102 protein-coding genes and 1 riboswitch (2 of these 103 running past the window's edge) are annotated in these 113,142 nt (G+C 67.1%); of the genes, 72 read left to right on the top strand and 30 right to left on the bottom strand.

Translation table 11 applies throughout. The annotated features are described in order from the left end of the window. The 3 genes from HV783_RS03280 to HV783_RS03270 form a co-directional block, all read left to right on the top strand. Positions 1–820: the 3' portion of a DSD1 family PLP-dependent enzyme gene (locus tag HV783_RS03280; RefSeq protein WP_054502138.1), read on the top strand. The gene continues 329 nt to the left of window position 1, outside the view; the window shows 820 of its 1,149 coding nt (coding positions 330–1,149); its start codon lies off the left edge, out of view; it ends in the stop codon at positions 818–820. A 26-nt stretch (positions 821–846) separates the two neighbouring features. Then, positions 847–1,242, top strand: coding sequence for a RidA family protein (locus HV783_RS03275; protein ID WP_054502139.1), 396 nt, complete (start codon positions 847–849; stop codon positions 1,240–1,242). 113 nt (positions 1,243–1,355) lie between these two features. Next, positions 1,356–1,628 (top strand): hypothetical protein, encoded by a 273-nt coding sequence (locus tag HV783_RS03270; protein ID WP_054502140.1) that lies wholly within the window; start codon positions 1,356–1,358, stop codon positions 1,626–1,628. A gap of 4 nt (positions 1,629–1,632) precedes the next feature. Here the strand turns inward: HV783_RS03270 and HV783_RS03265 are convergent, their stop codons facing one another. Continuing rightward, a complete protein-coding gene (locus HV783_RS03265) occupies positions 1,633–1,932 on the bottom strand; it encodes a DUF2513 domain-containing protein (protein WP_006395879.1) in 300 nt (99 codons plus the stop codon). 120 nt (positions 1,933–2,052) lie between these two features. Here HV783_RS03265 and HV783_RS03260 point away from each other — a divergent pair, with 120 nt between their 5' ends. The 5 genes from HV783_RS03260 (at position 2,053) to HV783_RS03240 (ending at position 4,620) form a co-directional block, all read left to right on the top strand. Continuing rightward, positions 2,053–2,451, top strand: a complete 399-nt coding sequence (locus HV783_RS03260) for a hypothetical protein (RefSeq protein ID WP_064525937.1) — start codon at positions 2,053–2,055, stop codon at positions 2,449–2,451. A 90-nt stretch (positions 2,452–2,541) separates the two neighbouring features. Beyond that, positions 2,542–2,862, top strand: a complete 321-nt coding sequence (locus HV783_RS03255) for a hypothetical protein (RefSeq protein ID WP_054502142.1) — start codon at positions 2,542–2,544, stop codon at positions 2,860–2,862. Positions 2,863–3,233: 371 nt separating this feature from the next. Continuing rightward, positions 3,234–3,437, top strand: coding sequence for a cold-shock protein (locus tag HV783_RS03250; protein WP_006220190.1), 204 nt, complete (start codon positions 3,234–3,236; stop codon positions 3,435–3,437). A 124-nt stretch (positions 3,438–3,561) separates the two neighbouring features. Next, positions 3,562–4,125 (top strand): DUF924 family protein, encoded by a 564-nt coding sequence (locus HV783_RS03245; RefSeq protein ID WP_054502143.1) that lies wholly within the window; start codon positions 3,562–3,564, stop codon positions 4,123–4,125. 288 nt (positions 4,126–4,413) lie between these two features. Further along, positions 4,414–4,620 carry a cold-shock protein gene (locus HV783_RS03240; protein ID WP_006225311.1) on the top strand — a complete coding sequence of 69 codons (207 nt, stop codon included), beginning with the start codon at positions 4,414–4,416 and terminating at the stop codon, positions 4,618–4,620. A gap of 99 nt (positions 4,621–4,719) precedes the next feature. Here HV783_RS03240 and HV783_RS03235 read toward each other — a convergent pair whose 3' ends face one another. Further along, on the bottom strand, positions 4,720–5,265 hold the full coding sequence (locus tag HV783_RS03235) for a TIGR00645 family protein (RefSeq protein ID WP_054502144.1): 546 nt from the start codon (positions 5,263–5,265) through the stop codon (positions 4,720–4,722). Positions 5,266–5,524: 259 nt separating this feature from the next. Here HV783_RS03235 and loiP point away from each other — a divergent pair, with 259 nt between their 5' ends. The 5 genes from loiP (at position 5,525) to lon (ending at position 12,517) form a co-directional block, all read left to right on the top strand. Then, positions 5,525–6,280: a metalloprotease LoiP gene (gene loiP, locus HV783_RS03230; protein ID WP_006386184.1), complete on the top strand. Its 756-nt coding sequence runs from the start codon at positions 5,525–5,527 to the stop codon at positions 6,278–6,280. A gap of 168 nt (positions 6,281–6,448) precedes the next feature. Then, entirely contained in the window at positions 6,449–7,759 is a 1,311-nt protein-coding gene (tig, locus tag HV783_RS03225; protein ID WP_054502145.1) for a trigger factor, read from the top strand. Between the two features lie 4 nt (positions 7,760–7,763). Further along, on the top strand, positions 7,764–8,417 hold the full coding sequence (gene clpP / locus HV783_RS03220) for an ATP-dependent Clp endopeptidase proteolytic subunit ClpP (protein ID WP_054502146.1): 654 nt from the start codon (positions 7,764–7,766) through the stop codon (positions 8,415–8,417). Positions 8,418–8,518: 101 nt separating this feature from the next. Beyond that, a complete protein-coding gene (gene clpX / locus HV783_RS03215) occupies positions 8,519–9,817 on the top strand; it encodes an ATP-dependent Clp protease ATP-binding subunit ClpX (RefSeq protein WP_054502147.1) in 1,299 nt (432 codons plus the stop codon). Between the two features lie 249 nt (positions 9,818–10,066). Next, entirely contained in the window at positions 10,067–12,517 is a 2,451-nt protein-coding gene (gene lon, locus HV783_RS03210; protein WP_049073184.1) for an endopeptidase La, read from the top strand. A 104-nt stretch (positions 12,518–12,621) separates the two neighbouring features. Here lon and lexA read toward each other — a convergent pair whose 3' ends face one another. After that, positions 12,622–13,272, bottom strand: coding sequence for a transcriptional repressor LexA (lexA, locus tag HV783_RS03205; protein WP_064525933.1), 651 nt, complete (start codon positions 13,270–13,272; stop codon positions 12,622–12,624). Between the two features lie 156 nt (positions 13,273–13,428). Further along, entirely contained in the window at positions 13,429–14,628 is a 1,200-nt protein-coding gene (locus HV783_RS03200) for an amino acid aminotransferase (RefSeq protein WP_049073186.1), read from the bottom strand. Positions 14,629–14,705: 77 nt separating this feature from the next. On the opposite strand from HV783_RS03200, the gene uvrB reads away from it, so the two are divergent. From uvrB to HV783_RS03140, 12 genes are all read left to right on the top strand, one after another. After that, the gene (gene uvrB / locus HV783_RS03195; protein ID WP_231132971.1) at positions 14,706–16,832 is read left to right on the top strand and encodes an excinuclease ABC subunit UvrB; all 2,127 of its coding nucleotides are present in this window, start codon (positions 14,706–14,708) and stop codon (positions 16,830–16,832) included. A gap of 248 nt (positions 16,833–17,080) precedes the next feature. Next, the gene (locus HV783_RS03190) at positions 17,081–17,572 is read left to right on the top strand and encodes a low molecular weight protein-tyrosine-phosphatase (RefSeq protein ID WP_175188695.1); all 492 of its coding nucleotides are present in this window, start codon (positions 17,081–17,083) and stop codon (positions 17,570–17,572) included. A 189-nt stretch (positions 17,573–17,761) separates the two neighbouring features. Then, positions 17,762–18,304, top strand: coding sequence for a Fe-S cluster assembly transcriptional regulator IscR (gene iscR / locus HV783_RS03185; protein WP_026384517.1), 543 nt, complete (start codon positions 17,762–17,764; stop codon positions 18,302–18,304). Positions 18,305–18,322: 18 nt separating this feature from the next. Further along, positions 18,323–19,534, top strand: coding sequence for an IscS subfamily cysteine desulfurase (locus tag HV783_RS03180; protein ID WP_049073188.1), 1,212 nt, complete (start codon positions 18,323–18,325; stop codon positions 19,532–19,534). 33 nt (positions 19,535–19,567) lie between these two features. Then, a complete protein-coding gene (gene iscU, locus HV783_RS03175; protein ID WP_006386173.1) occupies positions 19,568–19,972 on the top strand; it encodes a Fe-S cluster assembly scaffold IscU in 405 nt (134 codons plus the stop codon). A gap of 2 nt (positions 19,973–19,974) precedes the next feature. Next, positions 19,975–20,298: an iron-sulfur cluster assembly protein IscA gene (gene iscA, locus HV783_RS03170; RefSeq protein WP_006386172.1), complete on the top strand. Its 324-nt coding sequence runs from the start codon at positions 19,975–19,977 to the stop codon at positions 20,296–20,298. 3 nt (positions 20,299–20,301) lie between these two features. Continuing rightward, positions 20,302–20,814, top strand: a complete 513-nt coding sequence (gene hscB, locus HV783_RS03165; RefSeq protein ID WP_049073189.1) for a Fe-S protein assembly co-chaperone HscB — start codon at positions 20,302–20,304, stop codon at positions 20,812–20,814. A 64-nt stretch (positions 20,815–20,878) separates the two neighbouring features. Then, a complete protein-coding gene (gene hscA / locus HV783_RS03160) occupies positions 20,879–22,741 on the top strand; it encodes a Fe-S protein assembly chaperone HscA (protein ID WP_175188694.1) in 1,863 nt (620 codons plus the stop codon). 9 nt (positions 22,742–22,750) lie between these two features. Next, positions 22,751–23,092 carry an ISC system 2Fe-2S type ferredoxin gene (gene fdx / locus HV783_RS03155; RefSeq protein WP_026384519.1) on the top strand — a complete coding sequence of 114 codons (342 nt, stop codon included), beginning with the start codon at positions 22,751–22,753 and terminating at the stop codon, positions 23,090–23,092. Beyond that, a complete protein-coding gene (gene iscX / locus HV783_RS03150) occupies positions 23,092–23,286 on the top strand; it encodes a Fe-S cluster assembly protein IscX (protein WP_020928322.1) in 195 nt (64 codons plus the stop codon). The genes fdx and iscX overlap by 1 nt, the downstream gene beginning before the upstream one ends. 102 nt (positions 23,287–23,388) lie before the next feature. Further along, positions 23,389–24,279 carry a methylglyoxal synthase gene (locus HV783_RS03145; RefSeq protein WP_054502151.1) on the top strand — a complete coding sequence of 297 codons (891 nt, stop codon included), beginning with the start codon at positions 23,389–23,391 and terminating at the stop codon, positions 24,277–24,279. A 221-nt stretch (positions 24,280–24,500) separates the two neighbouring features. Further along, on the top strand, positions 24,501–26,603 hold the full coding sequence (locus HV783_RS03140; RefSeq protein ID WP_054502152.1) for a TonB-dependent siderophore receptor: 2,103 nt from the start codon (positions 24,501–24,503) through the stop codon (positions 26,601–26,603). A 21-nt stretch (positions 26,604–26,624) separates the two neighbouring features. Here the strand turns inward: HV783_RS03140 and HV783_RS03135 are convergent, their stop codons facing one another. Next, positions 26,625–27,428: an enoyl-CoA hydratase/isomerase family protein gene (locus tag HV783_RS03135; RefSeq protein ID WP_175188693.1), complete on the bottom strand. Its 804-nt coding sequence runs from the start codon at positions 27,426–27,428 to the stop codon at positions 26,625–26,627. Positions 27,429–27,685: 257 nt separating this feature from the next. Here HV783_RS03135 and HV783_RS03130 point away from each other — a divergent pair, with 257 nt between their 5' ends. From HV783_RS03130 to HV783_RS03075, 12 genes are all read left to right on the top strand, one after another. Continuing rightward, positions 27,686–28,483, top strand: coding sequence for an ABC transporter ATP-binding protein (locus HV783_RS03130; RefSeq protein WP_374700846.1), 798 nt, complete (start codon positions 27,686–27,688; stop codon positions 28,481–28,483). Then, a complete protein-coding gene (locus HV783_RS03125) occupies positions 28,483–29,361 on the top strand; it encodes a branched-chain amino acid ABC transporter permease (protein WP_054502155.1) in 879 nt (292 codons plus the stop codon). Before HV783_RS03130 ends, HV783_RS03125 begins: the two co-directional genes overlap by 1 nt. Positions 29,362–29,363: 2 nt before the next feature. Continuing rightward, entirely contained in the window at positions 29,364–30,401 is a 1,038-nt protein-coding gene (locus HV783_RS03120) for a branched-chain amino acid ABC transporter permease (protein WP_054443672.1), read from the top strand. A gap of 41 nt (positions 30,402–30,442) precedes the next feature. Continuing rightward, a complete protein-coding gene (locus HV783_RS03115) occupies positions 30,443–31,624 on the top strand; it encodes an ABC transporter substrate-binding protein (RefSeq protein ID WP_054482113.1) in 1,182 nt (393 codons plus the stop codon). Positions 31,625–31,664: 40 nt separating this feature from the next. After that, positions 31,665–32,459 (top strand): ABC transporter ATP-binding protein, encoded by a 795-nt coding sequence (locus HV783_RS03110; RefSeq protein WP_054415813.1) that lies wholly within the window; start codon positions 31,665–31,667, stop codon positions 32,457–32,459. Continuing rightward, complete coding sequence (locus HV783_RS03105) at positions 32,456–34,309, top strand: AMP-dependent synthetase/ligase (RefSeq protein WP_175188692.1); 1,854 nt, start codon at positions 32,456–32,458, stop codon at positions 34,307–34,309. The genes HV783_RS03110 and HV783_RS03105 overlap by 4 nt, the downstream gene beginning before the upstream one ends. Then, positions 34,306–35,460 (top strand): thiolase family protein, encoded by a 1,155-nt coding sequence (locus tag HV783_RS03100; RefSeq protein ID WP_054502158.1) that lies wholly within the window; start codon positions 34,306–34,308, stop codon positions 35,458–35,460. The genes HV783_RS03105 and HV783_RS03100 overlap by 4 nt, the downstream gene beginning before the upstream one ends. Further along, complete coding sequence (locus HV783_RS03095; protein ID WP_054502159.1) at positions 35,457–36,110, top strand: TetR/AcrR family transcriptional regulator; 654 nt, start codon at positions 35,457–35,459, stop codon at positions 36,108–36,110. The genes HV783_RS03100 and HV783_RS03095 overlap by 4 nt, the downstream gene beginning before the upstream one ends. A gap of 140 nt (positions 36,111–36,250) precedes the next feature. Then, entirely contained in the window at positions 36,251–37,681 is a 1,431-nt protein-coding gene (locus tag HV783_RS03090) for a COG3014 family protein (RefSeq protein WP_144657965.1), read from the top strand. A gap of 29 nt (positions 37,682–37,710) precedes the next feature. Further along, positions 37,711–38,115, top strand: coding sequence for a YcfL family putative periplasmic lipoprotein (locus HV783_RS03085; RefSeq protein ID WP_144657964.1), 405 nt, complete (start codon positions 37,711–37,713; stop codon positions 38,113–38,115). 48 nt (positions 38,116–38,163) lie between these two features. Continuing rightward, positions 38,164–38,772 carry a penicillin-binding protein activator LpoB gene (gene lpoB / locus HV783_RS03080; RefSeq protein ID WP_240806527.1) on the top strand — a complete coding sequence of 203 codons (609 nt, stop codon included), beginning with the start codon at positions 38,164–38,166 and terminating at the stop codon, positions 38,770–38,772. Positions 38,773–38,798: 26 nt separating this feature from the next. Further along, a complete protein-coding gene (locus HV783_RS03075) occupies positions 38,799–39,608 on the top strand; it encodes a penicillin-binding protein activator LpoB (protein WP_175142836.1) in 810 nt (269 codons plus the stop codon). Between the two features lie 33 nt (positions 39,609–39,641). Here the strand turns inward: HV783_RS03075 and HV783_RS03070 are convergent, their stop codons facing one another. Further along, the gene (locus tag HV783_RS03070) at positions 39,642–40,469 is read right to left on the bottom strand and encodes a YggS family pyridoxal phosphate-dependent enzyme (RefSeq protein ID WP_175188691.1); all 828 of its coding nucleotides are present in this window, start codon (positions 40,467–40,469) and stop codon (positions 39,642–39,644) included. Next, complete coding sequence (locus tag HV783_RS03065) at positions 40,466–41,713, bottom strand: benzoate/H(+) symporter BenE family transporter (protein WP_144657962.1); 1,248 nt, start codon at positions 41,711–41,713, stop codon at positions 40,466–40,468. The genes HV783_RS03070 and HV783_RS03065 overlap by 4 nt, the downstream gene beginning before the upstream one ends. A 177-nt stretch (positions 41,714–41,890) precedes the next feature. Between HV783_RS03065 and pdxR the strand changes: the two genes are divergently transcribed. Next, the gene (gene pdxR / locus HV783_RS03060) at positions 41,891–43,399 is read left to right on the top strand and encodes a MocR-like pyridoxine biosynthesis transcription factor PdxR (protein ID WP_175188690.1); all 1,509 of its coding nucleotides are present in this window, start codon (positions 41,891–41,893) and stop codon (positions 43,397–43,399) included. Positions 43,400–43,453: 54 nt separating this feature from the next. Here pdxR and HV783_RS03055 read toward each other — a convergent pair whose 3' ends face one another. The 4 genes from HV783_RS03055 to prfB form a co-directional block, all read right to left on the bottom strand. Then, positions 43,454–43,777, bottom strand: a complete 324-nt coding sequence (locus HV783_RS03055; protein WP_049073202.1) for a hypothetical protein — start codon at positions 43,775–43,777, stop codon at positions 43,454–43,456. Positions 43,778–43,792: 15 nt separating this feature from the next. Continuing rightward, positions 43,793–45,316, bottom strand: coding sequence for a lysine--tRNA ligase (gene lysS, locus HV783_RS03050; RefSeq protein WP_068958956.1), 1,524 nt, complete (start codon positions 45,314–45,316; stop codon positions 43,793–43,795). 10 nt (positions 45,317–45,326) lie between these two features. Next, positions 45,327–46,082, bottom strand: a complete 756-nt coding sequence (locus HV783_RS03045; protein ID WP_064525916.1) for an SDR family oxidoreductase — start codon at positions 46,080–46,082, stop codon at positions 45,327–45,329. A gap of 42 nt (positions 46,083–46,124) precedes the next feature. Continuing rightward, a protein-coding gene (gene prfB, locus HV783_RS03040; RefSeq protein WP_175188689.1) for a peptide chain release factor 2 occupies positions 46,125–47,229 on the bottom strand; the annotation gives its coding sequence in 2 pieces (ribosomal slippage) (positions 46,125–47,147 and positions 47,149–47,229; 1,104 coding nt in all). A gap of 296 nt (positions 47,230–47,525) precedes the next feature. Between prfB and HV783_RS03035 the strand changes: the two genes are divergently transcribed. Beyond that, positions 47,526–48,836 carry an MFS transporter gene (locus tag HV783_RS03035; RefSeq protein WP_064525912.1) on the top strand — a complete coding sequence of 437 codons (1,311 nt, stop codon included), beginning with the start codon at positions 47,526–47,528 and terminating at the stop codon, positions 48,834–48,836. Between the two features lie 263 nt (positions 48,837–49,099). Continuing rightward, entirely contained in the window at positions 49,100–54,763 is a 5,664-nt protein-coding gene (locus tag HV783_RS03030; RefSeq protein ID WP_175188688.1) for an autotransporter outer membrane beta-barrel domain-containing protein, read from the top strand. Between the two features lie 93 nt (positions 54,764–54,856). Here the strand turns inward: HV783_RS03030 and recJ are convergent, their stop codons facing one another. Both recJ and HV783_RS03020 read right to left on the bottom strand, forming a co-directional pair. After that, complete coding sequence (gene recJ, locus HV783_RS03025; RefSeq protein ID WP_054502166.1) at positions 54,857–56,557, bottom strand: single-stranded-DNA-specific exonuclease RecJ; 1,701 nt, start codon at positions 56,555–56,557, stop codon at positions 54,857–54,859. Continuing rightward, complete coding sequence (locus HV783_RS03020) at positions 56,539–57,477, bottom strand: hypothetical protein (protein WP_116792173.1); 939 nt, start codon at positions 57,475–57,477, stop codon at positions 56,539–56,541. Before HV783_RS03020 ends, recJ begins: the two co-directional genes overlap by 19 nt. A 190-nt stretch (positions 57,478–57,667) precedes the next feature. Here HV783_RS03020 and HV783_RS03015 point away from each other — a divergent pair, with 190 nt between their 5' ends. The 3 genes from HV783_RS03015 to HV783_RS03005 all read left to right on the top strand — a co-directional run bounded on the left by HV783_RS03015 (position 57,668) and on the right by HV783_RS03005 (position 60,469). Beyond that, the gene (locus tag HV783_RS03015) at positions 57,668–58,900 is read left to right on the top strand and encodes a lipoprotein-releasing ABC transporter permease subunit (protein ID WP_240317330.1); all 1,233 of its coding nucleotides are present in this window, start codon (positions 57,668–57,670) and stop codon (positions 58,898–58,900) included. Continuing rightward, positions 58,893–59,582, top strand: a complete 690-nt coding sequence (locus HV783_RS03010; RefSeq protein ID WP_054502169.1) for an ABC transporter ATP-binding protein — start codon at positions 58,893–58,895, stop codon at positions 59,580–59,582. Before HV783_RS03015 ends, HV783_RS03010 begins: the two co-directional genes overlap by 8 nt. A 71-nt stretch (positions 59,583–59,653) precedes the next feature. Further along, on the top strand, positions 59,654–60,469 hold the full coding sequence (locus HV783_RS03005; RefSeq protein WP_175188687.1) for a TatD family hydrolase: 816 nt from the start codon (positions 59,654–59,656) through the stop codon (positions 60,467–60,469). Between the two features lie 59 nt (positions 60,470–60,528). On the opposite strand, the gene HV783_RS03000 is transcribed toward HV783_RS03005, so the two are convergent. Together HV783_RS03000 and HV783_RS02995 are read right to left on the bottom strand one after the other, a co-directional pair. After that, positions 60,529–61,926 carry a sensor histidine kinase gene (locus HV783_RS03000; protein ID WP_175142828.1) on the bottom strand — a complete coding sequence of 466 codons (1,398 nt, stop codon included), beginning with the start codon at positions 61,924–61,926 and terminating at the stop codon, positions 60,529–60,531. Next, positions 61,926–62,621 (bottom strand): response regulator transcription factor, encoded by a 696-nt coding sequence (locus HV783_RS02995; RefSeq protein WP_175188721.1) that lies wholly within the window; start codon positions 62,619–62,621, stop codon positions 61,926–61,928. The genes HV783_RS03000 and HV783_RS02995 overlap by 1 nt, the downstream gene beginning before the upstream one ends. A gap of 223 nt (positions 62,622–62,844) precedes the next feature. Between HV783_RS02995 and HV783_RS02990 the strand changes: the two genes are divergently transcribed. The 6 genes from HV783_RS02990 to HV783_RS02965 all read left to right on the top strand — a co-directional run bounded on the left by HV783_RS02990 (position 62,845) and on the right by HV783_RS02965 (position 71,022). Further along, positions 62,845–64,866 carry a ligand-gated channel protein gene (locus HV783_RS02990; protein ID WP_175188686.1) on the top strand — a complete coding sequence of 674 codons (2,022 nt, stop codon included), beginning with the start codon at positions 62,845–62,847 and terminating at the stop codon, positions 64,864–64,866. A gap of 65 nt (positions 64,867–64,931) precedes the next feature. Then, positions 64,932–65,906, top strand: a complete 975-nt coding sequence (locus HV783_RS02985) for a siderophore ABC transporter substrate-binding protein (protein ID WP_175188685.1) — start codon at positions 64,932–64,934, stop codon at positions 65,904–65,906. A gap of 54 nt (positions 65,907–65,960) precedes the next feature. Continuing rightward, the gene (locus HV783_RS02980; protein ID WP_175188720.1) at positions 65,961–66,932 is read left to right on the top strand and encodes an ABC transporter permease; all 972 of its coding nucleotides are present in this window, start codon (positions 65,961–65,963) and stop codon (positions 66,930–66,932) included. Continuing rightward, a complete protein-coding gene (locus HV783_RS02975; RefSeq protein ID WP_175188684.1) occupies positions 66,925–67,902 on the top strand; it encodes an iron chelate uptake ABC transporter family permease subunit in 978 nt (325 codons plus the stop codon). Before HV783_RS02980 ends, HV783_RS02975 begins: the two co-directional genes overlap by 8 nt. Continuing rightward, complete coding sequence (locus HV783_RS02970) at positions 67,899–68,657, top strand: iron ABC transporter ATP-binding protein (RefSeq protein ID WP_175142825.1); 759 nt, start codon at positions 67,899–67,901, stop codon at positions 68,655–68,657. Before HV783_RS02975 ends, HV783_RS02970 begins: the two co-directional genes overlap by 4 nt. Positions 68,658–68,925: 268 nt before the next feature. Beyond that, positions 68,926–71,022, top strand: coding sequence for a TonB-dependent receptor (locus tag HV783_RS02965; RefSeq protein ID WP_175188683.1), 2,097 nt, complete (start codon positions 68,926–68,928; stop codon positions 71,020–71,022). 43 nt (positions 71,023–71,065) lie between these two features. Here HV783_RS02965 and thiM read toward each other — a convergent pair whose 3' ends face one another. Further along, positions 71,066–71,887 (bottom strand): hydroxyethylthiazole kinase, encoded by an 822-nt coding sequence (gene thiM, locus HV783_RS02960; RefSeq protein WP_054502176.1) that lies wholly within the window; start codon positions 71,885–71,887, stop codon positions 71,066–71,068. Positions 71,888–71,947: 60 nt separating this feature from the next. Then, positions 71,948–72,081, bottom strand: a riboswitch (TPP riboswitch). 549 nt (positions 72,082–72,630) lie between these two features. Between thiM and HV783_RS02955 the strand changes: the two genes are divergently transcribed. From HV783_RS02955 to HV783_RS02945, 3 genes are all read left to right on the top strand, one after another. Then, positions 72,631–72,816, top strand: a complete 186-nt coding sequence (locus HV783_RS02955; RefSeq protein WP_162876644.1) for a VOC family protein — start codon at positions 72,631–72,633, stop codon at positions 72,814–72,816. Between the two features lie 2 nt (positions 72,817–72,818). Then, entirely contained in the window at positions 72,819–73,142 is a 324-nt protein-coding gene (locus HV783_RS02950) for a YdcA family protein (protein WP_144657947.1), read from the top strand. 204 nt (positions 73,143–73,346) lie between these two features. After that, complete coding sequence (locus HV783_RS02945) at positions 73,347–73,961, top strand: ABC transporter ATP-binding protein (RefSeq protein WP_054502182.1); 615 nt, start codon at positions 73,347–73,349, stop codon at positions 73,959–73,961. A gap of 14 nt (positions 73,962–73,975) precedes the next feature. On the opposite strand, the gene HV783_RS02940 is transcribed toward HV783_RS02945, so the two are convergent. Further along, a complete protein-coding gene (locus tag HV783_RS02940) occupies positions 73,976–74,737 on the bottom strand; it encodes an SDR family oxidoreductase (protein ID WP_175188682.1) in 762 nt (253 codons plus the stop codon). 259 nt (positions 74,738–74,996) lie between these two features. On the opposite strand from HV783_RS02940, the gene HV783_RS02935 reads away from it, so the two are divergent. Continuing rightward, positions 74,997–75,728 (top strand): SDR family NAD(P)-dependent oxidoreductase, encoded by a 732-nt coding sequence (locus tag HV783_RS02935; protein ID WP_175188681.1) that lies wholly within the window; start codon positions 74,997–74,999, stop codon positions 75,726–75,728. Positions 75,729–75,916: 188 nt separating this feature from the next. On the opposite strand, the gene HV783_RS02930 is transcribed toward HV783_RS02935, so the two are convergent. Beyond that, complete coding sequence (locus tag HV783_RS02930; RefSeq protein ID WP_175188680.1) at positions 75,917–77,827, bottom strand: tetratricopeptide repeat protein; 1,911 nt, start codon at positions 77,825–77,827, stop codon at positions 75,917–75,919. 261 nt (positions 77,828–78,088) lie between these two features. On the opposite strand from HV783_RS02930, the gene HV783_RS02925 reads away from it, so the two are divergent. Next, positions 78,089–81,523 (top strand): autotransporter domain-containing protein, encoded by a 3,435-nt coding sequence (locus HV783_RS02925; RefSeq protein ID WP_175188679.1) that lies wholly within the window; start codon positions 78,089–78,091, stop codon positions 81,521–81,523. Between the two features lie 82 nt (positions 81,524–81,605). On the opposite strand, the gene HV783_RS02920 is transcribed toward HV783_RS02925, so the two are convergent. The 5 genes from HV783_RS02920 to HV783_RS02900 form a co-directional block, all read right to left on the bottom strand. Beyond that, a complete protein-coding gene (locus tag HV783_RS02920) occupies positions 81,606–81,992 on the bottom strand; it encodes an Hsp20/alpha crystallin family protein (protein WP_116792185.1) in 387 nt (128 codons plus the stop codon). Positions 81,993–82,026: 34 nt separating this feature from the next. Beyond that, positions 82,027–82,470, bottom strand: coding sequence for an Hsp20/alpha crystallin family protein (locus HV783_RS02915; RefSeq protein WP_054415783.1), 444 nt, complete (start codon positions 82,468–82,470; stop codon positions 82,027–82,029). 273 nt (positions 82,471–82,743) lie between these two features. Beyond that, a complete protein-coding gene (gene groL, locus HV783_RS02910; protein WP_049073230.1) occupies positions 82,744–84,366 on the bottom strand; it encodes a chaperonin GroEL in 1,623 nt (540 codons plus the stop codon). Positions 84,367–84,397: 31 nt separating this feature from the next. Beyond that, on the bottom strand, positions 84,398–84,715 hold the full coding sequence (locus tag HV783_RS02905) for a co-chaperone GroES (RefSeq protein WP_049073231.1): 318 nt from the start codon (positions 84,713–84,715) through the stop codon (positions 84,398–84,400). 158 nt (positions 84,716–84,873) lie between these two features. Further along, positions 84,874–85,494 (bottom strand): diguanylate cyclase, encoded by a 621-nt coding sequence (locus HV783_RS02900; protein WP_116792186.1) that lies wholly within the window; start codon positions 85,492–85,494, stop codon positions 84,874–84,876. Positions 85,495–85,710: 216 nt separating this feature from the next. Here HV783_RS02900 and HV783_RS02895 point away from each other — a divergent pair, with 216 nt between their 5' ends. From HV783_RS02895 to HV783_RS02870, 6 genes are all read left to right on the top strand, one after another. Next, positions 85,711–86,307: an NAD(P)H-dependent oxidoreductase gene (locus tag HV783_RS02895; RefSeq protein WP_175188678.1), complete on the top strand. Its 597-nt coding sequence runs from the start codon at positions 85,711–85,713 to the stop codon at positions 86,305–86,307. Between the two features lie 19 nt (positions 86,308–86,326). Next, complete coding sequence (locus HV783_RS02890) at positions 86,327–86,926, top strand: TetR/AcrR family transcriptional regulator (protein ID WP_116792188.1); 600 nt, start codon at positions 86,327–86,329, stop codon at positions 86,924–86,926. Between the two features lie 78 nt (positions 86,927–87,004). After that, the gene (locus HV783_RS02885) at positions 87,005–87,397 is read left to right on the top strand and encodes a hypothetical protein (RefSeq protein ID WP_175188677.1); all 393 of its coding nucleotides are present in this window, start codon (positions 87,005–87,007) and stop codon (positions 87,395–87,397) included. A gap of 78 nt (positions 87,398–87,475) precedes the next feature. Then, positions 87,476–88,732, top strand: coding sequence for a hypothetical protein (locus tag HV783_RS02880; protein ID WP_175188676.1), 1,257 nt, complete (start codon positions 87,476–87,478; stop codon positions 88,730–88,732). Positions 88,733–88,941: 209 nt separating this feature from the next. Next, complete coding sequence (locus HV783_RS02875; protein ID WP_236747417.1) at positions 88,942–89,088, top strand: type II toxin-antitoxin system RelE/ParE family toxin; 147 nt, start codon at positions 88,942–88,944, stop codon at positions 89,086–89,088. 11 nt (positions 89,089–89,099) lie between these two features. Next, the gene (locus HV783_RS02870) at positions 89,100–89,375 is read left to right on the top strand and encodes a HigA family addiction module antitoxin (RefSeq protein WP_217484219.1); all 276 of its coding nucleotides are present in this window, start codon (positions 89,100–89,102) and stop codon (positions 89,373–89,375) included. A gap of 100 nt (positions 89,376–89,475) precedes the next feature. Here HV783_RS02870 and HV783_RS02865 read toward each other — a convergent pair whose 3' ends face one another. Continuing rightward, positions 89,476–89,805: a DUF202 domain-containing protein gene (locus tag HV783_RS02865; RefSeq protein ID WP_175188674.1), complete on the bottom strand. Its 330-nt coding sequence runs from the start codon at positions 89,803–89,805 to the stop codon at positions 89,476–89,478. 35 nt (positions 89,806–89,840) lie between these two features. Next, complete coding sequence (locus HV783_RS02860; protein ID WP_175188673.1) at positions 89,841–90,194, bottom strand: DUF202 domain-containing protein; 354 nt, start codon at positions 90,192–90,194, stop codon at positions 89,841–89,843. A 193-nt stretch (positions 90,195–90,387) separates the two neighbouring features. Here HV783_RS02860 and HV783_RS02855 point away from each other — a divergent pair, with 193 nt between their 5' ends. The 8 genes from HV783_RS02855 (at position 90,388) to dld (ending at position 101,325) form a co-directional block, all read left to right on the top strand. After that, a complete protein-coding gene (locus HV783_RS02855; protein ID WP_254603827.1) occupies positions 90,388–91,668 on the top strand; it encodes an MFS transporter in 1,281 nt (426 codons plus the stop codon). A gap of 43 nt (positions 91,669–91,711) precedes the next feature. After that, complete coding sequence (locus HV783_RS02850) at positions 91,712–93,208, top strand: NAD-dependent succinate-semialdehyde dehydrogenase (RefSeq protein ID WP_175188671.1); 1,497 nt, start codon at positions 91,712–91,714, stop codon at positions 93,206–93,208. 27 nt (positions 93,209–93,235) lie between these two features. Next, the gene (locus HV783_RS02845) at positions 93,236–94,660 is read left to right on the top strand and encodes a Rieske 2Fe-2S domain-containing protein (RefSeq protein WP_063588388.1); all 1,425 of its coding nucleotides are present in this window, start codon (positions 93,236–93,238) and stop codon (positions 94,658–94,660) included. A 17-nt stretch (positions 94,661–94,677) separates the two neighbouring features. Continuing rightward, positions 94,678–95,631 (top strand): PDR/VanB family oxidoreductase, encoded by a 954-nt coding sequence (locus HV783_RS02840; RefSeq protein WP_175188670.1) that lies wholly within the window; start codon positions 94,678–94,680, stop codon positions 95,629–95,631. Between the two features lie 12 nt (positions 95,632–95,643). Beyond that, positions 95,644–97,254 (top strand): GMC family oxidoreductase, encoded by a 1,611-nt coding sequence (locus HV783_RS02835; protein ID WP_175166776.1) that lies wholly within the window; start codon positions 95,644–95,646, stop codon positions 97,252–97,254. After that, positions 97,251–98,030, top strand: a complete 780-nt coding sequence (locus HV783_RS02830; RefSeq protein WP_054502196.1) for a GntR family transcriptional regulator — start codon at positions 97,251–97,253, stop codon at positions 98,028–98,030. Before HV783_RS02835 ends, HV783_RS02830 begins: the two co-directional genes overlap by 4 nt. A gap of 26 nt (positions 98,031–98,056) precedes the next feature. Beyond that, the gene (locus HV783_RS02825; RefSeq protein ID WP_064527517.1) at positions 98,057–99,514 is read left to right on the top strand and encodes a sulfatase family protein; all 1,458 of its coding nucleotides are present in this window, start codon (positions 98,057–98,059) and stop codon (positions 99,512–99,514) included. Between the two features lie 119 nt (positions 99,515–99,633). After that, complete coding sequence (dld, locus tag HV783_RS02820) at positions 99,634–101,325, top strand: D-lactate dehydrogenase (RefSeq protein ID WP_064527519.1); 1,692 nt, start codon at positions 99,634–99,636, stop codon at positions 101,323–101,325. A 57-nt stretch (positions 101,326–101,382) separates the two neighbouring features. Here the strand turns inward: dld and HV783_RS29410 are convergent, their stop codons facing one another. Together HV783_RS29410 and HV783_RS02805 are read right to left on the bottom strand one after the other, a co-directional pair. Beyond that, complete coding sequence (locus tag HV783_RS29410) at positions 101,383–102,903, bottom strand: flagellin N-terminal helical domain-containing protein (protein WP_254603826.1); 1,521 nt, start codon at positions 102,901–102,903, stop codon at positions 101,383–101,385. A gap of 123 nt (positions 102,904–103,026) precedes the next feature. After that, positions 103,027–103,884, bottom strand: a complete 858-nt coding sequence (locus HV783_RS02805) for a LysR substrate-binding domain-containing protein (protein ID WP_054502200.1) — start codon at positions 103,882–103,884, stop codon at positions 103,027–103,029. A 122-nt stretch (positions 103,885–104,006) separates the two neighbouring features. Between HV783_RS02805 and trpB the strand changes: the two genes are divergently transcribed. The 3 genes from trpB to HV783_RS02790 all read left to right on the top strand — a co-directional run bounded on the left by trpB (position 104,007) and on the right by HV783_RS02790 (position 108,614). Next, on the top strand, positions 104,007–105,215 hold the full coding sequence (gene trpB / locus HV783_RS02800; protein WP_175166779.1) for a tryptophan synthase subunit beta: 1,209 nt from the start codon (positions 104,007–104,009) through the stop codon (positions 105,213–105,215). Next, positions 105,212–106,000, top strand: coding sequence for a tryptophan synthase subunit alpha (gene trpA, locus HV783_RS02795; protein WP_175188669.1), 789 nt, complete (start codon positions 105,212–105,214; stop codon positions 105,998–106,000). Before trpB ends, trpA begins: the two co-directional genes overlap by 4 nt. 154 nt (positions 106,001–106,154) lie before the next feature. After that, positions 106,155–108,614: a DNA internalization-related competence protein ComEC/Rec2 gene (locus HV783_RS02790; protein ID WP_254603825.1), complete on the top strand. Its 2,460-nt coding sequence runs from the start codon at positions 106,155–106,157 to the stop codon at positions 108,612–108,614. 17 nt (positions 108,615–108,631) lie between these two features. Here the strand turns inward: HV783_RS02790 and HV783_RS02785 are convergent, their stop codons facing one another. Both HV783_RS02785 and HV783_RS02780 read right to left on the bottom strand, forming a co-directional pair. After that, positions 108,632–109,948: an ArgE/DapE family deacylase gene (locus HV783_RS02785; protein WP_116792531.1), complete on the bottom strand. Its 1,317-nt coding sequence runs from the start codon at positions 109,946–109,948 to the stop codon at positions 108,632–108,634. Between the two features lie 33 nt (positions 109,949–109,981). Further along, positions 109,982–111,298 carry an MFS transporter gene (locus HV783_RS02780; RefSeq protein WP_175166780.1) on the bottom strand — a complete coding sequence of 439 codons (1,317 nt, stop codon included), beginning with the start codon at positions 111,296–111,298 and terminating at the stop codon, positions 109,982–109,984. 137 nt (positions 111,299–111,435) lie between these two features. Between HV783_RS02780 and HV783_RS02775 the strand changes: the two genes are divergently transcribed. Beyond that, positions 111,436–112,416, top strand: coding sequence for a LysR family transcriptional regulator (locus HV783_RS02775; RefSeq protein WP_054502206.1), 981 nt, complete (start codon positions 111,436–111,438; stop codon positions 112,414–112,416). Positions 112,417–112,438: 22 nt separating this feature from the next. Here the strand turns inward: HV783_RS02775 and HV783_RS02770 are convergent, their stop codons facing one another. Beyond that, positions 112,439–113,142 carry the 3' portion of an energy transducer TonB family protein gene (locus HV783_RS02770; protein WP_175188668.1) on the bottom strand. The gene runs 190 nt beyond the window's last position, so the window shows 704 of its 894 coding nt (coding positions 191–894); its start codon lies beyond the right edge, outside the window; it ends in the stop codon at positions 112,439–112,441.

Raw genomic sequence — 113,142 nt, 5'->3', positions numbered from 1 at the left:
CGTGGTCGACAGTATTGACGCCGCCCAAGCGCTGGCGGCGCGCGTGCGGCAAGAGGGCGCCGCCATCCCCGCATTGATCGAGATTGATTGCGACGGCCACCGCGCCGGGGTGCAGCCGGGTCACACCGACCAGTTGCTGGCGATTGCGCGGACTCTGCATGCCGCCGACAGCCTGCGCGGCGTCATGACCCACGCGGGTGAATCCTACGGTTGCCGCAGCGTGCAGGCCATCGCCGACATGGCGGAGCAGGAGCGCGCGGCCGCGGTCGGTTGCGCCCAGGCCATCCGCGCGGCGGGCCTGCCGTGTCCGGTGGTCAGCGTGGGGTCTACGCCCACCGCGCATTTCGCCCGCAACCTCGACGGCGTGACGGAGGTGCGCGCCGGCGTGTACGTGTTCTTCGACCTCGTCATGGCTGGCCTCGGCGTCTGCGACGTGGACGACATCGCCGCCACCGTGCTGACCACGGTGATCGGCCACCAGCCCGACAAGGGCTGGATCCTGGTGGACGCGGGCTGGATGGCCATGTCGCGCGATCGCGGCACTGCCAGGCAGCCAGTGGACCAGTTGTACGGGCTGGTTTGCGATGTCGACGGCAAGGTCTATCCCGACCTGCTGCTGGCCGAGACCAACCAGGAGCAGGGCATCATCAAGCTGCGCGCGGGCAGCGACGCCGCCTTGCCGGAACTGCCGCTAGGCACCAAACTGCGGATCGTGCCGAACCACGCCTGCGCCACCTGCGCCCAGCACGACGCCTATGAGGTCGTGCGCGAGGGCGACCGCCGGGTCGTGGCGCAATGGCAGCGCTTTCGCGGCTGGTAAGTCGGCTGCCCGCAAAAGGACTCGAGATGGACCTGATCCACACCCCCCACGCCACGCCACCGGCGGGCCATTATTCGCAGGCCGTGCGCGCCAACGGCTTCGTGTTCGTCTCCGGGCAACTGGGGTTCCTGCCCGCCGCCAGTCCGGGCGAACGGCCGCAACTGGCGCAGGGCGTCGCGGCGCAGACCGAGGCCGCGCTTCGCAGCGTCGCCGCCATCCTGCAGGCCGCCGGCGCGTCGATGGGTTCGGTGGTCAACGTCACCGTCTACATTCCCGACGTCGGTCTCTGGAACGAAGTGAACAGCGTCTACGAACGCAGCTTCGGCGACCACAAACCGGCCCGCGCGATCGTGCCCACGCGCGAATTGCACTATGGCGCGCTGGTGGAAATCAGCGCTGTCGCCGTCGTTCCCCAGGGTTGAACAAGACCCCGGCGACAGCCCTGTCCGTATGCCGGCCGCCCCCCTCGGGGACGGATTGGACGCCCGCCCACCTATAATGCGGGCGCCGCAACATCCCAGGGGAGTCCGTCCGCATGCAGTACGAATACCTGTTCTGGTCCATGGCCGCCATGGTGGCGGTGGCATTGGTGGGCGGGGCGCTCTGCGGCCGCCTGCATTCCCCCGGGCGGACGCTGGCCGGCGTGGCCGTGCTGGCCGCGGCGGTCTGCGCGGGCGTGGTGGTGTTGTCGCGGTCGGCCGGTTTCGGCGACCAGGCGGCGATGCTGGCGATCGCCGCGTTCATGTTCAGCCTGGTGATCGGCGCCGCCGCCGCGCTGCTGACGCGGCGTATCCTGCGGCGCCGTTGAGCGCTCATTCTTCGTCGTCGAAGTCCTCGTCTTCTTCGTCTTCCTCGTCCTGCTCCAGGGCGTCGTAGCCCTTCCAGGTGATGCGCCAGCGCGTGTCGCCGGCGGTCGCCGTCGTTTCGCTGATCTGCTTGACCAGGCCGGCGTCGGCCAGCAGGTCCAGGTGGTGCGCAATCAGTTGCAGGCCTTGCTCCTGCGCGTGGGGCGCCAGGGCAGCCTCCTTGATGTCGTGGGTGCTCAGGTTGGGGCCCGCCGCGTCGCGCAGGGCTCCCAGGATCGTGACGACCAGATCGAAATCGCGTTGCATGATGTCCGCCGTATGGGTTGGGGTGGAACAGCCCACAATAGCAGAGTTCCGTGGCGGCGACGCGACAGCCGGCCGGGTCGGTTACAGTGCGGGATTACCGATCACAGACAGGCTGTATCAATGAAGAAACCCGCCGAGCGCGATTGCCTCGCCCTGGTCCCTGGCTACACCGGCCAAGCCGCCAAGCTGTTCCTGACGCGCACCGAGGAGGGCGCCATCGTCGGCGTCACCGTGTTCGATCTGCTGGGGCACGTCAAGCAACAGGGCGATGCCCAGGCCGCCGCCGACTGGGTGGCCAACTGGCTCGCGCAAGAAGCCGACAACCGCAAGGCGCGCCGCACGCAACTGCAAGCCCAGATGTTCCTGTGCAAGCTGGTCGGCGACGAGAAGGCCGCGTTCCTGGACGCCCAGAAGCCGCTGCTGGCCGCGCTGGCCGCGGCCGGGGTGCGTAGCCGCAACGTGGCGGCCACGTCCGGCGCCGCCCGCCGCTCGCTGGGACCGGCTGTCAGGAAGCCTTAGCGTAAGGCTGTTATAGTCGCGCCTGGACGTGCACGCATCCGTGCGGGCGCGTCCAAGCGGGCCTGGCCCGCAAGTCAAGGAAGAGTGATCATGGAAATACTGAGTCGGCATGTTGCCGACGTGGCGGGCGGCGTTGAGCTGCACACAACGCTGGATGGCGAGAGCATCAGCGTCTATGTCGTGACCGATGTGGACGATCTCAATGCGATTGCCGACATCGTGCCCCCCGAAAAAGTCGAAGCCGGCGCGGACATACACGCCGCCAGTGTCGACAATGTTGATAATGCGCAAGAACAAATCGACCAAGTCCTGGAAAATATGAATCCCGGCGACGTGGCGGTTTTCCTTTGCTCGGGCCCCGACGCTTTCGGCGCGGCGCTCGATCTGTTGGGTTTACCTATCGAAGAGTAAGCCTGACGGCAAACCAAAGTGCCCGTCCAAACGGCGTATGCATCCGGGTACGCTCTTTGCCGGCATTTATATAAGCCTTGATTGTTTTTTTATGATGCGTGGGTGTTTACACCTATGCAGGGCTTCTTTTTTCCTATGAAAACGTGCAAATTCTGTTCGCAGTTTCTCTTTGTTGCATTATTGGCACGTATTTTTTAGGATTATGTTGACTTGTGAGGGGAACATAACGATAGTGTCGGCACACGATCACAAGCGTTGCGATTTTCGTTCAGTGCCGTGCCTTTTCCGGCTCAGCGTTATTGTTCTACTGTCCCCTCCTTGATTGATTCGTGACCTCCGGGCATTTGCCCATTATCTCTAGGAAATACAGTATGGAAACCGGCGTCGTTAAGTGGTTCAATTCGGAAAAAGGCTATGGCTTCATCACCCCGGAAGCGGGTGGTAAGGACCTGTTCGCTCACTTCTCCGAAATTCAGGGCTCGGGCTTCAAGTCTCTGGAAGAGAACCAGCGCGTCAGCTTTGTGACGGCCAATGGCCCCAAGGGCCCGCAAGCCACGAAGATCCAGGTCCTGTAAGGTTCTGGCTTTTCGGAAAAGCCCCTTCGGGGGCTTTTTTGCGTTTGGGCTCCCCGCGCTATCCTTGCCCGTGTCTCCCGCCGCACAGCCTGGCCGGACCCGCCATCGACAGAGGACGATCTCCATGACCCACCCTGGCCAAGCCCCCGCATCCCTGACGCCGCAGGACGTCGTCGCGTTCTGGCGCGACGCCGGGCCGCGGCAATGGTTCACCAAGGACGCGGCCTTCGACGAGCGCTTTCGCCAGCATTGCGGCGCCGCCCACATGGCCGCCGCCGCGCGCCAGTTGGATGCCTGGCTGGATGAGCCGGACGGCGCGCTGGCCCTGATGATCCTGCTGGACCAGTACCCCCGCAACGCCTACCGCGGCACGGCTCACATGTTCGCCACCGATCCGCTGGCGCTGCTGTTCGCCGAACGCGCCATCGCCGCCGGCCACGACCTTGCCGTCGATCCGGCGCTGCGCCAGTTCTTCTACATGCCCTTCGAGCACGCCGAGACCGTGGCCGCACAGAACCGGGCGGTTGCATTGATGGAGCCGCTGGGCGCCGACGCGGTGCGCTGGGCCGTCCTGCACCGCGACATCATCAAGCGCTTCGGCCGCTTTCCCCATCGCAACGCCGCGCTGGGCCGGCAGACCACGCAGCCCGAGCAGGAGTTCCTGGACACCGGCGGCTTCTCCGGCTGAGCCCCGGCGGCATGGCCGTTCGACGCGAGCGTATCTGCTTGTATCGGTGCATGGCGAGTTGAAAGATCCGGGGCCTCGGCTCGGGTGGTGGCGCGGCGCGGGCATGGCGATCACCGCATATTTGACGTTTTTCCGGGTTCGCCAATACACTGGGTTCAGCGAGATTTTCAAGAGACGCGGTCTGCGTTTAACTTGTCGCGGTCAGTGGTGCTGCGGTTGCTTTCCTCTCCCATCCTTGATCATCTGGCGCCCCGCGAGCAATCGCTTCTTTAGGTTCGAGGAAATTCCATGGCAACCGGCATCGTCAAGTGGTTCAACGCCGAAAAAGGGTATGGCTTCATCATGCCCGACGACGGCAGCAAGGATCTGTTCGCCCACTACTCGGAAATCCGCAGCGAAGGCTACAAGTCGCTGCAGGAAAACCAGCGCGTCACGTTCGAGGTCGGTACCGGCCCCAAGGGTCCCAGCGCCAAGAACATCAAGGTGGCGGCCTGAGTACAGGTCCACGGCGGGCCGGATACGGCCCGCCGTAATAAAAAAGCCCCGACACGCCAGTGCCGGGGCTTTTCTTTTCCCGCGCGGCGCGGGGGGCGTTCAGTGCTTCGCGTGCGATGGCGTGGACAGCCTGTCGACCAGGGCGATGCCCAGCGCCGACAGAATGAACAGCGCGTGAATGATGGTCTGCCACATCACGCCCGCTTCCGAGAAGCGCGCGTTGGGCGTGCCCAGCGTGCCGGCCTCGATGAAGGTGCGCAGCAGGTGGATCGACGAGATGCCGATGATGGCCATGGCCAGCTTGACCTTGAGGACGCTGGCGTTGACGTGGCTGAGCCATTCCGGCTGGTCCGGATGCCCCTGCAGCCGCAGGCGCGACACGAAGGTCTCGTAGCCGCCGACGATCACCATCACCAGCAGGTTGGAGATCATGACCACGTCGATCAGTCCCAGCACCAGCAGCATGATTTCCATTTCGCCGAAGCTGGTGGCGTGCGTCAGCAGATGCCAGAGTTCCTTCAGGAACAGCATCACGTAGACGCCCTGGGCGACGATCAGTCCCAGATAGAGCGGCAGTTGCAGCCAGCGCGAACTGAAAATCAGGCTGGGCAGCAAGCCAAGACGGGGTGGGGTGTTGGGGGTCATGATGGGTGCGAGCCGTTATAGGGATACGGAAAAAGTGCGGCGGCAATTCTAACAACGCCGCGCTCTCCCGGGATTTGTTTTTGATGACGAATTTATGGCGAAGCAGGAGGTACTTACCACGGTAAGAAGTCTTTCGCCCGCCTTTTGTGTAAGAGAAATTCGCATTTGCGAAACTCTGTGGCGAAACGGTTTGAGCGCTTTTGGCGTATATAGAATTGCCGCCTCACTCGAACAGAGTCAGTCAAGAGGAGTTTTTTCCATGAAGATCCGCTACACCGTTGCCGCGCTGGCCGTTGCCCTTGCCCCTTATTCCGCGTCGCATGCCCTCGATATCGGGGGCCTGGTGGGCGCCGGCAGCAAGGTGGTGCAGGCCGCCACCCTCAGCGATGCCGAAATCAAGACCTTGTCGGACAAGGCTTGCGCGCAGAGCGACTCCCAGGAAAAGATCGCCGCCCCGGGCAGCAAGTACGACGTGCGCCTGCAGAAGATCGCCAAGCAACTGGGCGGCACCGTCAACGGCCAGAAGGCCAACTACAAGGTCTACATCACCAAGGACGTCAACGCCTGGGCCATGGCCAACGGCTGCATCCGCGTCTACAGCGGCTTGATGGACATGATGACCGACGACGAAGTGCTGGGCGTCGTGGGCCATGAAATCGGCCACGTGGCGCTGGGCCACAGCAAGAAGGCCATGCAGACCGCCTACACGGTCTCAGCCGCGCGCGACGCCGCCGGCGCCGCCGGTGGCGCCACGGTCGCCGCCCTGAACTCCTCGCAGTTGGGCGACCTGACCGAGAAGTTCATCAACGCGCAGTTCTCGCAATCGCAGGAAAGCGCCGCCGACGACTACTCGTTCGACCAGTTGCAGGCCAAGAAGCTGAACACCCGCGGCCTGGTGACGGCGTTCCAGAAGCTGGCCGAGCTGGACGGCGGCAAGAGCGATATGATGAGCTCGCACCCGTCTTCGGCCAAGCGCGCGCAGCACATCGAAGATCGCATCGCCAAGGCCAAATAAAGCGCCCTGGCGGGCAATTTGCCGCCCTTTCCGGGTGGAAAACGGGGCGCGAGCATCCGGGCTTGTCCGGGTGCTCGCGCCCCTTTGCGTCAGGGGTCCGGAAGTTTCCGGTAAAATGCCGCGTTTATCCGCCCGTCATCCCATATCTTTCGGAAAATAGGTCTTTTAATGCAGCCTGTGGTTGAAACCCTCTCCGGCCTCGAGCGCCGTGTTGATCTGGCCGTCTCGGTGGCCGACGTCGAAAAGGAAGTCCAGGCGCAGTTGAAGCGCGTGGCCCGTACCGCCAAGGTCCCTGGCTTTCGTCCCGGCAAGGCGCCGCTCGCCATGCTCGAGCGCAGCCATGGCCCCGGCATCCGCTACGACGTGATCAACAGCCAGGTCGGCCGCGCATTCGAACAAGCCGTCGACGGCGCCAAGCTGCGCGTCGCTGGCGCCCCGAACCTGGAACCCAAGACGGAAGGCGTCGGCGAAGACACGCTGGCCTTCACCGCCACGTTCGAGGTCTACCCCGAAGTCGCCGTGCCGGACCTGTCGGCCCTGGCCGTGACCCGCTATGAAACCGCCGTCACCGACGCCGAAGTGCAGCAGACCCTGGACGTCCTGCGCAAGCAGCGCGCCACGTTCGAAGCCCGCGAAGGCCGCGCCTCGCAAGACGGCGACCGCGTCACGCTGGACTTCGCCGGCACCATCGACGGCGTGCCGTTCGAAGGCGGCAAGGCCGAAGACTTCCCGTTCGTGCTCGGCCAAGGCCGCATGCTGCCGGAATTCGAAGAAGCCGCCCGCGGCCTGAAGGCTGGCGAAAGCAAGGTCTTCCCGCTCAAGTTCCCCGATGACTACCAAGGCAAGGAAGTCGCCGGCAAGACCGCCGAATTCACCATCACCGTCAAGGAAGTGGCCGAAGGCGTGCTGCCCGAACTGAATGCCGAATTCGCCAAGTCGCTCGGCCAGGCCGAAGGCGACATCGAAAAGCTCAAGGCCGACATCCGCAGCAACATCGAACGCGAAGTCAAGGTTCGCGCGCAAGGCCGCACCAAGTCCAGCGTGATGGACGCCTTGGTCGAAGCCGGCAAGTTCGACGTGCCGAAGGCGCTGGTCGACAACGACGTGCAAAGCCGCATTGCCGCCGCTCGCGAAGAGCTCAAGCAGCGTGGCGTGCCCAACGCCGAGTCCGTGCCGATCCCGGCCGAAGCGTTCTCCACCGAATCCGAGCGCCGCGTGCGCCTGGGCCTGCTGGTGTCCGAACTGGTCAAGCAAGCCCAGCTTCAGGCCAAGCCGGAACAGGTCCGCGCCCGCATCGAAGAGTTCGCGGAAAACTACGAACAACCCGCCCAGGTTGTCAGCTATTACCTGGCCGACCGCCAGCGTCGTGCTGAAATCGAGGCTATCGTGCTCGAAGACAACGTCGTCGCGCATGTTCTGGAAAAGGCCAAGGTCACCGACGAAAAGGTGCCTTTTGATCAGTTGATGGGGATGGCGTAACACTATGCAGAGATTCACCGATTTCTATGCGGCAATGAATGGCGGGTCGTCGGTGACCCCCACCGGCCTGGGCTACATTCCCATGGTGATCGAGCAGTCGGGGCGCGGCGAACGCGCCTACGACATCTATTCGCGTCTGCTCCGCGAGCGGCTCATCTTCCTGGTGGGCCCGGTCAACGACGCGACGGCCAACCTGGTCGTGGCGCAGTTGCTGTTCCTGGAATCGGAGAATCCTGACAAGGACATTTCCCTGTACATCAACTCGCCCGGCGGGTCGGTGTACGCGGGCATGGCCATCTACGACACCATGCAGTTCATCAAGCCGGACGTGTCGACCCTGTGCACGGGCCTGGCGGCCAGCATGGGCGCCTTCCTGCTGGCGGCTGGCAAGAAGGGCAAGCGCTTCACCCTGCCCAACTCGCGCATCATGATCCACCAGCCCTCGGGCGGCGCCCAGGGGCAGGCCTCCGACATCCAGATCCAGGCTCGCGAGATCCTGGACCTGCGCGAGCGTCTCAACCGCATCCTGGCCGACAACACCGGCCAGTCGATCGACCGCATCGCCCTGGACACGGAACGTGACAACTTCATGTCCGCCGAAGATGCGGTATCGTATGGACTGGTGGACAAGGTGATGACCTCCCGTTCGGAAGGCTGACTTCCCGGTTGAGTCCAATCCGCTGCCGCCATGTTTGAGTAAGCGCAGGCGCCGGGCCCTTTACCCGGTCCGGCGCTTCTTTACCTGAGATACGACTACATATGCCTGAAAAAAAGGGATCGGCAGACGCAAAAGTGCTGCATTGCTCGTTTTGCAATAAAAGCCAGCACGAAGTCCGCAAGCTGATCGCGGGTCCGTCGGTATTCATCTGCGATGAATGCATAGACTTGTGCAACGACATCATCCGCGAGGAAGCGCAGGCTACCGCGCGCGCGGCGATTCGTTCCGAACTGCCCACTCCGGCTGAAATCAAGACGTTCCTGGACCAGTACGTGATCGGGCAGACCTCGCCCAAGCGCATGCTGGCGGTGGCCGTCTACAACCACTACAAGCGCATCCGCCACGGCGAGATCAAGGGCGACGAAGTCGAGCTGTCCAAGAGCAACATCATGCTGATCGGCCCCACCGGGTCGGGCAAGACGCTGCTGGCGCAGACCCTCGCGCGCATGCTGAACGTGCCGTTCGTCATGGCAGACGCCACCACGCTGACCGAAGCCGGTTACGTCGGTGAAGACGTCGAGAACATCATTCAGAAGTTGCTGCAGAACTGCAACTACGAAGTCGAGAAGGCGCAGCGCGCCATCATCTACATCGATGAAATCGACAAGATCTCCCGTAAGTCCGACAACCCGTCCATCACCCGCGACGTGTCGGGCGAGGGCGTGCAGCAGGCCCTGCTCAAGCTCATCGAAGGCACCGTGGCCTCGGTGCCGCCGCAGGGCGGGCGCAAGCACCCCAACCAGGACTTCGTCCAGGTCGACACGACCAACATCCTGTTCATCGTCGGCGGCGCCTTCGACGGGCTGGAAAAGGTCATCCGCGACCGCACGGAAAAGTCCGGTATCGGCTTCTCCGCCTCCGTGCGCGCCAAGTCCGAGCGCGGCGTGGGCGAGCTGTTCTCCGAAGTCGAACCCGAAGACTTGATCAAATTCGGCCTGATCCCTGAACTGGTCGGCCGCCTGCCGGTGGTCGCCACGCTGGACGAGCTCGACGAGGCTGCCCTGGTGCAGATCCTCACCGAGCCCAAGAACGCCCTGCTCAAGCAATTCCAGAAGCTGTTCGCCATGGAAGGCGCCGAGCTGGACGTGCGTCCCGCCGCCCTCAAGGCCATCGCCCGCAAGGCGCTCAAGCGCAAGACCGGCGCCCGTGGCCTGCGTTCCATCATCGAGCAGGCCCTGCTCGACACCATGTATGACCTGCCGTCGCAAGGCAACGTCAAGCGCGTGGTGCTCGACGAAGGCGCGATCGAAGGCGAGGGCAAGCCCTTGCTGATCTATGCCGACGAAGAGGGGACGACCGAAAAGCCCGAGCGCGGGGAAGTCCGCGACGCCGCGGCCTGACGGATATTTCAAGAAAACCCGTTTCCGTAACGGGTTTTTTTGTCTCAGGGCCCCGATTGAACGCACACTCCCTGGGTGTGTGCAATAAAACTGGATACCGGCCGCCGTTTTTTTGCGGTTTTGTTTATCCGGCCGCCGGGATCTTGAATTTTCGGCTATTGTTCCCATAACAGACGTAACTGACGGGGCTGTCCGGGTATACCCGGTCATCCTGTCCCCGATACGCCGAGTCATACCGAGGAACCTCCTATGTCTGCCAGCCAGACCCTGCCTTCCGACCCGATCGACCTCCCCCTGCTGCCACTGCGCGACGTCGTGGTGTTCCCGCACATGGTCATCCCGCTGTTCGTCGGCCGTCCGCGCTCTATCCGCGCGCTCGAGGTTGCGATGGAAGCGGGCAAGAGCATCATGCTGGTGGCCCAAAAGTCCGCCGGCAAGGATGATCCCACCCCTGAAGACGTCTACGAGATCGGCTGCGTCGCCGGCATCCTGCAGATGCTCAAGCTGCCCGACGGCACCGTCAAGGTGCTGGTCGAAGGCACCCAGCGCGCCCGCATCAACAGCATCGAAGACGCCGACTCGCACTTCACCTGCCAGGTCACCCCGATCGAGCCGGACGCCGTCCAGGGCTCCGAGACCGAGGCCCTGCGCCGTGCGATCGTCGCCCAGTTCGAGCAATACGTAAAACTCAACAAGAAGATCCCCCCGGAGATCCTGACCTCGCTCGCCGGCATCGATGACGCCGGCCGCCTGGCCGACACGATCGCCGCGCATCTTCCGCTGAAACTCGAGCAGAAGCAGAAGATGCTCGAGATCGTCGGCACCTCCGAGCGCCTCGAAGGCCTGCTCACGCAGTTGGAAACCGAAATCGACATCCTCCAGGTCGAAAAGCGGATCCGCGGCCGCGTGAAGAAGCAGATGGAAAAGAGCCAGCGCGACTACTACCTGAATGAGCAGGTCAAGGCCATTCAGAAGGAGTTGGGCGAGGGCGAAGAGGGCGCCGACATCGAGGAGCTCGAAAAGAAGATCATCGCCGCGCACATGCCCAAGGAGGCGCGCAAGAAGGCCGATGCCGAGCTCAAGAAGCTCAAGCTCATGTCGCCCATGTCGGCCGAAGCCACCGTGGTGCGCAACTACATCGATACGCTCATCAACCTCCCCTGGAGGAAGAAGAGCAAGATCAACAACTCCATCGCCAACGCCGAAACGGTGCTCGACAACGACCACTACGGCCTGGAGAAGGTGAAGGAACGCATCCTCGAATACCTCGCCGTGCAACAGCGCGTGGACAAGGTCAAGGCGCCGATCCTGTGCCTGGTCGGTCCTCCCGGGGTCGGCAAGACCTCGCTGGGCCAGTCCATCGCCAAGGCCACGAACCGCAAGTTCGTGCGCATGGCCCTGGGCGGCGTGCGCGACGAGGCCGAGATCCGTGGCCACCGCCGTACGTACATCGGCTCGATGCCCGGCAAGATCGTCCAGAACATGTCGAAGGTCGGCGTGCGCAATCCCCTGTTCCTGCTCGATGAAATCGACAAGCTGGGCATGGATTTCCGCGGCGATCCCTCGTCGGCGCTGCTCGAAGTGCTGGACCCGGAACAGAACCACACGTTCCAGGACCACTACATCGAAGTGGACTTCGACCTGTCGGACGTCATGTTCGTGGCCACCAGCAACACGCTGAACATTCCGCCGGCCCTGCTGGACCGGATGGAAGTGATCCGCCTGTCGGGCTACACCGAGGAAGAAAAGATCCACATCGCCCGCGACCATCTGCTGCCAAAGCTGATGAAGAACAACGGCGTCAAGGATACCGAGCTGACCGTCGATGACAGCGCGCTGCGCGACATCGTGCGCTACTACACCCGCGAAGCCGGCGTGCGCGCGCTCGAACGCGAAGTGGGCAAGATCTGCCGCAAGGTGATCAAGCAGTTGCTGACCCAGAGCGACCGCGCCAAGGCCGAAGGCAAGACCTTCGAACTCAAGCCGGTCAACGTCACGGGCGAGAACCTCAGCGACTACCTCGGCGTGCGCCGCTACACCTTCGGCATGGCCGAAAAGGAAAACCAGATCGGTCAGGTGACCGGCCTGGCCTGGACGGAAGTCGGTGGCGACCTGCTCACGATCGAAGTGGCGGACATGCCTGGCAAGGGCGTGATCCAACGCACCGGTTCGCTGGGCGACGTGATGAAGGAATCGGTCGAGGCGGCCCGCACGGTGGTGCGCTCGCGGGCGCGTCGCCTGGGCTTTGCCGACAGCGTGTTCGAGAAGCACGACATGCACGTGCACGTGCCGGAAGGCGCGACGCCCAAGGACGGTCCGTCCGCCGGTATCGCGATCACCACGGCCATGGTGTCGGCCCTGTCGCGCATCCCGGTGCGCGCCGACGTCGCCATGACCGGCGAGATCACGCTGCGTGGCGAAGTCCTGCCGATCGGCGGCCTGAAGGAAAAGCTGCTGGCCGCCCATCGCGGTGGTATCAAGACGGTCTTGATCCCGGAAGAAAACGTCAAGGATTTGGCGGAGATCCCGGACAACGTCAAGAACCATCTCGAGATCGTGCCGGTCCGCTGGATCGACAAGGTGCTGGAACTGGCCCTGGAACGCCTGCCGGAGCCGCTGGCTGAAGACGAAGCGGTCAAGGAGCCGCTGGTCGCCAAGCCGGCCGAGCCGGGTTCGACGGATCCGGTGCTCAAGCACTGATGCCTGGCCCGAGGCGCCCCGCGAGGGGTGCTCGCAAAAAGAAACCCCGCGCAAGCGGGGTTTCTTTTTTGGCGCGTCCGTGGCGCCGGATCGGAAGCAGTGGGTCAGTGCAGCGTGTGCGGGCGGATCAACCCGACCGCGATGCCTTCCAGCGCGAATTCCTGGTCGGCCTCGACCACGATGACGCTGAAGTCCGGATTCTCGGGCAGCAGTTCGATGCGGCCGTTCTGGCGTTGCAGGCGCTTGACGGTGACGTCGTCGCCGAGCCGCGCCACCACGATCTGGCCATTGCGAGCTTCCGAAGCCTTCTTGACGGCCAGCAGGTCGCCTTCGAGGATGCCGGCGTCGCGCATGCTCATGCCGCGCACCTTGAGCAGGTAATCGGGCGTCTGCGCGAACAGGCTGGTATCGACGCCGATCTCGCGCTCGACATGTTCCGCGGCCAGGATCGGGCTGCCTGCCGCCACGCGCCCCACCAGCGGCAGCAGTAGCTGCGCCAGGCCGGGCAGGGGCAAGGGCGCCTGCGACGGTGTCGGCGAGTTGTCCTTCAGGCGGATGCCGCGGGAGGCGCCGGCGGTGAGCTCGATGGCGCCCTTGCGGGCCAGGGCCTTCAGATGGTCTTCGGCCGCATTGGGCGAGCGGAAACCCAGGGCCTGGGCGATCTCGGCGCGGGTGGGCGGAAAGCCGGTACGCGCGACGGTCTGCCGGATGAGGTCCAGGATTTGCTGTTGACGATCAGTGAGTTTGCTGGCCATGGCGGTGATCCGTTTGTGAGTCGGACTGTACATATATACAGCGGCATTCTGGGGGACATAACGCAAAAATGCAAGCGTTGATCCAACGCGGTTTTGTGACAGGCAATAAAAACGGGACCCGCAGGTCCCGCTTGGAGGTGCCGCTGTCGGCGCGTCTTACAGTACCGCGGCGATGCCCTTGGCCACCTGGTCGATGTTGCCGCTGTTGAGCGCGGCAACGCAGATGCGGCCGCTGGAGACGGCGTAGACGCCGTGCTCTTCGCGCAGGCGGTCGACCTGGGCCGAGGTCAGGCCCGAGTACGAGAACATGCCGCGCTGCTGCAGCACGAAGCTGAAGTCCTGCTTGCCGCCGTGTTCCTTGATCTTCTCGACCAACTGCTTGCGCATCAGGCGGATGCGGTCGCGCATGGCGCCGAGTTCCTCTTCCCACATGGCGAACAGCTCGGGCGAGTTCAGCACGGTGGAGACGATCGTGCCGCCGTGGGTGGGCGGATTGGAGTAATTGGTGCGGATGACGCGCTTGAGCTGGCTCAGCACGCGGGTGGCTTCGTCCTTGCTGCCGGCCACCACCGTCAGGGCGCCGACGCGCTCGCCGTACAGCGAGAACGACTTCGAGAACGACGAGCTGATGAACATGGTCAGGTCGAGGTCGGCGAACAGGCGCACGACCGCGGCGTCTTCACGCAGGCCTTCGCCGAAGCCCTGGTAGGCGATGTCCAGGAACGGCACCAGCTTGTTTTCCTTGACGACCGCGGCGATCTGCTTCCATTGGTCGAAGGTCGGGTCGACGCCGGTGGGGTTGTGGCAGCAGGCGTGCAGCACGACCACGGTGTTGGCCGGCGCGGCCTTCAGGGCGGCCAGCATGCCGTCGAAGTTCAGGCCGCGGGTGGCGGCATCGTAGTAGGCGTAGGTGCCGACTTCGAAACCGGCGCGTTCGAACAGCGCGCGGTGGTTTTCCCAGCTCGGATCGCTGATCAGGACCTTGGAGGTCGGCAGCAACTGGCGCAGGAAGTCGGCGCCGATCTTGAGCGCGCCGGTGCCGCCCAGGGCCTGGGTGGTCAGGACGCGGCCGGCAGCGGCCAGCGGGGAATCCTTGCCGATCAGCAGGGCTTGCGCGCCCTGGTTGTAGCCGGCGATGCCTTCGATCGGCAGGTAGCCGCGGGCGGCGGCGGCCTCGATGCGGGCGATTTCCGCCTTGCGCACGGCGCCCAGCAGGGGAATGCGACCCTGGTCGTCGTAGTACACGCCCACGCCCAGATTGACTTTACCGGGGCGGGTGTCCGCGTTGTATTGTTCGTTCAGACCAAGAATGGGGTCGCGCGGCGCGAGTTCGACGGAATCGAAAAGGGTGCTCATGGGACTCTGCTGAGGGTGAGTGGACGCAGTCGGAAGTGCTGTGGATAATGGGGGGTTTACCCTGGGAACAGTCTAGCATGCCTAAGAGCGCAATAGACCCGAGCGCGGCGGGTGCCGCAGCCGTTGGCTCCGTCACTGACGGGGCGGCCGATGTGGCCCCTGGCGCTGTCGCGGCGGCCCCTGGCCCGGGGTACGTCGATTACCCCGGCAGCCCGTTCCACCTCTACCAACCCTATCCGCCCGCCGGCGACCAGCCGGGCGCCATCGAAGGATTGGTCCAGGGCGTGCAGGACGGCCTGATGTACCAGACCCTGCTGGGCGTGACCGGCTCGGGCAAGACCTACACCATGGCCAACGTCATCGCCCAGTTGGGGCGGCCGGCGCTGGTGCTGGCGCCCAACAAGACGCTGGCCGCGCAGTTGTACGCGGAAATGCGCGAGTTCTTTCCCAAGAACGCGGTGGAGTACTTCGTCTCGTACTACGACTACTACCAGCCCGAGGCCTATGTGCCGACGCGCGACCTGTTCATCGAAAAGGACTCGTCGATCAACGAGCACATCGAGCAGATGCGCCTGTCGGCCACCAAGAGCCTGCTGGAACGGCGCGACACCATCATCGTTGGCACCGTGTCGTGCATCTACGGTATCGGCAACCCCGGCGACTACCACGCGATGGTGCTGATCCTGCGCGCCGGCGACCAGATCTCGCGGCGCGAGATCCTGGCGCGGCTGGTGGCCATGCAGTACACCCGCAACGACGCCGAATTCACGCGCGGCGTGTTCCGCGTGCGCGGCGAGACCATCGACATCTTCCCGGCGGAAAGCGCCGAGCTGGCGCTGCGGCTGACACTGTTCGACGACGAAATCGAAAGCCTCGAGCTGTTCGATCCGCTGACCGGCCGCATCCGCCAGAAGCTGCCGCGCTTCACCGTCTACCCCGGCTCGCACTACGTCACGCCGCGGGATACGGTGCTGCGCGCCATCGAGACTATCAAGGAGGAGTTGCGCGAACGCACCAAGCGCTTCGTCGACGACGGCCACCTGGTCGAGGCCCAGCGGCTTGAGCAACGCACCCGCTTCGACCTGGAAATGCTGCAGGAACTGGGTTTCTGCAAGGGCATCGAGAACTACTCGCGCCACTTGTCCGGCGCCGCGCCGGGGGAGCCGCCGCCCACGCTGATCGACTATCTGCCCGCCGATGCGCTGATGTTCATCGACGAGAGCCACGTCACCATCGGCCAGCTCAGCGCCATGTACCGGGGTGACCGCTCGCGCAAGGAAACCCTGGTGCAGTATGGCTTCCGGCTGCCGTCGGCGCTGGACAACCGGCCGCTCAAGCTCGAGGAATTCGAGGCGCGCATGCGCCAGTGCGTGTTCGTGTCGGCCACGCCCGCGGCGTACGAAAAGGAGCACGCCGACAACGTGGTCGAGCAGGTGGTGCGTCCCACCGGCCTGGTCGATCCGATCGTCGAGGTGTTGCCGGCGCGCACCCAGGTCGATGACCTGCTGGGACAGATCAAGGCGCGCACCAGCCAGGGAGAGCGGGTGCTGGTCACCACGCTGACCAAGCGCATGGCCGAGGACCTGACCGACTTCCTGACCGAGCACGGGGTGCGGGTGCGTTACCTGCACTCGGACATCGATACGGTCGAGCGCGTGGAAATCATCCGCGACCTGCGCCTGGGCACGTTCGACGTGCTGGTGGGCATCAACCTGCTGCGAGAGGGGCTGGACATTCCGGAAGTGTCGCTGGTTGCCATCCTGGATGCGGACAAGGAAGGCTTCCTGCGTTCCGAGCGCAGCCTGATCCAGACGATCGGACGCGCCGCGCGCAACCTGAACGGCCATGCCATCCTGTACGCCGACCGCATCACCGATTCGATGCAGCGCGCCATGGAGGAAACCAGCCGTCGCCGCGCCAAGCAGTTGCAGTTCAATGCCGATCACGGCATCACCGCGCGCGGCGTGCAGAAGGCCGTGCGCGAGCTGATCGACGGCATCGTCGCCCCGGTGCAGCACGACGCGCTGGAAGCCGCGGTTCCGGCTGAGCTGCTCAAGGACGAAAAGGCCCTGGCCCGCGAGATCAAGCGCCTGGAAAAGCTGATGATGGACCATGCGCGCAATCTGGAGTTCGAGCAGGCCGCGGCCGCCCGGGATGCGCTGACGGCGCTCAAGCAGCGCGTGCTGCTGGATGGCGCGGTATGAGGTAAATCGGTATCTAAATGTGTCTCTGCGCTGACAGTGTGCTGAATATTGGGAAAAGTCATCATGTTGTCAGCGGGCGTCCGAAATTTGCGCAAGGGATCCGTCCCAGGCCCTCCGGAAAGCCTCAAATATAGTTGTTAACTATATGATTTATAATGATTATTTAAGGCGGTGGCCCAGCGTGTAACGGATGGCGAAAACGCAAAAAAAGCTTGCCTTATCTCGGGTTTTCCCGCACACTTACTCCCATGATGACCAAGGTACTTTTCGTTTGCATGGGCAATATCTGTCGCTCGCCGAGCGCAGAGGGCGTGTTTCGCCATTTGGTGAACGACGCGGGTTTGGGCGATGTGGTTCGCATCGACTCCGCGGGCACGCACGCGTTTCACATCGGCGAGGCGCCTGATGCCCGGGCGCAGGCCGCAGCGCGCAAGCGCGGCTACGAGATCACGCACTGCGAGGCCCGCCAGGTCACCGCGGAAGACTTCCGCGACTTCGACCTCATCCTCGCCATGGATTGGGACAACCTGTCCGCCATGCAGCAGCAGTGCCCCAAGGCGTACCAGCACAAGCTGATGCTGTTGATGCGTTTCGCCAACGAGTTCGAAGAGGCGACCGTGCCCGATCCGTGCTACGGCGGCGCCGACGGTTTTGGCAAGGTGCTGGACTACCTCGAAGACGCCTGTCAGGGCGTGCTTGAACTGGTCCGTAAGCGCGCTACCCAATACCAGGCGGCTTGAGCCTCCTGTGCGCCGGGGCGTCCTGTGGGGCGCCTGGCGATTGGCAGTGAAAAAACCGCGCGACAGCGCGGTTTTTTCTAGCCGGGAGCCATACCAAATTACTCGGGAATTTGCTATACTTGAGCCAATTACTCGGGTATTGACCGTCGGATTCGCCGGCGGCCATTGCCGAATCACAGGGAATTCACCATGCGGCTAACTACCAAAGGGCGTTTCGCCGTGACTGCCATGATCGATCTGGCTATGCGGCAGCATAGCGGCCCGGTCACTCTTGCGGCCATCAGCCAGCGTCAGAATATTTCGCTTTCCTATCTGGAACAGCTGTTCGGGAAACTGCGCCGCCACGAACTCGTGGACAGCGTGCGGGGCCCGGGCGGCGGTTACTCGCTTGCCCGCCTGGCGCGCAACGTGACCGTGGCCGACATCATCTTCGCCGTCGATGAGCCGCTGGACGCCACTAGCTGCGGCGGCAAGCGGGACTGTACGAGCGGCAACGACGGCAAGCCTGGCAAGTGCATGACGCATGAGCTCTGGGCCACGCTGAATCGCAAGATGGTCGATTACCTGGATTCGGTGTCGCTGCAGGATCTGGTCGATCAGCAGCGTGTGCGCCAATTGCAGGAAGCCAACAATCAAGCGCAGGCCTGCGCGGTGCGCGTGAATCGGGTGGGAGGCGCCAATAACGCCGCCAACGCCCCGACCACCACCGTCGCGGCCAATGCCACCGTATAAGCAGTAGGAGTTGTAGAGATGACCACCCGCCCGATCTATCTGGATTACTCGGCCACGACCCCCGTCGACCCGCGCGTCGTCGAAAAAATGATCCCGTGGCTGTACGAGAGCTTCGGCAATCCCGCGTCGCGCAGTCACTCGTTCGGCTGGGAAGCCGAGGAGGCCGTCGAACGCGCCCGCGAGGAAGTCGCCAAGCTGGTGAACGCGGATCCGCGTGAAATCGTCTGGACCTCCGGCGCCACCGAGTCGGATAACCTTGCCATCAAGGGCGCCGCCAACTTCTATGCCGAGCGCGGCAAGCACATCATCACCATCAAGACCGAGCACAAGGCCGTGCTCGACACCTGTCGTGAACTGGAGCGCCAGGGCTTCGAGGTGACCTACCTGGACGTCAAGGACAACGGCCTGATCGACCTGGATGTCTTCAAGGCGGCGCTGCGTCCCGACACCGTGCTGGTGTCGGTGATGATGGTGAACAACGAAATCGGCGTCATCCAGGACATCGAAACCCTGGGCGAGATCTGCCGCGAGAAGGGCATCATCTTCCACGTCGACGCCGCGCAGGCCACCGGCAAGGTCGAGATCGACCTGCAGAAGCTGAAGGTCGACCTGATGTCGTTCTCGGCGCACAAGACTTACGGCCCCAAGGGCATCGGCGCGCTGTACGTGCGCCGCAAGCCGCGCGTGCGCATCGAGGCGCAGATGCACGGTGGCGGCCACGAACGCGGTTTCCGTTCGGGCACGCTGGCCACGCACCAGATCGTCGGCATGGGCGAGGCCTTCCGCCTGGCCCGCGAGGAAATGGGCACCGAGAACGAGCGCATCCGCATGCTGCGTGATCGCCTCTGGGCCGGCCTGTCGCAGATCGAAGAGGTCTACCTCAACGGCGACATGGACCAGCGCGTGCCGCACAACCTGAACGTCAGCTTCAACTATGTCGAAGGCGAGTCCCTGATCATGGCGATCAAGGAACTGGCCGTCTCGAGCGGCTCGGCCTGCACCTCGGCCAGCCTGGAACCTTCCTACGTGCTGCGCGCCCTGGGCCGCAACGACGAGCTGGCGCACAGCTCGATCCGCTTCACGCTGGGCCGTTTCACCACCGAGCAGGAAGTGGACTACACCATCGAACTGCTCAAGAGCCGCGTCGGCAAGCTGCGCGATATGTCGCCGCTGTGGGAAATGGCCAAGGAAGGCATCGATCTGAATACCGTGCAATGGGCCGCGCACTGAGCGCCCGCGCCAAAGAATACGTGGAGAACTAACATGTCTTACAGCACCAAAGTCCTGGATCACTACGAAAACCCGCGCAACGTCGGTTCGTTCGACAAGTCGGACGACTCGGTGGGCACCGGCATGGTCGGCGCCCCTGCCTGTGGCGACGTCATGAAGCTGCAGATCAAGGTGAACGAAGCCGGCGTCATCGAGGACGCGCGCTTCAAGACCTACGGCTGTGGCTCGGCCATCGCCTCCAGCTCGCTCGTGACCGAATGGGTCAAGGGCAAGACGCTGGACGAAGCGATGAACATCCGCAACACGCAGATCGCCGAAGAACTGGCCCTGCCGCCCGTGAAGGTGCACTGCTCGATCCTGGCCGAAGACGCGATCAAGGCCGCCGTGCAGAACTACAAGGAAAAGCATTCGGTGCCCGCCGAAGCTGTTGCGAGCTGAACATGTCCGTTACCCTGACCCAACAGGCTGCCACCCACATCGGCCGCTACTTGCAAAAGCGCGGCAAGGGGATCGGCTTGCGCCTCGGCGTTAGGACGACGGGTTGTTCCGGCATGGCCTACAAGCTGGAGTATGTGGACGACGCGGCGCCCGAAGACCAGGTGTTCGAAAGCTTCGGCGTGAAGGTGTTCGTCGATCCCAAGAGCCTGGCCTACCTGGACGGCACCGAGCTGGACTACGCCCGCGAAGGCCTGAACGAAGGTTTCAAGTTCCGCAACCCCAACGAGAAGGCGACCTGCGGCTGCGGCGAGTCGTTCACGGTGTAAGTCTTGGCTGGAGACGATCACTTCAGCCTGTTCGGCTTGCCGGCACGCTTCGACCTGGACGCCCAGGCGCTGGAATCGGCGTGGCGCACCGTCGCCGCGCAGGTGCATCCCGACCGCTTTGCCACCGCCAGCCCCGCGGAACGCCGCGTGGCCATGCAGTGGGCGGCGCGCGCCAATGAGGCCTACCGCCAGTTGCGCGATCCGCTGTTGCGGGCGCGCTATCTGTGCGAGCAGGCCGGCGTGGATCTGCAGACCGAGAGCAACACGTCGATGGACACGGCTTTCCTGATGCAGCAGATGACCTGGCGCGAAATGATGGACGACGCGCGCAATGACGCCGGCGTGCTGGCCGAGCTGCGGACCGAGCTGGAGGATGCCCGGCAGCAGATGCGCGCCGCGTTGACGCGCCTGCTGGACGAACAGCGCGACTACGCCGCGGCGGGTCTCAAGGTGCGGGAATGGATGTTCGTGGAGAAGCTGGCGCAGGAGCTGGCCCAGGCCCATCCCGATTCCTAGTCCCCAGGATGGCCCGGCCGCGGGGCGCCCGGACTTCGCCGCCTACTGAGTAGAAAAAACAATCATGGCCTTATTGCAGATTTCCGAGCCCGGCGAATCGCCCGCGCCGCACCAGCGCAAGCTGGCGGTGGGGATCGACCTGGGCACCACCAATTCCCTGGTTGCCGCCGTGCGCAGCAGCGTCGCCGAGGTCCTGCCTGATGCGCAGGGGCACGTGCTGCTGCCGTCGGCGGTGCGCTATTTCCCCGGCGGCAAGGTCACCACGGGGCGCGAACCGCTGGCGCAGCAAGCCGAAGACCCGTTGAACACGGTGGTGTCGGTCAAGCGTTTCATGGGCCGTTCGCTGGAAGAGGCGCGCGCCACGCGCGCGCCGTACGAATTCGTGGACGCGCCCGGCATGGTGCGCATCCGCACCGCGCAGGGCGACTTGAGCCCGGTGGAAGTGTCGGCGCAGATCCTGGCGGTGCTGCGCCAGCGCGCCGAGGACGTGCTGGGCGACGACCTGGTGGGCGCCGTCATCACGGTGCCGGCGTATTTCGACGACGCCCAGCGACAGGCGACCCGCGACGCGGCGCGCCTGGCCGGCCTGAACGTGCTGCGCCTGTTGAACGAGCCGACCGCCGCGGCGATCGCCTACGGCCTGGATAACGCCGCCGAAGGCGTGTATGCCGTCTATGACCTGGGCGGCGGCACGTTCGATATTTCCATCCTGCGGTTGACGCAGGGCGTGTTCGAAGTGATCTCGACCGGTGGCGATACCGCGCTGGGCGGCGATGATTTCGACTCGCTCATCGTTGACCACGTGGTGGCGGCCGCGGGCGCCAAGGATCTGACGCACGCCGACCGGCGCGGCCTGTTGATGGCGGCGCGCGCCGCGCGCGAGGCGTTGTCGGACGCGCAGGATGCCAATCTGAATCTGACGCTGGCCAATGGCCAGGTCATCGATCACACGCTGACCCGCACGCAGTTCGAGGCGCTGGCGCAGCCGCTGGTGCAGCGCACGCTGGAGAGCGCGCGCCGGGCGCTGCGCGACGCCGCGCTGAAACCCGCCGACGTGCGCGGTGTGGTGATGGTGGGTGGCGCCACGCGCATGCCGGTGGTGCGCGCCGCCGTGGGCGAGATGTTCGGCACCGAGCCGCTGACCGATCTGGACCCGGACCAGGTGGTGGCGCTGGGCGCCGCGCTGCAGGCCAATCTGCTGGCCGGCAACCGCGCCCCGGGCGAGGACTGGCTGCTGCTGGACGTGACGCCGCTGTCGCTGGGCCTCGAAACCATGGGCGGCCTGGTTGAGCGCGTGATTCCGCGCAACAGCACCATTCCGGTGGCGCGCGCGCAGGAATTCACGACGTTCAAGGATGGCCAGACGGCCATGAGCATCCACGTGCTGCAGGGCGAGCGCGACCTGGTGTCGGATTGCCGGTCGCTCGCGCGTTTCGAACTGCGCGGCATTCCGCCGATGGTGGCGGGCGCCGCGCGCATCCGCGTGACGTTCCAGGTGGATGCCGACGGACTGCTGAGCGTGACCGCGCGCGAGCAGAGCACGGGCGTGGAGGCGGCGGTGTCGGTCAAGCCTTCGTATGGGCTGAGCGACGATGAGGTCGCGCGCATGCTGGCCGACAGCGTGGCGCAGGCCGACAACGATGCCCGCGCCCGCATGCTGCGCGAGCAGCAGGTGGAAGCGCGTCAGTTGGTCGAATCGGTGCAGGCCGCGCTGGCGGTCGACGGCGACCTGCTGAATGCCGAGGAACGCCAACGGGTCGATGAATGCCTGCAGGCAGCCGGTCGCGCCCAGGAGGCGCAGGATGTGGACGCGGTGAAGTCCGCGGTCGAGGCCTTGTCGGCCGCGACCGATGAATTCGCCGCGCGCCGCATGGACCGCAGCATCCGCGCCGCGCTGGCTGGCCGCAAACTTGACGAAATCGCCTGATAAGACGCTATGCCGAAACTGACCGTATTGCCTCATCCCGACTACTGCCCCGAGGGCGCCGTGATCGAGGACGCGCCCAAGGGCGTGTCGATCTGCCGCATCCTGCTGGACAATCACATCGACATCGAGCATGCCTGCGAACTGTCGTGCGCGTGTACGACCTGTCACGTGGTGGTCAAGCAGGGTTATTCGTCGCTGGAAGACGCGACCGATGACGAAGAGGACCTGCTGGACAAGGCCTGGGGCCTGACGCCGACCTCGCGCCTGTCTTGCCAGGCGCGGGTCGAGGATGCCGATCTGACGATCGAGATTCCCAAGTACACCATCAACCACGCGAAAGAGGGCCATTGATGAAGTGGACCGATACCTACCAGATTGCCGAGGCGCTGGCGGACGCCCATCCGGACGTCGACCCCAAGACGCTGCGTTTCACGCAGTTGCGCGAATGGGTGCTGGCCTTGCCCGGTTTCAATGACGACCCGGAACGCAGCGGCGAGAAGATCCTGGAGGCCATCCAGATGGCCTGGATCGACGAGGCCGACTGATCCTCCAGCGAAACGCTCCTTCGGGAGCGTTTTTGCATTGGGGGCGCGGGCGGCGGGGTATCATCAAGACTCTTTCGTTGTCCTTGCCATCCGAGTCTACCGATGCCCGCTGCCCAATTGCGCTTTGGCCTGGCCGCCAACCGACTGCACCATGAATCGCCCGACGCCGCCTTGTTCACCTGGCTGCGGGCCTGTTCGTCCACCATCCGCGAACTGGGCGTGCAGTTGCATACCGTGGGGCGCACCCACGATGCCATCGTGCGCGAGGGCATGCTGCAAGGCTATTCCGGCCTGATCCGCTATCCGTATGGCCGCGAAGGCGGGTTGATGAAGCTGGTGGCGCGCGTCACCGAAGGGCGCGATGGGCAGGAGCCGTTCGATGGCGCGATCTACCTGATCGATCCGGTGGACCCGTCGTCGATCTTTCCGGAGGCGCTGGCGCTCAAGCGCCAGTGCATCACGCATGGCCGGCCGTTCATCTCGACGCTGGCCGGCGCCATCGAGTGGATGGAGGTCGAACGTGTGCATGCGGGCCTGGCGCCGGACATGGCGGCGTCGCGGCTGTTCAACTACACCGGCCAGACGCTGGCGCTGATCGCGCACGATGCGCTCAAGGACGAGATGGTGGCGTTCGCGGCCGAGCACTTCGACGTGCTGTCGCAGTTTGCGCGACGCGTGGCGACCGGCACCACCGGTGGCCGCCTGAACGAACTGGCGTGGTCGCGCGGCTGGCCCAAAGACAAGCCGTGGGTGCACCGCTACCTGAGCGGTCCGCTGGGCGGCGATGCGCAGATCGCGGAACTGGTGCTGGAGCACCAGTGCCAGCGGGTCATCTTCTTCGAGGATCCCCATGTGGCGCGCCAGCATGAGGCGGACATCCAGTTGCTGGAACGCGCGGTGCGCGTGGTGACGGAGTCGGCCACGTGCGCGACCTCGCCGTCGGTGGCGCGGCGCTGGGCCAAGGCGGTGGAATTGCGCGCCGGGCGCGCTTGAGCCGCCAGCGTGCCGTCGGGGCGCCCTTTGGGGCGCCTTTTTTATTGTCGTTTTCCCTGATGGGGCGGAGCGCTTGGGGGGCGCTGCCCGCGGGCGGTCTGTTGTAAACAGGGGAAGTCTTTCTTTTCGTAGGGAAAAGGAACCATTTCAATAACGAGAAACATTAACATCTGGCTCTTCAAAATTCATCAAGGGGAGCCACGTCGATGTTTGATCCTGCCATGTCCCGCCGCGCCAGCCTGGCGGCGGCGTTGAGCCTGCTGCCGGCCGCGCTGGTCGCGCAGTCCGCGCCCGTCGAACCGACCACGTTGCCGTCGGTCAAGGTGGAAGGCAGCGCCGAGACGGCGACCAGCCCGGTGCTGGGCTACGCGGCCACGCGTTCGGCCACGGCCACCAAGACGGATACGCCGCTGAACGAGACGGCGCAGTCGATCACCGTGGTGCCGCGCGACCAGATCGTGGACCAGGGCGCCACCAGCCTGCAGGAGGCGCTCGGCTATGCGGCGGGGGTACGTTCCGATGCGTATGGGCTGGATTCGCGCAGCGACAGCGTGCGGGTGCGCGGGACCGACGTCGACGTCTATCTGGACGGCATGCGCCAGGCGTTCGATTATTACACCAGCACGACCCGCCCCGATCCGTATATGCTGGAACGCATCGAGGTGCTGCGCGGGCCGGCGGCCATGACGTATGGCCAGGGCAGCACGGGCGGCCTGATCAACATGGTCAGCAAGCGCCCGTTGGCCGAGGCGCAGCGCGAGGTCGGCGTGCAGGTGGGCAACCATGGGCGCAAGCAGGCGCAGATCGACCTGACGGGGCCCGTCACCGAGGATGGCCAATGGCTGTACCGCCTGGTGGCGTTGCAGCGCGATGCCGATACCCAGGTGCACCATGTGCCGGACGACCGCACGCTGGTGGCGCCGTCGCTGACCTGGCGACCGAGCGCGGCGACGTCGTTGACGCTGCAGGCGCTGTACCAGAAGGACAAGTCGGGTTCGACCGCGCAGTTCATGCCGTGGTCGGGCATGCGCACGCCGAATCCGAACGGCATGATTCCGACCTATCGCTTCATCGGCGAACCGGACCACGACCGCTACGATTCCGAGCGCCGCAGCTTCGGCTGGCTGTTCGAGCACCAGTTCAACGACAAGTGGTCGTTCAGCCAGGGATTCCGCCACGCCAACAACAAGGTGACGTACTTCACGCACTACGCGGATGCATTTTCGGTGCCCGGCGGCTGGGCGGATGATCCGATCAACCAGCGCATCATCGGCCGCTATGCCGATGACACCATCACCAAGGTGCGCATGGACACGCTGGACCAGCACCTGACGGGCGAGGTGAGCACCGGCGCGGTGACGCACAAGCTGCTGCTGGGGCTGGACTGGTCGCGCTATCGCCGCGACCGCGAGAGCGGCAGCGGCAAGGACACGATCGATGCCTATGATCCGGTGTACGGCAATGGCTATATCCCCGAGCTGACCGGTGAGCCAAGGTTCAACCAGCGCCAGACGGGCATCTACCTGCAGGACCAGATGAAGATCGGTCAGCACTGGATCGTGACGGCGGGCCTGCGGCATGACCGCGCGCGCAGCCAGCTTGAGGGTGGGGAGGCGGACAAGGCTCAGGCCACCACCAAGCGCTTCGGCCTGATGTATGCCGCCAGCAATGGCTGGTCGCCGTACATCAGCTACAGCGAGTCGTTCACGCCGGTGGCCGGCACTACGCGCAACACGCCCGACGGCGCGGTGCCCGAGCTGTACAAGCCGCTGCGCGGCAAGCAGTGGGAGGCGGGCGTCAAGTACCAGTCCGCCGACGGCGGCCACCTGGCCACGGCGTCGGTGTACGACCTGCGCGAGAAAAACCGCCTGGTGCCGGATCCGACGGCGGCGTTGAACAACGTCCAGACCGGCAAGACGCGCACGCGCGGCCTGGAGCTGGAATGGCGCGGCCAGGTGACGTCGTCGTTCGACGTGATCGCGCACTACAACTACATCGACCTGGATCCGAAGCTGGAGGGCATTCCGCGCCACCAGGCCGCGGCGTGGGGGCGTTACCGTTTCGCGCTCGACAACCTGGACGGACGCTTCACGGTGGGCGCGGGCACGCGCTGGATGGCGTCGTTCCGCGATGGCGACGGGCCCAAGCTGGCGCCGGTGTGGCTGGTGGACGCCATGATGGCGTACGAGACCAGTCACTGGCGCTACGCCTTGAACGTCAACAACCTGACCGACAAGACCTATCTGGCGACGTGCCTGTCGCGCGGCGATTGCTGGTACGGCGCGCGCCGCAGCGCGATCGCCAGCGTCACCTACAAGTTCTGACGCGGGCGCCGCGCTCGCGCTTTACCGGCCCTGGAAGCGGGGCGCGCGTTTTTCGCGGAAGGCGCGCACGCCTTCGGCGAAGTCCTCGCGCCGCGCGGTGTCCAGGAAGCAGGCGGTCTCTTCGGCCAGTTGCGTTTCCAGCGGGGCGTGCGCGGCGTTGCGCAGCAGGCGCTTGGCGCCGGCGATGCCGTGCGGCGCGTGGCTGGCGAGCTGACTGGCATAGGCCTGCGCCTGTTGCGCGAGCAGGCCGGTGTCGGCGACGCGGTTGAGCAGGCCCCAGCCCAATGCATCGGCGGCGCTGAAGGCGTCGTGGCGCAGCAGCAGGTCGAGCGCGCGGCGCGGGCCGAGCAGGCGGTTCAGGCCATGCGTCATGCCGGCATCGGGCGTGGCGCCGAGCTTCAGGTAGGCCGTCATGAAGCGCGTGTCGGCATCGGCGATGGCGAGGTCGCAGGCCAGCGTCAGCGACAGGCCGGCGCCGGCCGCAACGCCGTGTATCTGCGCCAGCCACAGCTTGTCCATGCGCGCGACGTGCGCGACGAAATCGTTGAGGGGCGTGAACAGGTCGAGCAGTTTGCCGCGCACCGCGTTGACGTCGCCCTCGAACAGCGTGATGTCGCCGCCGGCGCAAAAGGCCTTGCCGGCGCCGCGCAGCAGCACGACGCGGATGTCGGCGCGCGTATCGAGCCATTGGGCGGCGCGCTGCAGGTCCAGCGCCATGGCGACGTCGATGGCGTTGAGCGTGGCGGGCTGGTTCAGCGTGAGCGTGGCGATGCCGTCGCCGGCTTCCAACAGCAGGGTGGGAAAGACCGGAAGGGGTGGGTTCATGGCTTGTCTCCGTTATCGGGTAAATACCAACTTTCGATCCAAAAACCACGATGCTATGTTCGGAACCAAGCGCTTGCTCGGTCGCCGTCCGCCACGCAAGCGTAACGCATAGAACGATTTTCCGGCGCTGTACAGCGTAGGTAAAGACAGGTTCGCCGCATCGCCTGCCTCGGGGCTACGCTGATTCACCGCCAATAGAAAAACAGCTTCGCGACCAAAGCGAGGAGACAAAGGTGGATCAATCCGATAGCCCTCCCTTGCTGGAGGTGGATGGGGTCACGTTGGCGTTCGGCGGGGTCAAGGCGCTCACGGGCGTGGGCTTTCGCGTCGCGCCGGGATCCATCACCACGGTCATCGGCCCCAATGGCGCGGGCAAGACCTCGCTGTTCAACACCATCTCGGGGTTCTACCGGCCGGCCGCGGGCACCATCCGCTTCCTGGACCGCGACATCACGCGCGTGGCGGCGCCCGAGCGCGCCCGCCTGGGGCTGGCGCGCAGCTTCCAGAACATCGCGCTGTTCCGCGGCATGACGGTGCTGGACAACATCAAACTGGGGCGCCACGCCCACCTGCGCACCAATGTGCTCGATGCGTTGCTATACCTGGGCCGGGCGCGGCGCGAGGAGATGGCGCTGCGCGCCGATATCGAAGAACGCATCATCGACTTCCTGGAGATCGACCACATCCGCCATGCGCCGGTGGCGGCGCTGTCGTACGGGCTGCGCAAGCGGGTGGAGCTGGCGCGGGCGCTGGCGATGCAGCCCAGGGTGCTGATGCTGGACGAGCCGGTGGCCGGCATGAACCGCGAGGAGACCGACGACATGGCGCGCTTCATCCTCGATGCGCGCGCCGAGTGGGGCGTGACGGTGCTGATGGTGGAGCACGACATGGGCATGGTGATGGACCTGTCGGACCACGTGGTGGTGCTGAACTTCGGCCAGGTGATCGCCGATGGCACGCCGGCGGCGGTGCAGGCCGATCCCGAGGTCATCAAGGCCTATCTGGGCGCGGGCGACGTCGGCGACCTGCGCCGGCGGCTGCGCGAGGCGGCCTGATGGACGGCCTGTTCTTCCTGGAGGTGACGCTGGCGGGGCTGGGCAGCGGCGGCCTGTACGCGCTGGCGGCGCTGGCGTTCGTGATCGTCTACAAGGCGACGCGGGTGGTGAACATCGCCATCGGCGAATTCCTGATGATGGGCGCCTACGTGTTCTATGCCCTCGCCGCCGGCATGGCCTGGCCGGTGTGGGCGGCGATCGCCGGGGCGGTGGCGCTGTCGGCCGTGCTGGGCGCGCTGGTGGAACGCTTGACGATCCGGCCGATGCTGGGCGAGTCGCCGATCTCGGTGTTCATGATCACCGTGGGACTGGCGTCGATCCTGGTGGGCGTGGTGGAACTGATCTGGACCGCGGACCAGCGCCGCCTGCCGGAGTTCATGCCGCGCGCGCCGGTGATGGTGGGCGAGGCGTTTGTCGCGCCCAAGGTGTTCTACGGCTTCTGGGTGGCGCTGGCGCTGGTGCTGCTGGTGCTGGCGGTGTTCCGCTACTGGCGCGGCGGGGTGGCGTTGCGCGCCACGGCGTCGGACCAGGGGGCGGCGTATGCGATGGGCATCAACGTGCCGCAGGTGTTTTCGCTGTCGTGGGCGGCGGCGGGCGCGATCGCGGCGGTGTCGGGGGTGATCGTGGGGGCGATCGGCGGCATCTCGTCGTCGATGGGCGTCTTCGGTCTGTCGGTGCTGGTGGTGGTGATCGTGGGCGGGCTGGACAGCGTGGCCGGGGCGCTGGTGGGGGGCATCTTCATCGGGCTGCTGGAGGCCTGGGCCGGCGCCTACCTGGGCGGCGAATACAAACTGCTGGCGACCTTCGTGGTGCTGGTGGCGGTGCTGATGATGCGGCCCTACGGGCTGTTCGGCACGCGCGAAATCGAGAGGCTGTAGCCATGCGCATCGCGACCGCGAAAGAGACCTACCAGGCCGACGAGGCGCTGTTCGACACAACAACCCAGCGGCTGTGGCTGGCGTTGCTGGCGGCGTCGCTGGCGCTGTTCCCGTTCGTGGCCGACGCCTACTGGCTGTACCTGGCGTGCCTGGTGGCGATCAACGTGGCCAGCGCCACGGGGTTGAACATCCTGACCGGCTACACCGGGCTGGTGAGCCTGGGGCAGGCCGCCTTCATGGGGCTGGGCGCGTATACGGTGGCGGTGATGGAACTGCGGCTGGGCACGCCGGTGTTGCTCAACCTGCTGGGCGCCGGCGTGGTGGCGATGCTGGGCGGGCTGCTGGTGGGGATTCCGTCGCTGCGGGTCAAGGGGCTGTACCTGGCGATCTCGACCATCGCGGCGTCTTTCATCGCGCACTTCGTGTTCGCGAATTGGGCCTTCACGGGCGGCACGGGCGGGTTGCAGGTGCCGCCGGCGCGGCTGCTGGGGATCGATCTGGACACGTCGTTCAAGATCTATTGGCTGATCGTGCCGTTGACGGCGCTGATGGTGCTGGGCGCGGCCAACCTGTTCCGCACGCGCATCGGCCGCGCGTTCATCGCGATCCGCGACCGCGACATTTCCGCCGAGGTGCTGGGCATCCATCTGCTGCGCTACAAGCTGCTGTCGTTCGGGCTGTCGTCGTTCTATGCGGGCGTGGCGGGCGGCCTGTGGGCGTATTTCTTCCGCGTGGTCACGCCGGAGAGCTTTCCGCTGATCATGTCGATCTTCTTCCTGGCCGCGATCATCGTGGGCGGCATGGGGTCGATCCTGGGATCGATCCTGGGCGCCGTGTTCATGACCATGGTGCCCGAATTGCTCAAGCTGGTGGTGGGCTGGCTGCCGGTGGGGGGCGATGCCCTGCGGCTGATCTCGCCGGTGCGCACCATTGTGTTCGGCCTGCTGATCGTGGGCTTTCTGATCTTCGAGCCGCACGGGCTCGCGGAAATCTGGCGCCGCGTGCGCCGCTACTTCCATCTGTGGCCATTCCGCACCTAGACGGCGGCCGCGTATTCCCAAGAGAACCAGGAGACGAAACCATGAAGCGCATCCGGATAGGCAGCGGTTTATCGAAGTTGCTGGCCCCCTTGGGCGTGGCATTGGCGTTGGCCGCGGCGCCGGCGGCCCAGGCCGAGGAGGACCTGGTGCTGGGCGGCTCGATCCCGCTGAGCGGGGTGTTCGCGTTCGCCGGGCAGGGCATCCATGCCGGCATCACCGACTACGTCAAGATCGTCAACGACCAGGGCGGCATCAAGGGCCGCAAGCTGCGCTACGTGCCGGAGGACACCGCCTACAAGGTGGATGCTTCGGTGGCGGCCTTCAAGAAGATCACCAGCCAGAACAAGGTCAATTTCTACTATGGCGATTCGACCGGGTTCTCCAAGACCATCAATGCCGAGCTGAACCGTTCGGGCAACATCCTGATGACGGGCGCGTCGTTCGCCACCGAGCTGAATGACCCGGCCAAGTATCCGGCGCAGTTCATGCTGGGGCCGGACTACACGGAGATGTTCGGCATCCTGCTGCGCTACATCGCCAAGGAGAAGCCGGGCGCCAAGGTGGCGTTCGTGTATTCGGACACGGAGTTCGGCCGCGACCCGATCGCCAGCTCGCGCGCGGTGGCGCAGAAGCTGGGGCTGACGGTGGCCACCGAGATCATGACGCCGCCGGGCAGCGTCGACGTGTCGACCGAAGTCATCAAGCTGCGCCGCGCCGATCCGGACTTCACCATTTTCCACGGCTACGTGCTGGCGCCGATTCCCGAGTTCGTCGGGCAGGGCAAGCGCATGGGACTGAAGACGCGCTACATGGGCACGTTCTGGACCATGGACAACTCCACCGTGATGCAGATGGGCGAGGATGCCGAGGGCTTCATGGGCGTGATGCCGTACCGCTATTACTACGACGAGACGGCCGACGCGCCGATGCTCAAGAAGATCCGCGAGATGCGGCCGCAATACCAGAGCACCGGCTACATGCAGGGCTTCCTGGCGGCGATGCTGTTCACCGAGGTGGCCAAGCGCACGCTGGAGGCGGGCAAGGAGCTGACCAGCGCCAACATGAAGGCGGCGCTGGAGGGCATCAAGGACTTCGACACCGGCGGGCTGATCGGCGTGCCGATCAGCATCAAGGGCAATTCGATTCCGGTGGGCCGGATCTATCGCGCCGATACCAAGCAGAAGCAGATGGTGCCGGCTTCCGACTGGATCGTGCTGCAGTGAGGCGCCCGTGAATCCCGGACACGCTGCGTCGCCGCCGACGGTGCTGGACATCAACAACATCGAGGTGGTCTACAACAAGGCGGTGCAGGTGCTGCGCGGCCTGTCGCTGTCGGTGCCGGCCGGCGCCATCGTGGCCCTGCTGGGCAGCAACGGCGCCGGCAAGTCGACCACGCTGAAGGCGGTGTCGCGCCTGCTCGACCTGGAGGACGGCGAGCTGGCGCGCGGGCGCATCCTGTTCGACGGCGGCGACACCGCCGGCGCGCGGCCGCAGAACCTGGTGCGCGCCGGACTGGCGCACGTGATGGAAGGGCGCCGCGTGTTCGAGGACCTGTCGGTCGAGGAGAACCTGGTGGCGGCGACCTACGCGCTGAGCGGCAGGCCTGGCGCCAAGGCCGACTTCGATCTGGTGTATGGCTATTTCCCGCGCCTGTACGAGCGTCGCCGCGGACTGGCGGGCTATCTGTCGGGCGGCGAGCAGCAGATGCTGGCGATCGGGCGGGCGCTGATCGCGCAGCCCAAGCTGATGCTGCTGGACGAGCCGTCGCTGGGCTTGTCGCCGATGCTGGTGGAAACCATTTTTTCCATCATCGCCCGCATCAATCGCGAACAGGGGGTGTCGATGTTGCTGGTCGAGCAGAACGCGTCCGTGGCGCTGGCGGTGGCGCACTACGGCTACATCATGGAGACGGGCAAGGTGGTGATCGACGGCACGGCCGAGAAGCTCGCGGCCGATCCCGACGTGCGCGAGTTCTACCTGGGCGTGGGCGGCGCGGGCGAGGCGCGCGGCTTTCGCGACATCAAGCACTACAAGCGCCGCAAGCGCTGGCTGTCATGAACGGGCCGATCGACCCTGGCTCGGCCGGAGAGGCCTGGCCGGCGCTGACCCTGCCGCAGATGCTGCGCGAACAGGCGCGGCGCCAGCCGGATGGCATCGCGGTGCGGCAGAAGGACTTTGGCATCTGGCAGCCGGTGTCGTGGTCGCAGTATTGGCGCCGCGCCTGCCGCGTGGGGTTGGGGCTGCGGGCCGCCGGACTGTCGCGCGGCGGCCGGGTCGCGATCGTGGCGGACAATCGCCTGGAATGGCTGTTGGCGCAACTGGGCGCGGGCGCGGTCGGCGGCGTGGCGGTGGGTGTTTATGCGACCAGCCCGGCCGAGGAAATGGGCTATGTGCTGGAGCATGCCGACGTCGAACTGGTGGTGTGCGAGGACCAGGAGCAGACCGACAAGGTGCTGCAGGTGGCGCACCGGCTGCCGCTGTTGCGGCGCATCGTGGTGATGGAGACCAAGGGGCTGCGTTCCTACGCGCCGGCCGAACGCGCGCGCATCATCGCATTCGCCGAGCTGGAGGCCGACGGCCAGCGGCTGGAGACGGAAGGGTTGCAGGCGTTGAATGAGTTGCTGGACACGCAGGGGCTGGATGACCTGGGCCTGATGATCTACACCTCGGGTTCGACCGGCAAGCCCAAGGGCGCGATGCTCAGTTACCGCAACATGCGCGGCGTGGCCCCCGGCATTGCCGAGCGGCTGGGCATGGATGCGCGCAGCGTGCATCTGTCGTACCTGCCGCTGTGCCACGTGGCCGAGCAGATGCTGTCGACCTTCGTGCCGATCTACCTGGGCGCGCAGGTCAATTTCGGTGAATCGATTCGCACCGTGCAGGAGGATCTGCGCGAAGTGGCGCCGACCCTATTCCTGGGCGTGCCGCGCATCTGGGAGAAGCTGCACGCGTCGATCTCGATCAAGATGCAGGAGGCCGGGCGCCTGCAACGCTGGCTGTATCGGCGGGCCATGGCGGCCTGCGCGCCGTTCGCGGAAAAGTCGGCGCGCCAGCGCAATGCGGGCGAACGGCTGACCTACGCCTTGTGGTACTGGCTGGTGTTGCGGGCCCTGCAGAACTTCATCGGCCTGCGGCGCGTGCGGGTGGCGATGACGGGGGCGGCGCCGATCGCGCCCGAGGTGGTGCGCTACTTCCGCAATGTCGGCGTGCCGCTGGTGGAGGTGTATGGCCTGACCGAGTCGACCGGCATGATCTTCGGCCAGCATCCGGACCGCGTGAAGGGGGGCACGGTGGGCGAGCCGATCCTGGGCGTCGAATGGCGCCTGGGCGAGGCGGGTGAATTGCAGGTGCGTGGCGAGATGGTGTTCGCGGGCTACTACAAGAACGACGCCGCCACCGCCGACACGGTGCGCGACGGCTGGCTGCACACGGGCGACGTGGCCGCGGTGCGGGACGGCCAACTGCGCATCGTCGATCGCCTGAAGGACATCATGATCACGGCGGGCGGCAAGAATCTGACGCCATCCGAGATCGAGAATGCGGTCAAGAGCAGTCCGTACGTGAAGGAATGCGTGATCGTCGCGGACGGCCGGCGCTACGTGGCGGCGCTGATCCAGCTTGAGTTCGAGACGGTCGGCAAGTGGGCGGAATCGCAGCGCATCGCCTTCACCCATTTCCGCTCGCTGGCCGAATGCGGGCAGGTGCGCGAGCTGGTGGCGGGCGAGGTGGCGCGCGCCAATGCGGGGTTGGCGCCCGTGGCGCAGATCAAGCGCTTCCATCTGCTGACCAAGGAACTGGACCATGACGATGGCGAGGTGACGGCGACCATGAAGGTGCGGCGCGCCAGCATCTATCGCAGCTATGCGGATGAGATCGAACGGCTGTACGCCGAGGAGACGCCGGCATGAACGAAGCGGTGATCGTGGAAGCGGTGCGCACGCCGTTTGGGCGGCGCGGCGGCTGGTGGGCCGATACCCGGCCCGATGACTTGCTGGCCATTGCCATCCAGGGCGTGCTGGCCCGCGCCGGCCTGCCGGCGGATCAGGTGGACGACGTGTTGGCGGGCTGCGTCAGCCAGGCGGGCGAGCAGGGCGCCAACATCGGCCGCCTGGCCGCGCTGCTGGCGGGCCTGCCGGACACGGTGCCGGGCGTGGCGTTGAACCGCATGTGCGGATCGAGCCAGCAGGCGGTGCATTTCGGGGCGCAGGCGATTGTCGCGGGCGATATGCGCTACGTGGTGGCCGGTGGCGTCGAGAGCATGAGCCGCGTGCCGATGTTCCTGGACGTGACGCTGGGACAGCGCGAGTTCCGCGGCTTTGAGTCGCTCAACCCCGGACTGTTGCGGCGCTATCCGCTGATTCACCAGATCGAGAGCGCCGAGCGCATCGCCGAGCAATGGCAGTTGAGCCGCGAAGAACTGGACGCCTGGTCGATGCAAAGCCATGCCCGCGCCTGGCAGGCGGCCAGCGCGGGGCGCCATGCCGAACTGTTGCCGGCCCCGGCTGGCGCGCCGACGCGCGACGAAGGCATCCGCGAGCACGCCGACCCCGCCAAGATGGCGGCGTTGGCGCCGGCCATGCGCGCGCCCGGCCTGGGCAAGGTGACGGCGGCGCAGGCCAGCCAACTGGCCGATGGCGCCGCGGCGGTGCTGCTGGCCGATCGCGCCGTGGCGCTGGCCGACGGGCTGCGGCCGCAGGCGCGGTTCCGCGCGCGGGTGGCGATCGGCTCGGATCCTGTGTTGCAACTGACCGGTGTCATCCCCGCGACCGAACGCGCCCTGGCGCACGCCGGCCTGCAACTGGCGGATATCGATTGGATCGAGATCAACGAGGCTTTCGCCAGCGTCGTGCTGGCCTGGCTGAAAACGCTGGGCGCCGATCCGTCGAAGGTCAATCCGTGGGGCGGCGCCATCGCCCACGGCCATCCGCTGGGCGCGACCGGCGCGGCGTTGATGGCCAAGATGCTGGCGGGGCTGCGCGCCACCGATGGCCGCTTCGGCCTTCAGGTCATGTGCATCGGACACGGCATGGCGACAGCGACGATCATCGAACGCCTATGAATCGGATCGGCAGGCAAGGGTCGGGCGCGATGCCGGCCGGGCATGAGGACGGCGCGGAATCGCTGCGTCGCGCCGAAGTGATCCTGACCGCGGCCCGCCTGTTTCGCAAGCACGGCTACGAGCGCACCACGGTGCGCGAGCTCGCGCGCGCCGTGGGACTGCAGTCCGGCAGCCTGTTCCACCATTTCCGCAGCAAGGAGGAAATCCTGGTGGCGGTGATGAACAACGGCATTCAGGAAGTGCTGGATGCCGGCCGCCAGGCCCTGGCGTTGTACCCGGCGCCAGCCGACCGGCTGGCGGCGCTGTTCCGCGTGCACATGTGGAGCATGTTGCACGGCGCCGGCGGCGACGCGATGAATGCGCTGGTCTACGAGTGGCGCAGCCTGTCGGCGCCCAGCCAGGCCAGCGTCAAGGTGCTGAGCGACCGTTACGAGGCGATGTGGCAGGACGCAGTGGCGGCGGCGGTGGCCGCCGGCCTGCTGCGCGGCGATGCGCGCGTGATCAAGCGTTGCGTGCTGGGCGCGATGAATCTGACGGTGCAGTGGTACAAGCCCGAGGGCCGGCTGCGCCCCGCCGCGTTCATCGATGAGATGCTGCGGGCCAGCCTGCCGACGTTGCCGGAGGGGGCGGGGCGCTGGCCGGTGGGCTGAATAGGGGTCGGTTTGCAGGCCGGCGGGGTGTGCAATGAATGTGAACATATTTGTTCATTTGTTAAAAACTCATAATTAATGTTAAAAGCCTGTTTCTCTTAGAAACATAATCCGGATCAATCCGGGAGGGATAGAGGAACATGCTGCGAGTCTTAACGGCTTCGGGCCTGGCTTTGCTTTTGGCGGGCTGTGCTGCGACGCATCAAAGCAAGGTGGGCCAGAGCACGGCGGATGCCAGCCAGGGACGGCTGCAGGACGCCATCATCAAGGTGGATGGGCAGTTGCAGGGCGGCAAGGCCCATGACGTGCTGCTCAACCTGGAAAAGGGCGAGTTGCTGCGCATCGCCTCGAATTACGGCGACAGTATGGCCGCCTTCGAGATTGCCGACAGCGCGGTCAAGCAGTGGGAAGAGCAGGCGCGCGGCCTTGTGACCGAAGCGGCAAGCCAGGTCGGGGCGACCCTGCTGGGCGACGGCACTCGAGACTACGAAGTGCAGGACTACGAGAAAGTCATGCTGACCACGGTCATGGCGTTGAACCGCCTGTCGCAGGGAGACCTGGACACCGCCCGCATCGACATCAAGCGCACGCACGAGCGCGAAGCCATCATCGCCGAGTTCCGCGCCAAGCAGACCGAGGAGGCCGAGGCCAAGGCCAAGGAGAAGGGCGCCCAGGTCAAGACGGCCGAACTCCAGGGCTACCCGACCGAGACCCTCAACGACCCCGAGGTGCTGGGGTTGAAGAACGGCTACCAGAACGCCCTGAGCCATTACCTGTCGGGCTTCGTCTACGAGGCGCTGAACGAACCCAGCCTGGCGGCGCCGGGCTATCGCCAGGCGATCCAGCTCCGTCCGGGCAGCACCGTGCTGGAAGCGGGCCTGGAGGGACTGGATCAACGTCGCGGCCAGCAGCGCAAGAATGGCGCGACCGATGTGCTGTTCGTGATCGAGTCGGGCAACGCTCCGGCGCGGGAATCGAAGAAGTTCATGCTGCCGGTGCCGACGCCGCAGGGGCTGATCACGGTGGGCATGTCGTATCCCGTGATCAACGCCGTGTCCGATGCGCCCAGCGTGGAGCGGATAGCCGTGGGCGACACGATGCTGGATACCGGCCTGGTCGCCGATTTCAACGTCATGGCCCGCCGCGCCTTGAAGGACGATCTGCCGGGCATGCAGGCGCGCGCGACGGTGCGCATGATCGTGAAGGCCGGCGCGCAAGTGGTCCTGTACAAGGAAGGCGGCATGCTGGCAGGCCTGCTTGGCAGTGTCGCGGCGGCCGTGACCGAACCGCCGGCCGATGATCGCATGTGGCGCACGCTGCCCGGGCGCGTCTATGTGGCGCGCACGTTCCTGCCGCCGGGCGACTACAACGTTTCGCTGCCGGGCGTGCCCGGCGCGGCGCAGAAGATCTCCGTCGGCGGGCGCCACATGATCGTGCCGTTGCGCACGTTCGCGTCCGTGACCTATTTTGGCGAACCTGGTCGCTTCGGCGACTTGGCCGCGCCCCAACCCGAGGACAAGCGCGGAACCGGCAAACGCCGTCCGGCGCCCAAGTCCGCCTCCTTGAACTGAACGCGCCTCGCGCGTAGCGGAATATTCCTATGAAGCAGTTAGCCCAATGCGCGGCCGCGCTGGCGCTGGGCCTGGCCCTGGCGGGCCAGGCCATGGCGCAGGCCAATCCCGCGCCGCCCTATGCGGCCTCGCCCGGCATCGCCGCCAAGCTCATGGTGCGCGATTCGGTGCGCGATCTGCGTGTCGAAAGCCTGCGGTCGCAGCGTCGCAACGATGTGATGGTGGTGCAGGCCGAGATCGTCAACACCAGCGGCCTGAACTCGCGCCTGTACTACCGCTTCCGCTGGTTCGACGCCGACGGCATGCAGGTCGGCGACGACGAGGCCTGGAAGCCGCTGACGTTCCTGAACCGGCAGAGCCTCATGGTCAAGGGCGTGGCCTATGGCCCGCAGGCGACCGATTTCCGAATCGAGATGAGCGCCGAGTCGCCCTGATGGTCGCCCGGCTCACCTGATTTCCAGAAGAGTTTCCACGGAGTTTGTATGCGTTCCAATCTGTTCCCCCGCCTGATGACCGGCATGGCCGTATCGTCGGTGCTCCTGCTGGCCGGTTGCCAGACGACGCAACCCAAGGTCGATTCGTCCTCCGGCGTCAGCTACGGCGATGCCAAGGCGGTCGAGACGGTGAGCAACGAGTTCGGTTCGACCGATCTGCAGATGATCGCCGAGAAGATGACGGGCTCGCTGCTGGAAAGCCCGGTGTTCAGCGGCCGGCCCACGGTGACGTTGGCGCCGGTGCGCAACAAGACCAGCGAATACATCGACACCAAGTCGATCATGAACACCATCCAGACCCAGCTGGTCAAGAGCGGCAAGGTGCGTTTCACGCGCAGCATGGACGAGATGCAGTCCGGCGTGGAGGAGTTGCAGCGCCAGAACCAGAGCGGACTGTACAAGAACCAGGGCAAGGCCAAGATGGGCAACATGGTCGGCGCCAAGTACGCGCTGGAAGGGGAGATCTCATCCATCGTCAAGCAGGCCAGCGGCGTCAAGGACGTCTACTACAAGATGACGCTCAAGCTGTACGACGTGCAGGAAGGCACCATCGAGTGGCAGGAAGAGAAGGAAATCCGCAAGACCACGCGCCGTTGATTCAATCACCCATTCGAGGCATTCCGATGCTGAAAACCTATCGTTTGATGGCCGCGCTGGCGCTGTGCGTGGCGGCGCTGCCGGCCGCCCGCGCCGCCGAGCCCAAGATCGCGGTGACCGACCTGGCCTATGAAGAGCGGGTCCGAGAGTATTTCCGCGTGGTGTCCGCGTCCAGCAGGAGCAGCGTCAACGCCAGCGCCAGTGTGCAGGATGGCCCGCGCTCGTATTCCGAGCGTGGCCGCATAAACGCCCGCTCGGAAAGCAGCTATCACGAGGAAGAGGGCACGTACTCGTACATCGAGTACGGCGAGCTGCGCAAGTACACCGCAGACCTGAAGGGCGCCATGCTCAAGGGCGGTGGCGTCAGGTTGGTGCAGGGCAAGGCCTACCAGGGCAAGCCGACAGAAAAACTCTTTGACATCGTGGCGCGGATCCGGCAGGGCCAATTCGCCGGCGCCGACTACGTGCTGTTCGGCACGGTCAGCGATGTCCAATTCAACCAGAACGCCATGTCGTTTGGCGGTTCGGCCACTTCCGCCACGCTGGGCCTGGATATCGCCGTGGACTTCAGCCTCATCAACACGCGGACCTACGAGGTCAAGGCGGCGTTCACGGCGCTGGGCTCGGGACAGGACGTGAAAGTGGTGTCGAGGCCGGGCGATCGGGCCACGTTCAGCCGGCCAAAGGTAATCGCCGATGCGTCCAAGAGCCTGGCGGAAGCGGCCTATGGCGAGCTGATGAGCCAGTTCGGCCTGCCAGGGCGGCACCTGCAGGGGACGGCCGGCGCCAACCCGCCGCCGCCGGCCTCGCGCAACGAGCCGGTGGTGAACTACTGATCGGCACGGGCGGCGGCGGCGCCCCTGGCCGCGTCAGGTCGGATCCGGCCAGTAGTGGCTGTCCGGCAGCGCGCGCGCGCCGAATATCGCCTGGCCGACGCGCACCAGGGTGGCGCCTTCCTCGATGGCGATCTCGAAGTCGCCGGACATGCCCATCGACAATTCGTCCAGGCAGATGCCGGCGGGCGCCTCCTGGCGCAGACGGTCGCGCAGGCCGCGCAGCAGCACGAAGCACTGGCGCACGCGCTCGGCCTCGCTGGAGAACAGCGCCAGCGTCATGAAGCCGCGCACGCGCAGCGCGGAGTAGGCCGGCAGCGCCTGGAGGAAGGCCGCCACGTCGTCGGGCGCCAGGCCATACTTGCTGGGCTCGCCGGAGGTGTTGACCTGCACGAATACGTCCAGCGCGCGGCCCTCGGCCTGCAGGCGCCGGTCCAGCGCCTCGGCCAGCCGCAGGCTGTCGAGCGCCTGGAATTCGGTCGCGAACTGCGCGACCAGCTTGGCCTTGTTGGTCTGCAGGTGGCCAATGACCGACCAGCGCAGATCGGCCAGGTCGGCGGTGTTCTGCCATTTGCGGTGCGCTTCCTGCACCTTGTTCTCGCCCAGCAGGCGGCAGCCGGCGGCGTAGGCCAGCCGGATGCGGGATTCATCCATGGTCTTGCTGACCGGCAGCAATTGCACGCTGGCCGGATCGCGCCCGACGCGATCGCAGGCGGCCGCCATGCGGGCGCGGATCGTCGCCAGGTTGTGCTGGAAATCCTCGACGCTGAGGGCCTGCGGATAGCGGCCATGCTGGTCGTGCCGGGTCTGGGTGTCGCCGTCGGCTGGCGTGGCCGCGGCGCTGTCGGGGCAAGTCGTCATCATTTCACCAGTTGCTTGTGCGCGGAGTCGGAACGCGTCGATGCAGTGTAACGGGCCGCGCGCCGCGGCAGGCGCCCATTGAGCAGGGCGTGCGCCAGCAGGCCGATCACAAGGCCCCAGAAGGCGCCGCCGATGCCGAACAGCTTGATGTTGGCGGCGGCTGCCAGGAAGGTGATGAGCGAGGCCTCGCGCGATTTGGCGTCGGCCAGCGCGCTGGCCAGGCTGCCGCCGATGGTGCCCAGCAGGGCCAGGCCCGCCAGTGTCGTGATGAAGGTCGCGGGCAGTGCCATGAACACGGCGGCCAGCGTCACGCCGAAGATGCCGACCAGGATGTAGAAGACGCCCGCGGCGATGCCGGCGATCCAGCGCTTGGACGGGTCGTCGTGCGCTTCGCGGCCGGTGCAGATGGCGGCGGTGATGGCGGCCAGGTTGAAGGCGTGCGAGCCGAACGGCGCCATCAGCAGGGAGCCCAGGCCGGTGAGGGTGACGATGGGATTGGCGCTGGTCTTGAAGCCGTCGTTGCGCAGCACCAGCATGCCGGGCATGTACTGGCCCGTCAGCGTGATGAGGAACAGCGGCAGCGCCACGCTCAACAGTCCATTGAGCGAAAACTCGGGCGCCGTGAAGACGGGGGCGGCGAACTCCAGCCGCAGCCCCGACAGGTCGACCCGGTCCTGCGCCAGTAGCAGCGCCAGGCCGGACACCAGGATACCGACCACGGCGTAGCGCGCGGTGTAGCGCTTGAGCGCGACGTAGGCCAGGATCAGCCAGCCCACCAGCAGCGGGTCCAGGCTCATGCCGCCGAAGGCGCCGATGCCGAAGGGCAGCAGGATGCCGGCCAGCAGGCCGGCGGCGACGCCCGGAGGAATCAGGCGGATGGCCTTGTCGAAACAGCCGGACAGCCCGAGCAGGACGAAGGCGGCGGCCGAGACCAGGTAGGCGCCGATGGCCTCGGCATACGGCGTGGTCGCCAGGGCCGTGACCAGGAAGGCGGCGGCGGGCGTGGACCAGGCGGTGATGACCGGTTCGCGGCTGAGCCAGCTCAGCACGATGCCGGTGATGCCCACGCCGATCGACACCGACCAGACCCAGGAGGCCGTGAGCGCCGGACTGAGGCCGGCGACCTTGGCGGCCTGGAACACCAGGATGAAGGTGCCGCCGTAGTTGACGATGACCGAGATCAGGCCGGCGACGATGGGGTGGACGAGGTCGCGCGGGAACAGGGAAGAGGCGCTAGGCGATGACATGGGGGCGGTGGGAAGCGGGAAAGGTTGAATGGCAGACCACTTTGTAGCGCGGCATTGGACTGTCAAGGCAGTACACTTTGGCAATGCGTGCCAGACCACTTTTTCGCTGCGACGACTTCTGCCTCGCCTGGAATGGCAGGCTGCCAGTAACCCTTTCATCGCCCGCGGGCAGACCCCATGAGCAAGACCTTCGCGCTTGAGACGCTGAAAATCCGTATGGGCGACGCCGACCTGGCGCCGCTCGACCTGCACTTGCGCATCCAGCGCGCCTTGCGCGCGCTGGTGCTGGACGGCGACCTGGATCCCGGCGTGAAGCTGCCCGCCACCCGCGCGCTGGCGCAGTTGCTGGGGGTGGCCCGCGACACGGTCGAGAATGCCTACGTGCAGTTGCAGCGCGACGGTTTCATCGCGCGGCGCAAGGGCTCGGGCAGCTATGTGTCCGAGACCATCGGCACCGAACTGCGCGGTTCGGCGCGGCGCCGCGCCCCGCAGCGCGAACGCCGGGCGACGGCGCAACCGGCCGCGCCCGCGGCCGGCCTGAGCCGGCGCGGCCGCGCGATCTTCGACAGCGGCGGCGTGACCGACCAGCAGACGATCCAGGCGTTCGCCACCGGGCTGCCCGAGACCCGCACCTTCCCGACGGAGGTGTGGGAGCGTTTGCAGCGGCAGGTGATGAAGGACCATCGCGGCCATGTGCTGCTGCACGGCGATCCCCAGGGCGCCGAGCCCTTGCGCCGCGCGATCGCGACTTATCTGAACCTGGAGCGCGGCGCCCGGATCCGTGCCGAGCAGATCGTGGTGCTCAGCAGCACGCGGCAGGCGCTGTTCCTGTGCGCGCAGTTGCTGGCGGATGCCGGCAAGCCGATCCTGCTGGAGAACCCGGGCTACTTCGGCGCCCGCAAGGCGTTCGAGTTCGCCGAGGCCAGGGTGGTGCCGATCGACGTCGATGCGCACGGGATCCGCACCGACCTGCTGCGGGCCGACCGCAGCGGCGCCAGTTGCGTCTATGTGACGCCGTCGCACCAGTATCCGACCGGGGCGACGCTGTCGCTGGAGCGGCGGTTCGACCTGATCCGCTGGGCGGCCGAAAACGGCAAGTGGATCATCGAGGATGATTACGACAGCGAATTCCACTACGACGGCCTGCCGACCGCGTGCGTACAAGGCCTGGATCGGCACGGCCGCACGATCTACCTGGGCACCTTCAGCAAGACGCTCTATCCGGGGTTGCGGATGGGCTACATGGCGCTGCCGGACGAGCTGGTCGGCGCCTTCAGCCGCGCGCGCAGCATCGTCGACGGCCATACGCCGCAGGTCCTGCAACTGACGCTGGCGCGCTTCATGGCCGATGGCCATTACAACGCCCACGTGCGCGCCATGCGCAAGCTGTACGCGGCGCGGCGCGAGGCCATGCTGGACGCGGTCGGAAAGCATCTGGCGGGCGTGGCGCGCGCGCTGCGTCCCGAAGGCGGACTGCAGGTGCCGTGCCTGCTGGAGCCCGGATGGTCCGAGGCCGATACCATCCGCCGAGCCGCGCAGGCGGGGCTGGTGCTGCCGGGCCTGGCGCGGTTGTATGCGGATACGCCCGCGCTGCAAGGTTGGCTGCTGGGCTATGCCTCGCTCAGCGCGCATGAGATCGACCTGGCCATGCGGCGCCTGGCGGTCGCGATAAGGAAGAAGGGGTAGGGTGGGCCTGGCGCCGTGGAGGGCGGTCGCTTGTGGACGGCCCGAGGCGCGGGATTAGCCCTTGCGCTTGAGGAAGGCGCCGACCCCGCAGGCCACGGCGATCGCCAGCAGGGCGCCGGCGATGGTCAGGAGGAAATCGGCTTCGCCATGGTAGCCGCCGCCGGTCACGCCGCCGGCAACGCTGCCCATCCAGATCACCGCGGTGACCAGCGTGCCGGTCAGGGCCAGCGCCGTGGCCAGGCACAGCGCGATGAACAGCGGCGTGCGCCGCGCGGGCGCGGGGCCCGTGGCGTAACCGCCGCGGCCGCGGCGGGGTTGCATCACCATGAAGAACAGCGCCGCAACCACCGCCGCCAGCATCAGGATCTTGACGATCATGATGCCGCCCGCGTCTTAGTCTTCACGGCGCAGGTGCGGGAAGAGGATGACGTCGCGGATGCTGGGGCTGTCGGTCAGCAGCATGACCAGGCGGTCGATGCCGATGCCGCAGCCGCCCGTCGGGGGCATGCCGTATTCCAGCGCGCGGATGTAGTCGGCGTCGTAGTACATCGCTTCCTCGTCGCCGGCATCCTTGGCCTCGACCTGCGAGCGGAAACGCTCGGCCTGGTCTTCGGGGTCGTTCAGCTCGGAGAAGCCGTTGGCGATCTCGCGGCCGGTCATGAACAGCTCGAAGCGCTCGGTGATGCCCTCGCGGGTGTCGGAGGCGCGCGCCAGCGGCGACACTTCGACCGGGTAGTCGATGATGTAGGTCGGGTTCCACAGCTTGGCTTCAGCCGTTTCCTCGAACAGCGCCAGCTGCAGCGCGCCCAGGCCGGCGCGCGACAGCACCGGACCGTCGGCGTCGGCGCCCAGCTTCTTGAGCTCGGCGCGCACGAAGGCCGCGTCGTCCAGTTGCGCCTGGGTGTAGCCCGGGGCGTACTTGAGGATGGCTTCGCAGATGGTCAGGCGGTCGAACGGCTTGGACAGATCCAGCTCGCGTTCCTGGTAGGTCAGCACGGCGCTGCCGGTGGCCGAGATGGCGGCCTGGCGGATCAGTTCCTCGGTGAAGTCCATCAGCCAGCGGTAGTCCGCGAAGGCCGCGTAGAACTCCATCATCGTGAATTCCGGATTGTGGCGCGGGCTCACGCCTTCATTGCGGAAGTTGCGGTTGACCTCGAACACGCGTTCGAAGCCGCCGACGATGAGGCGCTTGAGGTAGAGCTCGGGCGCGATGCGCAGGAACATTTCCATGTCCAGCGCGTTGTGGTGCGTGACGAAGGGCTTGGCCGCCGCGCCGCCCGGGATCGGGTGCAGCATGGGCGTTTCGACTTCGAGGAAGCCGGCGTTCAGCATGAACTGGCGGATGCTGCCCACGGCCTTGCTGCGCGCCTCGAAGGTGCGGCGCGTGGCGTCGGTCATGATGAGGTCGACGTAGCGCTGGCGGTAGCGCAGCTCCTGGTCGGCCACGCCGTGGAACTTGTCCGGCAGCGGGCGCAGCGACTTGGACAACAGGCGCGCCGTGGCGGCGTGCACCGACAGTTCGCCCTTGTTGGTCTTGAAGACCGACCCTTCGACCGCGATGATGTCGCCGATGTCCCATTGCTTGAACGCGGCGTAGCTGTCTTCGCCCAGCGTGCCGCGGTCCAGGTAGATCTGGATGCGGCCGGTGCTGTCCTGCAGCGTGGCGAAGCTGGCCTTGCCCATGACGCGCTTGAGCATCATGCGACCGGCGACCTTGACGGTGACGGGCGCGGCGGCCAGGGCTTCCTGCGTCTGGTCGTCGTACTTGTCGTGCAGGGCCGCGGCGCGGGCGTCGGGGACGAAATCGTTGGGATACGCGACCCCGGTTTCGCGCAGTTTGGCCAGCTTGGCGCGCCGTTCGGCGATCAAGCGGTTTTCATCCTGGGCGGTTGCCGGAGCGGTCGTGTGGTCGGTCATGGTCGGGGGATCAGTCGTAATTGCGGATGTCGTCGATTTCGGTGGCGCCGAAATCGTCGCGATCCAGGTAGGCGAGGATGCGGGAAGCCACGTTGGCGGGCGAAGACAGCTTGCCGGTGGCGTGGAAGTCCTGGAACTTGGCCAGCGCCGGGAAGCTCTTGGGATCGCTGGAACGGATGGCGGCCTGCATGTCGGTGTCGACGATGCCGGGGGCCAGCGAGACGACGCGCGCGCCGTTCTCGCCCTGTTCCTGCTTGACCACGCGCGAGTACATGTCGAGCGCGGCCTTGGTGGCGCAGTACACGCCCCAGCCGGCGTTGGGGTTGCGGCCGGCGCCGGAGGAGATGTTGAGCACGCGGCGGTCGGCCTTGAGGTCTTCGACCGCGGCCAGGAAGCGCGCGGTCAGCAGCATCACGGCCGTCACGTTCAGATTGAAGGCGGCGGCGATGGCCGGGCCGTCGATCAGCGCGTCGGTGCCGGACACGGGGTGCACGGTGCCGGCGTTGTTGATCAGCAGGTAACGACGGGCGTCGCGCGGCAGCGCGTCGCAGATGCGGCGCGCGGCCGCTTCGGCCGCGGCCAGGTCCGAGAGGTCCACGGACACCTGTTCAAGCTGCGCGTCCTGCGAGCGGGCGTAGGCGGCCAGCTCGGGGTCTTCGCGGCGCGCCAGGGTGATCAGGCGGGTGCCCGGTTTGGCCAGGCCGCGCGCCATGGCGGCGCCGATGCCGCGCGAAGCGCCGGTGAGAATTGCGATGGTGTCGGACATGCGTGAACCCTCGGGGGACGGTGGACGGAAGTATCGCGGAACTTACACGCCTTGCTTGAGGCTGGCCTGAATGAAGGGATCCAGGTCGCCGTCCAGCACTTTCTGCGTGTTGGAGATTTCGACGTTGGTGCGCAGGTCCTTGATGCGGCTCTGGTCCAGCACGTACGAGCGGATCTGGTGGCCCCAACCCACGTCGGTCTTGGAGTCTTCCAGCTTCTGCTGCTCGGCCATGCGGTTGCGCATTTCCAGTTCGTACAGCTTGGACTTGAGCATCTGCATCGCTTCGGCGCGGTTGCGGTGCTGCGAGCGGTCGTTCTGGCACTGCACCACGATGCCGGTCGGGATGTGCGTCAGGCGCACGGCCGAGTCGGTCTTGTTGATGTGCTGGCCGCCCGCGCCCGAGGCGCGGTAGGTGTCCACGCGCAGGTCGGCCGGGTTCACTTCGACTTCGAAGGAATCGTCGACCTCGGGGTAGACGAAGACGCTGGCGAACGAGGTGTGGCGGCCGCCCGAGGAGTCGAACGGGCTCTTGCGCACCAGGCGGTGCACGCCGGTCTCGGTGCGCAGGTAGCCGAAGGCGTATTCGCCCTCGAGCTTGATGGTGGCGGACTTGATGCCGGCGACTTCGCCCTCGGATTCTTCCAGCACTTCGGCCTTGAAGCCCTTGCGCTCGGCGTACTTGAGGTACTGGCGCAGCAGCATCGAGGCCCAGTCCTGCGCTTCCGTGCCGCCCGCGCCGGCCTGGATGTCCAGGAAGCAGTTCAGGGGATCGGCCGGGTTGGAGAACATGCGGCGGAATTCGAGGCTTTCCAGCTTTTCCTGGAAGCCGTTGGCGTCCAGCTCGATGGATTCGAGGGTGGCGTCGTCGTTGTCGGCGGCGGCCAGCTCGAACAGCTCGTTGGCGTCGGCCAGGCCCGTGCCCAGGCCGGTGAGCGTTTCCACCACGTCTTCGAGGGCTTTCTTTTCACGGCCCAGGTCCTGGGCGTGCTTGGGGTCGTTCCAGACCGCCGGGTCTTCGAGCTCGGCGTTTACGACTTGCAGGCGTTCGGCTTTGGCATCGTAGTCAAAGATACCTCCGTAGAGCCTGTTCGCGCTCCGCGTAGTCGGCGAGGCGGGCTGCGAGCTGGTTCTGACGTTCGGCTTCCATGATGATTCCTGATGACTTTTGTGCGAAACCGGGCATTTTACCGTGTAAGCCGCCGTCCCGTCGGGTCCGCTCGCATGCAGGGGGACGGATCGGGCGAAAAAAGGTTTCGCCGAGGTTCCGCCCGATTCTGTCGGATCGTTCTAGGGGTTTGCGCGCAGAGGGCATAGTTGTTCAGTTTTTTGTCAACTACCGGGTTCTAGGCTTGGTCTGCCGGCCCATATGTCCCCGCTGGGGACGCGGGACCGGACAAGCTGCCGGTCCATGACCGGCCTATCCCGTCAGAGGAGGAGACATTGATGGAACACACTATGGCCCCCGGGGTCTCGCCGGCGATCCCGGCGGCTGAGGAGGACCGGATCTATCGCAAAGTGGGGTGGCGGCTGGTGCCGCTGTTGGTCGTCTGCTACGTCGTGGCCTACCTGGACCGCGTCAACGTAGGCTTCGCCAAGCTGCAGATGCTGCAGGAACTCCAGTTCAGCGAGACGGTGTACGGGTTGGGCGCGGGGATATTCTTCATCGGCTATTTCCTGTTCGAGATCCCCAGCAACATCATTCTCCACAAAGTCGGCGCGCGGGTCTGGATCGCGCGCATCATGATCACCTGGGGCATCATCTCGGCCTGCATGATGTTCGTGACCAGCGTGCACATGTTCTATTTCCTGCGCTTCCTGCTGGGCGCGGCCGAGGCGGGTTTCTTTCCGGGCATCATCCTCTATCTGACCTACTGGTATCCGGCCGCCCGGCGCGGGCGCATCACCACCTTCTTCATGACCGCGGTGCCGATGTCCGGCCTGATCGGCGGCCCGATCTCGGGCTGGATCATGAATACGTTCCACGGCGACCATGGCCTGTCGGGCTGGCAATGGCTGTTCCTGCTGGAGGGCATCCCGTCAGTGATCATCGGCGTGCTGGTGCTGATCTACCTGGATGACCGTATCAACAAGGCCAAGTGGCTGACCGCGAACGAGAAGGCGGTGCTGATCCGCAACATCGCGGCCGAGGAGCAGCACAAGGAAGACCCGCCGATCCGCGCCGCGCTGGCGCATCCGCGGGTTTGGGCCATGGCGCTGATCTACTTCTCCTTCGTGATGGGCCTGTACGGCGTGGGGTTCTGGATGCCGACGCTGATCAAGAGCACCGGCGTGCAGAGCCCGCTGGCGATCGGGCTGTTGACGGCCGTGCCGAACCTGTTCGCGGTGATCGGCATGATCCTGATCGCGCGCAACTCCGACCGCAATCGCGAGCGCCGCTGGCACGTGGCGATTCCGGCGCTGTTCGGCGCGCTGGGGCTGCTGTTCTCGGCGATCTGGAGCGGCAACACGGTGCTGGCCATCCTGGCGCTGACGGTGGCCAACATCGGCATCTGCACGGTGCTGCCGCTGTTCTGGAGCCTGCCGACCGCGCTGCTGGGCGGCACCGCCGCCGCCGCCGGGATCGCGCTGATCAACTCGGTGGGCAACCTGGCGGGCTTCGTCAGCCCCTACCTGGTGGGCTGGCTCAAGGACATGACCGGCACGACCAACACCGGCCTGTACATGCTGTCGGCGTGCCTGGTGGTCGGCGCGCTGGTGGCGCTGGCGCAGCCGGCCAGGCTGGTCAACAAGTAGCGTAGCCGCGCGCGCGGGCCCTGCTGGATGGGGCCGCGAGCGAAACGGGCGCATCCTCGTGGATGCGCCCGTTTTCTTTTGTGGCGCCGAGCGTCATTTGGTCTTGCTTCGAGGCGGCGGCGAAACTTTCCGCCAGTTTTGTGCCGAAAATGCTGAGGAGTATTGCGTCAATGATTCATTCTCGTTGACGCGTTTTCCCCTGGCAGTTTTGCGGCTCGGCCTCGGTCATTCTGACCGTAGCGGCCGCGGAGTTCAAAACCATCATGACCCTTGCTTCCTCGCGCGCCGCTTTCCGCCTGCAGCCCCGGCCAACCCGCAGCCACGCCAAGTCCAGGCGTTTCATTCCCCGCAAAACCACCACCGCCCTCTACGTCGCTCTGGCGCTCTCGGGGCAGGCGGCCGGCGTGCATGCGGCAGAAGTGGCAGGGGAGACGCCCACGAAAACGGCTGGCACGCAGAGCATCCTGCTGACCAAGGACAACACGCCGTTCTTGGCGGCGCAGCCCGCCGGGCTGGATGGCCACAACGGCAGTGCCAAGGGGCAGCCCTATGCGTCCGCGACCGATGGCGAAACGGCGTATGTCTTCACCACGCAAGACGGTTCGCTGCGCGACAACAACGTGGTGCGGGTAAACAGCGCCCTGGTCGGTGGCGCGGCGGGGACCCCGGCCGTGAAGGTTGGCGAAAATGGCGCCCGCGGCGCGGACGCCATTCATGGCAGCAATCTTCGGATTGTCATCGGCGGTGGTTCAGTCAAGGGGGGCGCAGGCGCCCATGGCATGAATGGCCGCGGCGCTGTCGAAGGCGGAGATCCGCCGGTAAAGGGCGGCAATGGCGGCGATGGCGGTGCGGCCATTGTGGGCAGCGACCTGGACATTGTGTTCACCGATTCCACGCCCGCAGGATCAATCAGCGCTGGAACGCCCGGTTTTGGGCGGCAGGGCATTGGCACGGCAGGAGGCGAGGCCCAGGAAAGCGGGGTCCACGGCCGCTATGGGGAGGCTCTCCACTTCACCGGCGGCAACAACCTGCTCACGCTCGAGCGAGGATCCACCATCAACGGTAGCGTGGTGCTGGATGCGCCTGTCGGCTCGTCCAGCAGTTCGCTGCATATCTTGAATAATGCGGCAGAGTGGATTGATTTGAACGGAACGCACCAAACAGGTTTCGCCGACATCAAGCAAGGGCCACAGCGCAGTAAGCTGGCGGCCACCTTGTTTCCCGCCGATGATTCGGCTGCCGTGATAAATCGCATGCGCATGCCGCAACTCGCCATTGGCGAAGGCGCTACGCTGATGGTGTCGGGAACGGGCTTGACGCGGATCGGCGACCTGGTCTTCAAGGATGGCAGCACCTTCTCCGTCATTGCCCGCAGCGCGCTCAAAGGCGACGGCACGAAATCCAGCAATCCGGAAAGTCTGCGGCTCATCCTCAATAACAGCAAGGCCACCATCAGTAGAACCGGCACGACGTTCAACCTGGCCGGCATCACCGACGGCAGCGCGACCGATCAGTTCCTGTTTGTTACCCAGAATCAACTCAATCCGGAAGTCTTTGTCGATGGCGATTTCGCCAAGACCGCCGTCGGCGGCATTGTCGTCACCGATACGTCGCCGGTCGATTATCTGACGTTCGCATCCGGCATTGCAATGGGCGGCGAGCGGACCCAAGAGGAGGTCGATGATGACAAATTCGGCCTCAACCTGTCTGTGATACCGGCCCACCCCATCGGCTACCAGGCCACCTACAAGCTCAGTTGGCTCGAAGACCCCGCCAAGGCACACGGTACCTTCACGATTGCCGAAGGCGGCGACTTTACCCTGGGCGCGGCGCTGAGCGACATCAAGGACCTTCCGGCGTCCAACAAGTGGGATGGCAAGAGCCTGACCAAAGCCGGCCCGGGCGTGTTGCAGTTGACGGCGGCGAACCTTTACACCGGCGCCACCACGATCTACGGGGGCGTGCTGAAGACCGGGATCGCGGACGCGTTTGCAAAAAGCAGCGAGCTGACGATTGGCCCAAGTGCCACGTTGAACCTTGGCGGATTCTCCCAGGCCGGGAGCGAAGACAGGGCCATCATCAACAACGGCGTCATCCTGTTCAACAGCATGAATGCCGGCAAGACGGGCACAAATTCGGCGAGCCTGACCGGTAACCTGCTCAATGCCGGCACGCTCGATCTCGACAACGGCGACGATACCGTTGGCAAGACGTTGCGGATCATTGGCAATTGGACTGGCAGTACCGACAGCCTCATCAAATTGGCCGCCGCTCTTGGCAACGGCGACGACAGCGTTGCCGACAAAGTCGAAATCACCGGCGTCGCCACCGGCTCCACCAAAGTCCAGGTGCGCAATATCAATGGCGCGGGGACGACAGGCACGACAAACGGCATCACCCTGATCACCGCTGGCGAAGATAGCGCAAGCGGCGCCTTCACCCTGAGCTCCGGAACCCTCACCGCCAACGGCCTGGTCTATTCGCTCCTGAACAAGGCCGATTCGGCCAATCAGAAAGTCTGGTATCTGAGCAGCGCCAAGGATAATGATGGCGATGTGCCGGCCCCTCCTGCTCCCGAGCAGCAGACCCCCCCTTCTGCAGGTGAGCACCAGGACACTGACAACGTCATCCCTCCCACGATCGAGGCCGGCACCACGCTGCCCTTCGATTTCTCAAGGGCGCTGACCGCCGAAGAGAAGGCGCAATATGTCGTCAACGCAGACGGGGACATGATCTTCGCCGAGGGCGTCACGCTGGACATGACGATGCCCGGCATCACCGAGGCAGAGAAAAGCGGCGTCGGGATCGCAAGCGTCACCGGGGCCATCAAGGGCGATTTGCCCAACGTCATCCTCAACGGCGCGGCGCAACCCGATTATTTGACAGCCAACGTGTCCAGATCTCCGGACGGCAAGACCCTGCAAGCCGGCTACAAACTCAGTTGGAACGAAACGGCCGATAAGGCGCACGGCACCTTCACCGTTGGCGGCGGCAGCTTCGAGCTCGGCGCGGCGCTGGCCGACACGGGGGCGAACACCAACGGCGCCACGCCGTGGGACGGCAAGACGCTGACCAAGAACGGCCCGGGCACGCTGGTGCTGGCAGCCAGCAACCGCTACACCGGCGACACCATCATCAACCAGGGCGAACTCAAAACCGGCGCCGAAAATGCTTTCTCCACCAGCGCCAATCTGACGATTGCCGCGGATGCCAAGCTCAACATGGGCGGCTTTGCCCAATCCGTGGGCGGCAACACGCACGGCGCCATCACCAATCGCGGCATCATCGCGTTCAATGACAGAGGCGAGGGCAGCAAAGGCGCCAGCCCGATGAGCCTGGCCGGCAACGTCAGCAATGCCGGCAGGCTCGAGCTCGACACCGGCGACAGCACCGTTGGCAAGACCTTCCAGGTCCAAGGCGACTGGTTCGGCGATGTTGGCAGTTTGATTTCCTTGACCGCGGCACTGGCGGGCGATGACAGCAATACCGACAAAGTCGACATCACTGGCGCCGCCACCGGCACCACCAGAGTCAAGATCCGTAATGTCGGCGGCGCGGGGGGCGAAACCACTGCCGATGGCGGCATTACCCTCATCACCACGGGCAGCAGCGTGGCCAATGCTTTCGTGCTGGACAGCCCGGTCACCGCGGGCGGCTACGTCTATAAGCTCAGGCAAGGCAAAAAAGACGCCACCGGCAAGGTTAACGAGGGCATTTGGGTGTTGAGCAGCTTGGCGGACACGTTCATTTCGACGATTCCGTCAACGAAACCGCTCGTCATCACGACAGGGCAGGCGCCCGGCGTCGACAACCTGAAGGACTACATCAATGAAGATGGAAACCTGAATATCGCCGCCGGCGATCCCATCAAGTTGACCGACGCCCATCCGCCCGCCACCAGCGAAGCGTTGGACACGCCTCGGGTGATCCTGACCTTGCCAAATACCGGGCCCGCTGGCAACGATACCAACGGCATCCATCTCAACGGCACGCCCAGCGTCACCGTCTTCGATACGAGCGCGACCGAGATCGATTACCTGACGCCTCGCCTCCAGGTCGCGACGGGCGACGCCAAGAAGCTGGAACTCAGCTACAAGCTCCGTTGGAATGAGGACGACAAGAATAAATCGAGCGGCAACTTCACCATTGCCGAAAACGGCGCGTTCAAACTGGCGACGGCGCTAGCCGATGTGTCGGGGGTCGATGCGGCCACCAATGATTTCAAGTGGGACGGCAAAACCCTGACCAAAAAGGGCGCGGGCACGCTGGAACTGGCGGCCGCCAGCACCTACACCGGCGCCACCACCGTCGAGGCGGGTACGCTCAAGACCGCGATCGTCAACGCGATTGCCAATACCAGCAATGTGACCATCCGTCCTGGCGCCACGCTCAATTTGGGGGCGACGAACCAGAACTTCGCCGGGATCGAGAACCAGGGGACCCTGGTATTCAACGACGTTCAAGCCAACGGGACGCCGGTATCCACGCCGGTCACCCTCAAACTCGGCGCCGCCGGCACGAGGGGCAAGTTCCTCAACAGCGGCACGCTCAATCTCAAGAACTGCGACTCTTGCGCCGTGCAGACCTTTACCATCGACGGCGATTGGGAAGGCAGGGAGGGCAGCGCGGTGATTCTGGGCGCGGTGCTGGGGGGCGACGGCAGTCCCGCCGACCAGCTCATCATTCAAGGCGTGGCCAGCGGCAAGACCGCGGTGACCGTTGAAAACGAAGGCGGCGCGGGCGGCCAGACCGTGGAAGGCATCACCCTCATCACCGTGGCCGGGGGCGCGAGCGGCACCGATACCTTCGTGCTTGCCAACGACGTCACCGCGGGCGGGTATGTCTATTCACTCAACAGCAAGGAAAACGCCGACAAGAAAGCCAACGGTATCTGGTATCTGACCAGCGCCAAGCGACCGTCGGCGGGCTCCGACGACATCAGGAATCACAACGTCAGCCCCTTGTTCGGCGCCTATGCCAGCAACCTGCTTGCGGCGAACACGCTGTTCAACACCAGCTTGAGCGATCGCGAAAGCGGCGAATCCATCGACCCCGTCACCGGCGCGCGCGGCCGCGTCTGGGCCAGGGTCGCAGGGGGAACCACGCACGGCATGATGTTCGACGGTGCAAACCGCTTCAGTGCCGACCGCAGCCTGCTGCAATTGGGGGGCTCGATCATCGCTGGCAGTATCAACGGCCAGGATGCGTGGCGCGTTGGCCTCATGGCGGGCCATGGCCAGCAACGCAGCAAGACCCGCAACCCCGCCACCGGCAACGCCCGGGGTCAGGTGGACGGCTATAGCGCTGGCGTGTATGGCACCTGGTATCAGGACGGCCAAAGCCACCGCGGCGGCTACGTCGATGGCTGGCTGCTCTACAACTACTTCGACAATAGCGCTGAAGGCAGCGGCCTCAAGGAAAAATACAAGGCCGACGGCATGACCGCCTCGATCGAAGCCGGTTATGCCATCGACGTGGCATCCTTCAGCAATGGTGGCGGCCGCGAGCACCGCCTGAGCGTGCGGCCGCAAGCGCAGATCATGTACGGCGGCGTCAAGGCCAGGACTTTCGTGCAGCAGGACGCGGGCCCGACCACGGTCAAGGGGGAGGGCGATGGCAATATCCAGACGCGCCTCGGCGCGCGCCTGGCCATGGTCAGCAGCTCGGCCACCGCTGGCGCCAGCCTTGCCGGCCAGGTCGAAACCGCGCTTGAATTGAACTGGTTGCACAACACCAACAAGTACGGGGTCACGATGGGCGCCAATCGCAACTGGATGCTTGGTGCGGAAAACGTCGGCGAAGCCAGGATCGGCGTTTCGGGCAACCTCAGCGACAACCTTGCGCTGTCAGCCAACGTCACCCATCAACAGGGCGACCACGGCTACCGGGACACCCAGGGCGGCCTGAGCCTGAAGTACCGGTTCTGAGCCGGGAAGGGTGCGCCCAGCCAGCCTGGTCGCACCCTCATGGCTGCAAAGGGGGCACAGCCAGTCCGCGCGGCGGGCGCCGGGCGGGCAACATCACCCGGCGTGTTCGATCACCAACTGCACCGACACCATTCCGTTCCACACGTTCTGCTCCAGCCGGTAGGCCGCCTGGATGTGCTCGGGCAAGGACTGGTCGTGGCCGAACCAGATGGCATCGAAGCGCTGGTGACCGCGTTCGAGCGACAGTTTCAGGTGCTTCTCGCCGACCAGGCGCTGGTTGCGCACCACGAATTCGTCCAGGAACAGCGGCGCGGCAAAACCCGCGCCCCAGACCTGTTGTTGCAGCAGGCCGGCGACCTCGGCGTTGGCGTAACCGGATTCGAGCGAACCGTCGGTCTCGATGACCGGCTCGAAGCTGTCGCGTCCGGTCAGTTCGCGCACGGCGGCATCGAAGGCCGGGGCGAAGGCCGGGAAGTCCTGGCGGCCCAGCGTCAGGCCGGCCGCCATGGCGTGGCCGCCGAACTTGCGAATCAGGTTGGGGTGGCGCTTGGACACCAGGTCCAGCACGTCGCGCAGGTGCACGTCGGGAATCGAACGGCCCGAGCCGCGGATCTCGTCGTCGCCGGCCGGCGCGAAGGCCAGGGTGGGGCGCCAGAATTTCTCTTTCAGGCGCGAGGCCACCAGGCCGACCACGCCCTGGTGCCAGCCCGGGTCGAACACGCAGACCGTGGCGCCGGGCGCGGCGTCGGGCGCTTCCATGGCCGCCATGGCCTGTTCGCGCATCTCGGCCTCGATGGTGCGGCGCTCGCGGTTGATGTTGTCCAGCTCGCGAGCCATCTCCAGCGCCTGGGCCTCGTCGTCGGTGGTCAGGCAGGCGATGCCCAGGCTCATGTCGGCCAGGCGGCCGGCGGCGTTGATGCGCGGGCCCAGCGCGAAGCCCAGGTCGAAGCCATTGGCGGCGCGCGGCTCGCGCCCGGCCACGGCGAACAGGGCGCGCAGGCCGGGCTGCAGGCGGCCGCTGCGCATGCGCTGCAGTCCCTGGGTCACCAGCAGGCGGTTGTTGGCATCGAGCTTGACCACGTCGGCCACCGTGCCCAGCGCCACCAGGTCGGACAGCGCGTCCAGGCGCGGCCCGCCATCGGGGGCGTAGACGCCGCGGCGGCGCAGCTCGGCGCGCAGCGCCAGCATCATGTAGAAGATGACGCCGACGCCGGCCAGGTTCTTGGACGGGAAGCCGCAGCCCGGCTGGTTCGGGTTGACGATGGCCAGGGCGTCCGGCAGCGTGTCGCCGGGCAGGTGGTGGTCGGTGATGACCACGCCGATGCCGGCGGCGTTGGCCGCGGCCACGCCGTCGACGCTGGCGATGCCGTTGTCCACGGTGATGATGATGTCGGGCTTGCCGGCGCGATGGCGGCAGGCCAGCTCGACCACGGCGGGCGACAGGCCGTAGCCGGTCTCGAAGCGGTTCGGCACCAGGAAGTCGACATCGGCGCCCATGGCCGACAGGGCGCGCAGGCCGACGGCGCAGGCGGTGGCGCCGTCGCAGTCGTAGTCGGCCACGATCAGCAGCTTCTTGCCGGCCTGGATGGCGTCGGCCAGCACGCCGGCGGCGTGCGCCGAGTGCGTCAGGCCGGCCGGCGGCAGCAGCGCGGGCCAGGCCAGCTTGGTCTGGTCGGGATGGGTGACGCCGCGCGCGGCCCACAGGCGCGCCAGCAGCGGGTGGATGCCCGAGGCTTCCAGGGCGTGGCAGGCGGCGAGGTCGGCGCGGCGGACGGTTAAGCGGGGTGAGACCACCAGGCGCTCCAGTTTTTCTTGGGCGCGGGCAGCAAGCCGAGCAGGCCCCCGCGCGGTTTCAGGGTGAGGGTGGCGCTGCGATCGTCGCCCAGCAACAGCAGTTCTGTGGGCTGGTCCGGCAGGCCCTTGGGGCCGGCCAGCGCTTGCAGGCGCTGCTCGAGCGCGGCCAGGGCGTCGAGCCAGGCGGCCCAGTCGCCGGCGCGTTGCGCGGCATCCAGTTCAGTCATGACCTGTTCCGGGCCGGCCGGGCGCATGGCCCACGGCGTGCCGCCGCCATACAGCCACAGGGCGTTGACGGGCGGCAGGCCGCGCGCGGCGCGCGATTCGTTGGCGGGATGCTCGTGCCAGGACATCTGGATCTCGTTGAGCAGCCGGCGCCAGGGCCGGGATTCGGCATCCTGGCGCCACCAGTCGTTCAGGCGCTGGCCCGCCACCGCCAGCGGGCTGGCGGTCTGGGGCCGCAGGCCGTCCGGCAGGCGCAGGCGCCAGCGGGCGGCCGTCAACGGTTCGACGGCAAAGCCGGTGTCTTCGAACAGCGGACGGGCGGTCTCCAGCAGCGCGGCGGTCTCGGCGTCGCGCAGGTCCATCTGGGTCGGGTCGAGCAGGGTGGCCTGGTCGGTGCCCAGGGCCAGGTGGACCAGTTCGGCCAGCCAGATGGGGCCGTCGCCGGCCTGGCCGTCGGCCAGCAGCGGGCCCAGTCCGGCGCCCGGCAGCAGGCCGGGTTCCGTGGCGTAGCCGGCGCGGCGCAGTTGCCAGGCTTCGAACGCGGTACAGCCCTGGGTACGGATGTCGTGGGCCTGGACTCGGGCGCTGCCGGCCTGCAGCCAGTGGTGCAGGGTGGGGGCGCGCTCGGGCAGCAGCTTGGCCAGTTCTGCGGCGACGGGAAGGGCGGGCAGGGCGCCCGGGATGACGATCAGCATGGCCAGGATTGTAGTCGCTGGCCGGACCCGGACCCAGGCCGGGAACTAAGCCCGGCCCCGACTGCCATAGCTTGTCACGGCTTGTCTTCCATTCCCGCATTCCGGGGACGGTTTTGCGGCCGGTTAATGCCATAATGCGCTCGTGCTGAAAATACCCTACGAACTCTGGATCGGCGCCCGCTATGCCGGGTTGGCCCGCATCCGCCAGCGACGCGGCCGCCGCGATCGCTTCATCTCTTTCATCGCCGCCAGTTCCATGGCAGGCATCGCGCTGGGCGTCGCCGCCCTGATCGTGGTGCTGTCGGTCATGAACGGTTTCCAGAAAGAGGTCCGTGACCGCATGCTGTCGGTGCTGCCGCACATCGAGCTCTACATCCCGGGCGCCGCGCCCGAGCGGGTGCTGGAGCAGTGGCAGCAGTTCGCCGACGCCGCCAAGCGCAACCCCGAGGTCAAGGCCGGCGCGCCATTCGTGGCGGCGCAGGGCATGCTGGTGCGCGGCCAGGCGCTGCGCGGGGTGCAGGTGCGCGGCATCGACCCGGCCACCGAAGGCAACGTCTCGGACCTGCCGCGGCAGATGGTGGCGGGCAAGCTGGCCGACCTGAAGCCGGGCGGCTTCGGCGTGGTGCTGGGCAACGAGCTGGCCGACGGCATGGGCGTGAAGGTGGGCGACACCTTGCTGATGCTGGCGCCGCAGGGCTCGATCAGCCCGGCCGGCTTCGCGCCGCGCATGCGCCAGTTCACCGTGGTCGGCGTGTTCTCGTCGGGCCACTACGAATACGATTCCTCGCTGGCCTTCGTCGACAACGACGACGCGGCCAAGGTCTTCCGCGATAGCGGCACCGCCGGCGTGCGCCTGCGCATCGCCGACATGCAGAAGGCGCCCGAGGTGGCGGCCGAGCTGCGCAACGTGCTGCCGCCGTACGTCATGGCGAGCGACTGGTCGCGCAACAACCGCACCTGGTTCGCCGCCGTGCAGACCGAAAAGCGCATGATGTTCCTGATCCTGGCGCTGATCGTGGCGGTGGCCGCGTTCAACCTGCTGTCGTCGCTGGTGATGGCGGTCAAGGACAAGCAATCGGACATCGCCATCCTGCGCACGCTGGGCGCGGGGCCGGGCGAAGTGGCGCGCATCTTCCTGGTGCAGGGCGCGCTGATCGGCGTCATCGGCACGCTGCTGGGCGTGGCGGGAGGCATCCTGATCGCCTACAACGTCGACGTGATCGTGCCGTTCATCGAACGCCTGCTGGGCGTGCATTTCCTGCCGCGCGAGATCTATTTCATCAGCGCCTTGCCGTCCGACCCGCAGGTGGGCGACATCGTGACCATCGGCGTGACCTCCCTGGTGCTGTCGCTGCTGGCGACCTTGTATCCCAGTTGGCGCGCCTCGCGCCTGCAACCCGCACAGGTGCTGCGCCATGACTGATACCGTGACTCCCGCGCTGCAGGCGGACAACCTCGTCAAGATCTATGACGAGGGGCCGGCCCGCATCGAGGTGTTGAGCAACGTGAGCTTGAGCGTGGCGCGAGGCGAAATGGTCGCCATCGTCGGCGCGTCCGGCTCCGGCAAGAGCACGCTGCTGCACATCCTGGGCCTGCTGGACGTGCCCACCAGCGGCTCCGTCTCGGTCGACGGCCATTTGGCCGTCGGGTTGTCCGAAGCGAAGAAGAGCCAGGTGCGCAACCGCAGCCTGGGCTTCGTCTACCAGTTCCACCACCTGCTGCCGGAATTTTCGGCGCTGGACAACGTGGCCATGCCGCTGATCGTGCGCCGCGAGAACCGCGACAAGGCCCGCGAGGCGGCGCGCGAGGTTCTGGGCCTGGTTGGCCTGGCGGCGCGCGAAGGGCACTTTCCGGGGCAACTGTCGGGCGGCGAACGCCAGCGCGTGGCGCTGGCGCGCGCGCTGGTGACGCGGCCGGTGTGCGTGCTGGCCGATGAGCCCACCGGCAACCTGGACCGCCATACCGCGCACAACATGTTCGAACTGCTGACGCGGGTCAATCGCGAGTCGGGCACGGCATTTGCGATCGTGACCCACGACCCCGAGCTGGCGGCGCGCGCCGACCGTCAGTTGCTGATGGAAAACGGCCGGCTGGTCTCGGGCTGACGCCCGCGGCCGGTCCGTGGGCCGGGCGGCGCGATGATTGTGCAGGAAACCCGGGCAAGGAGGCCGCGCCCATGCTGATCGACACCCATTGCCACCTGGACGCCGCCGAGTTCGATGCCGATCGTCGCCAGGTCATCGGACACGCGCTTGAAGCCGGCGTCCAGGCCATCGTCATTCCCGCCATCGAACGGGCCAATTTTGCCGTCGTGCGGGAGCTTGCCGGGCAGGTGGCCGGCGGCGCCTACGCGCTGGGCATCCATCCTCTTTATGTGCAGCGCGCCGACGATGCCGATCTGGACGCCCTGCGCGACGCCATCCGGCAGTCGCTGGGCGATCCCCGTTTCGTCGCCATCGGCGAGATCGGACTGGATTTCTTCGTGCCGGAAATCGCCTCGGGCGAGCCGCGCGCGCGGCAGGAGCGTTTCTACGCCGCCCAACTGGCCATGGCGGCGGAATTCAAGCTGCCGGTGCTGCTGCACGTGCGCAAATCGCAAGACATCCTGCTGAAGTACCTGCGGCGCCACGAGCGTATCGGCGGCATCGCGCATGCCTTCAATGGCAGCGCGCAGCAGGCCCAGGCCTTCGTCGAGCAGGGCTTCGCGCTGGGGCTGGGCGGGGCCATGACCTACGAACGGGCATTGCAGATCCGCCGCCACGCCACCGACGTCGACCTGCGCCATCTGGTGCTGGAGACCGACGCGCCGGATATCCCCCCGGCCTGGCTGCATCCGCCGCGGCGGCGCAACCGGCCCGGCGAGCTGGCCCGCATCGCCCAGGTGCTGGCCGGACTGCGCGGTATCACGCCGGCGCAGGTGGCGCAGGCGACCACGGCCAATGCGCTGCGGGTGTTGCCGCGGCTGTCGGCCGCGATCCTGGCCGACGACTGATTCCTGACTATTGGTGCCCGGCGACTGATTCCTGACGACTGGCGACGCGGCCGCGTGGGTCAGGCGGCCATGCGCGGCAGCTCGATGCGCACGCTCAGCCCGTGCGGGGCGGCGTTGCGCGCCGAGATGCGGCCCTTGTGGGCCGCCACGGCGGCGCGCGCGATGCTCAAACCCAGGCCGGCGCCGCCGGGGGGCGCGTCCGCGGCGGGGGCGCCCTGGTAGAACGGTTCGAACAGATAAGCCAGTTCCTTTTCCGGCACGCCTGGGCCGTTGTCCTCGATTTCCAGGCAGGCTTCGCCGGCGTCGGCCAGCAGGCGCACCTGGATCGCGCCGCCCGCCGGCGCGAAACGCAGGGCGTTGCGCAGGACGTTTTCGATGGCGCTGGCCAGGCTGTCGCGGTCGGCCGCGATGCGCAGCGGCGGCGGACGGTGCCAGCCAATGGCGATCTGGCGTTCGCCGGCCTCGAAGCGCGCATCCTGCACCACGTCGTCGACCACGTCCGCCAGGTCCAGCGTATCGGTGGGCAGGGGCAGGGCGCCCATGCGCGCCAGCCGCAGGGTGCTGCCCACCAGGGTGTCCAGGCGCTCGCATTCGCGTTCCATGCGGTCCAGTTGCAGGTCCTGGCGCTCGTCCTTGCGGCGCGCCAGTTCCACGCCCAGGCGCAGGCGCGCCAGCGGCGAGCGCAGTTCGTGGGCGATGTTGCGCAGCAGTTGCTCGCGCGTATCGACCAGCGCCTGCAGGCGGCCGGCCATGGCGTCGAAGTCGCGCGCCAGCAGGCCCAGTTCGTCCTGGCGCCGCGACAGCGCGCCGGGGGTGCGGGTATCGAGCCGGCCGGCGGCCAGGGCGCGCGCTGCGCCGCGCATTTGGTCCAGCGGCGCGGCCACGTGGCGCGTCAGCGCCCAGCAGAAAGGGGCGGTGATGGCCAGCGCGAACAGCAGCAGGCCCAGCGCCACCGGCGTCAGTCCCAGCACTTCCCAGTGCGAGGAGTCGAACGGCAGGAACAGCATCAGCAGTTCACGGTTGTCCGGCAATGTCAGCAATTGCGGATCCCACCACGACACGCGCAGCGCGGCCGGATCGGCTGGGACTTCGATGGAGGCGGCGATCAGGCCTGGATCGGGCGCGGCGCGGAAGGCCGCCAGCCAGTCGTCCAGGCGGGTCGGCAACCGGCGGCCGAGGATGTCGCGATCGTGCGTGTCGACGATATAAATCTTGAGCGCCGAATAGCGCGCGTCCATGGCCTCGACCCAGCGCCGCAGGCCGTCGGCGCCTTCGCCGCGCGCGATCTGGGCCGCGTCGCGCGTCAGGTTGCCGGGGTTCAGGCCGTCGAGCGAATCGACGCGGTACCAGGCCACCGCGGCGGTCAGCATCATGCCGCAGACCGTGATGACGGCCATCGCGCCCCAGAAGGTCAGGAAGGCGCGCCAGAACAGGGAGCGGACGGGCAGCCCGCGCATCAGGCCGCGCCGGCCAGCACGTAGCCCAGACCGCGCAGGTTGCGGATGGCGGGGGCGTCGCCGGCCTGGTCCAGTTGCAGTTTCCGGCGCAGGCTGCTGATGTGGGTGTCGATGCTGCGGTCGTAGCGATCGGCGGCGCGGCCCAGCGCGTACAGGCTGATCTGTTCGCGCGGCACCACTTGGCCCGGGGTGCGCATCAGGACTTCGAGGACGCGCTGTTCGGCGCCGGTCAGCAGCACTTCCTGCCCGCCCAGGCGGGCGCGGCCGCTGGCGGCGTCCAGCGATAGCGCGCCGACGTTCAGCTCGGGCGGGGAGGGGTCGGGCCTTTCCTCGAAGCGGCGCAGCACGGCGCCGATGCGGGCCTTGAGTTCGCGCGGACCGAAAGGTTTGGCCAGGTAGTCGTCGGCGCCCAGTTCGAGTCCCAGCACCCTGTCGGTTTCACCGCCGTGGGCGGTGAACATGATGACGGGGCGGCGCGAGTGGCGGCGCAGATGGCGCAGCAGATCGAGGCCGCTGCCGTCCGGCAGCATCAGGTCGAGCAGCACCAGATCGAAGCAATCTTGCATTGCAAGTGGCAGACCTTGGGCGCTGTTGTGCGCCAGGGTCAGTTCGATGTGGCCGGGCTCTAGGTACTCGCGCAGCATCAATGCCAGGTCGACGTCGTCGTCGATCAACAGGATGCGGCGCGTTGCCATGGGGGAGGGTATGGGCATGCGCTTGGGTTCTGTTGCCACGGCAGCATAGCGGGTCGCCGGCGGCAGAAGTGTCAAGAAGTGCGAAGAAAGTAAAAGTTGCGGAAAGCGTGTTGCAGCTCACGCTTGGCCTCAATTCTAATATGAGAATAGTTTTCATTAAAAATTGAAGCGGACAGGGCGGCGCGCGGGGCGCGGCCCTTCCGGGACGGGAGAGTCTGAAATCATGAGCTGCAACGATCTGGCCGCGCGCCGCGCATTCGGCCCGCGTACCGGCCTGGCTGTCGCCTTGTGCGCCAGCGGCTTTGTCGCCGGTCATCCGGTCTTGGCGCAATCGGCCGCGCCGGCCGACGCCAGGACGCTGGATACCGTGGTGGTGACGGCCAGCGGCTACGAGCAGCAGATCCAGGACGCGCCGGCCTCGATCAGCGTGATCACGCGCCAGGATCTCGAAAAGAAGTTCTACCGTGATGTCACCGACGCGCTGGTCGAAGTGCCGGGCGTGGTGGTCACCGGCGGCGGCGACCGCCAGGACATCAGCCTGCGCGGCATGGGCCCCAAGTACACGCTGATCCTGATCGATGGCAAGCGCCAGAACTCGCGTGAAACCCGCACCAACTCCGATTCCGGCGGCGTCGAAGGCGGCTGGACGCCGCCGATCTCGGCCATCGAGCGCATCGAGGTGGTGCGCGGGCCGATGTCGTCGCTGTATGGTTCCGACGCCATGGGCGGGGTGATCAACATCATCACCCGCAAGGTGCCCTACGAGTGGGGCGGCGAAATCCGCATGGACACCACCATCCAGGAAAGCAGCAAGTCCGGCGACATCTACCAGGGCAACTTCTACCTGGCGGGCCCGATCAAGAATGACCTGCTGGGCCTGCAGATCTACGGCCAGGCGACCCAGCGCGACGAAGACAGGATCGTCGAGGGCTACCGCAAGCGCAACGCCACCAACATCACGGCCAAGCTGGCGCTGACGCCCAACCGCGACCACGACATCGTGCTGGAAGCCACTTCCAGCCGCCAGAAGTACGAGAACACGCTGGGCAAGACCGTCGCGCCGCTGGCTCCCGGCGTGGCGTGCCCGCGCAACGGCTGCCCGGCCTCGTCGGAAACCGATTACCGCAGCAACAAATGGGCGCTGTCGCACACCGGCCGCTGGGGTTGGGGCGTGTCCGACAGCTACGTGCAGCAGGAAGAGTTCGACAACCGCTCGCGCCAGATGAAGATCAAGAACCTGGACCTGCAGACCAGTTGGACGCTGCCGCTGGGTTCGCACATGCTGACCCTGGGCGGCACCTACCTGACGCAGCGCCTGACCGACCAGACCGGCAACCAGCTCGCCGGCGGTCCCAGCAAGGTGGAGCGCTACCAGTGGGCGCTGTTCGCCGAGGACGAATGGCGCCTGGTCGAAAGCTTCGCGCTGACCGGCGGCCTGCGCATGGACCAGGACGAGAACTTCGGCAGCCATTTCAGTCCGCGCCTGTACGGCGTGTGGCACATGGCCGAGCGCTGGACCCTGAAGGGCGGCGTGTCCACCGGTTTCCGCGCGCCCGACCTGCGCCAGACCGTGGCCGGCTGGGGGCAGGTCAGCCGCGGCGGCAACATGTACGGCAACCCCGACCTGACGCCCGAGAAGTCGGTGACCCAGGAACTTGGCCTGCTGTATGACGACGGCGAGGGCTTCAATGCCGGCCTGACCCTGTTCAACAACAACTTCAAGGACAAGATCACCCGCGTCGCCTGCCCGCTGTCGCAATGCACCGACGGCCCCAACCGGTTCGGCTCCAATCCCACCACCTACATGAACGTGGACAAGGCGGTGTCGCGCGGCGTCGAGGCCAACCTGAAGCTGCCGCTGGGCCGCGACTGGTCGCTGACCAGCAGCTACACCTTCACCAAGTCGGAACAGAAGTCCGGCCAGTACCAGGGCCAGCCGCTGAACCAACTGCCCAAGCACCTGTTCACCACCACGGTCAACTGGCAGGCCTCCGACGCGCTGCAAGCGTGGGCCCGCGTCAACTACCGCGGCAAGGAAAGCCAGCCGATTACCGGCCCGTCCTCGACCTCGCTGGTGGCGCCGTCGTACACCTTCGTCGACCTGGGCGGCTCGTATGCCGTGAACAAGAAGGTGTCGGTGTACGCCGGCATCTACAACCTGTTCGACAAGCAGGTCGGCTACGACGACTACGGCTACGTCGAAGACGGCCGCCGTTATTGGCTGGGCGTGGGCGTGAAGTTCTGAGCCCGCGAGCAACAACCGGGACGCGCCGCCGCCTGGCGGTGTTCCCGCAACCTGGAGAGACAAGCATGACGATGAAGCAAACCTTGGCAGGGCGCGCCGGCCGCTGGCTGGCGTGTGCCACCACGGCCCTGGCCCTGGGCGCCGCCAGCGCCCCCAGCATGGCCCAGGACGCGGCCCGGAGCGTGCCGGTCAAGCACGCGCGCGGCGAGACCGCCGTGCCGTCCAACCCGACCAAGACCGTGGTGCTGGACCTGGCGGTGCTCGACACCCTGCACGCGCTGGGCGTGGACGTGGCCGGCGTGCCCAGCGCCGCCAAGCTGCCGCCGCAGCTCGCCCAGTACGCCGACAAGCGCTACCTCAAGGTTGGCAGCATGTTCGAGCCCAACTACGAGGTGATCCACGCGGCCCAGCCGCAGGTGATATTCGTGGCCGGCCGTTCGGCGCCCAAGTACGAAGAATTGGCCAAACTGGCGCCCACGGTCGACCTGACGGTTGACGCCAAGGACCTGGTCGGCAGCGTCACGCGCAACACCGAAACGCTGGCCGCCATCTATGGCAAACAGACCCAGGCCAGGGAAAAACTGGACGCGCTGCGCGCCTCGATCGCGGCGCTGCATGGCCAGGCGGGCAAGGCGGGCACCGCGCTGATCGTGCTGACCACCGGCGGCAAGATGAGCGCCTATGGTCCCGGCTCGCGCTTCGGCGTGATCCACGACGCGTTCGGCTTCGCGCCCGCCGCCAAGGACCTGAACGTGTCGAACCACGGCCAGGCGATCTCGTTCGAGTTCATTGCCCAGACCGATCCCGACTGGCTGTTCGTGATCGACCGCGACGCCGCCATCGGCCGCGAAGGCACCTCGGCCCAGCGGATGCTGGACAACGACCTGATCCGCCCGACCAAGGCCTGGAAACAGCAGCGCGTGGTCTACCTGAACGGCTACAACTGGTACCTGCTGGGCAGTGCGGGCCTGACCGCCATGCAGCAGAACGTGGACGATATCGCCCGCGCGCTGTCGGGCGCCAAGCCGGACGCCAAGTAAGCGCATGGTCCATCGGATGGCGTCGGAGTCGGCCGGGTGAAGCAGGGCGGGATGATGACCGGCTGGGCCGGGCTGGCGGCCTTGTTGCTGCTGTTGCTGTCGTTGTGCGTGGCCAGCGTCAGCCTGGGCGCGGGGTCGTTTTCGTTCGCCGCGCTGGCCGGCGGGCCGGACGCCGAGCGCGCCTGGCGCCTGCTGCTGGTCAGCCGCGTGCCGCGCACGCTGGCCCTGCTGCTGGCCGGCATGGCGCTGGCGGTGGCTGGGCTGATCATGCAGATGCTGGTGCGCAACCGCTACGTCGAGCCGACCACGGCCGGCACCGTCGAGTCGGCCACGCTCGGCATCCTGGCGGTGACGCTGCTGGCGCCGGACACGCCGGTGATCGGCAAGATGCTGACGGCCACCGGCTTTGCGCTGGCGGGCACGTTGCTGTTCCTGGCGCTGCTGCGGCGCGTGCCGCTGCGCACGCCGTTCATCGTGCCGCTGATCGGCCTGATCCTGGGCGGCGTGATCCATGCGGTCACCACCTTCGTCGCCTATCGCTATGACCTGCTGCAATCCCTGCATGCCTGGACCACCGGGGATTTCTCCGGGGTGCTGCGCGGCCGCTACGAACTGCTGTGGATCGGCTTTGCGCTGGCGGCCGCGGCCTATCTGGCGGCGGACCGCTACACCGTGGCCGGCATGGGCCGCGAGTTCGCCGCCAATCTCGGCCTGAACCACGCGCGCCTGACGCTGGTGGGCCTGCTGATCGTGTCGGCGATTTCCGCCGTGGTGGTGGTCACGGCCGGCGGCATTCCATTCCTGGGCCTGATCGTGCCGAACGCGGTCAGCCTGATGCTGGGCGACAACATGCGCCGCGCGATTCCGTGGGTGGCGATGCTGGGGGGCGTGTTCGTGCTGGCCTGTGACATCATCGGCCGGCTGGTGATCCATCCCTACGAGGTGCCGCTGGGCACGGTGGTGGGCGTGGTGGGCAGCGTCCTGTTCCTGTGCCTGTTGCGCAGCCGGGGAGCGCGCCGTGGCTGAATCCGTGTCGCGCCTGTTGCCTTCGCCGCAGGCCTGGCGGCTCGCGCTGCTGGCCACGGCCGCGTTGCTGTGCGTCGTCGGTTTCATGACGCTGGGCGCCAACGGCCAATGGGCTTTCGTGCTGCCGTTCCGGGGCGGCAAGCTGGCGGCGATGCTGCTGGTGGCCTACGCGGTGGCGGTGTCGTCGGTGCTGTTCCAGACCGTGACGCACAACCGCATCCTGACGCCGGCCATCATGGGCTTTGACGCGCTCTACCTGCTGATCCAGTCGCTGGTGGTGTTCGGCTTCGGCCAGGCGGCGGGCGCGGTCAACCATCCGGTGGCGGCCTTCGTGCTGGAAGTGGGCGCGATGACGGCCTTCGCCTGCCTGCTGTTCCGCTGGCTGTTCACCGACGCCGCGCGCAGCCTGCATTTGATGATGCTGGTGGGCATCATCTTCGGGCTGCTGTTTCGCAGCCTGTCCAGCTTCGTGGTGCGCCTGATCGACCCGAACGAATTCCTGGTGCTGCAGGACCGGATGTTTGCCAACTTCAATTCAGTGCGCACCGAACTGCTGCCGATCGCGCTGGCGGCTGTGGCCGCGGCGACGCTGCTGGTCTGGCGCATGCGGCGCCGCTACGACGTGCTGGCGCTGGGCCGCGAGATCGCGCTGAACCTGGGCGTGGACTACCGCCGCACCTTGTTGCTGACGTTGGCCGCCATCGCGGTGCTGGTGTCGGTGTCCACCGCGCTGGTGGGGCCGGTGACGTTCTTCGGGCTGCTGGTGAGCAACCTGGCCTATCAGGCGATGGGGTCGGACCGGCACCGACACACCGTGCCGGCCGCTGTGCTGCTCAGCGTGATCTTCCTGGTCGGCGGGCAGACGCTGCTGGAGCGCGTGCTGCAACTGAGCACCACGGTCAGCGTGGTCATCGAATTCGTGGGCGGAGTGATGTTCCTGGCCCTGATCTTGCGCAGGGGACGCCAATGATCGATATCCAGCAAGTCAGCAAGCAATACGGCGACAGCGTGGTCGTGGACCGGGTGTCGCTGGCCTTGCCGGCCGGCGGCGTGACCGCCATCATCGGCCCCAACGGCGCCGGCAAATCGACGCTGCTGTCGATGATCAGCCGCCTGTTGCCGATGTCCGCCGGCCGCATCCAGGTGGACGGCCTGGACGTGACGCGCAGCGACAGCCGCGAACTGGCGCGGCGCCTGGCCATCCTGCGGCAGGACAACCACCTGCCGCTGCGCCTGACGGTGCGCGACCTGGTGGCGTTCGGGCGCTATCCGCATTCGGGCGGCCGCCTGACACTGGACGACAAGGTCCATATCGACCGGGCCATCGCCTACCTGGACCTGGAGCCGCTGGCCGGCCGCTACCTGGACGAGATGTCCGGCGGCCAACGCCAGCGCGCGTTCGTGGCGATGGTGCTGTGCCAGGACACGCGCTATGTGTTGCTGGACGAGCCGCTGAACAGCCTCGACATGAAGCACGCCGTGGCCATGATGGGCACGCTGCGGCGCGCCGCCGACGAACTGGGCAAGACCGTGGTGCTGGTGCTGCACGACATCAACTTCGCGTCCAGCTATGCCGACCGCATCGTGGCGATGAAGGCGGGCAGGGTGGCGCATTGCGGCACGCCCGCCGAACTGATCCGTCCCGAGGTGCTGGGCGACCTGTACGAATTGCCGATCGACGTGCACGAAATCGGCGGCAAGCGCATCTGCGTGTATTACCGCTGACGGTCGCGGGGAGCGCGCTGGGTCGCGGGACGACGCCGGCGCCGGCGCGCGGCGGGAAATTTCCGGGGACGGAATACCAGCGGACTGGGACATCCGGCCCGTCGCGCACGCTTCGCACAGACATGCTGAATAACATCTGAATTGGACGCGTGTCTCATTTATCGTGGCCCCCAGGCAACGTAATGATAAAAGCATTGCGAGTGATTCTCGTTGTCAAGAGAATGGCGGTTTCTTCCGTTTCAAACGACTTCGAAAAGACCCGCAGGCCATGCACGTCCTCCGCCCCCTCACCGCCGCCCTGTTCGCCGCGGCCCCCTTGGCCGTCCACGCCCAGGCCGCCGCGCCCGCCGCCACCCTGCCCGCGATCAGCGTCGTCGGCGCCGATGACACCGCGCAAAGCTACAACCCGCCCGCGTCCACCAGCGCCACCAAGATCGACGCGCCGCTGCGCGACATTCCCCAGACGGTGAACGTGGTGCCGGCGCAGGTGCTGCGCGACCAGCACGCCATGTCGGTGCAGGACGCGCTCAAGAACGTGCCGGGCGTCAGCTTCTCGACCGGCGACGGCCAGCGCGACCAGGTGTCGATCCGCGGCTTCACCGCGATCGCCGACCAGTTCGTCGACGGCTTCCGCGATGACGCGCTGTACTTCCGCGACCTGTCCAACGTCGAACGCATCGACGTCATCAAGGGGCCGGCGGCGGTGCTGTACGGCCGCGGTTCGTCCGGCGGCCTGATCAACCGCATCACCAAGAAGCCGGGCGAGGACATCTCGCAGGTCGGCCTGAGCTACGGTTCGTGGAACGACCGCCGCCTCGACCTGGACCTGGGCCGCGCCAACGACAGCGGCAGCATGGCCTGGCGCATGACGGGCGCGGTGGAAAAGGGCGACAGCTACCGCGACAAGCAGTTCATCGATCGCAAGGCGATCGCGCCGTCGGCCCAGTTCAAGCTGGGCGAGAACACCACCTTCCTGCTGCAGACCGAATTCCTGGAAGACCGCCGCCTGACGGACTTCGGCATCCCGGCCTACCATGGCCGGCCGGTGGACGTGGACCCGTCCACCTACTACGGCGCCGAGAACGCGCGGGACACCGACTACACCCAGACCCGCGTGCAGTCGTACGCCGGCACGCTGACGCACCGCTTCAATGACAACTGGTCGCTGCGCAATGCCACGCGCTACTACCACTACACGTTGAACCGCAACAACACGCTGCCGGGTTCGGTCAACGAAGCCGCGCAGACCGTGTCACTGACCCACGGCAACGTGCTGCGCGACGAACACGGCTGGACCAACCAGACCGAGCTGATGCAGCGCGTGCAGTGGGGATCGGTGCGCCACGACGTCCTCTACGGCGTCGAGGTGGGCCAGCAGAACAAGGACCTGGTGAGCTATTCCAACCCCAACGTGGCGGTGGTCAACCTGTTCGATCCGCAACTGCCGACGCTGCGGCGGCAGGCCGTGGGCGCGCCTGGCTCCGACAACCTGGGCCGCTTCAGCACGCTCGGCCTGTATGTGCAGGACATGGTGTCGCTGGGCGAGCACTGGAAGGTGCTGGGCGGCGTGCGCCATGACCGCTTCGAGCAGAAGACCGAGGACCGCCGCAGCGGCCAGAACCTGCAGCGCACCGACTCCAACCTGAGCCCGCGCCTGGGCCTGGTGTTCCAGCCGGACAGCGTGCAGTCGTACTACGTGTCGTGGAGCCGTTCCTACCAGCCCTCGGGCGAGGCCTTCGCGCTGGCGGCCAACAACGTCGACCTGGCGCCGGAGAAGACCACCAACTATGAAGTCGGCGCCAAGTACGATTTCCTGGATGGCAAGCTGTCGACCACGGTGTCGGTGTTCCGCCTGGAGCGCACCGACATCAAGGTGACCAACCCGGTGACCAACACGCTGGTGCCGGTGGGCACGCAGCGCACCGACGGCGCCGAGTGGACCCTGTCAGGCGACCTGTCCAACGGCTGGCGCGCGATGCTGGGCTATGCCTATCTGGACGCGCGCGTGACGCAGTCGGTGGCGCGCGACGCGGGCAAGGACGTGGAGGGCAAGCGCGCCACGCTGACGCCGCGCCATGCCGGCAACGTCTGGATCACCAAGGACCTGGGCGACGGCTTCGGCGCTGGCGCCGGTCTGAACCTGGTGGGCGCGCGCTTCGCCAACCCGGGCAACACGGTTACGCTGCCGGGCTACCTCACGGCGGACGCGGCGGCGTGGTGGCGCCAGGGGCCGTACTCGGTGCAGTTGAACGTGTACAACCTGTTCAATGCCGGCTACATCGTCTCGGCGCACGGCACCAGCCCCAACCTGAACATGCCGGGCGCGCCGCGCAACGCCATGCTGAGCCTGCAGTACCGCATGTAAATGGAAAGGCGTCCGCGCGCCGACAGGGCGCGCGGATGTGGTTTCAGCGCAGTGGCGACTCGGCCGTCAGGCTGTCGGTCTCCAGCGCCGCCAGCGCGTCGAGGAAGCGCCACGCGAACGAGCCGGGGCCTTCCGCCAGCGCCCCGGCGCGCCGGCCGGCGATGCCGAAGCAGGACAGCGCCGCCACCGCCGCGGTGTAGGCGTCAGCGCGCGCCACCGCCGCAAAGGCGCCGACCACCGCCGTCAGCGCGCAGCCCGTGGCCGTGACCTGAGGCATCAGCGGCGATCCGCCGGCCACGCGCACCTCGCGCTGGCCGTCTGTCACGAAATCCACTTCTCCCGTCACCGCCACCACCGTGGCGCGGGCCCGCGCCAGCTCGCGCGCCGCCTGCTCGGCCTGCTGCACCGGGTCGCGCGCATCCACGCCCTTGCTGGCGCTCTGGCCGCCTCCCAGCGCGATGATCTCCGACGCGTTGCCGCGGATCACGGCGGGCCGCAGGTCCAGCAGGCGCCGCACCGCGTCGCGGCGGAACGCGGTGGCGTGGTGCGCCACCGGATCCAGCACCCAGGGCGTGTCCGCCTGGCTGGCGGCGGCGGCGGTCCGCAGCATGCTGTCCAGCCAGGGGGCCGAGAGCGTGCCGATATTGATCACCACCGCGCCGCTGATGGCGGCGAATTCGGGCGCTTCCTCCGCCGCGTGCACCATTGCTGGCGAGGCGCCGATGGCCAGCAGCGTATTGGCCGCGGTGTTCATCGACACGAAGTTGGTCAGGCACTGCACCAGCGGCGCGTCGCGGCGCACGGCCGCATACAGGTCGCGCGAAGCCAGCGCCAGGTCGGACAGGGTAGGAGTGAGGGAGGCCATGCCGGCGGGTCCTTAAGGGGACAACGGGCGGGGCGGGGCGGCGTGGCGCGGCATGGCGGGCCGGCGGGATGCGCACCTTCCCTACGCCAGGATTGTCTGGATCAGGTTCAACGGGTCTCTCGCGCCGCGTGCCGCGCTGGGCGCGGCCGCCATCGGAATCTCAGCTTCTTGCCGAAGCTCCCCGGGTGGATGGGGCTATGTTCGGAGGGGGGAGGGGGGCTTGTCAAGCCGGGCGAGCCCGGCGCTTCTGTCATCATGGCGGGCAATCGGATCGAGACGAGGAGGCGCGCGGCATGCAGACCCACGATGAGGCGTTGACCGAGCAGGACCTGGCATGGTTGCGCCGGCATACGAACTTTCACCGCGCGGAAACGGTCCTGGGTGCGGTGTGTTTCATGCTGTTCCTGGCCATCACGGTTCTCTTCGCCGGGATCTGGCTGTGGGGGCCCTCGACCACGGCGCGCGACGGTCAAGTACGGCGTGCGCGGCCGGGTGGACGAGGTCCTGACCTACAAGGTACTAATGCCGGAGTCGACGTCCTGGACCCCGCTATATGTCTATCGGCTGGGCGGTGAACTGTACAACCTCAGCCATGGCGGCGGTCCGGCGCTTCCCGGGGAGCGGGTGGCGTTCGAGTACCTGGACCGCGGCAAAGGCGGCATGGAGCCGCTGTTCTTTCACCGCGAAGGCGGGGCGCCACCGGTTCTGTCATCATGCCGAACACCCTGAAAATGGAGACACGCATGACCGAATTACGCCGAGCCCGAATGGTTCCGGAGTTGCTGCTGGCCGACCTGTCGCGCAGCCTGGCTTTCTGGTATCGCAGCGATGCGATCGAAGTGGGCGTGCGCCAGTTCCTGGTGCAGGACCCCGATGGCTATCTGCTGCGCTTCTCGGCCTGGGTCGGCGATCGACCGGCGGCGCATTGACGATGCGCGCGCTGATCCTGGCGCTGGCCGCGCTGGCCGTATCGTTCGCGACCACGGCTCATTCGGCGAACACCCCCTGTTCCGGCAAGAAGGGCGGCGTGGAACGCTGTGCCGGGGAGAAGTTCCTCTGCCGTGATGGTTCGATCAGCGCCTCGAAGCGTGTCTGCACGGGCCCGGACGGCGCCGCCCAATCCCTGGTGTCGCCGCCACCCGCGGCCGGTTCGAGCGGCACGTGCCACTGCCGCGACGGCCAATACTGTACGGGCCCGCGCGGCGGAACCTTCTGCTATTCGGACAGCGGAAAAAAGTCGTACCTGAGGAAGTGACGCGCTGCCGTCACGTGGCCTCGCGCTTCAAGTGCTTCCAGACCTTCGCCATCGAGGCCAGGCGGGGGCGAGTAGCGGTGGCCGCGCCGTCGCGCATGGCCGGGGCCTGGCGTGTCGTCGCGTGGTCGGGGGCGGCCCGGCGGGTTGGGCGGCAGGCGCCGCGCGGTCCTGGCGGGGCGGCACGTTCCTGCGTACACTGGCGCCATGCTGCGCATTGACCATCTCACCAAACGCTACGGCGACCATCTCGTCTTCCAGGGGCTGACGCACACCTTCGGCCCCGGCTGCGTGGCGCTGTGCGAAGAGGACAGCACCGGTAAATCCAGCCTGCTCGCCATCATCGCGGGCGTGATCGCGCCGGATGGCGGCGAGGTCTGGATCGAGGGCCATTCGCTGGGCGGATCGCCCCAACTGGCCAAGTCCCGCCTTGCCTACGTGCCCGACAACTGCCTGGCGTCGCCGCAGCAGACCGGGCGCGGCTTGCTCCAGCAAGTCGCGGCGGAGAAGGGCGTGGCGGTGGATGACGCGGTGCTCGACCTGGCCGCGCGGCTGGGGCTGGAACCGCACCTGGACAAGCGCTTCGAGCAGATGTCCACGGGCACGCGCCGCAAGGTCTACCTGACCGCGGCCGCCCTGGGCGATCCGGCCGTGGTCATCGCCGACGGCCCCAGCAACGGGCTGGATACGCCGGCGCGGCGTGAACTGGCCGAGCTGTTCATGGCCTGGGGCCGGGACCGCGTGGTGCTGTTCGCCAGCCACGATCCCGAACTGGTGCAGGCCTGCGGGGCAACCGTCATGGAGGTGGCCGCGCTGCGCTAGCGCGGCGCCGCCGGTTACTTGCCTCCGGTGACGTCGACGAATGTCCCGGTGACGTACGAGGCCTCGGCGCCGGCCAGCCACAGGATGGCGCGCGCCACTTCCTCGGGCTGGCCGCCGCGGCCCATGGGCACGGTGTCCTTGATGCGGTCCACCCGCCCCGGTTCGCCGCCGCTGGCGTGCATCTCGGTATAGATGTGGCCGGGACGCACGACGTTCACGCGAATGCCTTCGCGCGCCACTTCCTTGGAAAAGCCGATCGTGAAACTCTCCAGCGCGCCCTTCGAGGCGGCGTAGTCCACGTATTCATTGGGGCTGCCGAGCCGCGCCGCGCCCGATGACACGTTGATGATGGCGCCGCCCCGGCCGTTGTGGCGCTGGGACATGCGCCGGGCCGCCTGTTGCGCGCACAGCATGGGGCCGATGGCGTTGACGGCGAAGACCCGTTGCATCCGTTCGAACGTCAGGTCCTCCACGCGCGATTGCCGCGCGATGATCGCGGCGTTGTTCACCAGCACGTCCAGACGGCCGAATGCCTGATCGATGGCGGCGAACAGATGGGCGACCTGTTGCGGGTCCGCGCTGTCGGCGCGCACGGCCAGGGCGCGGCGCCCCAGGGCCTGGACGTCGGCGACCACCGCCCGCGCCGCCACTTCGTTCGAGACATAGCTGATCGCCACGTCATAGCCCTGCGCGGCGGCCAGCCGCGCGGTGGCGGCGCCGACGCCGCGGCTGCCGCCGGTGATCAGGATGACGGGGGCTTGGGATTCGGTGGCCATGAAAAGGGGCTCCTGCTGCGAAGTTCGGGATGGGGGCGTCGGGCGCGCCTGCGCCGCGCCGGTCACTATACTTCGCGCGGATCCGCGCATCCAAGGCTGTTCCACGCGACGGGCGCCGGAATTCCCGGATGCGCCGGCGGGTCAAGGCGTCGTCGGGCGGGCGATGCCGATACACTGCAGTCGCCTGCGCATGGCGCGGTGTCGATGGCGGCCGCGCAAGGCTTGCCCGGCCCGCGCCCGGTTTTCAAGGAGTGGATTCATGGCACGCATCTTCATCACCGGTTCGGTCGATGGCCTGGGACTGGCGGCCGCGCGCGCGCTGCTGGCGGACGGCCACATGGTGGTCGTGCACGGGCGCAATCGCGAGCGCCTGGGCGCCGCGCGGGAATTATTGTCGCAAGGGGCGCTGGCGGTGGTGGGCGACCTGGCCGACCTGGCGCAGACGCGGGAGCTGGCGGACCAGCTCAATGCGCTGGGCCGGATGGACGCGGTCATCCACAATGCGGGCGTCTTCACCGGCCCGGCCATCCTGCCAGTCAATGTCATCGCGCCGTATGTGCTGACCGCCTTGATGGCGCGGCCGCGACGGCTGGTCTACCTGAGCAGTGAAATGCACTACGACGGCAGGCCGGACCTGGACGGCATGGCCTGGGATGGCGGCCGCGAAAGCGGCTCGTATTCGGACAGCAAGCTGTTCGTGACGGCGTTGATGGCGGCCGTGGCGCGCCGCTGGCCGGATGTGATCAGCCAAGCGGTCGATCCCGGCTGGGTGCCCACCAAGATGGGCGGGCCCAACGCGCCGGACGATCTCAGCCTGGGACACGTCACGCAAGCCTGGCTGGCGGCGACCGATGATGCCGACGCGCTGCGCAGCGGCGGCTACTGGCATCACCAGGCGCGGCGCGAACCGCATCCGGCCACGCATGACGAGCCCTTCCAGGCGCGTCTGCTGCAAACCCTGCAAGGCGCCACTGGAGTCGGGCTGCCCTGACGCGGTCCGGCGCCTGCGTGACGGCATTGCGGCGGCCGCGGCGCCGCGCGCTGGAGCCGACGCAGTCGCGGTTCGCGGGCGACGCGCGTGGCATTTCCGGCCGCTCCATGTTCGGCGCCAAAGTGCGCGGCTTTGCCGTGGAGCGGGTCGTCAGGTTTTGGAGCGGCCGGCGAGGAAGGGGCGGAACGTCATTCGGTGGCGGAACGGGCCGCCTGCAAGGCACGCAGCGCGACCGCCACCTCTTCCAACACCGGCTGCCACGCATCCGGGGCCGATTGGCGGAACAGGCGCACCGACGGATACCAGGGACTGTCGCGGCGCTCGCGCAGCCAGCGCCAGTCGGACGCGAAGGGCAATAGCGCCCAGGCCGGGCAGCCCAGCGCGCCGGCCAGATGAACCGGCGATGAATCCACCGACACCAGCACATCCAGCAGGGTCAGGATGGCCGCGGTGTCGTCGAAGTCGTGGATATCCTGGCCCAACGGCACCAGGTTCAGGCCCGGCGGGGGCGAGGCCGCCTGGGCGGACGCCTCGCCGACCTGCAGGCCGATGAAAGTGACGCCAGGCTGTGCCAGCGGCGCCATATCGGCCAGCGCCAGGGAACGCTGCGCGTCGCGCGGATGGGTCGGCCTGCCCGCCCAGGCCAGGCCGACCAGGGGGCGCGGCAGGTCCGCCAGCCGCGCGCGCCAGCGAGCCACGCGGGCCGGGTCGGCGCGCAGGTAGGCGGTGCGCACGGGCAGGTCGTCAAGGCGCAGGCCCAGCGCCAGCGGCAGGCTCATCAGCTCGCAGTGCAGATCGAACGGCGGCGGCGGCGAACCGGCGACGATGACTTCATCAATCCCGTCGCTGCGCCGCGCCAGTGCGTGGCATGGCTCCTTGACCTCCAGGACGATGCGCGCGCCGCTGCGCGCGCGGGCCAGTGCCACCAGTTGCAGGAACTGGAAGGTATCGCCGTAGCCTTGCTCGTCATGCAGCAGCAGCGTCTGGCCGGGGATCGGCCGGCCGTCCCAGCGCGGCTTTTGCACGTGGCGGGCCAGCGCCGCCGTGTGCGCCAGGTGATAGCGGTAGCGGTATTCGCGCCAGCCGGCATCGAAATCGCCCTCCGTCAGCAGCACCTCGGCCAGCTCGAAGCGCGACCCCGTGTCGCCCGGCTCCGCGCGCAGCACGTGCTCCAGGGCGTCGCGCGCTTCCCGCAGCTTTCCTTGCGGCCGCAGGGCCTGGACCAGCAGGCGCAATAGCGCGACATGACGCCCCGCCTGCGCCAGCGCGTCGCGTAGCAACCTTTCGGCCTGGGCGTAGCGGCCCTCGCGGAGCAGCGCCTCGGCCTCGCCCAGCGCATGTTCATCGGGCGGCGCGGCCGGCGCCGGGGCGCCGCCGGGAATTGCCCGGGCCTGGCCTGGGCGTGGCCGCGCACGTTCCAGCGCGGCCAGATTCAGGTGCGCCTGCGGCAGCAGCGGATCGAGCTCGATGGCGCGCCGGATGGCGGCCAGGGCGGCCTCGTGCCGGCCCTCGTCGCCCAACGCCACCGCCATGTTGCTCAAGGCCTGCGCGTAGTCCGGGTCCAATTCCAGGGCGCGCCGGTAATGCACCAGCGCCTGCGGGTTGTCGCCCAGGCGCTTGCAGGTGTTGCCCAGGTTGTTGTGGGCCTGCGCGCTGTCGGGCAGCAATGCGGCCACGCGCTGCAGGCAATCGAGGCTGGCGGCCAACTGGCCTGCCTCCTGCAGGATGATGCCCAGGTTGTTCCAGCCCTCGGCCAGCCCCGGGTCGGCGGCCACCGCGCGGCGGGCGGCCGCCTCGGCTTCGTCGAGCCGTCCCTGCTGGCGGCACACTTCCGCCAGATTGCTGCAATAGGCGGCCGGCGCCGCGGGCGACTGGCAGGCCGCGCGCAGATGCGCCAGCGCCAGCGCTGGATGGCCGTACGCATGCGCGATCAGGCCGAGCAAATGCCGCGCGTCGGGCTGGTCGGGAACCGCGTCCAGCACGCGCAGGCAAAGGTCTTCGGCTTGCGCGGCCTGACCGGCGTTCCAGTGCGTGTGGGCCAGGGCGATCGCCTCGCGGACGGTCAACGGCGGGGCGGCGCGGTCGGCGGTCGGGCCCAAGAAGGTCGCTCCTTGTAAATCGGCATTGGCGGCAAAAGTGCGATTATCTTCGCGGTGGGCAGGAATTGACCAGTGATTCCGCCTTTTCTTTTCGCTTCAGCCGCCCTGGCGCGGGCTATATTGTGCGCAAATATTCCGCCCATCGGCCAAAAAAGGTCGGCTCGTCCTGTCGTGGGCGCGCCGCGCTGATCGCATGCGTTCGTGCCACCTTCACGGTGGGCCAGGATGACGCAGGCCGTCGCAAAAACAAGGGATCCCGCTTTGAACCACATCTACCGTCTGGTATGGAACCGTCGCCTGCGCGTCTGGCAAGCGGCGTCGGAACTGGCATCGCAAGCGCGCGCGGGCGGGATCTCGCCCGGCCCCGTCCTGCCTTGCCTGCCGCGCCGTCATGCGCTGGGCGCCGCGCTGGCGCTCGCGCTGGCCGGGACCGGCGGGGCGGCCCAGGCGGACTGTATCCGCGTCGGCCTTCTCGTCCAATGCGCCTCGCCAGCCAATCCTGTCACGCCGTCCTACGCGGATGCATCCAATAACCTGGAGGTCACCGTGACTGGCACGGGGTCGTTGGGCGTCATACCGCCCGGCGGCGGCACCGCGCTCAGCCTGACCGGCAGCAACGTGACCGTGTCGAACGATGGCAGGATCGACCCCAACCCGCTTGGCGTGAATTCGGCCGGGTCGACCGGCGTGTTCGTCGGCAACAGTTCGGCCAGCGTCACACGGGTGACCAATGGGGTGACGGGGACGATTGTCGGCGTCACCCCCGGCGTCGGCGGCGGCTCCAGCCTGCCGTCGCTCCTGGGCATGGCCGTGGCCGTGCAGAACGGCAGCGGCGGGACGAGCTACCTCACCAACGCTGGCATGATAAGCAGCAGAGATGTGGACGGCACCGTCACCGCGGCGGCGGACAAGGCCGTCATTGCCGCTTACGGCGGCGCGAAGGTGGAATTCCTCAACGACCGTACCGGCACCATCGTCGGCCGCGTCGCGTTCGCAGCCGCCGGCATTTCCGGCGAGGGGCACAGTTTCACCAATGCCGGGACCATCGTCGGCGGCGTATCGCTGGGCCAGGGCGGCAACAATACCTTCACCGCCGTTTCGGGTTCCGTCGTGTTTCGCGGTTCGGGATCCTCGTCGGCCGACCTGCCGGTGGCCGGTCAGCCCGGGCTTGCCTTCGCGCCCGCCGGCACGATCGATGGCGGCGTGGGCGGGGGCAACACGCTGGTGCTGCAGAACGCGCTGCCGTCCGCCGGCACCGGCAGCGGCACGGGAGGGGCGGTCACCGCCATCTCCGGGCTGACCTACGTCAACTTCCAGAACCTGCGTATCAACAGCGGTTCCTGGATATTGCAGGATTCGCCCCTGGTCTCCGGCGGCAGCGTGACGCTCAACGGCGGCCTGGCGACGCTGCAGCACGGCGCCATGCTAGGACTCGGCCCGATCAGCGCGAATGGGGGCGCGATCGCCGCCGCCGGTGTGCCGGGGGCGTTGAGCATGTCGAATGACTTCGTGCTGGGCCCAGGCGGGCTGACGGTCACCGGCGCCAACGGCATGACGCTGTCCGGCACGCTGTCCGGCGCGGGAGGGCTGAGCCTGACTGGCAGCGGCACCGTCATCCTCACCGGCGCCGGTAACCATGCCGGTGGCACTTTCGTGCAAGCGGGCACCCTGCAGATAGGCAACGGCGCCAACTCGGGCAGCCTGGCCGGCGACGCGGACATCGCGGCGGGCGCGGCGCTGGTCTTCAATCGCGGCGATGCGATCCGCTTCGACGGGATACTGCGCGGCGCCGGACAGGTGCGCCAGGCCGGCGCCGGCACCTTGGTGCTGGCCGGCGAGAACGCCTTCGCGGGCACCACGGTGGTCGACGCGGGCACGCTGCAAGTGGGCGATGGCGGCAATCGCGGCTCGTTGAGCGGCAATATCGTCAACAACGCGAACCTGCGGTTCGATCGCGCCGACGATGCCGTCTACGCGGGCGCGATTTCCGGCGCGGGCGCAACGACGAAGCTGGGAGCCGGGACGCTGGCGCTGACCGGCGACAGCAGCGCCTACACGGGCGCGACACAGGTGGCGGCCGGCACGTTGCAGGTGGACGGCAAGCTTGGCGGCCAGGTGCTTGCCGCGAGCGGGTCGACGCTGTCCGGCTCCGGAACGCTGGGCGATGTGACCATCGCGTCCGGCGCCACCCTGGCGCCGGGTAGCGCCAACCTTCCCACGGGCCGCATGAACGTGCAGGGGGACCTGACCTTCCAACCGGGAGCCGTCTACCGCGTCGCCACCACGCCGGATGGCTTGGCCAGCAGTGTGCGGGTGGCCGGCGGCGCCAACCTGGCGGGATCCGTGCTGCATATCGGTCAGAACGGCAACTATGCGCCTTCCACCACCTATACCATCCTGACCGCGGACAATGGCGTGCTGGGACGATTCGACAGTGTCTCGAGCAACCTGGCGTTCCTGACGCCTTCACTGGCCTACGACAGCCAGCGCGTCGATCTGGTGGTGAGCCTCAAGCAGGTCCCGTCGGATGACGGCGGCTCGCGCCCGATCCAGTTTGTCGACGCCGCGGCCAGCGGTAACCAGCGCGCGGTGGCGCGGGCCCTGCAGAGCCTGGCGCCCGATAGCGCACTGTACCGGCACGTGTTGAACCTGCCCGACGGCATGCCCGCGCAGGCGTTCGATGCGCTCTCCGGCGAAGCGCATGCCAGCGCGATGTCGATCCTGCAGGGCGCCACCGGCGCCATGGCGCAGATGCCGCTGTCGCGGCTGCGCGCCAACCTGGGCGCCGGCTGGGCGCCGGGCGCGCCGACGGCGCAACTGGGCAGGGGCGATGCCGCGTCGCTGCCGCAATCGAATGCGCAGCCGCTCTGGACTCAGGTGTTCGGCAATTGGACCACCCTGGGCGGCGACGGCAACGCCGCCCGTACCACGCAGACTGACTCGGGCATGATCCTCGGCGGCGACGTGGCGGTCGGCGCGCAATGGCGTCTGGGCGGCGCGCTCGGCTACACCAACAGCCGCAGCCGCACCAGCGACCGGGCCTCCAGCGCCGACGTCGACAGCTACAGCGTCACGCTGTATGGCGGCCGGGCCTTCGAGGCCGGCGCGGGCCGGATCAATCTCAGCCTGGGGGCCGCCTATACCTGGCACGACGTCGACACCCGGCGCAGCACCGCCGCCGCGGGCCTGGACCAGACGCTCAAGGCCAGCTACGGCGCCAGCACCGGCCAGGTCTTCGGTGAACTCGGTTATGCCGTGCCGTTGAATGACCGGGTCACGCTCGAGCCTTTCGTCGGCGCCAACTTCAGCGACCTGCGTACCCGCGGCTTTTCCGAATCCGGCGGCGACGCGGCGTTGCGCGGCGAGAGCGGCCGCAGCCGCATCACGACCACCACGTTGGGCCTGCACGCGCGCAGCGATTTCGAGAGCGCCGGCGCGCGCGGCGCGGTGCGGGGCACGCTGGGATGGCGCCACGCCTTCGGCGACCGCAATCCGCTCAGCACGATGTCCTTCGTGCAGGGCGGGGACGCGTTTTCGGTGACGGGCGCCCCTGTGGCGCGCGACGCCGCGGTGGTCGAGCTTGGCGTGGGCATCGACGTCAGCAAGCGCACCACGGTGAGCGCGCTGTACGGCGGGCAGTTCGGCGATGGCAACCGGCAGAACACCGGGTCGCTGGAAGTGAGATATCGCTTCTGAATCCACGGCGGCAGGGTGGGAGCCGGCCGCGGAAACGCATCAGGACGCCGCGCCACGGTGGCCCCGCGGCGCGGCGCATCGTTTACGCCACCGTCACCGGAATCTGGCGCGGCTGCGCTTCGCGCACACGCGGCACGCGCAGCGTCAGGACCCCTTGCTTGAGGTTGGCGCTGATCGCGTCCTTGTCGAATTCCGGCCCCAGCCGGAACGAGCGGCGAAACAGCGGCTCGCGCAGTTCGCCGTGGATCAGGCGCAGTTCCTGCGGCACTGGCACGGCGGCTTCGCCTTCGATGACGAGCACGTCGGATTCGACCTTGATGTTCAGGCGCTCCTTGGTGACGCCCGGCAGGTCGGCCAGCACCGTGACGCCGGCGGTGTCCTCGAAAATGTCCACGGCGGGCAGGGTGGCGGGGCGCCGCGGCGCGGCGCGGCCTTCTTGTTCGACAACGAGTTCGTTACGCGTATTCATGATGCTATCTCCTGAATAGTGCGATTGGCGGGCGTTACTGCACCGGGATGAGACGCGGCTTGGACGACTCCTTCTTCTTGATGGAGACCAGCAGGCAGCCGTCGACATAGCGCGCCTGCACGTTGTCCGCGTCGACGTCGGCCGGCAGTTCGATGGCGCGCGTGAATGAACCGTCGGCGCGTTCACGCGCGTAATAGCGCGCGTTCTCGGGCAGCGCCTGCGTCTCGCGCGTGCCGCTGATCGTCAGCAGGCCCTTTTCGATGGACACTTTCAGGGTGTCCGGGTCGATGCCGGGAATGAATGCCACCACGACCGCGGCATCATCCGACACGCCGATATTGACCGGCGGAAAATGTCCGCGCGGCAGGGCGCGCAGGTTGGCGGGCAGGCCCGCGCCGCGCAGGATGCGGTCCATCTGTTCCTGGACCGCGTCGAAGAAGGACTCGACACCGGTATCGGTGAATGGGTAGTTCGCCATGATTACCTCCCAAGATGGTTGGACAGGATCGGGGCCGCTTCATGCGTCGCAATCGCCAGCCGCTCGACCGCTTCAACAGAGATATAAGTGCGGTCCGCGCGGATTCAAGATCCCGCGTTTTTGATTCGTGAAATCGGTTGGTGCGAATGCATAGACGCCATTGAAGAGCGGCCCGCGAGGACCCGGAAGGGGGGGCGGTCGCGCGCCGCGACGCAAAAAAAAGGCACCGCGCCCGTGGCGCGATGCCTTCACGCTGCCCCGGTCCGAGCCGGATCAGAAGTCCATGGCTTCGGCCGGCGCCGCCTGCGGCTTGGTCTCTTCGGCGGCCTGCGCGACGGTGGCGTCCGTCGTCAGGATCAGGCCGGCGATCGACGCCGCGTTCTGCAGCGCGGTGCGGGTGACCTTGGTCGGGTCGACCACGCCGATCTCCACCAGATCGCCGTACTCGCCGGTGGCCGCGTTATAGCCAAAATTGCCCTTGGCGTCCGCCACCTTGGCCACCACCACCGACGGTTCTTCGCCGGCGTTGGCCACGATGGCGCGCAGCGGCGCCTCCAGCGCGCGCCGCACGATGCGGATGCCGGCATCCTGGTCGGCATTGGCGCCCTTGAGGTCCTGGATGGAGGCGCGGGCGCGCAGCAGCGCCACGCCGCCGCCGGGCACGATGCCTTCCTCGACCGCCGCGCGGGTCGCGTGCAGCGCATCGTCGACGCGGTCCTTCTTTTCCTTCATCTCGACTTCGGTGGCGGCGCCCACCTTGATGACCGCCACGCCGCCCGCCAGCTTGGCCACGCGTTCCTGCAGCTTCTCGCGGTCGTAGTCGCTGGTGGCGTCCTCGATCTGCTTGCGCAGCGTCTTGACGCGGGCGTCGATGGCTTCCTGCTTGCCGGCGCCGTCGATGATGATGGTGTCTTCCTTGCGCACCTCGATGCGCTTGGCGCTGCCCAGGTCCTGCAGCGTGGCCTTGTCGAGCTGCTTGCCGGTCTCTTCGGAGATGACGGTGGCGCCCGTGAGGATGGCGATGTCCTCCAGCATGGCCTTGCGGCGGTCGCCGAAGCCCGGCGCCTTGACCGCGGTGACCTTGAGCACGCCGCGCATGGCGTTGACCACCAGCGTGGCGAGCGCTTCGCCTTCGACATCCTCGGCCACGATCAGCAGCGGCTTGCCGGCCTTGGCGGCGCTTTCCAGCACCGGCAGCAGCTCACGCACGTTGGAGATCTTCTTGTCGTACAGCAGCACCAGCGGGTCGTCGAGCTGCGCCACCTGCTTCTCGGGATCGGTTATGAAGTAGGGGCTCAGGTAGCCGCGATCGAACTGCATGCCTTCGACGATATCGAGCTCGTTGTCCAGCGACTTGCCGTCCTCGACGGTGATCACGCCTTCGCGCCCGACCTTGTCCATCGCGTCGGCGATGATCTTGCCGATGGCTTCATCCGCGTTGGCCGACAGCGCCGCCACCTGCGCCGTTTCCTTGCTGGTGGAGATCGGCTTGGACAGCTTGCGCAGCGCCTCGACCACGCCCGAGACGGCCTGGTCGATGCCGCGCTTCAGGTCCATCGGGTTCATGCCCGAGGCGACGTACTTCATGCCTTCCTGCACGATGGCCTGCGCCAGCACGGTGGCGGTGGTGGTGCCGTCGCCGGCCACGTCGGCCGTCTTCGAGGCCACCTGCTTGACGATCTGCGCGCCCATGTTCTCGAACTTGTCCTTCAGTTCGATTTCCTTGGCGACCGAGACGCCGTCCTTGGTGATGACGGGCGCGCCGAAGCTGCGTTCGAGCAGCACGTTGCGGCCCTTGGGGCCGAGCGTCACCTTGACGGCGTCGGCCAGGATGTTGACGCCCTTGACCACGCGGGTGCGGGCGTTATCGTGGAATTTGACGTCTTTGGCACTCATGTCTTGCTCCTCAGTTCGCGATGGCCGGGCCTCAGGCGGCCTTCTTCAGTTGCTTGTCCCGCGGCGCGAGCACGGCGAAGACATCGTCCTCGCGCATGACCAGCAGTTCTTCGCCGTCGACCTTCACGGTCTGGCCGGCGTACTTGCCGAAAAGGACATGGTCGCCCACCTTGAGTTCGGGTTCGCGCAGGGAGCCGTCGGCGTTGCGCTTGCCCTGCCCGACGGCCAGGACTTCGCCTTGCTCGGGCTTTTCGGCGGCCGCATCGGGGATGACGATCCCGGAAGCCGTCTGGCGCTGTTGTTCGATTCGCTTGACGACAATCCGGTCGTAGAGGGGACGGATCTTCATGACTCTATCTCCTGAAGTCTTGATCATCAAAAAGTGAACGCCGGCGCCTCCTCACGGCATTGCGCCGTCATGCGCCGGGCATCCGCGATCGGGATGCGCAAAAAATCTATGGGCGCGCCAAAGGCACTTCAAGAGTCAAAAATGCATCAAAATGAAACTTAAGGAATCAAAAATCCCTTCCCCCGCCCGAGCCGGTAGAGCACCTTGCGGCGCAGTTCGCGGCCGTCCGGTTGCAGCGGAACCGGGCAGGGCATGGGGCGTCCGCCGTCGGCGTCCAGCGTGCTGTCGTCGCCGTCCACCAGGCGCCACAGTCCTCCCTTGCGCGGCCTGAACAGCCAGCGCACGTAGCCCTTGCGCGCCGCCAGCGCGATCAGGTCCCGCTGGTCCGGGGCTTCCACCACGACCGGGTCGTGCGCGGACGGCAGGTCGGAATAATCGGCGAAGGCGCGGTGGCCGGCCACGGCTTCCGCGACCGGCGCGTTCAGGCGCCACCAGGGTGGGCGCGCCACGCGCTCGACGTCCCAGGCGCCGAGCGCCCATCCGGCGTCGATGATCGCGCGGTCGAGCACGGCAAACTCGTGCCAGCGCAGGTTGAGCTGCACCGCCGAACCGGCGACTGAGCGCAGCCGGCGGCCGGGCTCGCCATCACGGTGAAAGCCGTGCCAGTGCAGGGTGAGGATGAGGGGAGTGTCGGCCTTGCGGATGGCGCTGGCCGTCACGGCGTACAGCGGGCGTTGCAGCGCGCGTGTGTGCGCAGCGATCGTCTCGATGATATCCATGCGTGTGACTCCAACGTCGGGCCTGCGGGGCAGGCCGCGGTAACGATTTCGCTGCAGCAAATTTATCGCTTCGGGCGCCCATGCTCAAGATCGCGGCGGGCATGGTCGGCGGACATGTCCGCCGCCGCCACCGCGACCGCGGCCAAAGAATTTTTCACAACCTACTAAAAGTAGGCTACGATTGGTATATAGAAACTTTGATACGGAAGGCCCCGCATGCACGCCCTTATCGTTGTCGCACATCCCGATCCGGCATCCCTGACCCACGCCGTCGCCGCCCGGCTCGCGCAGGGCATTGCCGCCTCTGGTACGGAACACACTTTCGAGATCGCGGATCTGGCCGCGCAGGGGTTCGATCCGAGATTCACCCAGGCCGACGTGGCCCTGCACCTGAAGCAGGCGGCGCCGCCGCCGGACGTCCTCGCCGAGCATGCGCGGCTCGACCGCGCGGATGCGTTGGCGTTGGTCTACCCGGTCTACTGGTGGTCATTTCCCGGCTTGTTGAAGGGCTGGATCGACCGCGTGTTCACCAACGGCTGGGCCTATGACGCCAGCGCGGACGGCAAGCTGGTCAAGAAATTGCAGCGCCTGCCGGTGCACCTGGTTGCCATCGGCGGCGCCGATATGCGAACCTACGACAAGCATGGCTATTTCGGCGCCATGAAAACGCAGATCGACCACGGCATCTTTGGCTACTGCGGCGCGCGCGTCGCGACATCGGAATTGCTGCTTCCCTCGGATACCGGCTCTCCGGCGTCCCATCTCGACGCGGCGCACGTTATCGGCCAGCGGATCTTTGCCGTGCCGTCCTGATCGATACCCGAGAATACAGATGTCCGCCGCTCCCGCCCCGCCGCCACGCCGCCGCCTGTCGAAAGACGAGCGCTCGCGCCAGTTGTTGGAAGTCTCCTGGAAACTGGTCAGCGAGGAAGGCTCCGACGCCTTGACCCTCGGGCGCCTGGCCGAAGAGGCCGGGATTTCCAAGCCGGTGGTCTACGACCACTTCGGCACGCGCAATGGCCTGCTGGCCGCCTTGTACCAGGACTTCGATGCGCGCCAGACGGCGATCATCGACGACGCCATCGCCGCCAGCAAGCCGACCCTGAAGGACAGGGCCGGCGTCATCGCCGCGAGATACGTCGCGTGCGTATCGGCGCAAGGGCGCGAGATTGCCGGGGTGCTCGCGGCGCTGGACGGCTCGCCGGAGCTGGCCGCCGTGAAAAGGCAGTACCAATATGCCTTCATCGAAAAATGCCGGCGCCTCTTCGCGCCCTTCGCCGGGCCGCAAGGCATCGCCACGGCCAGCCTGTGGGCCATGCTGGGCGCGGCTGACGCGCTCTCGAATGCGGCCGTCGCCGGTGAAATCCCCGAGGCGCAGGCGCGCGACGAACTCTTCCGGACCATCCTGGATATGGTCAAGCGAAACAAGTGACGCCCGGCGCGGCCGGCGCGCCGTGCCCGGCCGATGCCCCGTCCGCACACGACCGGCCTGCCCGGGAAAGGAGTTTTCATGGATGTCGCACTCGGCGCAAGAATGGGCGGGCCGGAGGCCGGCCTGCGGTTCCTGCCCGCCGTCGTCGCGTACCGGCCCAGACTGAAGGCGGCATTGGCGCAGGTCGTGGTGCCTGGCGCCGCCACGCTGGATATCGAACTCTTCGTGGGAGGCAGCATCAGCGACTACGCCGAGTCGGGGTTCAGCGCCGTGGCGAAGTACTCGGGCAAGAAAGCGGCTCTTGCGGTTGTCATCCAGGTTCCGCGTCACGAGGCGATGGCGGTGAACGAGGCGGACGCGAATGCGGCGGTGGCGGGCTGGGTGGCCCGCGGGCTGGAATCGATGAAACGGTCCGCCGGCGCCGGCGCGCTGGATCTGGCCGGGGTGCTGGCGGCGCTAAAGAGCGCGTAAGCGCCGGCCCGGCGGCCTCGCTTCAATCGCCGGCTCCGGTATATTCGGCCTACCCCAATTTCCGGCTGCGCCCACTCCATGCCATCGTCCATCTTTCGTCCTCATATTCCTTCCCTCGGGGCCCTGGCGATGGTCTTCCTGTCGCTGCCGGGTGCGCAGGCCGATGCCGCCCAGCGCACCGTCTACAAGGGCACGCTGCAAGGCGCCGGCGAGGTGGTGCTGGAACTGGATGACGCGGCTGGCGCCGACGGGGTCGTAAGCGGACGCTATTTCTATCCCAGGAGCGGCGTCGACATTCCCCTGCGCGGCACGGGCGAAGTCCTGTACGAGCCCAAGCCGAATCCGGCACGGCCGCCCGCCTCGGACACGGCCACGATCGATGCCGCCGATCGCGCCGCCAGTTGGCAAGGCACGCGCGATGAGAAGGGCTATCGGGGCCAGTGGACCGACGCGCGCACCGGCAAGCAACGCCGCTTCGACTTGCAGCGGGTGGCCGGCTACGACACCGCCCAACTCGAACGCGACCGCGCCAAGGCGCGGGCCACGCAGGTCGACCTGGGCGACATCGACCTCAAGGCGGGCATAGATGCCACCCGCGCGCCCTACGAAACGCTGAAGCTGGCCGGTCACGCCAAGCCGGTGGGCAAGGAAGCCGGCTCGGCCGCGGTGGCCTACCGCATGTGGGTGGATCCGCGCACCAGGTTCGCCTATCCACGGCTCAGCCGTCACCCCGATCCGCAGGTCATGCGGCGCGTCAATGACCTGCTGGAGCAGCGCCACTGGCGCAAGAGCCTGGGCGCGCTGGAATGCATGGCGTCCGCCTATACCAGCACGAATCCCGGCGCGGGCACCCTGGGCGGCTTCGACGATGAAAACATCAACGTCACCTGGCTGTCGCGCGCGCTGCTGACCGTGACCGAAGCAGGCAGCCTGGATTGCGGCGGGGCACATCCCGCCAATCATTTCGAGCCATACACCTTCGACTTGCTGCGCGGCGAATACCTCGACTGGAACCGCGTGTTCGACGCCTACGCGCCGGGCCAGCGCAGTTTCGGCCGCGAGCCCAGCGCCGCGCTGCGGGGGCTGGTGGAGCAGGTGGTCAAGGCCGGCCCGCCCGAGGACCGCGCCGAGCAGCATCCCAACCTGGAAGATTGCGCCGACCTCTGGCCGCAATACCTGGCCCTGGGCGCCACCGCGCCGGGGGCATTGAGCTTGTCGGTGTCCGGCGTGGGACACGCCTCGGGCGCCTGCCTGGGCACGCACGGCAGCGTGCCGTTCAAGGCACTGCGGCCCTCCCTCAAGCCGGGGGGGCAGGCGTATCTGGTAACCGACTGAGCGGGCGCGGCGCCGCTGCGGTGGCGCGGCTTGCACACACACGCCATTCAGCTTCTCGCTGCCGTGCCGTGTTGCCCGGTGATGGTCCCGCCTGTCTTTTTGCGCGCGCCCGGACTCAAACTGATAAACGGCGTGTCATCGTTGACGGTCCGGTGTCCGGTGCGCAGGATGGGTCCTTGCAGACGCGATGCCGATTGGGAAGCCGCGCGGTGAACACAATCACCGGCTATAAGCTGCACTCGTTGAAAGGCGAGCTCGCGAACCAATGGTCAGTCTGGGTCAACGGCAATTGGCGCGTGACATTCCGCTTTACCGAGGCGGGTGTCGAGCTGGTCGATTATCGCGACTACCATTAGGAATCATCATGATGCATAACCCTCCGCATCCGGGCGAAGTGTTGCGGGAAGACGTTATTGCCCCCTTGGGCCTGTCGGTGACAGACGCCGCTGATCGCCTGGCGATGTCGCGGGTACTCAACGGCAAGGCCGGTATCAGCCCGGACCTCGCCGTCCGATTGGAGCAGGCGGGCGCGGGCACCGCGCAGGCGTGGGTCGCGATGCAGGCGAACTACGATCTGTGGCAGGCGTTGCAGCACGAGCAACCGCCAGTCAAGCCCCTGGCCTCCGTGGCGGATGCGCATTAGGCCGGCTTGCGTCAGCAGCGTGTGACCGTCTCGAACGAAAAGCGCCACCAAAGGCCGAGCGCGGTGAGAAGGCGGGGAGGGGCAGTGTCGCCCTGGGCGTTCAGGACATCGCCGCGTGGAAAAGGCGCAGCCCGTGCCAGGCGCCCGCCAGGCACAGCAACAGGGCCGCGCAGGTGGCCGCCATGACAACGCGCGGGTCCGGCGCGCTGGCGCGCGCGCCTGGCGAGGTGGACAGGCGCGCCCGGACGCGGGCATACAGCCAGCCGGCCAGCGCCACGACAAGCAGCCCGACGCCGATCGCGGCGGGCTCCCCGTGCAGAGCTCCCCCGCGCATCAGCAGAAAACTGTTCAGCACCAGGCCCAGGCAGGTGCGCCGCCAGGCCAGCAGGGTCCGCTCGGGTTGCAGCCCCGGATCGCGGGGATAGGTCATGGTTGGCGCATCGCCGGCTGGTTCACAGGATGGGATCAAGCGTGGCTGAGCAGCAGCCAGCACACGCCCGCGCCGATGGCAAGCATGGCCAGGCACAGCAGCGCCAGGGCCGGGCTGTGCGGCAGCGCGGCGGCATGGCGCATGGCGATTTCATTGCCGCGCCAGCGCAGATAGGCGCTGGCGCAGGCCAGCACCGCGAGCAGGCACAGGCCGAGCGCGAGCCCCATGCGCACGATCGGGTCGCCCGCCATGCCGGGTTGGTCGAGCAGCAGGCCGGCCGCCAGCAGCGCCAGCGCCGAGCGGATCCAGGCCAGGAAAGTGCGTTCGTTGGCCAGGGAATAACGGTAGTCGGGGTCGCTGCCGTGATGGCGCCAGTGGGGACGTCGCATGGGCTGGGGGCTCGAAAAGAAGCGTGATCGGTCGGACTAGGGTTAGTCCTAGTGGGTCTGAGGATTGAACTTAAGAACTATATAGGACTATAGTTTTGACACGGCGCGGCGTCAACGCGGCGGATCTCCAAAAAACAAGGGGCGAGACATGGCAACAGCAGCACCAGCGCAGGTGAATGTACGGGGGTGGGTCGTGACAGCGCTTCTGGCTCTGTTCATGGTCATCAATTTCATGGACAAGGCGATTCTCGGCATCGTGGCCGTGCCGCTGATGCAGGAACTGAGCATCGAGCCGGCGCAGTTCGGCATGATCGCCAGCAGCTTCTTCCTGTTCTTTTCGGTGTCGGCGATCGGTTTCGGCTTCCTCGCCAACCGGGTGTCGTCCAAGGTCGTGCTGGTGGTGCTGGCCGGCATCTGGGGCGTATCGCAGATGCCGCTGGCCTTTTTCGCCTCGGTGCCGTTGCTGTATTTCTCGCGCATCCTGCTGGGCATTGGCGAGGGGCCGGCGTATCCGCTGGCGCTGCACTCCTGTTACTCCTGGTTCGCCGACGACCAGCGCAATGTGCCGTCGTCAGTCATCTTCCAGGGCGTGACGGTCGGGCTGCTGATTTCGGGACCGGTGCTCACCTACATCATGCTCAACCACAGCTGGCACGCGGCGTTCCTGCTGCTGGGCGTCCTGAGCGTTGTCTGGATGGTGCTGTGGCTGCTGTTCGGCGGCGACGGGCAGGTCCGCAACGCCGGCGCCAGCGCCGACGCATCGCAGGCGCGGGTGCCGTACTGGGTGCTGCTGACGGATCGCACCTTCCTGGCCAACATGCTGCTGTACTGGACCACGTACTGGATCTTCTCGGTGATGTTCACCTGGATCCCGGCCTACATGAGCAAGGCGCTGGGCTACTCCACGCAGGAAACCGGCTGGATGTTCATGATCTTCACCGGCATCAATATTCCGCTGGTGCTGGTTGGATCGTGGCTGTCGCAGCGCATGCTCAAGCGCGGCATCGCGTCGATCTACGCCCGCGGCTGGCTTAGCTGTGCGTTCGTGCTGCTGGGCGGGGCCTGCATCCTGCTGTCGCTGTATGTGGCCGAACACCCCACGCTGCGCGTGCTGCTGCTGGCGCTGGGCTGCAACCTGCCGCAACTGACCTTCGTGCTGAGTTCGGCGATCGTCGCCGAGATCTCCTTCGATTCGCAGCGCTCGGCCGCGATGTCGATCAGCAGCGCGCTGGCAACCACCGGCGGCTTGGTGGCGCCGGCCTTGATGGGCCGTTTCATCGGCAGCGGCAACACCGTGGCGGCCGGCTATGAACAGGGCTTCCTGGTATCCGCGGTGCTGGCCATCGGCGTGAGTCTCGTCGGCGTGCTGTTCATCAATCCGCAGGCCAGCCGCCGGCGCATGCAGGCTCGCATGACCGCCGCGCCCGGCGCCGTCGCCGGGGCCGTGCCGGGCGGCGCGCGGCGGTTGTCATGACGGATCTTCTTCCCCTTTCCAGAACCACGATGAGTCACAAGCCATGAAGCAAACGAAACACGAGCCCACCGCGGCGGTCGCGAGCCAGGACGCGGCGGCCTATCCCCGCGAACTCGCCCTTTGCGTGGGCGGACAGTGGCGCGGCGCGCCGGGGCGCGAAACGCTGGCGGTGCGCAATCCCGCCAACGGCGCCGAGCTGGGCAGGCTGCCGGTGGCCACGGACGAGGACATCGACGACGCGCTGCGCCACGCCGACGCCGCGTTCGCCACCTGGTCGCGCACCAGCGCCTGGGATCGGGCGGCGATCCTGATGCGCGCGGCGCAGTTGATCGACCAGCGGCGCGGCGAGCTGGCGGTGGTCCTGACGCTGGAGAACGGCAAGCCGCTGGCGGATGCGGACGGCGAGCTGAGCCGGGTGATCGAGGGCATCGTCTACTGCGCGGAGGAATGCAAGCGTGCCTACGGCCGGCAACTGCCGCCGCGCTCGGCGCTGCTGACGCAGACCACCGTCAAGCGTCCGATCGGGCCGGTGGCGGCCTTCGTGCCGTGGAATTTCCCGGCGTTCCTGGCCGCGCGCAAGGTGGCGGCGGCGCTGGCGGCGGGCTGCACCGTGGTGCTCAAGGCGCCCGAGGAGACTCCCGCCATCGGCATGCTGCTGGTGCGGGCGTTCCTGGACGCGGGCGTGCCGGCCGGCGCGATCGGCCTGCTGTATGGCAAGCCGGCGCAGATTTCCGAGCGCCTGATCGCCTCGCCCGTGATCCGCAAGGTCTCGTTCACCGGCTCCGTGTCGGTGGGGCGTTTGCTGGCCATGCTGGCCTCGCGCCATCTCAAACCGTGCACCATGGAGCTGGGCGGCCACGCGCCGGTGATCGTCTGCGACGACGTCGACGTCGCCCGCACCGCGCACGCGTGCGTGGCGTTCAAGTACCGCAACAGCGGCCAGGTGTGCCTGTCGCCCAGCCGCTTCTTCGTGCAGGACAGCCTGTACGAGCCCTTCGTCGCGCATTTTGTCGAATACGCCAGCCAGTTGCAGGTCGGCGATGGCCTGGCGCAAGGGGTGCGCATGGGGCCGCTGAACAACGAGCGGCGCCTGGCCGCGGCGACCGAACTGGTGGACGATGCGCGCCGGCGCGGCGCCCAGGTCAGGCTGGGCGGGGCCCGTCAGGCGGGCGCGGGCTACTTCTTCCCGCCGACGGTGCTGACCGACGTGCCCGCCAGCGCCCGCATTCTGCGCGAGGAACCGTTCTGCCCGGTGGCGCCGATCCTGTCCTTCGGCGACCTGGACGCCGCCATCACGCGCGCCAATGCCGTCGAGTACGGGCTGGCGGCCTATCTGTTCACCAACGACCTGCAACGCGCCGCCACTTTTGCCGAGGACATCGACGCGGCGTGGATCGGCATCAACAACTTCACGCCCTCGCTGGCCGATGCGCCGGTCGGCGGCGTCAAGGACAGCGGGCTGGGCTACGAAGGCGGGCCGGAAGGCCTGGACGCCTACCAGCAGATCCGCTTCATCAGCCAATCGAATCTGCGAGTTTGACCCATTCCCATCATCAGGAGACAAGACATGACGCAAGCCACGAGTCCCATGCCCTCGACCCGCAACGAGCATCCGTTGCGGTTCTCCGGCTACCAGCAACGCAACCGCCCCGGCCCGGACCTGGAGCTGACCAGCAGCAATCCCGGCACGCCGATGGGCGAATACATGCGCCGCTACTGGCAGCCGGTGTGCCTGTCGCAGGAACTGACGGACGTGCCCAAGGCCATCCGCATCATGGGCGAGGACCTGGTGGCGTTTCGCGACAAGAGCGGCGACGTTGGCGTCATGCACCGCCAGTGCGCGCACCGTGGCGCCTCGCTGGAATTCGGCATCATCGCCGAGCACGGCATCCGCTGCTGTTATCACGGGTGGCACTACGGCGTGGACGGCACGCTGCTGGACGCGCCCTGCGAACCGGATGCCACGCGCCTGAAGGAAACCGTGTGCCAGGGCGCCTATCCCGCGTTCGAGCGCGATGGGCTGGTCTTCGCCTACATGGGGCCGGGCCAGGCGCCGCCGTTCCCGGAATTCGATACCTACAGCCTGCCCGCCGATACCCGGCTGGTGCCGTTCTCGAATATCTACCCGTGCAACTGGCTGCAGGTGTACGAGAACATCATGGACCACATGCATACCGCCGTGCTGCACAACCACATGGTGGTCGAGGGCGTGGATGCGGCGACCTCGGCCGGCGTGTCGCTGGAGGGCTTCGGCGACATGCCGGTCATGCAATGGGAAGCCACGCGCGACGGCAATGGCTGCGTGTTCATCGCCTCGCGCCGCCTGCCCGGCGACAAGATCTGGGTGCGCATCACCGAAATGGTGTTTCCCAACTACCTGCAGATCGGCTCGCTGCTGCCGACCGCCGCGCGCGAGCGCCATGGCACCGCCGGCTGCACCCGCTGGAGCGTGCCGGTCGACGACGAGAACATGATCATCTTCGGCTATCGCCACTTCAACAGCACCGTCGACCCGGACGGCCTGGGCAACGAAGCGGACTGCGGTGTCGACAAGATCGACTTCCTGGAAGGGCAGACCGGCAACCGCAGCTACGACGAAGGCCAGCGCGCGCCGGGCGACTGGGAGGCCATCGTCAGCCAGGGCCGCATCGCCGCGCACGGCGCCGAGCATCCCGGCGTCTCGGACGTGGGCGTGTACCTGTGCCGCAAGCTGTTGCGCAACGCCGTGCAGGAAAAGACCCCGCCCTACGCGCTCTACCAGCAGTTGCAGGAGCAGGGCAGGACGCTGCCGATCTATGCCCAGGATTCGGTGCTGGACATTCCCGAACTGGCCGACAAGCAGGCGGACCGCAAGCAGTTGGCCGCCGCCGGCAAACAGGTGCTGGAAATCATGCGGTCGGCCGACGCGCTGCCGGCCGACCAGCGCGATGCGCACGTGCGCGCCCGGCTCGATGGCATCGACCGCGCGGGCCGGGCGGCCAGCGCCGGCTGAGGGATGCGGAGAAAGCCATGCTGAAGCTGCGAGTCAGTGCGATCCGGTATGAGGCGCAAGGCATCTACGCCTTCGACCTGGTCGATCCGGGCGGCGCGCCGCTGCCTGCGTTCGAGGCCGGCGCGCACCTGGATATCCGTACCCCGGGCGGCGTCAACCGCCGCTATTCCCTGTGCAACGCGCCGGGCAGCACTGACCGCTATTGCATCGCCGTGCTGCGCGTGCCGGACAGCCGCGGCGGTTCGCGCACCATGCACGAGCAGGTGCGGCCCGGCGATCTGCTGGAGGTGGCGGGCGTGCACAACTACTTCCCGCTGCGCGAGGACGCCGGCCATTCGCTGCTGCTGGCCGGCGGCATCGGCATCACGCCGTTGCTGGCGATGGCCGAGCGGCTGCGCGCGCTGGGCCGGCCGTACACGCTGCACTACTGCACGCAGTCACCCGAGCGCACCGCCTTCGCCCGCTATCTGGCCGACGACCAGTGGCGCGGCCGCGTCTTCCTGCACCACGATGGCGGCAACCCCGCCAACGGGCTGGATCTCGGCCAACTGCTGGCGCGGCGGCCGGACGATGGCCAGCTTTACTTCTGCGGCCCGCCCGGCTTCATGCGGGCGGTGCAGGCGGCCTGCGCCCATTGGCCGGCCGAGGCAGTGCATTCGGAGCATTTCGGCGCCGATCTGGCGCCGGCGCCGCCGCCCGCGGCGGACAGCGCGCCGGCCAGCCTGACGCTGCGCCGCAGCGAGCGGTCGGTGCCGGTGGCGCCGGGGCAGACCATCCTGCAGGCCCTGCGCGGCGCCGGCGTGGCCTGCAATTCATCCTGCGAGGCCGGGCTGTGCGGCGAATGCCGGCTGCACTACCTGTCGGGCCTGATCGAACACAACGACTACCTGTTGAGCGACGAAGAACGCGCCGACAGCGTACTGATCTGCTGCGCGCGTGTCCGCGAGGGCGCCGTGGTACTGGACATCTGAGGGGAAGGGAACGTGGAGACCAGGGAGTTTGACTACATCGTCGTGGGCGCGGGCTCGGCCGGATGCGCCGTGGCCGCCAGGCTGGCGCAGGACCGCAAGACCACGGTGCTGCTGCTGGAGGCCGGTCCGCGGGACCGCAACCTGTGGATCCACATCCCCATCGGCTATGGCAAGACGATGTTCAACCCGCAACTGAACTGGCAATTCGAATCCGAGCCTGAACCCAACCTCGACAACCGCAGGATCTACCTCCCGCGCGGCCGCACCCTGGGCGGGTCCAGCTCGATCAATGGCCTGGTCTACATCCGTGGCCAGAAAGAGGATTTCGAGCGCTGGCGGGCGCTGGGCAACGTCGGCTGGGGCTGGGACGACGTCCTGCCGTACTTCAGGCGGTCCGAGGCCAATGAGCGCGGCGCCGACGCCTGCCATGGCGGCGACGGCCCGCTGGCGGTGTCCGACATCCGCGGCCGCCACCCGCTGATCGAAGCCATCATCGGCGGCGCCAACGAGCTGGGCGTGCCGCGCACCGACGATTTCAACGGCGCGCGGCAGGAAGGCGCCGGCTATTTCCAGTTGACCACTCGCAATGGCCTGCGCTGCTCGGCCGCCAAGGCCTACCTGCGCTCGGGCATCGCCGGCGCCAACCTGTGCGTGCAATCCGATGCGCACGCCACCGGGCTGATCCTGGAGGGCCGCCGCGCCGTGGGGGTGTCGTACCTGCACGGGGGCCAGGCCTGCCAGGTCCGCGCGCGGCGCGAGGTGGTGCTGAGCGCCGGCGCGATCCAGTCGCCGCAATTGCTGATGCTGTCGGGCATCGGCGACGCCGACGCGCTGCGGTCCCTGGGCATTGCGCCGGTGCACCATCTGCCCTCGGTCGGCCGGAACCTGCAGGATCACCTGCAATCGCGGCTGATGTACCGCTGCACCCGGCCGATCACCACCAACGATGCCCTGCGCACCTGGTGGGGCACGGCCCGCATCGGCATGCAGTGGATCCTGCGACGCGCCGGGCCGGTGGCGGCCGGCATCCAGTTGGGCGGCATGTTCGCGCGCACCAACGACACCGAGCAGACCCCCAACGTGCAATTTCACTTTGGCACCATCAGCGCCGACATGACGGCCGGCCGGCCGCATGATTTTTCCGGCTTCACCCTGTCGGTGTGCCAGTTGCGGCCGACCAGCCGTGGCCGGCTCGACCTGGCCTCGCCCGATCCGCTGGCCGCCCCGCGCGCGCGCTTCAACTACCTGGATACCGAGTTCGACCGGCGCACCATGATCGAAGGGGTGCGGATGGCGCGGCAACTGGTGCGCACCCGTTCGCTGGCGCCGTACGTGGCCGACGAATACCGCCCCGGCTTCAACGTCGAGTCGGACGATGAAGTCCTGCGTTTCATCCGTGGGTACGCCACCACCATCTTCCACCCCGTGGGCACCTGCCGCATGGGCGCCGACGCCGAGTCCGTGGTCGATACCCGGCTGCGGGTCCGCGGGGTGGACCGGCTGCGCGTGGTCGACGCCTCGATCATGCCCCTGCTGCTTTCAGGCAATACCAACGCTGGTAGCATCGTGATCGGCGAGAAAGGCGCCGACATGATCATGCAAGACAGGGAGAAAATCTCATGAGTACCTTGGAACGTCGTCTGGAAATCTTCGAGACGTTGCATGCCCCCGATCCGACCCGCCGGCCCAAGTACCAGCGGCTGGTGGAGGTGTTGATCGACGCGGTCCGGCGCGGCATCTGGCAGCCGGGCGACCAGTTGCCGGCCGAGGAGGAACTGGCGCAGCTCACGCCGTTCAGCCTCGGCACGGTGCAACGGGCATTGCGGGACCTGGTGGAGCAGGGGCTGGTGGTGCGCATGCACGGCCTGGGCAGCTTCATCGCCGAGGCGCCGCGCCAGATCGAGGATCCCTGGCATTGCCGTTTCCTGGACGACGATGGCTCGGTGCTGCCGATCTTCTCGCAGGCGATCCTGCGCGCGCCCGTGACCGGCGCGGGCCCCTGGAATCGCCACCTGGGCACCGAGGCCAACGTCATGCGGCTCGACCGCATCATCATCGTCAACGATGAGTTCCGCATTTCCAGCCGCTTCTATGCCGACCGACAGTTGCTCAAGCGTCTGTGGGACATGCCCATGGACAAGCTCAACGGCGCCAACTTCAAGAAAGTCATCATCCAGCAATTCAAGTTGCCGATCACCAACATCACCCACCTGGTGAAGCAGGCCGATTTCGACGCGGAATCCTGCGAGCGCATCGGCGTGCCATATCCCTACCGCGGCATCTACATGCAGGCCGTGGCGCGGTCCGGGCGCGGGCAGTGCGTGTACTACCAGGAATTCTTCCTGGGCCCGACCTCGCGCGATCTCGCGTTCCCCGATTCGAATTTATCAAGCGGCTGACATCAGCCATCCAACCTAGTAGAGCCATGACCGTGAAACCGAAGAACCTGTTGATCATCATGTCAGACGAACACTCGCCCAAGGCCCTGGGCTGCTATGGCAGCGAGATCGTCAAGACCCCTCATCTCGATGCCCTGGCCGCGCGCGGCACCCGGTTCAGCTCGGCCTATTGCGCCAGCCCGGTATGCATTCCCGCCCGGGCCTCGTTCGCGGTGGGCAAGTACATTCATCAGATCGGCTATTGGGACAACGCCGACGCCTACGACGGCGCGGTGCCCAGTTGGCATCATCGGTTGCGCGAACGCGATCACGACGTGGTTTCGATCGGCAAGCTCCACTTCCGCCAGCCCGGCGAGGACCACGGGTTCTCGGAAGAGATCATCCCCATGCACATCATCGAGGGCAAGGGCGATCTGATGGGCCTGGTCCGCAGCGAACTGCCGGTGCGCAAGGGCGCCTACAAGATGGCCCGCTTCGCGGGGCCCGGCGAAAGCTCATACACTTTCTACGACCGTGAGATCACGGCCCGCGCCCAGGTCTGGCTGCGCGAGGCGGCGCGGCGCGAATCGGACAAGCCGTGGGTGCTGTTCGTGTCGCTGGTGGCGCCGCACTTCCCCCTGACCGCGCCGCCGGAACACTATTACCGCTATTTCAACCAGAACCTGCCGCTGCCCAAGCTGTACGACAGGCGCGAGCGGCCGGACCATCCCTATCTGGTGGACTACCGCAACAGCTTCAACTACGACGATTATTTCGAGGGCGACGCGGTCAAGCGCGCCGTCGCCGGCTATTATGGCCTGTGCTCGTTCCTGGACGAGAACATTGGCAAGATCCTCAACGCGCTGGAGGACGCCGGCCTGGCCGATGACACCCGCGTGATGTACACCTCCGACCACGGCGACAACCTGGGCGCGCGCGGCCTGTGGGGCAAGTCCACCATGTTCGAGGAAACCGCGGGCGTGCCGCTGATCATGGCGGGCGACGACATTCCGCGCGGACGGGTGGTCGACGTGCCCGTCACGCATATCGACGCCTATCCGACCGTGCTGGACGCCGTCGGCAACACCGAGCCGGCCTTGCGCGAAGGCTATCCCGGCCATTCGCTGTTCGATATCGCCCGGGGCGAGACGCCGCGGCGCAACGTGCTGGTGGAATACCACGGCATGGGTTCGACCACCGGGGCCTTCATGATTCGCCACGGCAAGTACAAATACATCGAATACGTCGGCTATCCTGCGCAGTTGTTCGACCTGGAAGCCGATCCGGAAGAACTGCAGGACCTGGCCGCGGATCCGCGCCATGCCGACGCCCTGCAGGCCTGCCGCCGGCAGTTGCATCTGATCTGTGACCCGCAGGCGGTCGACCGTCAGGCCAAGGCGCGCCAGCAGGCGTTGCTGCGCGAGAACGGCGGGCGCGAAGCGGTGATCGCCCGCGGCGATCTCGGTTTCACACCGGTGCCGGGTTCGGCCCTGGCGTTCGACTGACGTGGCGGGGGGCGGGGCATCCGCGAGGACGCCCGGCCTGCATTTGGCGTGCCCCGTGTCGGCGGCCCTGAGGGTTTGGGCCGCGCGCGGTTTCCAATCCGTTTCTTTCCGAGGACTGCATGAATCCTGATAACCAGCGTCTGCTGGACGAACTGCGCGGCATTGTCGGCGCGGACCATGTCTTGACCGATCCACGGCATACCCAGCGGTTCCGGACCGGGTTTCGCTTCGGCTTCGGATCGGCGATCGCGGTTGCGCGGCCGGGCAGTCTTCTGGAGCAATGGCGCCTGGTCCAGGCTTGCGTGGCGCATGACAAGATCGTGATCATGCAGGCGGCCAATACCGGCTTGACCGGGGGATCAACGCCCGACGGCAATGACTACGATCGGGAGATCGTGATCATCAGCACGCTGCGCATGAAGAAAATCCAGTTGATCCGCGATGGGCGTCAGGTGATCTGCTTTCCCGGCGCTACCCTGGATCAACTGGAGAAGGCGCTCAAGCCGCTTGGACGGGAGCCGCACTCCGTCATCGGGTCGTCATGCATTGGCGCGTCGGTGTTCGGCGGGATCTGCAACAACTCCGGTGGATCATTGGTCCAGCGGGGGCCCGCTTTCACCGAGATGGCCGTGTTTGCGCAATTGGGGCAGGACGGCAAACTGTCCCTGGTCAACCATCTGGGCATCTCGTTGGGGCAATCCCCCGAGGATATCCTGCGGCGCCTGGATGACGGCACTTACCGGCCTGACGATATCCACGACGGCGGGCGCGGGTCGGACCAGGATTATGCGCGGCACGTGCGCGATGTCGATGCGGATTCGCCCGCGCGCTTCAATGCGGATCCGAAGCGGCTGTTCGAGGCGTCAGGCAGCGCCGGAAAGCTGATTCTCTTTGCCGTGCGCCTGGACACGTTTCCGGCGGAGACGCAGACCGACGTTTTCTATATCGGGACGAACGATCCCGCGGAACTGACGGATATTCGACGATACCTTCTGACGGCCCTGCCGGCATTGCCCATCGCGGGGGAATACATGCACAGGGATGCGTTCGATATCGCCGACGTCTACGGCAAGGACACTTTCCTGGCCATCCGCAGGCTGGGCACCGCAAGGCTTCCCGCCTTTTTCGCCTTGAAAGCGCGCGTGGACAATTTCTGCGCGAGGTTCTCGTTTCTTCCCAGGAACATGAGCGACCGGCTCCTGCAGTTCTTCAGCGCACGCTGTGGCGACCACCTGCCCGCCCGCCTGCGCGACTTTCGCGCCCGGTATGAGCACCACCTGATGATCAAGGTGTCCAGAAAGCTGACGGAGCCGCTTCAGGCTTTTCTGGACTCCCATTTCAAGAAGGCCGCGGGCGCCTACTTCCTGTGTTCTCCGGAAGAAGGCGCGGCCGCGTTCCTGCTGCGATTCGCCGCGGCCGGCGCCGCCGTGCGCTACCGCGCCATGCATCCGGACGCGGTCGAGGATATCGTCGCGCTGGATATCGCCCTGAAGCGCAACGAACGGGACTGGCTGGAAGTTCTGCCCGAGGATATGGAGACCGTCATGGTGGCCAAGCTCTATTACGGGCACTTTCTCTGCCACGTCTTTCACCAGGACTACATCGTGAAGAAGGGCGTGGATTGCCTGGAGCTGGAGCACCGCATGTGGAAGCTGCTGGACGCGCGCGGCGCGCAGTATCCGGCCGAACACAACGTGGGGCATCTGTATCGCGCCGGCCCCGAGCTTCGCAATTTCTATCGCGCCCTGGATCCCTGCAATCAGTTCAACCCAGGAGTCGGGCAGCTTTCGAAGCGCAAGAACTGGGCGTGAGACACCAAAGCCGCGCATCGCGTCGCCGCGCGCGTTCGCACCTGCGCCAATGACGCCTCAATCCTCCTGCAGCAACGCCAACACGTTCTGCGCCAGTTGGTTGGCCTGCGTCAGCGCCACCTTGCTGGCCTGCTGCAGGATCTGTTGCCGGGTCAGGTTGGAGGTTTCGATGGCGTAGTCCGCGTCCTCGATGCGGCTGCGGGCCTGGCTGAGGATGCCGGCGGTGTGGTTCAGGTTGGTGATGACCGAACCCAGGCGGTTCTGCATCGCGCCCAGTTCGCCGCGCAGGCCGTCCACCTGGTCCAGCGCGTTGCTCACCCGCTTCATGGGCATGACCTTCATGTTGACCGTGGGCGGGGCGTCCTTCGGCTTGAATTCCACCTGCCCGGTGGCCGAAATGCTGATGTCGTAGAAATTGCCGTCGCTGCCGCTGATGACATAGTCGCCATTGGCGTTGCCGCTGGCGTCGGTGAGGTAGTGCACTTTGCTGTCGTGGTCGAACAAAGGCCGGCCGTCGGCGGTGACGGGCACGGGCGCGAGGCGCTGGAGGAAGTCGAACAGCTTGATCGGCGTGCCCTTGCTGACCGAATCGGCCGTGGCCGCGGCGGGAGGCGTGGTTGGCGCCGGGGCCGTCGCGGGTGGGGGCGTCACCGGCACCGGGACTTGCTGGCCGACGAGGTAGGCGGTGCTGCCGGCTATTTGGGCGCGTTCCGCCGCACTGAGTTTCGACACATCGAAGGGCGTCAAGCCGGCGACGTCGATATCGAGGGCGCCGCCGACGGGGGCCGGCAGCGTGACCCGGTAGGAGTCTCCCAGCGGATTCACGAATGGACCCACCGTTCGGACCACGTAGTTGCTGGTGCCGTTGAAGTCATATTGGATGAGGAATGCCTGGAACATGGTGAAGGTTTTGCCTCCGTCCCTGATGGCCAGCGTTGCCGGGATGGTGGCGGGCGGGGGCGTCGCCGGACCGGGAACAACCGGGGCGGGGCCGGTTGGCGCGGGGGTGTCCAGCATGGTTTTGTCGGTGGCGCCGCCCAGCCGTGGATCGCGCACCACGTCGATCCCGTCCAGGTTCAGGCTCCTGGTATTGACGAGCTTTGTATTGAGGTCGATGGTCTCGCCGTCATGCGCGCCGACCTGGATCGAGATGCCGGCGTCCCGCGCCAGCACGTCCAGGTTGTTGAAACGGGTCTGGTGCGATATCCGCTCGATTTCGCCCAGTTGCTGGTCGATCTCGGCCTGGATGGATTCGAGGTCGCTGAGCGAGTTGGTGGAATTCTGCGCCTGCACCGAGAGTTCGCGGATGCGATGCAGGCTGCGATCCATCTCGCCCAGCGCGCCCTCGATGGTCTGCGCCAGCGAGATACCGTCGTTGGCGTTGCGCGCCGCCTGGCGCTGGCCGCGGATCTGCGCAGTGAAGTGGTTGGCGATGGCTTCGCCGGCGGCGTCATCCGCCGCGTGATTGATGCGCTGGCCGGATGACAGCCGCTCGATGGCCACGCCTTGCGCGGCTTCCGATTTGCCCAGATTGGTGCGAGCCCGCAGCGACAGGGACTGGCTTCTGATCGAGGGCATGTTGTTCTCCAATGCAAGATTGCCCGCCGGCGAGGCCGCGGGCCGATCAAAAATGCTAAGCCGATCCCCCGCCGGCCGTCTCGCCGCGCGCGCGAATCCCAGATTCGTCCTATGGGGCGCGGCTCAGGGAGCGTCGGACAGCGCCTGCGCCTTCAGCCAGCGCCTGAAGTCGGCAACGACTTCCCGGGCGTCGGTGCGGGCGTACAGGCTGAACCGGCCGCCGGTATCCTGGAACCCGAGCGGGGCGGCCAGCCGGCCGGCCCGGATGTCGGCCTGCGCCAGTTCCCGCGGCGCGATGCCGATGCCCAGGCCGGCTACCGCGGCCTCGAGCAGATGGCCGAGCTGGTCGAACTGGCGCCGGGGCTGTTGCGCGTCCAGCGTCACGCCGTGGGCCTGCGCCCAGTGCTCCCAGGCGGCGGGGCGCGCCGCGGCATGCAGCAACGGGGAGCCCAGCACGTCGGCCGGCCGCCGGATCCGCCCGGCCAACGCCGGGGCGCAGACGGGTCCGATGCTCTCCCGGAACAGCGGCACCGCCTCGATGTCCGGCGACCGGTGTTCGTCGGCCACGATCAGCACATCGACCACGCGCCGTTCCAGCAATGCGATGTCGGCCGCCGTCTGCAGCCGTACCTGGACGCCGGGATGGGCGCGTTCGAAATCCTCGAGCCGGGGGATGATCCAGTTGGACAGCAGGCTGGCAGGCGCGCCGACGACCACCTCCGCCGAGGTGGCGCGGCCGAGCAGTTCGGCCAGGCGCTGCTCGAGCATGTCGAACGCCGGCAGGCAGACGCGTTGCAGGTCCTGGCCCGCCGCGGTCAGCCGCACGCCGTCGGAATGCCGCTCGAACAGCTTGCCGCCGAGCCAGGTCTCGAGTTGCCGGACCTGCTGGCTGACCGCGCTGTGCGACACGCCGAGCTCTTGCGCGGCGAGCGACAGGTTCAGGTGGCGGGCGGCGCTGTCGAAGACGCGCAGCGAATTCATGGGAGGCAGGTTTCTCATGTTTTGATATTAGAAAATCTGATATCAATGAGCAAGAAATCTATGATTTATCTAGGCATTTCACCTAGATACCATGGCGGACATGTTCCCGAAGGCCTGAAATCATGTCTTTTATCCCACATCCTGAATATCCCGATGCCGCCGGGCAGTTCGGCCGTTATGGCGGCCGCTACATGCCCGAGACGCTGGCCCCGGCGCTCGATGCGCTGGAACACACCTTCCGCGCGGTTCGCGAGGACCCTGCGTTCTGGACCGAGTACCGCGCCATGCTGGCCGACTACGTCGGACGCCCGAGTCCGCTGCTGCATGCCGAGGCGATCAGCGAGGAACTGGGCGGCGCGCGCGTCTTCCTCAAGCGCGAGGACCTGAACCACACCGGCGCCCACAAGATCAACAATTGCCTGGGCCAGGCGCTGCTCGCCCGGCGCATGGGCAAGCGCCGCATCATCGCCGAGACCGGCGCGGGGCAGCACGGAGTGGCCACCGCCACGGTGTGCGCCTTGTTCGGCCTGGAATGCGTGGTCTACATGGGCGAGGTCGACGTGGCGCGGCAGTCCTCCAATGTGGCGCGCATGGAGATGCTGGGCGCGCAGGTCCGGCCCGTGCCGGACGGCAGCGCCACGCTGAAGGACGCAATGAACGCCGCCATCCGCGACTGGATCGCGCATCCGGACGACACCTACTACCTGCTGGGGACGGGCGCGGGGCCGCATCCCTATCCCTGGCTGGTGCGGGAGTTGCAGAAAGTCATCGGCGAGGAGACGCGGGCGCAGATTCTCGCGAAGACCGGGCGGCTGCCGGACGCGATGGTCGCCTGCGTGGGCGGCGGCTCCAACGCCATCGGCTTCTTCCATCCCTTCCTGAACGATGCCGGCGTGCGGCTGTTCGGCATCGAGGCGGGCGGACGCGGCACGCACACCGCCGAGCACGCCGCCAGCATCGGCGAAGGCTCCCCCGGCGTCCTGCATGGCTGCCGCAGCTACTTCCTGCAGGACGCGGACGGCCAGATCCAGAACGCGCATTCGATTTCGGCCGGTCTCGATTACCCCGGCGTCGGCCCGGAGCATGCCCTGCTGCACGATACCGGGCGGGTCGTCTACGAATCGGTCACCGATACCGAGGCGGTCGACGCCTTTCTGTGGCTGACGCGGCGGCAGGGCATCATCCCCGCGCTGGAAAGCGCCCATGCCTTGGCCTATGCCAGGAAACTCGCCCCGCTCATGGAGCGCGACCAGGCGCTGGTGGTCTGCCTGAGCGGACGCGGAGACAAGGACCTGAATTCGGTCCTGCAATTCACCGGAGAGGCCGCATGAGCCGTATCGAACAGACCCTGGCGGCGTTGCGCGCCGCCGGCCGGCCGGGCCTGGCCGCTTATTTCACGGCGGGCGATCCGTCCTACGATGACTGCCTGGCCTTGCTGAAAGGCCTGCCCGCCGCCGGGGCAGACGTGATCGAACTGGGCATGCCGTTCAGCGACCCGATCGCCGACGGGCCCGTGCTGCAACAGGCCAATGCGCGCGCGCTGAAGGCGGGGCAGACCCTGCGCCGCACGCTCGACCTGGTCGCCGCCTTCCGCGAAGAGGACGAGCGCACGCCTGTCGTGCTGATGGGCTATCTGAACCCGCTGCTGCGCTATGAGGCGGCCAGCTTCATGGCCGATGCGGCCTGGGCCGGCGTCGACGGGCTGATCGTGGTGGACCTGTCGCCCGAGCACGCCGCCGGCATCGAGCGGTTGGCGCGGCGCCACGGCATTGCGCTCATCAAGATGACCGCGCCGACGACGACCGAAGCGCGCCTGGAGAAAGTGCTGGAAGGCGCCAGCGGCTTCGTGTACCACGTGATGCTGGCGGGCACGACGGGCGCGGCGCTGCCGTCGCACGCCGTGATCGCCGCTGCGCTGGAACGCATCCGGGCGAAGACCTCCCTGCCGATTGCCGCGGGCTTCGGCGTGCGCACCGCCGAACAAATGAAGGCGGTCGGGCGCCATGCGGATCTGGTGGCGGTGGGGACCCGGCTGGTCGAGGTGCTGGCGGCGGGCGGGGTGGGGGCGGCGCTGGCCGAAGTGCGCGGGTTAGGGGCGGCGGCAAGAGGGGAGTGATGGCTGGATGGGACACCGACGGTTTCCCGAGGTGGGCAAATCCCTTCATACACCGACCGCCTGAGCGCCTGTCGCCCTACGCTGATCCGTTTCCCGGGAGACGGATATCAAGGGGCGCATATTCTGCCTGGCCATCGTGGCGGGCGCGGGGGCGGTGCAGACACTCGCGGCGCTGCCGGGGGCGGGGTTCTACCTGACCGCCGGCGTGGCCTGCGCCGTGTTGCCTGTGGCTGCCCGGCGCTGGCAGGGCTGGCTGGCGGGGATGCTGGCCTGCCTGATCGCGGGGTTGCTGGTGGGCGCGGTCAATGCCGCGCTGCGGGCGCAATGGCGCCTGGATGACGCGCTGGCCGACGCGCACCAGGATGCCGTCGCGCGGCTGGCGTTGCGCGTGGCCGAGCTGCCCGACGATGACGCGGGCGGCGTGCGGTTCGTGGGCGAGCAGGTCGGGCCGGCGCGTTCGGGCATTCCGCGGCGCATCCTGGTGTCGTGGTTGGCGCCGCCCGGCGCGCAGCCGGAATTGCCGCCGGTGGCGCCGGGGCAGGTGTGGCGCATGGCCCTGGTGCTGCGCCGTCCCCATGCGCCGCTCAATCCCGATGCGCCGGATGGCGAGGCGCGCCTGTTCGCGCGTGGCCTGCGCGCCACCGGCACGGTGCGGGGCCAGCCGCGATTGCTGGAAGACCAGCCCTGGGCGTCTGCCGGCATCGCCATCGAGCGTGCCAGGTATCGCGTGCGCGCAGGCATGCGGCGGGCGCTCGGCGGCCATCGCTACGCGCCGGTGCTGATCGCGCTGGCGATCGGCGACCAGGCCGGCGTGGCGCGGGACGACTGGCGCGTCTTCAATCGCAGCGGCATCACGCATCTGGTGTCCATCAGCGGCATGCATGTGACCTCGATCGCGGGCCTGGCGGCCTGGTCGTTGGCGGCGATGTGGCGGCGCGCGCGCTGGCGCGGCATCGGCCTGGCCGAGCGGGTGCCGGCGCGTATCGCCGGCGGCGCCGCGGCGATGGCCGTGGGGCTGGCGTATTGCCTGCTGGCGGGCTGGGGCGTGCCGTCGCGGCGCACGTTCTTCATGCTGCTGGTGGTGTTGGCGGCGGGCTGGTCGCGCCTGCGGATATCGGCGGGGCGGGTGCTGGCGTTCGCGGCGGCGGCTGTGGTGATGCTGGATCCATGGGCGCCGATAACGGCGGGTTTCTGGTTGTCGTTCGGCGCGGTGGCGATCCTGCTGCGCGTGGCGCAGGCGCCGCGCGACGCCGATGCCGGGTGGCGCCAGCGCTGGGCCGCGGCGCTGGCGCAGGCGACGCGGCTGCAGTTGACCGTGACGCTGGGACTGACGCCGCTGCTGGCGTTCCTGGTGCATCAGGTCTCGCTCGGGTCGCCGCTGGCCAATGCGGTGGCGATTCCGGCGGTGACGTTCCTGGTCACGCCGCTGGCGCTGCTGTGCGCCATGTTCTCTGTGGCGCCGGCCACGGCCGGCGTGGCCGCGGTGGCGGGGCAGGCGGGGGCGTGGGTGTTCGACCTGGCGATGACGGTGGTCGCGTGGGTGGGCAACGCGGACTGGGCCAGCTTCACGGTGGCGGCGGCGCCGTGGCCCTGGCTGCTGTGGGCGCTGGCTGGGATGGCGTGGGCCCTGCAGGCACAGGGCTGGCCGGCGCGGCGCCTGGGCTGGCTGTGCATGCTGCCGCTGTTGTGCTGGCGGCCCGAAAGGCCCGAGCCGGGCTACTGGCGCATGAGCGCGATGGACATCGGCCAGGGCAGCGCGATCCTGGTGGAGACCGCGACCCAGGCCCTGTTGTTCGATGCCGGTCCGCGCCATTTCGGCGGCGGCGACGCGGGCGAACGGGTGATCGCGCCGCAGTTGCAGGCGCGCGGCATCGGCAAGCTGGACGTGCTGGTGCTGTCGCACGCGGACCTGGATCACGTGGGCGGCACGCGCTCGGTGCTGGCGGCGGTGCCGGTGGCGCGCAGCTATGCGTCGTTCGATGTGGCGGCGTGGCTGCGGCGTGATGCCAGGCTATGGTCCGGGCAGCGTGGGGCATCGACGGCGGCGACATCGTCCCGGGGCAGTTTGCCGGCCGGCGAATCTTCGAATCGCGCACCGGACCGGGGCGCCTCCTACGTTTCTCCGGCCCGGATGCTGCGCTGCGAGCGCGGCGACAGTTGGCGTGTTGACGGCGTGACCTTCACCTTCCTGCATCCCGCGGCGGCAGCGGCCGCGCTCGGGGCCGATCGCAACGCCAACAGTTGCGTGTTGCGCGTCGCGGGCCGCGCCCATTCGCTGCTGCTGACCGGCGACATCGGCGTGGCGCAGGAGCGCGAGCTGGCCGCGCTCGGCCTGCCGCCGACCGATATCGTGCTGGCGCCGCATCACGGGTCGGCATGGTCATCCGGGCGGGAGCTGGTGGCCGCCGCGCATGCCGGCCACGCGATTGCCCAGTGCGGCTACCTGAACCGTTTCGGCCACCCGGCCCCGGCGGTGGAACGGCGCTGGCTCCGCGCGGGCGCGGCGTTCTGGCGCAGTGACCGCGATGGGGCGGTGACGGCCGAGTCGCGCGCCGATGGGCTGGCGGTGTGGGCGCAACGCGAGCGGCACCGGCGCTACTGGCATGGGCGCTGAGCCGGCCCGCGCCGGGTTCAGTCCGCCTGGTCGTTCGTTTCGCTGACGCCACACCATTGGGCAATGAAAAGCGCAATGGTCTTGGTGATCAGCCGCAGCGACTCGATGTGGACACGTTCATCAAAGCCATGGATGTCGAGCGACTTTGGACCATAGACCAGCGTCGGCATGTCGCCATAGATCACGAAGACACGGGCATCGAGATAGCCCGGGGTCGTGAAGCTTTCGAGCTCGCTCTTGAAGGCCTGCTGGTGGCAATCGCGCAGCGTGTTTTCGGCATCGCTGCCTTCTTCGAGCACGTAGCCTTCGGCATAGAAGCCGGTGTAGGCGACCTGGGGCGGCGTGCCGCCAAGCCGCGGGTCGGCGACGGCGTCGCGCAGGCAGGCGTCGATCTGCGCGCGGGCCTCATCCGCGGTGGTGCCCGGATAGATTGCCGCGCGCACGTCGAATTCACACCAGGGCGGTACCGTCGACGGCCAGTCGCCGCCCTCGATCTTGCCGATGTTGAAATTGATCGGATGGTCGAGATGTTCGAAATGGCGATGGCAGTGGTGCTCCGCGTTCCATTTGGCTTCGATCCCGCGCAACGCCTCGATGGCGGCGTAGGCGGCGTCGATGGCGTTGAAGCCGTTGGCCATCTCGCGGGTATGGGTGGGATGGCCCTGCACGCGGACCTTGAACCACAGCACGCCGACGTTGGCGCGCACCAGCATGTTCTCTTCCGGCTCCGGAATGATCACGGCGTCGGCCTGGTAGCCGCGCAGCAGGGCGGACAGGGCGCCGTTGCCGGTGCATTCCTCTTCGACCACCGACTGGAAATAGATCGGGGCGGCGGGTTCATAGCCGGCGGCGCGCACGGCGTCGTAGGCATACAGGTTGGCGGCCAGGCCCGCCTTCATGTCGGCAGCGCCACGTCCGTACATCCAGCCGTCGATGATCGCGGGGTCCCACGGTGAGCGGGACCACATATCCACGGGGCCGGTGGGCACCACGTCGATATGTCCGTTCAGGATGAGCGAGCGGCCCTGTTGCCGCGAGGGACGATAAGTGCCGACCACGTTGAAGGCGTTTTCATACGAGACGGTCACCGGGCCGAAGCCGGGGTGGGACTCGATGTCCTTGACGTCGATTTTCCAGCGGTCCATCGCGAAGCCGCGCGCGCGCATCGCCTCGTAGAGAAAGTCTTGCGCCGTATGCTCCTGTTCGCGCAGCGAGGGGAAGCGCACCAGATCCTGGGTGAAGGCCAGTTGGGCGTCGAAATGCGCGTCAACGGCTTGCAGGATCCGGCGGGTCTGCGCTTCGGTGAGCGCGGGCGGGGAGGTGGTCTGTGTCATCGGGTTTCCTGAAAGAAGGAGAAGCGGGGCGGCTCAGGCCGCGGCAGCGGGGGTGACTTCCAGCGCCAGGCGGCGCTTGTGGCCGGCCAGGGCCCAGATCGACACGAGCGTGATCGCCGACAGCGTCGAATAGAAGATCGCCAGCGGCAGCCATTGGCCGGGGTAGTGGTAGGTCAGCCAGGTGCCGACCAGCGGCGTCATGCCGCCCGCCACCGCGCCGCACAACTGGTACGACAGCGAGATGCCGGAATAACGCACGTGGGTGGGGAACGCCGAGCTGATGTAGCCGGCCATGGCGGAATAGATCGCGGCCATGAAGACCAGCACGATGGCGATGCCGCCGACGATGCTGTAGGGCGTGCCTTGCGACACGAGCATGAACATGGGATAGGGCGCCAACACCGAGAAGAAGGCCGCCGTAATGAGGACCCGGGTGGGGCCAACGGCGTCGGCCAGCCAGGCCGCCACCGGCTGCACGAAGAACTGGATGATGGCGACCACGAACAGGCAGTCCAGGACCAGCGTGCGGCTCAGGCCCATTGTCTGGGTCGTGTACGACAGCATGAAGGTGTTGGTGAAGTAGATGCCGCCGATCGCCACGGTGCACACCCCCATGCACAGCAGCACGGTGCGCCAGGCGGTGCGCAGCACTTCCTTGGCCGGGATCTCGGCGCGTTCCTGGCGCTCTAGCACTTTCGCGAAATCGGGCGATTCATTGACGCCGACGCGGATGAAATAGCCGACCAGCAACAGGACCGCGCTGATCAGGAAGGGAACGCGCCAGCCCCAGCTCACGAAATCGGCCTCGTCCAGCGTGGTCAGCAGCCGGAACGCGAGTAGCGACAGGATCAGGCCGGCCGGGCTGCCCAATTGCGCGAACGAGGCGGCGAACGTGCGGCGGCGTTGCGAGGCGTGTTCGCCGGCCATCAATACAGCGCCGCCCCACTCGCCGCCAACCGCCAGCCCCTGTGCCAGGCGCAACAGCAGCAACAGGGCGGGCGCCCAGAGGCCGGCGGTGGCATAACTGGGCAGCAGGCCGATGCCGACCGTGGCCAGCCCCATGATGACCAGGGTCGCCATCAGTGCGTTCTTGCGGCCGACACGGTCGCCCAGGTGGCCGAAGAGGACGCCGCCGAGCGGCCGTGCAAGGAAGCCGGCGGCGAACGTGCCAAACGACGCCATGGTGCTGATGAACGGATCGGCGGTGGGGAAGAACACTTTGCCGAACACCAGCGCGGCGGCCGTGGCGTAGATGTAGAAGTCGTACCACTCGATGGTGGTGCCGACGAATGCGGCGGTCGCGGCGCGGACAGGTTGGCGCGCCGCCGGAGCATGGGCGGGAGCGGTCATGGGGTTTCCTCTTGTGGGTGTTGTCGTTGTTCGAAGGCGTCTTTATCGCGCCCGCCTCGATATAACGTCAATTTATGATTTTTAATTTTTCACTTAAGTTAAATTGATGTCTTGCCGATTCCCTGCAAAGGCCGCCGATGAACAACGCCCACCCCGCCGACGCCCGCAGCGGCGACCGCCTCGACTGGAACCTGCTGCGGACCTTCCTGGTGATCGTGCAGGAGCGCAGCATCAGCGGCGCGGCCGCCAAGCTGCACCTGACGCAATCGGCCGTCAGCCAGGCGCTCAAGCGACTGGAGGAACAGTTGGACCGGCGCCTGATCGAACGGCACAACCAGGCGTTCACCGTCACCAATGCCGGTGAAGAGGTGTGTCGCGCGGCGCAGGCCATCTATGGCAATGTCGCGCAGTTGCTGACCGACGTCTCGCAGACGGAAGTCGAGGCGACCGGCCGCATCCACTTGCTGGTGGCCAGCCGTATTCACTCCCAGGTCTATGACGATTTCTGGGCGGCGTTCCATGCGGCCTATCCGCGCATCGAGGTGCAGATGGATGTGTTGCCCAGCAGCGAGATCGTTACGCTGATGCAGCAACGCGTGGGCACGGCCGGCATCGCGCTTTGCCGGCAGATGCCCAAGCGGCTCGAGAACAAGGTTTTCCTGCACCAGCGCTACGCGCTGTTCTGCGGGCGCAACCACGCATTGTTCGGTCGTCAGGACCTGCGCATCGAAGACCTGATGGGCGAAAACTTCGTCTCTTTCGCCAGCGATGCCCTGGGCGACAGCCTGTCGCCGCTGACGATTTTTCGCGACCAGCGGGGGTTTTCAGGGCGGGTGGTGGCGACGTCCACGCAGCATGACGAAGTCAAGCGCTTGCTCGTCGCCGGCTTCGGCATCGGTTGCCTGCCCGAGCACAGCGTACGGCGCGATCTCGCCGAGGGCCGGTTGTGGCGGCTGCCGCCCGGCGAGGGCGTGTGTTCGGTCGACCTGCACCTGTTGTGGCACCGGGACGTGCAACGCAGTCCGGCCGAGGCGGCCTTCCTCAAGCACTTTCGCGACTACATCGACGGTTTCACCATGGCCGAGCGGCTGGTGCCCGGCAACCTGCCGCCGCCTTGATGCGTCAGGTCCCCCGCCCGGGTCAGCGGGCCCGGGCGGCGATGCCGTCGCGCACTTGCCGGAACATCGTCATCGCGGCGGGCATGGCATCGCGTTGGGTGGCGCAGGCCATGCGGACGCGGCCTTGCGGCAATACGATGTCGGCATAGTAGTGCAGCGTGTCCGGGTGGCTGGGGCCCGGCGCCGCGAGGTAGTCCAGGCCCTGCGCGCCGTCCAGGGTGAAGCGGTCGTACAGCTCGATGGACCCGCCCAACCGGCGCTGCCGGCGTTCGGCGGCGGCGACCTGCGCGCTCGGCGCCGGCGCGGCGGGGGGCTTGGCGCCAGCCTGCGTGGCCTGGAAGCCGATCCGGCACAGGTACCTGGCGTCCCGCGCCCTGGGCGGGAAGTCATCGGGGCTGGAGATCTCGATCTGGGCGTCGTACCTGCCGCGGGTGGGCGCGGGGCCGGCCCGCAGCGGCGAGGGCACGGTGACGCTGAAGCCGGTGGCGGCGTCGACGTAGCGGCGCGGCGGGATGTCGGCGGGCGGACCCCGGTCGGTGGCGGGCGCCGTGTCGTCTTCCTGCTGGAAGCGCAGCGGCAGCATCAGCTCGGTCTTTTCCTGGGTCATGGCGTCCGGAAAAGCGGGCAGCGGGCCGGCGCGCCGCACCATGGCGACGGCGGTCTGGTCGACGGCGGCGTCGCCGGAGGACCGGCTCACCACGACGTCGTAGATGGCGCCGTTGCGTA

Origin of the sequence: Achromobacter dolens, from assembly GCF_902859745.1 — a bacterium.
Classification (GTDB): Bacteria; Pseudomonadota; Gammaproteobacteria; order Burkholderiales; family Burkholderiaceae_B; genus Achromobacter; species Achromobacter dolens.
This window is presented reverse-complemented; position numbering and strand designations above follow the sequence as displayed.

What these genes read in the sequence shown, in the direction of transcription:
- HV783_RS03275 (WP_054502139.1), top strand. Translation starts at nt 847, where the DNA reads ATGGACCTGATCCACACCCCCCACGCCACGCCACCGGCGGGCCATTAT.
- HV783_RS03270 (WP_054502140.1), top strand. Translation starts at nt 1,356, where the DNA reads ATGCAGTACGAATACCTGTTCTGGTCCATGGCCGCCATGGTGGCGGTG.
- HV783_RS03265 (WP_006395879.1), bottom strand. Translation starts at nt 1,932, where the DNA reads ATGCAACGCGATTTCGATCTGGTCGTCACGATCCTGGGAGCCCTGCGC.
- HV783_RS03260 (WP_064525937.1), top strand. Translation starts at nt 2,053, where the DNA reads ATGAAGAAACCCGCCGAGCGCGATTGCCTCGCCCTGGTCCCTGGCTAC.
- HV783_RS03255 (WP_054502142.1), top strand. Translation starts at nt 2,542, where the DNA reads ATGGAAATACTGAGTCGGCATGTTGCCGACGTGGCGGGCGGCGTTGAG.
- HV783_RS03250 (WP_006220190.1), top strand. Translation starts at nt 3,234, where the DNA reads ATGGAAACCGGCGTCGTTAAGTGGTTCAATTCGGAAAAAGGCTATGGC.
- HV783_RS03245 (WP_054502143.1), top strand. Translation starts at nt 3,562, where the DNA reads ATGACCCACCCTGGCCAAGCCCCCGCATCCCTGACGCCGCAGGACGTC.
- HV783_RS03240 (WP_006225311.1), top strand. Translation starts at nt 4,414, where the DNA reads ATGGCAACCGGCATCGTCAAGTGGTTCAACGCCGAAAAAGGGTATGGC.
- HV783_RS03235 (WP_054502144.1), bottom strand. Translation starts at nt 5,265, where the DNA reads ATGACCCCCAACACCCCACCCCGTCTTGGCTTGCTGCCCAGCCTGATT.
- loiP (WP_006386184.1), top strand. Translation starts at nt 5,525, where the DNA reads ATGAAGATCCGCTACACCGTTGCCGCGCTGGCCGTTGCCCTTGCCCCT.
- tig (WP_054502145.1), top strand. Translation starts at nt 6,449, where the DNA reads ATGCAGCCTGTGGTTGAAACCCTCTCCGGCCTCGAGCGCCGTGTTGAT.
- clpP (WP_054502146.1), top strand. Translation starts at nt 7,764, where the DNA reads ATGCAGAGATTCACCGATTTCTATGCGGCAATGAATGGCGGGTCGTCG.
- clpX (WP_054502147.1), top strand. Translation starts at nt 8,519, where the DNA reads ATGCCTGAAAAAAAGGGATCGGCAGACGCAAAAGTGCTGCATTGCTCG.
- lon (WP_049073184.1), top strand. Translation starts at nt 10,067, where the DNA reads ATGTCTGCCAGCCAGACCCTGCCTTCCGACCCGATCGACCTCCCCCTG.
- lexA (WP_064525933.1), bottom strand. Translation starts at nt 13,272, where the DNA reads ATGGCCAGCAAACTCACTGATCGTCAACAGCAAATCCTGGACCTCATC.
- HV783_RS03200 (WP_049073186.1), bottom strand. Translation starts at nt 14,628, where the DNA reads ATGAGCACCCTTTTCGATTCCGTCGAACTCGCGCCGCGCGACCCCATT.
- uvrB (WP_231132971.1), top strand. Translation starts at nt 14,706, where the DNA reads ATGCCTAAGAGCGCAATAGACCCGAGCGCGGCGGGTGCCGCAGCCGTT.
- HV783_RS03190 (WP_175188695.1), top strand. Translation starts at nt 17,081, where the DNA reads ATGATGACCAAGGTACTTTTCGTTTGCATGGGCAATATCTGTCGCTCG.
- iscR (WP_026384517.1), top strand. Translation starts at nt 17,762, where the DNA reads ATGCGGCTAACTACCAAAGGGCGTTTCGCCGTGACTGCCATGATCGAT.
- HV783_RS03180 (WP_049073188.1), top strand. Translation starts at nt 18,323, where the DNA reads ATGACCACCCGCCCGATCTATCTGGATTACTCGGCCACGACCCCCGTC.
- iscU (WP_006386173.1), top strand. Translation starts at nt 19,568, where the DNA reads ATGTCTTACAGCACCAAAGTCCTGGATCACTACGAAAACCCGCGCAAC.
- iscA (WP_006386172.1), top strand. Translation starts at nt 19,975, where the DNA reads ATGTCCGTTACCCTGACCCAACAGGCTGCCACCCACATCGGCCGCTAC.
- hscA (WP_175188694.1), top strand. Translation starts at nt 20,879, where the DNA reads ATGGCCTTATTGCAGATTTCCGAGCCCGGCGAATCGCCCGCGCCGCAC.
- fdx (WP_026384519.1), top strand. Translation starts at nt 22,751, where the DNA reads ATGCCGAAACTGACCGTATTGCCTCATCCCGACTACTGCCCCGAGGGC.
- iscX (WP_020928322.1), top strand. Translation starts at nt 23,092, where the DNA reads ATGAAGTGGACCGATACCTACCAGATTGCCGAGGCGCTGGCGGACGCC.
- HV783_RS03145 (WP_054502151.1), top strand. Translation starts at nt 23,389, where the DNA reads ATGCCCGCTGCCCAATTGCGCTTTGGCCTGGCCGCCAACCGACTGCAC.
- HV783_RS03140 (WP_054502152.1), top strand. Translation starts at nt 24,501, where the DNA reads ATGTCCCGCCGCGCCAGCCTGGCGGCGGCGTTGAGCCTGCTGCCGGCC.
- HV783_RS03135 (WP_175188693.1), bottom strand. Translation starts at nt 27,428, where the DNA reads ATGAACCCACCCCTTCCGGTCTTTCCCACCCTGCTGTTGGAAGCCGGC.
- HV783_RS03125 (WP_054502155.1), top strand. Translation starts at nt 28,483, where the DNA reads ATGGACGGCCTGTTCTTCCTGGAGGTGACGCTGGCGGGGCTGGGCAGC.
- HV783_RS03120 (WP_054443672.1), top strand. Translation starts at nt 29,364, where the DNA reads ATGCGCATCGCGACCGCGAAAGAGACCTACCAGGCCGACGAGGCGCTG.
- HV783_RS03115 (WP_054482113.1), top strand. Translation starts at nt 30,443, where the DNA reads ATGAAGCGCATCCGGATAGGCAGCGGTTTATCGAAGTTGCTGGCCCCC.
- HV783_RS03105 (WP_175188692.1), top strand. Translation starts at nt 32,456, where the DNA reads ATGAACGGGCCGATCGACCCTGGCTCGGCCGGAGAGGCCTGGCCGGCG.
- HV783_RS03100 (WP_054502158.1), top strand. Translation starts at nt 34,306, where the DNA reads ATGAACGAAGCGGTGATCGTGGAAGCGGTGCGCACGCCGTTTGGGCGG.
- HV783_RS03095 (WP_054502159.1), top strand. Translation starts at nt 35,457, where the DNA reads ATGAATCGGATCGGCAGGCAAGGGTCGGGCGCGATGCCGGCCGGGCAT.
- HV783_RS03090 (WP_144657965.1), top strand. Translation starts at nt 36,251, where the DNA reads ATGCTGCGAGTCTTAACGGCTTCGGGCCTGGCTTTGCTTTTGGCGGGC.
- HV783_RS03085 (WP_144657964.1), top strand. Translation starts at nt 37,711, where the DNA reads ATGAAGCAGTTAGCCCAATGCGCGGCCGCGCTGGCGCTGGGCCTGGCC.
- lpoB (WP_240806527.1), top strand. Translation starts at nt 38,164, where the DNA reads ATGCGTTCCAATCTGTTCCCCCGCCTGATGACCGGCATGGCCGTATCG.
- HV783_RS03075 (WP_175142836.1), top strand. Translation starts at nt 38,799, where the DNA reads ATGCTGAAAACCTATCGTTTGATGGCCGCGCTGGCGCTGTGCGTGGCG.
- HV783_RS03070 (WP_175188691.1), bottom strand. Translation starts at nt 40,469, where the DNA reads ATGATGACGACTTGCCCCGACAGCGCCGCGGCCACGCCAGCCGACGGC.
- HV783_RS03065 (WP_144657962.1), bottom strand. Translation starts at nt 41,713, where the DNA reads ATGTCATCGCCTAGCGCCTCTTCCCTGTTCCCGCGCGACCTCGTCCAC.
- pdxR (WP_175188690.1), top strand. Translation starts at nt 41,891, where the DNA reads ATGAGCAAGACCTTCGCGCTTGAGACGCTGAAAATCCGTATGGGCGAC.
- HV783_RS03055 (WP_049073202.1), bottom strand. Translation starts at nt 43,777, where the DNA reads ATGATCGTCAAGATCCTGATGCTGGCGGCGGTGGTTGCGGCGCTGTTC.
- lysS (WP_068958956.1), bottom strand. Translation starts at nt 45,316, where the DNA reads ATGACCGACCACACGACCGCTCCGGCAACCGCCCAGGATGAAAACCGC.
- HV783_RS03045 (WP_064525916.1), bottom strand. Translation starts at nt 46,082, where the DNA reads ATGTCCGACACCATCGCAATTCTCACCGGCGCTTCGCGCGGCATCGGC.
- HV783_RS03035 (WP_064525912.1), top strand. Translation starts at nt 47,526, where the DNA reads ATGGAACACACTATGGCCCCCGGGGTCTCGCCGGCGATCCCGGCGGCT.
- HV783_RS03030 (WP_175188688.1), top strand. Translation starts at nt 49,100, where the DNA reads ATGACCCTTGCTTCCTCGCGCGCCGCTTTCCGCCTGCAGCCCCGGCCA.
- HV783_RS03020 (WP_116792173.1), bottom strand. Translation starts at nt 57,477, where the DNA reads ATGCTGATCGTCATCCCGGGCGCCCTGCCCGCCCTTCCCGTCGCCGCA.
- HV783_RS03010 (WP_054502169.1), top strand. Translation starts at nt 58,893, where the DNA reads ATGACTGATACCGTGACTCCCGCGCTGCAGGCGGACAACCTCGTCAAG.
- HV783_RS03005 (WP_175188687.1), top strand. Translation starts at nt 59,654, where the DNA reads ATGCTGATCGACACCCATTGCCACCTGGACGCCGCCGAGTTCGATGCC.
- HV783_RS03000 (WP_175142828.1), bottom strand. Translation starts at nt 61,926, where the DNA reads ATGCGCGGGCTGCCCGTCCGCTCCCTGTTCTGGCGCGCCTTCCTGACC.
- HV783_RS02995 (WP_175188721.1), bottom strand. Translation starts at nt 62,621, where the DNA reads ATGGCAACGCGCCGCATCCTGTTGATCGACGACGACGTCGACCTGGCA.
- HV783_RS02990 (WP_175188686.1), top strand. Translation starts at nt 62,845, where the DNA reads ATGAGCTGCAACGATCTGGCCGCGCGCCGCGCATTCGGCCCGCGTACC.
- HV783_RS02985 (WP_175188685.1), top strand. Translation starts at nt 64,932, where the DNA reads ATGACGATGAAGCAAACCTTGGCAGGGCGCGCCGGCCGCTGGCTGGCG.
- HV783_RS02980 (WP_175188720.1), top strand. Translation starts at nt 65,961, where the DNA reads ATGACCGGCTGGGCCGGGCTGGCGGCCTTGTTGCTGCTGTTGCTGTCG.
- HV783_RS02970 (WP_175142825.1), top strand. Translation starts at nt 67,899, where the DNA reads ATGATCGATATCCAGCAAGTCAGCAAGCAATACGGCGACAGCGTGGTC.
- HV783_RS02965 (WP_175188683.1), top strand. Translation starts at nt 68,926, where the DNA reads ATGCACGTCCTCCGCCCCCTCACCGCCGCCCTGTTCGCCGCGGCCCCC.
- thiM (WP_054502176.1), bottom strand. Translation starts at nt 71,887, where the DNA reads ATGGCCTCCCTCACTCCTACCCTGTCCGACCTGGCGCTGGCTTCGCGC.
- HV783_RS02955 (WP_162876644.1), top strand. Translation starts at nt 72,631, where the DNA reads ATGACCGAATTACGCCGAGCCCGAATGGTTCCGGAGTTGCTGCTGGCC.
- HV783_RS02950 (WP_144657947.1), top strand. Translation starts at nt 72,819, where the DNA reads ATGCGCGCGCTGATCCTGGCGCTGGCCGCGCTGGCCGTATCGTTCGCG.
- HV783_RS02945 (WP_054502182.1), top strand. Translation starts at nt 73,347, where the DNA reads ATGCTGCGCATTGACCATCTCACCAAACGCTACGGCGACCATCTCGTC.
- HV783_RS02940 (WP_175188682.1), bottom strand. Translation starts at nt 74,737, where the DNA reads ATGGCCACCGAATCCCAAGCCCCCGTCATCCTGATCACCGGCGGCAGC.
- HV783_RS02935 (WP_175188681.1), top strand. Translation starts at nt 74,997, where the DNA reads ATGGCACGCATCTTCATCACCGGTTCGGTCGATGGCCTGGGACTGGCG.
- HV783_RS02920 (WP_116792185.1), bottom strand. Translation starts at nt 81,992, where the DNA reads ATGAATACGCGTAACGAACTCGTTGTCGAACAAGAAGGCCGCGCCGCG.
- HV783_RS02915 (WP_054415783.1), bottom strand. Translation starts at nt 82,470, where the DNA reads ATGGCGAACTACCCATTCACCGATACCGGTGTCGAGTCCTTCTTCGAC.
- groL (WP_049073230.1), bottom strand. Translation starts at nt 84,366, where the DNA reads ATGAGTGCCAAAGACGTCAAATTCCACGATAACGCCCGCACCCGCGTG.
- HV783_RS02905 (WP_049073231.1), bottom strand. Translation starts at nt 84,715, where the DNA reads ATGAAGATCCGTCCCCTCTACGACCGGATTGTCGTCAAGCGAATCGAA.
- HV783_RS02900 (WP_116792186.1), bottom strand. Translation starts at nt 85,494, where the DNA reads ATGGATATCATCGAGACGATCGCTGCGCACACACGCGCGCTGCAACGC.
- HV783_RS02895 (WP_175188678.1), top strand. Translation starts at nt 85,711, where the DNA reads ATGCACGCCCTTATCGTTGTCGCACATCCCGATCCGGCATCCCTGACC.
- HV783_RS02890 (WP_116792188.1), top strand. Translation starts at nt 86,327, where the DNA reads ATGTCCGCCGCTCCCGCCCCGCCGCCACGCCGCCGCCTGTCGAAAGAC.
- HV783_RS02885 (WP_175188677.1), top strand. Translation starts at nt 87,005, where the DNA reads ATGGATGTCGCACTCGGCGCAAGAATGGGCGGGCCGGAGGCCGGCCTG.
- HV783_RS02880 (WP_175188676.1), top strand. Translation starts at nt 87,476, where the DNA reads ATGCCATCGTCCATCTTTCGTCCTCATATTCCTTCCCTCGGGGCCCTG.
- HV783_RS02870 (WP_217484219.1), top strand. Translation starts at nt 89,100, where the DNA reads ATGCATAACCCTCCGCATCCGGGCGAAGTGTTGCGGGAAGACGTTATT.
- HV783_RS02865 (WP_175188674.1), bottom strand. Translation starts at nt 89,805, where the DNA reads ATGACCTATCCCCGCGATCCGGGGCTGCAACCCGAGCGGACCCTGCTG.
- HV783_RS02860 (WP_175188673.1), bottom strand. Translation starts at nt 90,194, where the DNA reads ATGCGACGTCCCCACTGGCGCCATCACGGCAGCGACCCCGACTACCGT.
- HV783_RS02850 (WP_175188671.1), top strand. Translation starts at nt 91,712, where the DNA reads ATGAAGCAAACGAAACACGAGCCCACCGCGGCGGTCGCGAGCCAGGAC.
- HV783_RS02845 (WP_063588388.1), top strand. Translation starts at nt 93,236, where the DNA reads ATGACGCAAGCCACGAGTCCCATGCCCTCGACCCGCAACGAGCATCCG.
- HV783_RS02840 (WP_175188670.1), top strand. Translation starts at nt 94,678, where the DNA reads ATGCTGAAGCTGCGAGTCAGTGCGATCCGGTATGAGGCGCAAGGCATC.
- HV783_RS02830 (WP_054502196.1), top strand. Translation starts at nt 97,251, where the DNA reads ATGAGTACCTTGGAACGTCGTCTGGAAATCTTCGAGACGTTGCATGCC.
- HV783_RS02825 (WP_064527517.1), top strand. Translation starts at nt 98,057, where the DNA reads ATGACCGTGAAACCGAAGAACCTGTTGATCATCATGTCAGACGAACAC.
- dld (WP_064527519.1), top strand. Translation starts at nt 99,634, where the DNA reads ATGAATCCTGATAACCAGCGTCTGCTGGACGAACTGCGCGGCATTGTC.
- HV783_RS29410 (WP_254603826.1), bottom strand. Translation starts at nt 102,903, where the DNA reads ATGCCCTCGATCAGAAGCCAGTCCCTGTCGCTGCGGGCTCGCACCAAT.
- HV783_RS02805 (WP_054502200.1), bottom strand. Translation starts at nt 103,884, where the DNA reads ATGAATTCGCTGCGCGTCTTCGACAGCGCCGCCCGCCACCTGAACCTG.
- trpB (WP_175166779.1), top strand. Translation starts at nt 104,007, where the DNA reads ATGTCTTTTATCCCACATCCTGAATATCCCGATGCCGCCGGGCAGTTC.
- trpA (WP_175188669.1), top strand. Translation starts at nt 105,212, where the DNA reads ATGAGCCGTATCGAACAGACCCTGGCGGCGTTGCGCGCCGCCGGCCGG.
- HV783_RS02785 (WP_116792531.1), bottom strand. Translation starts at nt 109,948, where the DNA reads ATGACACAGACCACCTCCCCGCCCGCGCTCACCGAAGCGCAGACCCGC.
- HV783_RS02780 (WP_175166780.1), bottom strand. Translation starts at nt 111,298, where the DNA reads ATGACCGCTCCCGCCCATGCTCCGGCGGCGCGCCAACCTGTCCGCGCC.
- HV783_RS02775 (WP_054502206.1), top strand. Translation starts at nt 111,436, where the DNA reads ATGAACAACGCCCACCCCGCCGACGCCCGCAGCGGCGACCGCCTCGAC.